The organism is Pseudomonas sp. BIGb0381, assembly GCF_024809815.1.
Taxonomy (GTDB): Bacteria; Pseudomonadota; Gammaproteobacteria; order Pseudomonadales; family Pseudomonadaceae; genus Aquipseudomonas.
This window is the reverse complement of the sequence record NZ_JANUEN010000003.1, coordinates 288,358-402,691: the sequence shown is the minus strand read 5'-3', so window position 1 is coordinate 402,691 and position 114,334 is coordinate 288,358. Positions and strand designations below refer to the sequence as shown.

At 59.3% G+C, this 114,334-nt stretch carries 108 protein-coding genes, 4 tRNA genes, 3 pseudogenes and 1 riboswitch (1 of these 116 cut by a window edge); of the genes and pseudogenes, 40 read left to right on the top strand and 75 right to left on the bottom strand.

Translation table 11 applies throughout. The features are described from left to right. The 12 genes from M2397_RS11920 to M2397_RS11865 all read right to left on the bottom strand — a co-directional run. Nucleotides 1–669, bottom strand: partial view of a TatD family hydrolase gene (locus tag M2397_RS11920; RefSeq protein ID WP_145338696.1) — the 5' portion only. Its footprint begins 117 nt before the window's first position; only the first 669 of its 786 coding nucleotides appear in the window; the start codon lies at nt 667–669; its stop codon lies off the left edge, out of view. 63 nt (nt 670–732) lie between these two features. Further along, a complete protein-coding gene (locus M2397_RS11915; RefSeq protein WP_145338697.1) occupies nt 733–1,722 on the bottom strand; it encodes a DNA polymerase III subunit delta' in 990 nt (329 codons plus the stop codon). Then, entirely contained in the window at nt 1,715–2,347 is a 633-nt protein-coding gene (gene tmk, locus M2397_RS11910) for a dTMP kinase (RefSeq protein WP_145338698.1), read from the bottom strand. Before tmk ends, M2397_RS11915 begins: the two co-directional genes overlap by 8 nt. A 19-nt stretch (nt 2,348–2,366) precedes the next feature. After that, nucleotides 2,367–3,488, bottom strand: a complete 1,122-nt coding sequence (mltG, locus tag M2397_RS11905; protein WP_131697758.1) for an endolytic transglycosylase MltG — start codon at nt 3,486–3,488, stop codon at nt 2,367–2,369. A 1-nt stretch (nt 3,489) separates the two neighbouring features. Further along, nucleotides 3,490–4,305 carry an aminodeoxychorismate lyase gene (gene pabC, locus M2397_RS11900; protein ID WP_131697759.1) on the bottom strand — a complete coding sequence of 272 codons (816 nt, stop codon included), beginning with the start codon at nt 4,303–4,305 and terminating at the stop codon, nt 3,490–3,492. Further along, nucleotides 4,305–5,549 carry a beta-ketoacyl-ACP synthase II gene (gene fabF / locus M2397_RS11895; protein ID WP_131697760.1) on the bottom strand — a complete coding sequence of 415 codons (1,245 nt, stop codon included), beginning with the start codon at nt 5,547–5,549 and terminating at the stop codon, nt 4,305–4,307. The genes pabC and fabF overlap by 1 nt, the downstream gene beginning before the upstream one ends. A 127-nt stretch (nt 5,550–5,676) precedes the next feature. Next, on the bottom strand, nt 5,677–5,913 hold the full coding sequence (gene acpP, locus M2397_RS11890) for an acyl carrier protein (RefSeq protein ID WP_003442511.1): 237 nt from the start codon (nt 5,911–5,913) through the stop codon (nt 5,677–5,679). Between the two features lie 191 nt (nt 5,914–6,104). After that, on the bottom strand, nt 6,105–6,848 hold the full coding sequence (fabG, locus tag M2397_RS11885) for a 3-oxoacyl-ACP reductase FabG (protein WP_015885432.1): 744 nt from the start codon (nt 6,846–6,848) through the stop codon (nt 6,105–6,107). A gap of 24 nt (nt 6,849–6,872) precedes the next feature. After that, a complete protein-coding gene (gene fabD / locus M2397_RS11880; RefSeq protein ID WP_032886801.1) occupies nt 6,873–7,811 on the bottom strand; it encodes an ACP S-malonyltransferase in 939 nt (312 codons plus the stop codon). Nucleotides 7,812–7,936: 125 nt separating this feature from the next. Beyond that, nucleotides 7,937–8,947 carry a phosphate acyltransferase PlsX gene (gene plsX / locus M2397_RS11875; protein WP_131697761.1) on the bottom strand — a complete coding sequence of 337 codons (1,011 nt, stop codon included), beginning with the start codon at nt 8,945–8,947 and terminating at the stop codon, nt 7,937–7,939. 4 nt (nt 8,948–8,951) lie between these two features. After that, nucleotides 8,952–9,134 carry a 50S ribosomal protein L32 gene (gene rpmF, locus M2397_RS11870; protein WP_008152339.1) on the bottom strand — a complete coding sequence of 61 codons (183 nt, stop codon included), beginning with the start codon at nt 9,132–9,134 and terminating at the stop codon, nt 8,952–8,954. A gap of 13 nt (nt 9,135–9,147) precedes the next feature. After that, on the bottom strand, nt 9,148–9,678 hold the full coding sequence (locus M2397_RS11865; RefSeq protein ID WP_027607804.1) for a YceD family protein: 531 nt from the start codon (nt 9,676–9,678) through the stop codon (nt 9,148–9,150). A 105-nt stretch (nt 9,679–9,783) separates the two neighbouring features. On the opposite strand from M2397_RS11865, the gene M2397_RS11860 reads away from it, so the two are divergent. Continuing rightward, nucleotides 9,784–10,362, top strand: coding sequence for a nucleoside triphosphate pyrophosphatase (locus M2397_RS11860; RefSeq protein ID WP_131697762.1), 579 nt, complete (start codon nt 9,784–9,786; stop codon nt 10,360–10,362). An 87-nt stretch (nt 10,363–10,449) separates the two neighbouring features. Here the strand turns inward: M2397_RS11860 and M2397_RS11855 are convergent, their stop codons facing one another. Genes M2397_RS11855 through rluC form a run of 3 tightly spaced genes read right to left on the bottom strand, consistent with a single transcriptional unit; the run spans nt 10,450 to nt 13,063 of the window. Further along, on the bottom strand, nt 10,450–11,433 hold the full coding sequence (locus M2397_RS11855; RefSeq protein WP_145338701.1) for a S49 family peptidase: 984 nt from the start codon (nt 11,431–11,433) through the stop codon (nt 10,450–10,452). Between the two features lie 21 nt (nt 11,434–11,454). Next, nucleotides 11,455–12,117, bottom strand: coding sequence for an HAD-IA family hydrolase (locus tag M2397_RS11850; protein WP_259243207.1), 663 nt, complete (start codon nt 12,115–12,117; stop codon nt 11,455–11,457). Next, the gene (rluC, locus tag M2397_RS11845; RefSeq protein WP_131697765.1) at nt 12,104–13,063 is read right to left on the bottom strand and encodes a 23S rRNA pseudouridine(955/2504/2580) synthase RluC; all 960 of its coding nucleotides are present in this window, start codon (nt 13,061–13,063) and stop codon (nt 12,104–12,106) included. Before rluC ends, M2397_RS11850 begins: the two co-directional genes overlap by 14 nt. A 767-nt stretch (nt 13,064–13,830) precedes the next feature. Here rluC and rne point away from each other — a divergent pair. After that, nucleotides 13,831–17,031 carry a ribonuclease E gene (gene rne, locus M2397_RS11840; protein ID WP_259243204.1) on the top strand — a complete coding sequence of 1,067 codons (3,201 nt, stop codon included), beginning with the start codon at nt 13,831–13,833 and terminating at the stop codon, nt 17,029–17,031. Between the two features lie 75 nt (nt 17,032–17,106). Here rne and M2397_RS11835 read toward each other — a convergent pair whose 3' ends face one another. The 3 genes from M2397_RS11835 to M2397_RS11825 form a co-directional block, all read right to left on the bottom strand. Beyond that, entirely contained in the window at nt 17,107–17,694 is a 588-nt protein-coding gene (locus M2397_RS11835) for an NTP transferase domain-containing protein (protein ID WP_145338704.1), read from the bottom strand. Then, nucleotides 17,694–18,680, bottom strand: a complete 987-nt coding sequence (locus tag M2397_RS11830) for an XdhC family protein (RefSeq protein WP_131697768.1) — start codon at nt 18,678–18,680, stop codon at nt 17,694–17,696. The genes M2397_RS11835 and M2397_RS11830 overlap by 1 nt, the downstream gene beginning before the upstream one ends. Before the next feature lie 171 nt (nt 18,681–18,851). Next, nucleotides 18,852–20,183 carry a dicarboxylate/amino acid:cation symporter gene (locus M2397_RS11825; protein WP_131697769.1) on the bottom strand — a complete coding sequence of 444 codons (1,332 nt, stop codon included), beginning with the start codon at nt 20,181–20,183 and terminating at the stop codon, nt 18,852–18,854. 339 nt (nt 20,184–20,522) lie between these two features. Between M2397_RS11825 and M2397_RS11820 the strand changes: the two genes are divergently transcribed. Further along, entirely contained in the window at nt 20,523–21,521 is a 999-nt protein-coding gene (locus tag M2397_RS11820; RefSeq protein ID WP_184743738.1) for an AraC family transcriptional regulator, read from the top strand. 139 nt (nt 21,522–21,660) lie between these two features. On the opposite strand, the gene M2397_RS11815 is transcribed toward M2397_RS11820, so the two are convergent. From M2397_RS11815 to M2397_RS11805, 3 genes are read right to left on the bottom strand one after another with little or no spacing between them, the layout of a single operon-like run. After that, nucleotides 21,661–23,007 carry an ATP-binding protein gene (locus M2397_RS11815; RefSeq protein ID WP_259243199.1) on the bottom strand — a complete coding sequence of 449 codons (1,347 nt, stop codon included), beginning with the start codon at nt 23,005–23,007 and terminating at the stop codon, nt 21,661–21,663. After that, complete coding sequence (locus M2397_RS11810) at nt 23,004–23,681, bottom strand: response regulator (protein ID WP_017138377.1); 678 nt, start codon at nt 23,679–23,681, stop codon at nt 23,004–23,006. The genes M2397_RS11815 and M2397_RS11810 overlap by 4 nt, the downstream gene beginning before the upstream one ends. A gap of 18 nt (nt 23,682–23,699) precedes the next feature. Further along, nucleotides 23,700–24,008 carry a hypothetical protein gene (locus tag M2397_RS11805; protein ID WP_131697772.1) on the bottom strand — a complete coding sequence of 103 codons (309 nt, stop codon included), beginning with the start codon at nt 24,006–24,008 and terminating at the stop codon, nt 23,700–23,702. 137 nt (nt 24,009–24,145) lie between these two features. On the opposite strand from M2397_RS11805, the gene M2397_RS11800 reads away from it, so the two are divergent. Next, nucleotides 24,146–24,862, top strand: a complete 717-nt coding sequence (locus tag M2397_RS11800; RefSeq protein WP_259243197.1) for a 4'-phosphopantetheinyl transferase — start codon at nt 24,146–24,148, stop codon at nt 24,860–24,862. Between the two features lie 10 nt (nt 24,863–24,872). Here M2397_RS11800 and M2397_RS11795 read toward each other — a convergent pair whose 3' ends face one another. Together M2397_RS11795 and M2397_RS11790 are read right to left on the bottom strand one after the other, a co-directional pair. Next, complete coding sequence (locus M2397_RS11795; RefSeq protein ID WP_131697774.1) at nt 24,873–26,483, bottom strand: ATP-binding protein; 1,611 nt, start codon at nt 26,481–26,483, stop codon at nt 24,873–24,875. Next, complete coding sequence (locus M2397_RS11790) at nt 26,480–27,205, bottom strand: response regulator (protein WP_131697775.1); 726 nt, start codon at nt 27,203–27,205, stop codon at nt 26,480–26,482. The genes M2397_RS11795 and M2397_RS11790 overlap by 4 nt, the downstream gene beginning before the upstream one ends. 736 nt (nt 27,206–27,941) lie before the next feature. On the opposite strand from M2397_RS11790, the gene M2397_RS11785 reads away from it, so the two are divergent. Further along, a complete protein-coding gene (locus M2397_RS11785; RefSeq protein ID WP_131697776.1) occupies nt 27,942–30,836 on the top strand; it encodes a ribonucleoside-diphosphate reductase subunit alpha in 2,895 nt (964 codons plus the stop codon). Between the two features lie 109 nt (nt 30,837–30,945). Here the strand turns inward: M2397_RS11785 and M2397_RS11780 are convergent, their stop codons facing one another. The 7 genes from M2397_RS11780 to M2397_RS11750 all read right to left on the bottom strand — a co-directional run bounded on the left by M2397_RS11780 (nt 30,946) and on the right by M2397_RS11750 (nt 37,242). Beyond that, the gene (locus M2397_RS11780) at nt 30,946–32,037 is read right to left on the bottom strand and encodes a hypothetical protein (protein ID WP_259243195.1); all 1,092 of its coding nucleotides are present in this window, start codon (nt 32,035–32,037) and stop codon (nt 30,946–30,948) included. 165 nt (nt 32,038–32,202) lie between these two features. Continuing rightward, nucleotides 32,203–33,516, bottom strand: coding sequence for a flagellar hook protein FlgE (gene flgE, locus M2397_RS11775; RefSeq protein WP_131697778.1), 1,314 nt, complete (start codon nt 33,514–33,516; stop codon nt 32,203–32,205). 31 nt (nt 33,517–33,547) lie between these two features. Next, on the bottom strand, nt 33,548–34,273 hold the full coding sequence (flgD, locus tag M2397_RS11770; protein WP_131697779.1) for a flagellar hook assembly protein FlgD: 726 nt from the start codon (nt 34,271–34,273) through the stop codon (nt 33,548–33,550). 16 nt (nt 34,274–34,289) lie between these two features. Beyond that, entirely contained in the window at nt 34,290–34,733 is a 444-nt protein-coding gene (flgC, locus tag M2397_RS11765) for a flagellar basal body rod protein FlgC (protein WP_024076985.1), read from the bottom strand. Between the two features lie 3 nt (nt 34,734–34,736). Then, nucleotides 34,737–35,144: a flagellar basal body rod protein FlgB gene (gene flgB / locus M2397_RS11760; protein ID WP_003175633.1), complete on the bottom strand. Its 408-nt coding sequence runs from the start codon at nt 35,142–35,144 to the stop codon at nt 34,737–34,739. A 294-nt stretch (nt 35,145–35,438) separates the two neighbouring features. Next, nucleotides 35,439–36,266: a protein-glutamate O-methyltransferase CheR gene (gene cheR, locus M2397_RS11755; protein WP_090400438.1), complete on the bottom strand. Its 828-nt coding sequence runs from the start codon at nt 36,264–36,266 to the stop codon at nt 35,439–35,441. Nucleotides 36,267–36,309: 43 nt separating this feature from the next. Next, nucleotides 36,310–37,242 carry a chemotaxis protein CheV gene (locus tag M2397_RS11750; RefSeq protein ID WP_032886773.1) on the bottom strand — a complete coding sequence of 311 codons (933 nt, stop codon included), beginning with the start codon at nt 37,240–37,242 and terminating at the stop codon, nt 36,310–36,312. 91 nt (nt 37,243–37,333) lie between these two features. On the opposite strand from M2397_RS11750, the gene flgA reads away from it, so the two are divergent. The 4 genes from flgA (at nt 37,334) to M2397_RS11730 (ending at nt 39,927) form a co-directional block, all read left to right on the top strand. Further along, on the top strand, nt 37,334–38,098 hold the full coding sequence (flgA, locus tag M2397_RS11745; RefSeq protein WP_259243191.1) for a flagellar basal body P-ring formation chaperone FlgA: 765 nt from the start codon (nt 37,334–37,336) through the stop codon (nt 38,096–38,098). A gap of 140 nt (nt 38,099–38,238) precedes the next feature. Then, nucleotides 38,239–38,562, top strand: coding sequence for a flagellar biosynthesis anti-sigma factor FlgM (flgM, locus tag M2397_RS11740; protein WP_131697781.1), 324 nt, complete (start codon nt 38,239–38,241; stop codon nt 38,560–38,562). A gap of 48 nt (nt 38,563–38,610) precedes the next feature. After that, a complete protein-coding gene (locus M2397_RS11735; RefSeq protein ID WP_131697782.1) occupies nt 38,611–39,081 on the top strand; it encodes a flagella synthesis protein FlgN in 471 nt (156 codons plus the stop codon). 96 nt (nt 39,082–39,177) lie between these two features. After that, complete coding sequence (locus M2397_RS11730) at nt 39,178–39,927, top strand: flagellar brake protein (protein WP_131697783.1); 750 nt, start codon at nt 39,178–39,180, stop codon at nt 39,925–39,927. A 57-nt stretch (nt 39,928–39,984) separates the two neighbouring features. Here the strand turns inward: M2397_RS11730 and M2397_RS11725 are convergent, their stop codons facing one another. After that, nucleotides 39,985–41,367, bottom strand: a complete 1,383-nt coding sequence (locus tag M2397_RS11725) for an MFS transporter (protein WP_131697784.1) — start codon at nt 41,365–41,367, stop codon at nt 39,985–39,987. Between the two features lie 287 nt (nt 41,368–41,654). After that, nucleotides 41,655–41,731, bottom strand: a tRNA-Arg gene (locus M2397_RS11720). Between the two features lie 326 nt (nt 41,732–42,057). Between M2397_RS11720 and M2397_RS11715 the strand changes: the two genes are divergently transcribed. From M2397_RS11715 to M2397_RS11705, 3 genes are all read left to right on the top strand, one after another. After that, on the top strand, nt 42,058–42,288 hold the full coding sequence (locus tag M2397_RS11715; protein ID WP_145338712.1) for a hypothetical protein: 231 nt from the start codon (nt 42,058–42,060) through the stop codon (nt 42,286–42,288). Nucleotides 42,289–42,299: 11 nt separating this feature from the next. After that, a complete protein-coding gene (locus M2397_RS11710; RefSeq protein ID WP_131697786.1) occupies nt 42,300–42,479 on the top strand; it encodes a PA3371 family protein in 180 nt (59 codons plus the stop codon). 393 nt (nt 42,480–42,872) lie between these two features. Continuing rightward, complete coding sequence (locus M2397_RS11705) at nt 42,873–43,199, top strand: Arc family DNA-binding protein (RefSeq protein ID WP_003175643.1); 327 nt, start codon at nt 42,873–42,875, stop codon at nt 43,197–43,199. A gap of 188 nt (nt 43,200–43,387) precedes the next feature. Here M2397_RS11705 and mgtE read toward each other — a convergent pair whose 3' ends face one another. The 8 genes from mgtE to ltaE form a co-directional block, all read right to left on the bottom strand. Continuing rightward, complete coding sequence (mgtE, locus tag M2397_RS11700) at nt 43,388–44,830, bottom strand: magnesium transporter (protein ID WP_065926188.1); 1,443 nt, start codon at nt 44,828–44,830, stop codon at nt 43,388–43,390. 340 nt (nt 44,831–45,170) lie between these two features. After that, nucleotides 45,171–45,247, bottom strand: a tRNA-Arg gene (locus M2397_RS11695). A gap of 72 nt (nt 45,248–45,319) precedes the next feature. Continuing rightward, a tRNA-Arg gene (locus tag M2397_RS11690) sits at nt 45,320–45,396 on the bottom strand. A gap of 108 nt (nt 45,397–45,504) precedes the next feature. Next, nucleotides 45,505–45,595: transfer RNA gene (locus M2397_RS11685), tRNA-Ser, on the bottom strand. A 62-nt stretch (nt 45,596–45,657) separates the two neighbouring features. After that, the gene (csrA, locus tag M2397_RS11680) at nt 45,658–45,846 is read right to left on the bottom strand and encodes a carbon storage regulator CsrA (protein ID WP_003175645.1); all 189 of its coding nucleotides are present in this window, start codon (nt 45,844–45,846) and stop codon (nt 45,658–45,660) included. A gap of 174 nt (nt 45,847–46,020) precedes the next feature. Beyond that, nucleotides 46,021–47,262, bottom strand: a complete 1,242-nt coding sequence (locus M2397_RS11675; protein WP_131697788.1) for an aspartate kinase — start codon at nt 47,260–47,262, stop codon at nt 46,021–46,023. A gap of 94 nt (nt 47,263–47,356) precedes the next feature. Beyond that, nucleotides 47,357–49,975 (bottom strand): alanine--tRNA ligase, encoded by a 2,619-nt coding sequence (gene alaS, locus M2397_RS11670; RefSeq protein ID WP_167655066.1) that lies wholly within the window; start codon nt 49,973–49,975, stop codon nt 47,357–47,359. A gap of 146 nt (nt 49,976–50,121) precedes the next feature. Continuing rightward, a complete protein-coding gene (ltaE, locus tag M2397_RS11665; protein WP_131697790.1) occupies nt 50,122–51,126 on the bottom strand; it encodes a low-specificity L-threonine aldolase in 1,005 nt (334 codons plus the stop codon). A gap of 191 nt (nt 51,127–51,317) precedes the next feature. Continuing rightward, a riboswitch (FMN riboswitch) is annotated at nt 51,318–51,487 on the top strand. Nucleotides 51,488–51,601: 114 nt separating this feature from the next. On the opposite strand from ltaE, the gene M2397_RS11660 reads away from it, so the two are divergent. Further along, the gene (locus tag M2397_RS11660) at nt 51,602–52,111 is read left to right on the top strand and encodes a 6,7-dimethyl-8-ribityllumazine synthase (RefSeq protein WP_065926190.1); all 510 of its coding nucleotides are present in this window, start codon (nt 51,602–51,604) and stop codon (nt 52,109–52,111) included. A 132-nt stretch (nt 52,112–52,243) separates the two neighbouring features. Here M2397_RS11660 and astE read toward each other — a convergent pair whose 3' ends face one another. From astE to acs, 14 genes are all read right to left on the bottom strand, one after another. Then, the gene (astE, locus tag M2397_RS11655; RefSeq protein ID WP_131697791.1) at nt 52,244–53,248 is read right to left on the bottom strand and encodes a succinylglutamate desuccinylase; all 1,005 of its coding nucleotides are present in this window, start codon (nt 53,246–53,248) and stop codon (nt 52,244–52,246) included. Nucleotides 53,249–53,259: 11 nt separating this feature from the next. Further along, nucleotides 53,260–53,550 carry a hypothetical protein gene (locus M2397_RS11650; protein WP_053140059.1) on the bottom strand — a complete coding sequence of 97 codons (291 nt, stop codon included), beginning with the start codon at nt 53,548–53,550 and terminating at the stop codon, nt 53,260–53,262. 38 nt (nt 53,551–53,588) lie between these two features. Further along, nucleotides 53,589–54,935 (bottom strand): N-succinylarginine dihydrolase, encoded by a 1,347-nt coding sequence (gene astB, locus M2397_RS11645; protein ID WP_259243180.1) that lies wholly within the window; start codon nt 54,933–54,935, stop codon nt 53,589–53,591. Nucleotides 54,936–55,090: 155 nt separating this feature from the next. Further along, nucleotides 55,091–56,560, bottom strand: coding sequence for a succinylglutamate-semialdehyde dehydrogenase (astD, locus tag M2397_RS11640; RefSeq protein ID WP_167655186.1), 1,470 nt, complete (start codon nt 56,558–56,560; stop codon nt 55,091–55,093). Continuing rightward, nucleotides 56,557–57,582: an arginine N-succinyltransferase gene (astA, locus tag M2397_RS11635; protein ID WP_131697794.1), complete on the bottom strand. Its 1,026-nt coding sequence runs from the start codon at nt 57,580–57,582 to the stop codon at nt 56,557–56,559. Before astA ends, astD begins: the two co-directional genes overlap by 4 nt. Before the next feature lie 49 nt (nt 57,583–57,631). Next, on the bottom strand, nt 57,632–58,651 hold the full coding sequence (aruF, locus tag M2397_RS11630; protein WP_131697795.1) for an arginine/ornithine succinyltransferase subunit alpha: 1,020 nt from the start codon (nt 58,649–58,651) through the stop codon (nt 57,632–57,634). A gap of 214 nt (nt 58,652–58,865) precedes the next feature. Next, nucleotides 58,866–60,086 (bottom strand): aspartate aminotransferase family protein, encoded by a 1,221-nt coding sequence (locus tag M2397_RS11625; RefSeq protein ID WP_131697796.1) that lies wholly within the window; start codon nt 60,084–60,086, stop codon nt 58,866–58,868. 247 nt (nt 60,087–60,333) lie between these two features. Next, nucleotides 60,334–61,314, bottom strand: coding sequence for a transcriptional regulator ArgR (gene argR, locus M2397_RS11620; RefSeq protein WP_131697797.1), 981 nt, complete (start codon nt 61,312–61,314; stop codon nt 60,334–60,336). A gap of 159 nt (nt 61,315–61,473) precedes the next feature. After that, nucleotides 61,474–62,238 (bottom strand): ABC transporter ATP-binding protein, encoded by a 765-nt coding sequence (locus M2397_RS11615; RefSeq protein WP_003214336.1) that lies wholly within the window; start codon nt 62,236–62,238, stop codon nt 61,474–61,476. A gap of 27 nt (nt 62,239–62,265) precedes the next feature. After that, entirely contained in the window at nt 62,266–63,378 is a 1,113-nt protein-coding gene (locus tag M2397_RS11610) for a succinylglutamate desuccinylase/aspartoacylase family protein (protein WP_145338716.1), read from the bottom strand. A 1-nt stretch (nt 63,379) separates the two neighbouring features. Beyond that, on the bottom strand, nt 63,380–64,078 hold the full coding sequence (locus M2397_RS11605; RefSeq protein ID WP_053140043.1) for an ABC transporter permease: 699 nt from the start codon (nt 64,076–64,078) through the stop codon (nt 63,380–63,382). Then, nucleotides 64,075–64,764 (bottom strand): ABC transporter permease, encoded by a 690-nt coding sequence (locus M2397_RS11600; RefSeq protein ID WP_010208305.1) that lies wholly within the window; start codon nt 64,762–64,764, stop codon nt 64,075–64,077. The genes M2397_RS11605 and M2397_RS11600 overlap by 4 nt, the downstream gene beginning before the upstream one ends. 92 nt (nt 64,765–64,856) lie before the next feature. Then, nucleotides 64,857–65,642 carry an ABC transporter substrate-binding protein gene (locus M2397_RS11595; protein ID WP_259243173.1) on the bottom strand — a complete coding sequence of 262 codons (786 nt, stop codon included), beginning with the start codon at nt 65,640–65,642 and terminating at the stop codon, nt 64,857–64,859. Nucleotides 65,643–66,276: 634 nt separating this feature from the next. Continuing rightward, nucleotides 66,277–68,232 carry an acetate--CoA ligase gene (gene acs / locus M2397_RS11590; protein ID WP_131697800.1) on the bottom strand — a complete coding sequence of 652 codons (1,956 nt, stop codon included), beginning with the start codon at nt 68,230–68,232 and terminating at the stop codon, nt 66,277–66,279. Nucleotides 68,233–68,643: 411 nt separating this feature from the next. On the opposite strand from acs, the gene M2397_RS11585 reads away from it, so the two are divergent. Next, nucleotides 68,644–68,913, top strand: a complete 270-nt coding sequence (locus tag M2397_RS11585) for a DUF2790 domain-containing protein (RefSeq protein ID WP_027607759.1) — start codon at nt 68,644–68,646, stop codon at nt 68,911–68,913. A gap of 579 nt (nt 68,914–69,492) precedes the next feature. Further along, nucleotides 69,493–70,743 (top strand): ribonucleotide-diphosphate reductase subunit beta, encoded by a 1,251-nt coding sequence (locus M2397_RS11580; RefSeq protein ID WP_024077017.1) that lies wholly within the window; start codon nt 69,493–69,495, stop codon nt 70,741–70,743. 130 nt (nt 70,744–70,873) lie between these two features. On the opposite strand, the gene M2397_RS11575 is transcribed toward M2397_RS11580, so the two are convergent. The 5 genes from M2397_RS11575 to M2397_RS11555 all read right to left on the bottom strand — a co-directional run bounded on the left by M2397_RS11575 (nt 70,874) and on the right by M2397_RS11555 (nt 75,341). Beyond that, a complete protein-coding gene (locus tag M2397_RS11575) occupies nt 70,874–71,611 on the bottom strand; it encodes a hypothetical protein (RefSeq protein ID WP_259243171.1) in 738 nt (245 codons plus the stop codon). After that, nucleotides 71,612–72,388, bottom strand: coding sequence for a hypothetical protein (locus M2397_RS11570; RefSeq protein WP_259243170.1), 777 nt, complete (start codon nt 72,386–72,388; stop codon nt 71,612–71,614). It abuts the gene before it with no gap. Next, the gene (locus M2397_RS11565; RefSeq protein ID WP_259243169.1) at nt 72,385–74,367 is read right to left on the bottom strand and encodes a hypothetical protein; all 1,983 of its coding nucleotides are present in this window, start codon (nt 74,365–74,367) and stop codon (nt 72,385–72,387) included. Before M2397_RS11565 ends, M2397_RS11570 begins: the two co-directional genes overlap by 4 nt. A gap of 46 nt (nt 74,368–74,413) precedes the next feature. Next, entirely contained in the window at nt 74,414–74,641 is a 228-nt protein-coding gene (locus M2397_RS11560) for a hypothetical protein (protein WP_405046422.1), read from the bottom strand. 214 nt (nt 74,642–74,855) lie between these two features. Next, entirely contained in the window at nt 74,856–75,341 is a 486-nt protein-coding gene (locus M2397_RS11555; RefSeq protein WP_259243168.1) for a very short patch repair endonuclease, read from the bottom strand. A 13-nt stretch (nt 75,342–75,354) separates the two neighbouring features. On the opposite strand from M2397_RS11555, the gene M2397_RS11550 reads away from it, so the two are divergent. The 3 genes from M2397_RS11550 to M2397_RS11540 all read left to right on the top strand — a co-directional run bounded on the left by M2397_RS11550 (nt 75,355) and on the right by M2397_RS11540 (nt 78,972). Then, nucleotides 75,355–77,028, top strand: coding sequence for a DNA cytosine methyltransferase (locus M2397_RS11550; RefSeq protein ID WP_259243166.1), 1,674 nt, complete (start codon nt 75,355–75,357; stop codon nt 77,026–77,028). 495 nt (nt 77,029–77,523) lie between these two features. Beyond that, nucleotides 77,524–78,048 (top strand): Bro-N domain-containing protein, encoded by a 525-nt coding sequence (locus tag M2397_RS11545; protein WP_259243164.1) that lies wholly within the window; start codon nt 77,524–77,526, stop codon nt 78,046–78,048. Nucleotides 78,049–78,324: 276 nt separating this feature from the next. Then, entirely contained in the window at nt 78,325–78,972 is a 648-nt protein-coding gene (locus M2397_RS11540) for an HAD-IB family hydrolase (RefSeq protein WP_131697802.1), read from the top strand. 114 nt (nt 78,973–79,086) lie between these two features. On the opposite strand, the gene M2397_RS11535 is transcribed toward M2397_RS11540, so the two are convergent. Continuing rightward, the gene (locus M2397_RS11535) at nt 79,087–80,046 is read right to left on the bottom strand and encodes a LysR family transcriptional regulator (RefSeq protein WP_131697803.1); all 960 of its coding nucleotides are present in this window, start codon (nt 80,044–80,046) and stop codon (nt 79,087–79,089) included. 193 nt (nt 80,047–80,239) lie between these two features. On the opposite strand from M2397_RS11535, the gene argH reads away from it, so the two are divergent. From argH to M2397_RS11500, 7 genes are all read left to right on the top strand, one after another. Next, nucleotides 80,240–81,667, top strand: a complete 1,428-nt coding sequence (gene argH / locus M2397_RS11530) for an argininosuccinate lyase (protein ID WP_131697804.1) — start codon at nt 80,240–80,242, stop codon at nt 81,665–81,667. A 105-nt stretch (nt 81,668–81,772) separates the two neighbouring features. Beyond that, nucleotides 81,773–82,651, top strand: coding sequence for an amino acid ABC transporter permease (locus M2397_RS11525; protein ID WP_025859372.1), 879 nt, complete (start codon nt 81,773–81,775; stop codon nt 82,649–82,651). Nucleotides 82,652–82,675: 24 nt separating this feature from the next. Further along, the gene (locus M2397_RS11520) at nt 82,676–83,440 is read left to right on the top strand and encodes an amino acid ABC transporter ATP-binding protein (protein WP_259243163.1); all 765 of its coding nucleotides are present in this window, start codon (nt 82,676–82,678) and stop codon (nt 83,438–83,440) included. A gap of 25 nt (nt 83,441–83,465) precedes the next feature. After that, a complete protein-coding gene (locus tag M2397_RS11515) occupies nt 83,466–84,287 on the top strand; it encodes an ABC transporter substrate-binding protein (RefSeq protein WP_259243162.1) in 822 nt (273 codons plus the stop codon). Between the two features lie 92 nt (nt 84,288–84,379). Then, nucleotides 84,380–85,549, top strand: a complete 1,170-nt coding sequence (locus tag M2397_RS11510; protein WP_259243160.1) for an MFS transporter — start codon at nt 84,380–84,382, stop codon at nt 85,547–85,549. A 54-nt stretch (nt 85,550–85,603) separates the two neighbouring features. Then, nucleotides 85,604–86,551 (top strand): hypothetical protein, encoded by a 948-nt coding sequence (locus tag M2397_RS11505; protein ID WP_145337938.1) that lies wholly within the window; start codon nt 85,604–85,606, stop codon nt 86,549–86,551. Nucleotides 86,552–86,645: 94 nt separating this feature from the next. Then, nucleotides 86,646–87,026 carry a helix-turn-helix transcriptional regulator gene (locus M2397_RS11500; protein WP_259243159.1) on the top strand — a complete coding sequence of 127 codons (381 nt, stop codon included), beginning with the start codon at nt 86,646–86,648 and terminating at the stop codon, nt 87,024–87,026. On the opposite strand, the gene M2397_RS11495 is transcribed toward M2397_RS11500, so the two are convergent. From M2397_RS11495 to M2397_RS11480, 4 genes and pseudogenes are all read right to left on the bottom strand, one after another. Beyond that, a complete protein-coding gene (locus M2397_RS11495) occupies nt 86,956–87,513 on the bottom strand; it encodes an AAA family ATPase (protein WP_259243158.1) in 558 nt (185 codons plus the stop codon). The genes M2397_RS11500 and M2397_RS11495 overlap by 71 nt on opposite strands. Nucleotides 87,514–87,598: 85 nt before the next feature. After that, nucleotides 87,599–89,104: pseudogene (locus M2397_RS11490) on the bottom strand (amidase family protein). Between the two features lie 140 nt (nt 89,105–89,244). After that, the gene (locus tag M2397_RS11485; protein WP_131697811.1) at nt 89,245–89,760 is read right to left on the bottom strand and encodes a hypothetical protein; all 516 of its coding nucleotides are present in this window, start codon (nt 89,758–89,760) and stop codon (nt 89,245–89,247) included. Nucleotides 89,761–90,099: 339 nt separating this feature from the next. Continuing rightward, the gene (locus M2397_RS11480) at nt 90,100–91,158 is read right to left on the bottom strand and encodes an MBL fold metallo-hydrolase (protein ID WP_259243154.1); all 1,059 of its coding nucleotides are present in this window, start codon (nt 91,156–91,158) and stop codon (nt 90,100–90,102) included. Between the two features lie 123 nt (nt 91,159–91,281). Here M2397_RS11480 and M2397_RS11475 point away from each other — a divergent pair, with 123 nt between their 5' ends. From M2397_RS11475 to M2397_RS11460, 4 genes are all read left to right on the top strand, one after another. Then, nucleotides 91,282–91,908 (top strand): TetR/AcrR family transcriptional regulator, encoded by a 627-nt coding sequence (locus M2397_RS11475; protein ID WP_131697813.1) that lies wholly within the window; start codon nt 91,282–91,284, stop codon nt 91,906–91,908. Nucleotides 91,909–92,098: 190 nt separating this feature from the next. Next, complete coding sequence (locus tag M2397_RS11470; RefSeq protein ID WP_259243153.1) at nt 92,099–93,157, top strand: diguanylate cyclase; 1,059 nt, start codon at nt 92,099–92,101, stop codon at nt 93,155–93,157. A 263-nt stretch (nt 93,158–93,420) separates the two neighbouring features. Beyond that, a complete protein-coding gene (locus M2397_RS11465; RefSeq protein WP_145337930.1) occupies nt 93,421–94,740 on the top strand; it encodes a PAS domain-containing methyl-accepting chemotaxis protein in 1,320 nt (439 codons plus the stop codon). Between the two features lie 91 nt (nt 94,741–94,831). Next, a complete protein-coding gene (locus tag M2397_RS11460; RefSeq protein ID WP_145337928.1) occupies nt 94,832–95,353 on the top strand; it encodes a DUF1003 domain-containing protein in 522 nt (173 codons plus the stop codon). A 30-nt stretch (nt 95,354–95,383) separates the two neighbouring features. Here M2397_RS11460 and M2397_RS11455 read toward each other — a convergent pair whose 3' ends face one another. Beyond that, the gene (locus tag M2397_RS11455) at nt 95,384–96,265 is read right to left on the bottom strand and encodes a LysR family transcriptional regulator (protein ID WP_259243152.1); all 882 of its coding nucleotides are present in this window, start codon (nt 96,263–96,265) and stop codon (nt 95,384–95,386) included. 80 nt (nt 96,266–96,345) lie between these two features. Between M2397_RS11455 and M2397_RS11450 the strand changes: the two genes are divergently transcribed. Next, complete coding sequence (locus M2397_RS11450; protein ID WP_131697817.1) at nt 96,346–97,053, top strand: CTP synthase; 708 nt, start codon at nt 96,346–96,348, stop codon at nt 97,051–97,053. Next, nucleotides 97,050–97,373: an antibiotic biosynthesis monooxygenase gene (locus tag M2397_RS11445; protein ID WP_131697818.1), complete on the top strand. Its 324-nt coding sequence runs from the start codon at nt 97,050–97,052 to the stop codon at nt 97,371–97,373. Before M2397_RS11450 ends, M2397_RS11445 begins: the two co-directional genes overlap by 4 nt. 69 nt (nt 97,374–97,442) lie before the next feature. On the opposite strand, the gene M2397_RS11440 is transcribed toward M2397_RS11445, so the two are convergent. Then, the gene (locus M2397_RS11440; RefSeq protein ID WP_027605634.1) at nt 97,443–97,766 is read right to left on the bottom strand and encodes a DUF2025 family protein; all 324 of its coding nucleotides are present in this window, start codon (nt 97,764–97,766) and stop codon (nt 97,443–97,445) included. 232 nt (nt 97,767–97,998) lie between these two features. On the opposite strand from M2397_RS11440, the gene M2397_RS11435 reads away from it, so the two are divergent. The 3 genes from M2397_RS11435 to M2397_RS11425 all read left to right on the top strand — a co-directional run bounded on the left by M2397_RS11435 (nt 97,999) and on the right by M2397_RS11425 (nt 100,890). Beyond that, nucleotides 97,999–99,126: a glycerophosphodiester phosphodiesterase family protein gene (locus M2397_RS11435; protein ID WP_259243150.1), complete on the top strand. Its 1,128-nt coding sequence runs from the start codon at nt 97,999–98,001 to the stop codon at nt 99,124–99,126. A gap of 100 nt (nt 99,127–99,226) precedes the next feature. Then, the gene (locus M2397_RS11430; protein ID WP_145337923.1) at nt 99,227–99,535 is read left to right on the top strand and encodes a PepSY domain-containing protein; all 309 of its coding nucleotides are present in this window, start codon (nt 99,227–99,229) and stop codon (nt 99,533–99,535) included. A gap of 182 nt (nt 99,536–99,717) precedes the next feature. Beyond that, nucleotides 99,718–100,890: a GAF domain-containing sensor histidine kinase gene (locus M2397_RS11425; protein WP_131697820.1), complete on the top strand. Its 1,173-nt coding sequence runs from the start codon at nt 99,718–99,720 to the stop codon at nt 100,888–100,890. Here M2397_RS11425 and M2397_RS30520 read toward each other — a convergent pair whose 3' ends face one another. Together M2397_RS30520 and M2397_RS30515 are read right to left on the bottom strand one after the other, a co-directional pair. Further along, a complete protein-coding gene (locus M2397_RS30520) occupies nt 100,891–101,658 on the bottom strand; it encodes a methyl-accepting chemotaxis protein (RefSeq protein ID WP_405046428.1) in 768 nt (255 codons plus the stop codon). 117 nt (nt 101,659–101,775) lie between these two features. Beyond that, nucleotides 101,776–101,934: pseudogene (locus M2397_RS30515) on the bottom strand (HAMP domain-containing protein); the annotation flags it as partial. Between the two features lie 845 nt (nt 101,935–102,779). Between M2397_RS30515 and M2397_RS11415 the strand changes: the two are divergent. Together M2397_RS11415 and M2397_RS11410 are read left to right on the top strand one after the other, a co-directional pair. Further along, entirely contained in the window at nt 102,780–103,799 is a 1,020-nt protein-coding gene (locus M2397_RS11415; protein ID WP_131697822.1) for a transporter, read from the top strand. Nucleotides 103,800–104,140: 341 nt separating this feature from the next. Continuing rightward, entirely contained in the window at nt 104,141–105,757 is a 1,617-nt protein-coding gene (locus M2397_RS11410) for an inorganic phosphate transporter (RefSeq protein ID WP_259243145.1), read from the top strand. Between the two features lie 63 nt (nt 105,758–105,820). Here M2397_RS11410 and M2397_RS11405 read toward each other — a convergent pair whose 3' ends face one another. From M2397_RS11405 to M2397_RS11395, 3 genes are read right to left on the bottom strand one after another with little or no spacing between them, the layout of a single operon-like run. Then, on the bottom strand, nt 105,821–106,795 hold the full coding sequence (locus tag M2397_RS11405; RefSeq protein ID WP_184743859.1) for a biotin-dependent carboxyltransferase family protein: 975 nt from the start codon (nt 106,793–106,795) through the stop codon (nt 105,821–105,823). Next, nucleotides 106,792–107,670, bottom strand: coding sequence for an allophanate hydrolase subunit 1 (locus M2397_RS11400; protein WP_131697825.1), 879 nt, complete (start codon nt 107,668–107,670; stop codon nt 106,792–106,794). Before M2397_RS11400 ends, M2397_RS11405 begins: the two co-directional genes overlap by 4 nt. 59 nt (nt 107,671–107,729) lie before the next feature. Further along, nucleotides 107,730–108,485, bottom strand: coding sequence for a 5-oxoprolinase subunit PxpA (locus M2397_RS11395; RefSeq protein WP_027605627.1), 756 nt, complete (start codon nt 108,483–108,485; stop codon nt 107,730–107,732). Nucleotides 108,486–108,589: 104 nt separating this feature from the next. Between M2397_RS11395 and M2397_RS11390 the strand changes: the two genes are divergently transcribed. Then, nucleotides 108,590–109,507 (top strand): LysR family transcriptional regulator, encoded by a 918-nt coding sequence (locus M2397_RS11390; RefSeq protein WP_027605626.1) that lies wholly within the window; start codon nt 108,590–108,592, stop codon nt 109,505–109,507. On the opposite strand, the gene M2397_RS11385 is transcribed toward M2397_RS11390, so the two are convergent. After that, a complete protein-coding gene (locus M2397_RS11385) occupies nt 109,504–110,400 on the bottom strand; it encodes a LysR family transcriptional regulator (RefSeq protein WP_259243143.1) in 897 nt (298 codons plus the stop codon). The genes M2397_RS11390 and M2397_RS11385 overlap by 4 nt on opposite strands. Before the next feature lie 106 nt (nt 110,401–110,506). Between M2397_RS11385 and M2397_RS11380 the strand changes: the two genes are divergently transcribed. Beyond that, nucleotides 110,507–111,265 (top strand): SDR family NAD(P)-dependent oxidoreductase, encoded by a 759-nt coding sequence (locus M2397_RS11380; protein WP_131697827.1) that lies wholly within the window; start codon nt 110,507–110,509, stop codon nt 111,263–111,265. Here M2397_RS11380 and M2397_RS11375 read toward each other — a convergent pair. After that, the gene (locus M2397_RS11375; RefSeq protein WP_259243142.1) at nt 111,164–111,676 is read right to left on the bottom strand and encodes a multidrug/biocide efflux PACE transporter; all 513 of its coding nucleotides are present in this window, start codon (nt 111,674–111,676) and stop codon (nt 111,164–111,166) included. The two genes, M2397_RS11380 and M2397_RS11375, sit on opposite strands and share 102 nt — an antisense overlap. A gap of 88 nt (nt 111,677–111,764) precedes the next feature. Between M2397_RS11375 and M2397_RS11370 the strand changes: the two genes are divergently transcribed. Next, on the top strand, nt 111,765–112,619 hold the full coding sequence (locus M2397_RS11370) for a LysR family transcriptional regulator (protein ID WP_131697829.1): 855 nt from the start codon (nt 111,765–111,767) through the stop codon (nt 112,617–112,619). 124 nt (nt 112,620–112,743) lie between these two features. On the opposite strand, the pseudogene M2397_RS11365 reads toward M2397_RS11370, so the two are convergent. Beyond that, nucleotides 112,744–112,938: pseudogene (locus M2397_RS11365) on the bottom strand (tetratricopeptide repeat protein); the annotation flags it as partial. A gap of 62 nt (nt 112,939–113,000) precedes the next feature. Between M2397_RS11365 and M2397_RS11360 the strand changes: the two are divergent. After that, nucleotides 113,001–113,510 carry a GNAT family N-acetyltransferase gene (locus tag M2397_RS11360; RefSeq protein WP_259243140.1) on the top strand — a complete coding sequence of 170 codons (510 nt, stop codon included), beginning with the start codon at nt 113,001–113,003 and terminating at the stop codon, nt 113,508–113,510. A gap of 270 nt (nt 113,511–113,780) precedes the next feature. Here M2397_RS11360 and M2397_RS11355 read toward each other — a convergent pair whose 3' ends face one another. Continuing rightward, entirely contained in the window at nt 113,781–114,260 is a 480-nt protein-coding gene (locus M2397_RS11355) for a GyrI-like domain-containing protein (RefSeq protein ID WP_259243138.1), read from the bottom strand. Between the last annotated feature and the right edge of the window lie 74 nt (nt 114,261–114,334).

Genomic DNA, 114,334 nt, shown 5'->3' with positions numbered 1-114,334 from the left:
ATATTCAGGCAGGTTCGGTTTGCCACGATGGGGAATCGGCGCCAGGTACGGCGAATCGGTTTCCACCAGCAGGCGATCCGCCGGGACCTGGCGCGCCACGTCGCGCAGGGCATCGGCATTGCGGAACGTGACAATGCCCGACAAGGAAATATAGAAACCCAGGTCGAGTGCGGCCCTGGCCATGTCCCAATCCTCGGTAAAGCAATGCAACACGCCGGCTTGGGGCAACGCGGCTTCGCGCAACAGGGCAAGGGTATCGGCACGGGCGCCACGGGTGTGGACGATCACCGGTTTGCCGGTTTGCCGGGCGGCCTGCAAATGCAAGCGAAACGAGGCCTGCTGCAACTCGGCGGCTTCCGGTTCGTAATGGTAGTCCAGGCCGGTTTCGCCGATGGCCACCACGCGCGGGTGATTGAGTTCGCCCAGCAGCCAGTCGAGGGCCGGGGCTTCGCCGGGCTTGAGGTCCAGCGGGTGGATACCCACCGAGCAATCCACATCGGCATAACGCTCGGCCAGGCCTTTGACGTCAGCAGCATTTTCGGCGCTGACGCCAATGCATAGGAAATGCCCTACCCCACGCTGGCGTGCAGCGTCGAGGGCAGCATCAAGGGAGCCGCCGTGCTGGGTGAGGTCAAGGCGATCAAGGTGGCAATGGGAATCTACAAGCATAGGAAATTACGACTTAAGTCACGGAAAGTGTCTGGCCAACGATACACCCGTCGGCCAAGGAAATTAACGCCGGCCGAGCAAGCCAACCCACTGCACCAGCAGCGCTTCAAGCAACAGCACGCGGTTGAGGTTGGCCTTGCCGAGCACCTTCTGGCGCTGGGCGAGGATCCAGTCCTGGATAGTCAGTACCTTGTCCTGGGCACTTTTCTGCGCGAGGTATTGCACCACCTTGCGCATGTCCGGCAAGCCCAGGCCGTTTTCATCCTGGGTCAACTGGTAGCGCAGGATCAGGCTCGACCAATCACAGAACCAGTCGAACAGCAGCAGCAAGGGAATGTCCTTCCAGGCACTTTCGGCCAACTGGGTGGCGGACAGCTCTTGTTTGAGCAGTTTTTTCACCCCATCCACAACCAGGGCGCGTTGCTCACGTACGCCCTGGGCTTGCAGCTTGACGGCCGCCAGCGGGGAACCGGCCGCCAGGGTCAGCAACTCGACCCGTTCCTCTTCGGAGCAATCCGGCAGCGCCTTCGCCAGCCATTGCAGGCTCATGGCTTCGCTCGGCAACGGGCAGGCCTGCTGTACGCAACGGCTGCGAATGGTCGGCAACAAACGGCTGGACTGGTGACTCACCAGCAACAACACCGTGTCGCCGGAGGGTTCCTCCAGGCTCTTGAGCAAGGCATTGGCGGCGTTGATGTTCATCGCCTCCACCGGCTCGATCAATACGACTTTGCGCCCGCCCATCTGAGCGGTCTGCACCACGAAACTGACGAGGTCACGCACCTGGTCGACCTTGATCGCCTTATCGGCTTCCTCGGGTTCGAGCAGGTAATTGTCCGGGTGGCTGCCGGCCTTGAGCAACAGGCAGGATTTGCACTCGCCGCAGGCTTCAAGATTGACCGGGCGCTGGCACAGCAAACTGGCCATGAGTCGCTCAGCCAGATCACGTTTACCAATACCGATCGGCCCGTGCAGCAGATAAGCGTGGGCGTGCTGTGCGCGTCCGGCCAACTGCTGCCAGAGACTGTCCTGCCATGGGTAGGCTTCAGCCACGGGCGCGCTCCAACAGCTTGGGCAACAGGGCGTCGATGGCCTGCTGCACTTGCGTCAATGGCTGGGCCGCGTCCAGCAGGTGGTAGCGCGCCGGTTCAGCCTCGGCGCGCTTGAGGAACGCGCTGCGCACAGCATCGAAAAACCCCTGGCCTTCCAGTTCGAAACGATCGAGACGCCCACGGGCGCTCGCGCGAGCCATGCCCACTTCCACCGGCAGGTCGAACAGCACGGTCAGGTCAGGGCGCAAGTCTCCCTGCACAAAGGTCTCAAGGGTAGCGATACGCGCCAGGGACAAGCCTCGGCCACCGCCCTGGTAGGCATAAGTGGAATCGGTGAATCGGTCGCAGATGACCACGGCACCACGGGCCAGGGCCGGACGAATCACCTCGGCCAGGTGCTGGGCACGGGCAGCGAACACCAGCAGGAGCTCGGTGTCCGGGTTCATCTGTTCTTCGCCTGGGGCCAGCAACACTTCACGGATGCGCTCGGCCAGTGGCGTACCGCCGGGCTCACGGGTCAACACCACCTCGACACCTTCAGCGCGCAAGCGCCCGGCCAGGTAATCGCGGTTGGTGCTTTTGCCGGCGCCTTCGGGGCCTTCCAGGGTAATAAACAAGCCAGTCACAGGCAGTCCTTAGTCAGAGTCATTGCGGGCTTTGCGGCGCGGCGGCATCCGACGCGGGCTCGGCGGGTGCATCAGCAGGCGGCGTTACGTCTTCCGGCGGTTTGACCATCGGTGCCGGGCTTGAGCGGTAATCGGCACGGCGCTTGAGCTGGAACTCACGCACGGCGGCATTATGCGCACCCAGGTCATCGGAGAAAATATGGCTACCGTCGCCACGGGCGACGAAATACAGGCTGCTGCCCGGCACCGGGTTCAACGCGGCATGGATCGCCTCGCGGCCGACCATGGCGATGGGTGTCGGCGGCAGACCGGCAACCATGTAGGTGTTGTAGGGGTTGGCTTCCTTGAGGTGCGCACGGGTCAACTTGCCGTTATAGCGCTCGCCCAGCCCGTAGATCACGGTCGGGTCGGTCTGCAGCAGCATGCCGATCTTCAGGCGGCGCACGAATACCCCGGCGATCTGCCCGCGCTCTTCCGGCACACCGGTCTCTTTCTCCACCAGGGAGGCCATGATCAAGGCTTGATAGGGGTCGGTATAGGGCGCATCGGCAGCGCGCTTGCTCCACTCCTGGGCGAGCACATCATCCAGGCGGTTATAGGCTTTCTTCAGGAACTCGACATCGGTCATGCCGCGCACGAAGCGGTAGGTATCCGGGAAGAACCGCCCTTCGGGGAACACGCCGGGATGGCCGAGCTTGTCCATCACTTCACTGTCACTCAGGCCCGACAGGGTCTGCACGATCTTTTCATGCTTGGCCAGTGCCGAACGCACCTGACGGAAATTCCAGCCCTCCACCAGCGTCAGGCTGTATTGCACCACTTCGCCGCGCTGCCACAGGCCGATCAGGCCTTCGGCGGTCATGCCGGGGGTCATGCGGTATTCACCGCTGTGCAGCGGTTGGCCGTCGAGGTTGAAGCGCCAATACAGGCGCAACCAGAACGCGCCGTCGAGCACGCCATCGGCTTCCAGGCGATTGAAGGTCCCGGTGGGCGTCGCCCCTGCCGGAACATCGAGCAATTGCTCCTGGGTCAGATTCAACGGCTGCTTCAAGGCAGCGTCGTATTTCCATGCGGAAAACCCCAACAGCAAAGCCGCCGAGAACAGACCGATCAGCAGCAGTACAACCAGTTTTCGTATCAACTCAAATATCCAATAGCGCGCGAACAATGCCCTGCAGTTTACGGGTGAGCGGCCCAACCGACCAGCTCATCGCAGCGCATCCACGCACCGGCCAAATGCCATAAACGCTGTTGCATACGAAGACTTCGTCGGCCTCGCGCAATTGCTCGAGACTGATGTCGGCCACAGCCACCGGGACGCCCAGGGCTTGCGCCTGCGCCAGGATCTCGGCGCGCATGACGCCTTCAACGCCGCAACGATTCAGATCAGCGGTTAGTAACAAGCCGTTACGCACCAGGAACAGGTTGCTGAATACGCCCTCAATGACACGCCCGGACATATCCAGCATCAAACCTTCGGCATGTTCGGCATCCTGCCATTCAGCACGGGCGAGCACCTGTTCGAGGCGATTGAGGTGCTTGAGACCGGCCAGCAGCGGCTGCTCGGCCAAGCGGGTGGCACACGCAAACAGACGAACACCGTCGGTTCCATGGGCCTGGGGATAGGTAGCAGGCGGACTGCCCTGCAAGATACGACGCACAGGGGCCTCGGGGTTGATGCCGTAACCGCGCAGGCTGTCGCCGCGGGTGAGGATCAACTTGAGGACACCGTCGCCGAGAGCGGCGGCATAGGCCTGCACTTCGCTGCGGACCAGCACTTGATCCACAACGAAAGCGAGGCGCCTGCAGCCCTCATCAAGGCGTTGCAGGTGACGGTCAAGCAGCACGGGCTGCCCGGCCTTGACGGCGACGGTCTCGAACAGGCCGTCACCGTACGCCAGGCCGCGATCTTTCAGGGGCACGCTGTCCGCTGGCTGACCGTCGACCCAGCTGTGCATCACTCGGCGAACCGGCGGAACACCAGGGAACCGTTGGTGCCACCGAAGCCGAACGAGTTGGAGATCGCAACGTCGATCGGCATCTGTTGCGGCTCATGCGGCACGAAGTTCAGGTCGCAGCCTTCGTCCGGCTCATCGAGGTTGATGGTCGGCGGAGCGACCTGGTCCTTGATGGCCATCACACTGAAGATCGCTTCTACCGCGCCCGCCGCACCCAACAGGTGGCCGGTCATGGACTTGGTGGAGCTGACCGCCAGCTTGTAGGCGTGCTCGCCGAACACCGACTTGATGGCTTCGGCTTCCGCCAAATCGCCAGTCGGGGTCGAGGTGCCATGGGCATTGATGTATTGCACCTGGTCTGCATTGACCTTGGCATCGCGCAAGGCGTTGGTGATGCAACGCGCAGCGCCGGCACCGTCGGACGGTGGCGAGGTCATGTGATAGGCGTCGCCGCTCATGCCAAACCCGATCAACTCGGCATAGATGGTGGCACCACGCGCCTTGGCGTGCTCCAACTCTTCGAGTACCAGGGCACCGGCACCATCGGCCAGTACAAAGCCGTCACGGCCTTTGTCCCACGGGCGGCTGGCACGGGTCGGCTCGTCATTGCGGGTCGACAGTGCACGGGAGGCGCCAAAGCCGCCCATTCCCAGGCCGCAGGCCGCCATCTCAGCACCACCGGCGATCATCACGTCGGCTTCGTCATAGGCGATGTTACGCGCCGCCATACCGATGCAGTGGGTACCCGTGGTGCACGCCGTAGCAATGGCGTAGTTAGGCCCCTGCGCACCCAAGTGGATGGACAGGAAACCGGAAATCATATTGATGATCGAGCCAGGCACGAAGAACGGTGAAATTCGACGGGGCCCGGATTCGTGCAGCGTGCGGCTGGTTTCTTCGATATTGGTCAAACCGCCAATACCCGAACCCATGGCCACGCCGATGCGCTCACGGTTGGCGTCGGTCACTTCCAGGCCAGCGTTACGCACTGCCTGAAAACCGGCTGCCAGGCCGTATTGAATGAACAGGTCGAGCTTGCGGGACTCTTTGATCGAGAGATATTCCTCGACATTGAACCCCTTTACCGAGCCGCCAAAACGGGTGGAATAGGCAGAAAGGTCCGTATGTTCGATCAGACCAATACCACTGCGGCCAGCCAGAATGCCCTGCCAACTGCTCGGCACATCCGTACCCAGTGGCGACAACATACCCATACCGGTGACTACGACGCGTCTACGCGACACAGCACTCTCCTTTTTCTAATGACGACACTTTGCTTCAGAGCTTACTTTTCATCAGCGCTAAAGAAAAAACCGCACGCCGTTACAGCAGTGCGGTTTTTCCCTAACAGCAGGCGACGACTACAAACTATTACGCCTGGTGGTTCGTAACGTAGTCGATAGCAGCTTGAACAGTAGTGATTTTTTCAGCTTCTTCGTCCGGGATTTCGGTCTCGAATTCCTCTTCCAGAGCCATCACCAGCTCAACGGTGTCAAGGGAATCGGCACCCAGGTCTTCTACGAAGGAAGCAGTGTTGACCACTTCTTCTTCTTTGACGCCCAGTTGCTCGGCAACGATTTTCTTGACGCGCTCTTCGATGGTGCTCATACCTTGTTTAACTCCTAATGGACAAATTCAGGCAGCTGGCCAGTGGGTAAGTGTATAGAAAGCCTTTTCAGCTTTTCAACTGAAAGCTTCACCCTGTACCCGGTTTGCCACCTGCCTATAAATTAAGTTGCAGCTTTATAACGGATTTTAGACAGCTCGTATGACATTTTTTTGAAGCGATCCGTCACAATTTAACTCATGTACATCCCGCCGTTCACCGGGATTGTAGCCCCAGTCACGTATGCCGCACCGTCGGATGCCAGGAAAGTGACCACATTCGCGATCTCTTGAGCCTGGCCCAGACGGCCCAGCGGAATCTGCGTCAGCAACGCCTCACGCTGTGCTTCCGGCAGTTCGCGGGTCATATCGGTGTCGATGAACCCTGGGGCCACCGAATTGACCGTAATCGACCGCGAGCCGACCTCACGCGCCAATGCACGGCTGAAACCTTCCAGACCGGCCTTGGCGGCTGCATAGTTTACTTGGCCTGCGTTGCCCATGGCACCCACTACGGAGCCAATATTGATAATTCGACCCCAACGCGCCTTGGTCATGCCGCGCAAAACACCCTTGGACAGGCGAAACAGACTGTTCAGATTGGTATCGACCACGTCGTACCACTCGTCGTCTTTCATGCGCATCATCAGGTTATCGCGGGTGATACCAGCGTTATTCACCAGAATTGCCGGGGCGCCGAACTGTGCGGTGATCTCGGCCAAGACGGCAGCCACGGACTCATCGCTGGTCACGTTCAGCTCAAGGCCGGTGCCTTGTACGCCGTTTTCCTTCAGGGTCGCGGCGATACGCTCGGCGCCCGAGGCGGAAGTGGCGGTGCCAATCACGACGGCGCCCTGACGACCCAGCTCCAGGGCGATGGCCTGGCCAATGCCACGGCTCGCGCCGGTAACCAGTGCAACTTTACCTTGCAGACTCATGCAGGCTTCTCCTAAGTTCGGGGATCAGGCCAGCGCCGCACGAGCGGCAGCGAAGGCATCCGGGGTATTGAGGTTGGCAGTCGACACGCCGTCGGCGCAGCGCTTGTTCAGGCCGGCCAGGACTTTGCCCGGGCCGCACTCGACCAGCTCGGTGGCGCCATTGGCAGCCAGGGTCTGGACCGACTCGACCCATCGCACAGGCTTGTAGAGTTGCTCCAGCAGGTCGCGCTTGAGGGTGTCGAGGTCGACGGCCACGGCCGCGCTGACGTTCTGCACCAGCGGGATCTGCGGCGCCTGCCAGTTGATGGCAGCGATGGACTCGGCAAAACGCTCGGCAGCCGGGCGCATCAGCTCGCAGTGCGACGGCACGCTCACCGGCAACGGCAATGCGCGCTTGGCACCACGTGCCTTGCAGCCCTCGATGGCACGCTCGACGGCCGCCTTGGCACCGGCGATCACCACCTGGCCTGGGGAGTTGAAGTTTACCGCGCTCACCACTTCACCCTGGGCCGCTTCGGCACAGGCTTCGATTACGACAGCATCGTCCAGCCCCAGGATAGCGGCCATCCCGCCCTGCCCGGCCGGAACGGCTTCCTGCATCAGTTGTCCACGACGCTCGACCAGCTTGACCGCTTCAGCAAGGGTCAGGCTGCCCGCCGCCACCAGGGCGCTGTATTCGCCCAGGCTATGACCGGCCACGAACGCCGGACGCGCACCGCCTTCGGCCAACCACAAGCGCCACAGGGCGATCGAAGCGGTCAGGATGGCTGGCTGGGTTTTATCGGTTTGATTGAGCTGCTCTTCCGGCCCCTGCTGGGTCAGCGCCCACAGGTCGTAACCCAGGGCCTCGGAAGCTTCCTTGAACGTGTCCAGGATCAGCGGGTATTGCGCGCCCAACTCGGCCAACATGCCGAGGGACTGCGAACCCTGCCCTGGAAAGACGAATGCGAGGGATGTAGACATGTAACAAGCCCCTAATGATCTGGTCGTCGGAAATGGTCGCTCCTCGGTGGGAGCGCACGAAACTGACAGATTGGATGGTCAATTGAACTGGCCGGTCACATTTAAGCATTCCCAGGCCAATTCGCCTAAGGCAACAGATCCTCAAGACGTCCGTGCAAGCGTTGCGGCAGGTTCTCCTGGATCTCGATCAAGGCCCGCGCAATCGCACTCTGGAAGCCTTCGACGCCTGCGGAACCGTGGCTTTTCACCACAATGCCCTGCAACCCGAGAAAGCTCGCGCCATTATGCCGCGCTGGCGCCAGATCGGCCTGTAGGCGACGCATCAACGGCAGCGCCAATGCCCCCACCAGGCGCGACGCCAGGCTTTGCTTGAACAACGCTTCGATGCGCGTGGCGATCATGGTCGCCAGGCCTTCGCTGGATTTAAGCAGGATATTGCCGACAAACCCATCACACACCACCACATCCGCTTCGCCACGGTACAAACCATCACCCTCGACAAAGCCGATGTAGTTCAGACCTCGCGCACCTTGCAACAAGGTCGCGGCAAGCTTGACCTGCTGGTTGCCCTTGATGTCTTCGGTACCGATATTCAGCAAGGCCACGCGCGGACGAGCCACGCCCAGCGCTTCGGCGGCCACAGAGCCCATCACGGCGAACTGGAACAGGTGCTCGGCACTGCAATCCACATTCGCGCCCAGGTCGAGCAACTGGCAATAGCCTTTCTGCGTCGGAATCGCCGCCACCATCGCCGGCCGGTCAATTCCCGGCAGCGTCTTGAGCACATGCCGCGACAACGCCATCAGTGCACCGGTGTTGCCGGCGCTGACACAGGCTTGCACCTTGCCATCACGCAGCAGCTCCAAGGCCACACGCATCGAAGAGTCAGGCTTGCCGCGCAGGGCCGTCGCCGGCTTTTCATCCATGGTGATGGTTTCGCTGGCGGGCGTAACAGTCAGGCGCGCGCGATCCACCGCCGGATGGCTGGCAATCAGTTCTTCAAGGAGAGAGGGTTGACCGACGAGGGTCAGGTGCAGCGAGGGCGTAGCAGACAGGCTGGCAATGCAGGCCTGAACAATGCTGCGGGGACCGAAGTCCCCGCCCATTGCGTCAATCGCGATGACTTGAGCAGACAAGTGATTACTCGTCAGCGCCCTTGTCGATCACTTTACGGCCACGGTATACGCCTTCTGGCGATACGTGGTGACGCAGGTGAATTTCACCGGTGGTTTTTTCTACAGACAGAGTGCTTGCCGTCAGGGCGTCGTGCGAACGACGCATGTCACGGGCAGAGCGGGATTTTTTGTTCTGCTGAACAGCCATAATTGATTAACTCCTAAACGTTTGGGTCACGCTTTAACTGCGCCAATACACTGAACGGGTTGGACCGCGTTACCTCGTCCTCGCTCGGTTCGGACTCGTCATCGAGACCCGCCGGCTGCTGGCATTCTTCCGGATGATGAGCAGGCACAATGGGCAAGGCGAGCAGAAGCTCCTCCTCGATCAGTGCATGCAGATCCAAAGGATCTTCGCCCAGTTCCAGCACGTCATAACCTTTCGGCAACGACTGGGTATTCGCACCCTCCTTTACCACAGCATAACTGCACTCGCTGTGAATCGGCAGGGTGACCAGCTCAAGACAACGCTGGCAAACCATTTTGACCTCGGTGTCGATAAAGCTGTGAATTACCACAGATTTACGTTCATCTCGTTCAAAAACGAATTTGGCCTGCACCGTACCGACAGTGTCGGAAAGCGGGTCGCAGAGTCTCTCCAAATCGGCCAGCAGCAACTCACCTTGAAGGGAAGTGCCACGATCAGCCAATTTGCGCGGGTCAACGTGAGGTGGAATCGGGTCATTCAACATAGGCGCAGCATTATAGGGATGCACCCAGCCATGTCAAAGGAAATTCAGCCCTGTGCGTCGGCCGGTCGCCCCGCTAGAATCGGCGGCTGCCTTGAGGAGACGTATATGCTGCCTTTATTACTCGCTTCCAGCTCGGTTTATCGCCGGGAATTGCTCAGTCGCCTGCACCTGCCATTCATCTGCAGCTCGCCGGATATCGACGAAAGCCACGCTGCAAATGAGTCCGCCATCGAGCTGGTCAAGCGCTTGGCCGAAGCAAAGGCCCGCGCCCTCGCCGCCAGCCACCCAGGACACCTGATCATCGGCTCAGACCAGGTCGCCGCGCTGGAAGGCCGTATCATCGGCAAGCCCCACACGTTCGAAAATGCGCGCGAGCAGTTATTGGCCGCCAGTGGCAAGCGTGTCAGCTTCCTCACCGGCCTGGCCCTGCTGAACAGCGAGACCGGGCACTGCCAGGTGGACTGCGTGCCTTTCACTGTTCACATGCGCGAGCTGGATGCAGCGCGCATCGAGCGCTACCTGCGTATAGAGCAGCCGTATGACTGCGCGGGCAGCTTCAAGGCGGAAGGGCTGGGCGTGAGCCTCTTCCAGAGCACCGAAGGGCCGGACGCGACCAGCCTCGTCGGCTTACCGCTGATTCGCTTGGTGGACATGCTACTCAGCGAAGGCGTGCAAATCCCTTAAGAACACCGCTAAACCAAATGTGGGAGGGGGCAAGTCGAATCGTCTCACCGCCCCTCCCACATTTTGATCTACGACAGACTTGAGATATTAGCGCAGCGTCGGGCCCTGGAAGCCCATATACAGCGCCAGCTTCTCAGCCACGCTGGCACCGAGCTTCTTGGAGAAACGATCAAACGGCGACTCTTCAACGGTGAAGTCCACCAGTTCTTTCTCGCCAATCACATCCCGCGCCACCAGGCTGGCACTGCCCAAGCCATCGATCAGCCCCAGCGGCAATGCTTGCTCGCCCGACCACACCAACCCGGAGAACAACTCCGGATGCTCTTTATCCTTCAGGCGATCCCCACGCCCCTGCTTCACGCTGGCGATGAACTGGCGATGGGTAGTATCGAGCACCCCCTGCCAAAACTGGGTTTCATCGGCCTTTTGCGGCTGGAACGGATCAAGGAATGACTTGTGCTCGCCCGAGGTGTAGGTGCGGCGTTCAACACCCAGCTTCTCCATAGCGCCAACAAACCCGTAACCGGCCGCGGTCACACCAATGGAGCCCACCAGGCTGGCCTTGTCGGCGTAGATCTGGTCAGCGGCACTGGCAATGTAATACGCGCCCGAGGCCCCCAGGTCGGAAATCACCGCGTACAGCTTGATATCCGGGTGCAGGCCACGCAGGCGGCGAATCTCGTCATACACATAACCCGATTGCACCGGACTGCCGCCTGGGCTGTTGATGCGCAGGATCACGCCCTTGACCTTGGGGTCTTCAAACGCAGCACGCAGGCTGCTGACGATATTGTCGGCGCTGGCAGGCTCCTTGTCGGCAATCACCCCACGCACTTCGATCAATGCGGTGTAGTTGGCGCCACGGGTCGCACTCTTTTCCATGTCCATGAGCGGGCTGAACAGCGCCAGCATGAGCAACAGGTAAGTGAAGGTCAGCAACTTGAAGAAAATCCCCCAGCGCCGCGCACGACGCTGCTCCTGGACGCCAGCCAGGAGCGTCTTCTCCAGCAGTTTCCAGCTCTTGTCGTCACCGCTTTCAGCCTTTTCAGGCGCTTTCCACTCGTCACTCATGCCATCAACCCCAGCAAAGACTTATTGAGCCCGACTGAGCCAGGCCTGCAATTCAGAAAAATGATCAATCGTGACCCTAGGCTCGTATTGCTGCAACGCCTCAGCGGACTGGGCACCGTAGCTGACGGCCACGCTGTCCATACCGGCGTTGCGCGCCATCATCAGGTCGAAAGAGGCATCGCCCACCATCAGTGCCTGTCGCGGCGAAACGCCGCAATGGGCAAGGATCTGCTCCAGCATCAGAGGGTGAGGTTTGCTGGCGGTTTCATCCGCGGCGCGGGTGATGTCAAAATAATCTTCAAAATCGTGCGCCTTGAGCACCCGGTCCAGCCCGCGACGGGCCTTGCCAGTGGCGACGGCCAGGTGATAGCCCTGGGCGCGAAAAGCCTCCAGCGACTGCAGCACACCGTCGAACAACGGCGAAGGCGTGGCTTCCAGTGCAATGTAGTGATCCGCGTAATGGTCGCGGAACGTCACCAGCTCAGCGTCGCTGATCTGGGGATACAAGGTACGGATCGCCTCAGGCAAGCCCAGGCCGATAATGCCCTTGACCTGCAGGTCAGTGCACAACTCAAAGCCCGAGCGGGTCGAAGCCCTGTGCATCGACTCGACAATCCGACCAATGGAATTACACAGGGTACCGTCCCAATCGAAAATCAGCAGCTTATAGTCAAGGTGCGACACTCAAGCGCTCCACGGTCTTGGCCCACATCTCATCGACCGGCGCCTGCAGCTTCAGCTCGCCGCCGTCAGGCAGCGGCACGGTGAGCATGTAGGCGTGCAGGAACAGGCGCTTGCCGCCCAGGTCGCGGATTTCCTTGGAGAAACCTTCATCACCGTACTTGGTATCGCCAGCAATGCAGTGGCCCGCATGCAGGGTGTGCACGCGAATCTGGTGGGTACGCCCCGTCACCGGCTTGGCCTCGACCAGGGTGGCGAAGTCGCCGAAGCGACGCAGTACCTTGAACAGGGTGAGGGCTTCTTTGCCCTCCTCGTCCACTTCGACCATGCGCTCGCCGGAGCGCAGGTTGCTCTTCTGCAGCGGCGCACGGACGCTCTTGATAGAGCTGGCCCAGTTGCCGCGCACCAGCGCCATATAGCGCTTATCCACGCCATCGCCGCGCAGGGCGGTGTGCAGGTGGCGCAACATGCTGCGTTTCTTGGCGATCATCAACAGGCCGGAGGTGTCGCGGTCCAGGCGGTGGACCAGCTCCAGCTCCTTGCAATCCGGGCGCAACTGACGGAAGGCTTCGATCACGCCGAAATTCAGGCCGCTGCCACCGTGAACCGCAATACCGCAAGGCTTGTTGATCACGATCAGCTTGTTGTCTTCGAAGACAATCGACGCCTCAAGGCGCTGCAACAGGCCCTGGGCCAGGGGCACAGGTTCGTCGCGCTCAGGCACGCGCACCGGCGGCACACGGACAATATCGCCCGCCTGCAACTTGTACTCAGGCTTGATGCGCCCCTTGTTCACGCGCACTTCGCCTTTGCGCAAGATGCGGTAGATCAAGGTCTTGGGCACACCCTTGAGCCTGGCCAGGAGAAAATTATCGATGCGTTGGCCGGCATATTCCGGCGAGACCTCAAGCAGCTGGACGCTGGGGGTCTGGGGGGCGGTAGTCGTCATGGCGGCGATGATAACAATTTTTTATGGAATTGAAGCACTTAATCATTGCTGCTATAGTCGCGAACGCCGCCAAAAGCGGCCTGGACAGAGGACTAGCGGCAAACTGCCGGCCCTGACCATCGCAATTCATCAGGACGCGAGGCCGTCCTACGGGGCGTTCGCCACCCTGGAAGGCTTGAGATTGTAACAAGCGCAGGTGACATGAGGCCTGAAGCGAGTGCAGAAAGCAGAGTGAATACTCGCGTTCTGCGCCGATATTTACGGCCAGTTCACAAAGTGCAGTCAGTCTTGAGCCGGACCACGGCGAATGCTTCGGAAACAACGCCTGTTAAGAGCTGAGTGAGAGCGCAGTCGCCCACACTCAGTCTTGTTTAGCCATGAGCGTGGACTCCCCATTGGAGAACACGGTAAATGCCAACCCGCTGCGGATTCTGCGCGCGGCAGCACCCGAATTATCAGGGATACGTGTAGGGTGGAGATGCACAACCGTCGGACCGTGTAGCACTAGGCTTATATTTAGACGCTTCATCTCGTCCACAGTCGCCGGTTGATTCCTCCTCCTGACCTTAGCTTTTGTTGAAGTGGTGCCTTTGTCACCACCGCTAACAAGCAGGACGCGTCCGTCGCGATACCGGCCCAATTGGCCGATTTTGCTGGACACTGGAGTGGCCAACCACTCTTGACGCACCTGACACCGACCGTGAGAAGTCGTGTGTGCCGAACGCCGTTTCCGGCAGCCCGGAAACCGACGGTACAACATGAAAAGAATGCTGATTAACGCAACTCAACCCGAAGAGTTGCGTGTTGCACTGGTAGATGGCCAACGCCTCTACGACCTGGACATTGAGTCCGGTGCACGCGAGCAAAAGAAGGCCAACATCTATAAAGGCCGTATTACTCGCATCGAACCAAGCCTTGAGGCTGCCTTTGTCGATTTCGGCTCCGAGCGCCACGGCTTCCTGCCCCTCAAAGAAATCTCCCGCGAGTACTTCAAGAAAGCCCCCGAAGGCCGCGTGAACATCAAGGACGTCCTGAGCGAAGGCCAGGAAGTCATCGTTCAGGTCGAAAAAGAAGAACGTGGCAACAAGGGCGCCGCCCTGACCACCTTCATCAGCCTGGCCGGCCGTTACCTCGTGCTGATGCCGAACAACCCACGTGCCGGCGGCATCTCCCGTCGCATCGAAGGCGAAGAGCGCAACGAACTGCGTGAAGCGCTGAACGGCCTGATCGCACCGGCCGACATGGGCCTGATCGTGCGTACTGCCGGCCTGGGCCGCAGCAGCGAAGAAATGCAGTGGGACCTCGATTACCTGCTGCAACTGTGGACCGCCATCAAAGAAGCCTCCCTGGATCGTTCCGCGCCGTTCCTGATCTACCAGGAAAGCAACGTGATCATCCGCGCCATCCGCGATTACCTGCGCCAGGACATCGGCGAAGTACTGATCGACAGCGTTGAAGCCCAGGACGAAGCCCTGACCTTCATCCGCCAGGTGATGCCGCAGTACGCCAGCAAGATCAAGCTGTACGAAGACAGCGTGCCGCTGTTCAACCGTTTCCAGATCGAAAGCCAGATCGAAACCGCTTTCCAGCGCGTCGTCGAACTGCCTTCCGGCGGCTCCATCGTGATCGACCCGACCGAAGCCCTGGTGTCCATCGACATCAACTCGGCGCGTGCCACGAAGGGTAGCGACATCGAAGAAACCGCCCTGCAGACCAACCTGGAGGCGGCTGAAGAAATCGCCCGCCAGCTGCGCCTGCGTGACATCGGCGGCCTGATCGTGATCGACTTCATCGACATGACCCCCGCCAAGAACCAGCGCGCCGTGGAAGAGAAAGTCCGCGAATGCCTGGAAGCCGACCGTGCCCGCGTACAGGTCGGGCGCATCTCACGCTTCGGCCTGCTGGAAATGTCCCGTCAGCGCCTGCGTCCATCCCTGGGCGAGAGCAGCGGCATCGTCTGCCCGCGTTGCAACGGCACCGGCATCATCCGTGACGTTGAATCGCTGTCCCTGGCGATCCTGCGCCTGATCGAAGAAGAAGCCCTGAAAGACCGCACCGCCGAAGTCCGCGCACAAGTGCCGATCCCGGTTGCCGCTTTCCTGCTCAACGAAAAACGTAACTCGATCACCAAGATCGAACTGCGCACCCGTGCCCGTATCGTGATCCTGCCGAACGATCACCTCGAGACCCCGCACTTCGAAGTGCAGCGCCTGCGTGATGACAGCCCGGAAGCCCACAGCGGCCAGACCAGCTACGAAATCGCTGCTGCCGCTGCCGAAGTGGAAGAAGTCCAGCCAGCCGCCGCGACCCGCACCCTGGTGCGCCAGGAAGCTGCCGTGAAGACCGCGCCGGCACGTGCCAACGCACCGGTTCCGGTTGAAACCGCCGCACCGGTTGCCGCACCGGCCGCCCTGCCTGAGCCAAGCCTGTTCAAGGGCCTGGTGAAGTCGCTGGTCAGCCTGTTCGCCACCAAGGAAGAGCCTGCGGCACCGGTTGTGGTTGAAAAACCTGCAACCGAACGCCCGGCGCGTAACGAAGAACGTCGTAACGGTCGCCAGCAGAGCCGTAACCGCAACGGTCGCCGTGACGAAGAGCGCAAGCCGCGTGAAGAACGTGCGCCTCGCGAAGAGCGCGCACCACGTGAAGAGCGTGCACCTCGCGAAGCGCGTGAAGAAACCCCGGCCGTGGCCCGTGAAGAACGTGCACCGCGTGAAGAGCGCGCACCACGTACCCCACGCGCTCCGCGTGAAGATCGCAAGCCGCGTGGCGAGCGTGAAGAACGTGTGCGTGAACTGCGCGAGCCACTGGATGCCGCCCCTGCCGTTGCAGGTGCTGCAGCCACTGCCGCTGAAGAGCGTCCGGCTCGCCAGCCGCGCGAAGAGCGTGCGCCACGTGAAGAGCGCCAGCCGCGCCCACCGCGTGAAGAGCGTCAACCACGTGCCGAGCAAGCCGCTGCAGCCAGCGAAGAAGAAGTACTGACCGGCGAAGAGCAACTGCAGGAAGACGGCCAGGACAACGCCGAAGGCGATCGTCCACGCCGCCGCTCCCGTGGCCAGCGTCGTCGCAGCAACCGTCGTGAGCGTCAGCGTGATGCCAATGGCAATGTGATCGAAGGCTCGGAAGAGGCCGGCGAGAACGCAGAAGGCGCAACCAACGAACCGACCGCTGCCGAACTGGCTGCCGGCCTGGCCGTTACCGCAGCGGTTGCCAGCTCTGTGATCAGCGCACCTGCTGAAGCCCAGGCTAACGAACAGGCTGAACGAGCGACTGCCGCTGTCGAAGAAACCACTGCCGTTGAAACGCCAGTTGCCGAGACCCCAGTGGTTGAAGCACCAGTCGTTGAAGCAACTACCCCTATCGAAGCCCCAGTGGTTCCGGAAGTGGAAGTGGCACCGACCCACGACGCCCAGCCAGAAACCGAAGCGTTTGCGGTAGAACCCGCTCCGGTTGTTGAGCCTCAGCCAGTGGTTGAAGCCGCTGCTGAAGCGCCGGCTGTCGAAGAAGCTGCCCCGGCAGTGCGTGAAGTTCGCGAAGAACAGACCGCCTTCCAGTGGACTGCCGAACCTGCCTCCCCGGTTGAAGCACCAGCGCCTGCCCCCGTGGTAGAAGAAGCGCCTGCGCCGGTTGCCGAAGCAGTGGTTGCCGAGCCTGCGCCAGCTGTCGAGGCTGCACCAGTGGTTGTTGAAGCACCGGTGGTAGCCGAAGTCGAAGCACCAGTGGTAGAAGCCGCACCGGCCAGCGCCCTGACCGAAAACGGCCGTGCGCCGAACGACCCACGTGAAGTGCGTCGTCGTCGCAAGGAAGCTGAGGCAGCTGCCGCCGCTGCTGCTGCTGCCACCCCAGCCGTAGTCGAAGCTGTCGAGGCGCCAGCCCCGGTTGCTGAAACCGTGGTTGAGCATGCTGCTGCTGAAGAAGTGGTAGAGCACAAAGCCCTGGAAGAAGAAAACGAGCCTAAACCCCTCGCCTGATTCCATCAGCCACTAAAAGCCCCGCCTGAGTGATCAGGCGGGGCTTTTTTATGCCGATAACAGCGAAGATCAAATTTAGTCCGCGCTAAAACTCAACCGTTTCGGCAGATCTACATCCCACAGAACCCCCGCATCCTCCACCTGCACTTCCCGAACCCTGGCACGTGCGAACAATGGCTTGCCTCCACGATCACCGGTCAGCGCCATCAAGTCCGGACCCAAAGCGCGACCAAAGGCCACCGGATGCCCATATTCACCCGCCTGCACCGGCACGCTGATGCCATCCTCCTCCAGCACTTCAATCACTCGTTCAATGCTCGATGATTGGATAAACGGCATATCCCCCAAGACCACCAGCCAGCCATCCGCCGACGCACTGGCCGCGACGGCTGCGGCGATGCTTTCACCCATGCCGGCTGACTGCAGCAGCAAGACCTGGCAGCCGTACGCTTCGGCCAACCGAATGACCTCCGTGCGATCCGGCGAGGTCACCAGCCAGCGCGCCACCAGGCTATCCGGCAAATTCACCAATACCTGCTCGATCACCGGACGCATCACGCCATCACGGCCCACGCAATCGGCCAGCAACTTATCCTGGTCAGCCCCCGCCTCGGCTCGGAACCGGCTGCCCTGCCCCGCCGCCAAAACAATCGCCGTCAGCATTACTCAGCAACCACCGGGAGGGGCTTTTTCTGCATCGGCGCCACGCCGTTCTTGATAGCGACAATTTCCGCCATCAACGACAAGGCGATCTCCGCCGGCGTATGGCTACCGATATGCAGGCCAATCGGCCCATGTAAACGCGCAATCGCGTCCGTCGACAAACCCAACGCAGCCAGGTTCTCACGACGCTTCTGGCTATTGACCCGCGAACCCAGCGCGCCGATGTAGAAGGCACTGGAGTTCAGCGCCGTCAGCAACGCCATATCGTCAAGGCGCGGGTCATGAGTCAGGCAGACAATGGCCGTGCGCTCGTCGGTTTGGATATTCAGCACCGCCTCATCAGGCATACCCGGCACGAAGCGGCCGTGCTGCTCTTCCCAGCCGTAGACAAACTCGCTACGCGGATCGCATATCAGTACTTCGAAATCCAGCAGGCGCGCCATTTCCGCCACGTAGCGCGACAGTTGCCCGGCACCGATCAACAGCAGGCGCCAGCGCGGGCCATAGATAGCCCGCAGGCGTTCGCCATCGAAGGTGACCACATCGGTCTTGTTCGCACTGCTCAGGCTCACGCGGCCCGTCGCAAGGTCCAGTTCGCGCGCGACAATTTCATGGGCCTCACAGCGTGCGAGCAACTCCGTTACCCATGCCCAATCGTCCACACGCTCTTCGGTGAGGCGCAGCGTACCGCCACACGGCAAGCCAAAACGCGCCGCCTCATCGCGCGTCACACCGTAGGTCACCAACTGCACCGGTGGCCCGTCATGGGCCAGACGGCCATCCTGCAAACGGGCGATCAAGTCGTCCTCGATACAACCGCCGGATACCGACCCAATAACCACGCCGTCCCCACGCAAAGCCAACATGGCGCCCGGGGGACGCGGCGCGCTGCCCCACGTCTGCACAACGCTATACAACACCACTTGCTGCCCGGCGCGGCGCCATTCGAGCACGCTGCGCAGGACATTTAAATCAACGCTGTCCATAACTTCTCCTGCCAGTCTGCGTTTGGAACGTGCCGCGTGGCGCGAATTTCATCGAGTCATTGACTGTAAGTCAAAATATTCCAAAAAAGTAATCCCACACAAACGCAAACGCCCCGAACCAGTCGGGGCGTTTGCGAATAGCTGTCAGCGTGGGTTCACGCCATCAGCGGCTTACTTGATCACCGGTGCAGGGCCTTCGGCCACGCCCAGGTCATCTTCTTCACGGGTGTCGGAGATACCGCGACCACCGGAAGCCAACTCGCTTTGCAGTTGGTCGGTGTCCAGTTCCTTGACCCACTTGGCCACAACGAGGGTGGCAACGGCGTTACCTACCAGGTTGGTCAGCGCACGGGCTTCGGACATGAAGCGGTCGATACCCAGGATCAGCGCCAGGCCGGCAACCGGCAGGTGGCCGACAGCCGACAGGGTGGCAGCCAGCACGATGAAGCCGCTACCAGTCACGCCAGCAGCGCCTTTGGAAGACAGCAGCAGCACCAGCAGCAGGGTGATCTGGTGGGTGATGTCCATGTGGGTGTCAGTCGCCTGAGCGATGAACACGGCAGCCATGGTCAGGTAGATCGAGGTACCGTCGAGGTTGAAGGAGTAGCCGGTCGGGATCACCAGGCCTACTACGGATTTCTTTGCACCCAGACGCTCCATCTTGATCAGCATGCGTGGCAGTGCGGACTCGGAGGAAGAAGTACCCAGTACGATCAACAGCTCTTCACGGATGTAGCGGATCAGTTTGATCACGCTGAAACCGTGAGCGCGGCAGATACCGCCCAGCACCACCAGCACGAACAGCAGGCAAGTGATGTAGAAGCAGATCATCAGCTGGCCCAACTGCACCAGGGAACCTACGCCGTAGGCACCGATGGTGAACGCCATGGCGCCCAGGGCACCGATTGGCGCGAGCTTCATGATCATGTTGATGATGTTGAACATCACGTGGGCGAAGCGATCGATGAAGTCCAGCACCGGCTTGCCGTAGGCACCCAGGCGATGCAGGGCGAAACCGAAGATCACCGAGAACATCAGCACTTGCAGGATGTCGCCGTTGGCGAAGGCGCCGACGATGGTGTTAGGAATCACATTAAGGATAAAGCCAACGATGCTCTGGTCTTTACCGGCAGTGACGTAGGCCGCGACTTTGGAAGCGTCCAGGGTCGCTACGTCGATGTGCATACCGGCGCCCGGTTGCACAACGTTCACCACAATCAGGCCGATCAGCAGTGCGATGGTGGAAACGATTTCGAAGTACAGCAGCGCATAGCCGCCGGTTTTGCCGACCGATTTCATGCTTTGCATGCCGGCGATGCCGCTGACAACGGTGCAGAAGATGATCGGGGCAATGACCATTTTGATCAGCTTGATGAAGCCGTCACCCAGTGGCTTGAGCGCCACACCGGTCTGCGGGTAGAAATGACCGAGCAAAATACCGATAACGATTGCAACGATCACCTGGAAATACAGGGATTTGTAGATTGGCTGACGAGTCGTCATTGCAAAATTCCTCAATCGTCCCGTGTGGCAAATATCCGCCATTGCCCACGACACTTGAATTGCGAACCCTCCTGCACTGGAGGGATTTGTTGTTTGCGAAGCCTGTAGGACCAGGCCTGCGCTGTAATCCTTATCGCAAACGCCGTGCCACTTTGCTGAAAATCCCTGAGGGCCTTAAGACATCAGGGCTGCGGATTTTAAAGCCCCCACTAAAGTGCCGAATCAGCTGGCGGATTTCCGCCGCACCGCCCAATCCCGTCCTACAATTTGGCGGATATCCGCCTTGTCGCCCTGCCAGGGGATGACTACCATCCGCCATTCCATGGACGAGGGCCCCGCATGCGTGAACGTACCATCGCCAGTCATTACGCCCGGGCAGCCCTCGGCGGTGCGCGTCGAGCCGGTTACGACTATTCGGGCCTGTTGCAACAGCTGGGTATCACCCCGGAACTGTTGACCGAACCCCGCGCCCGCATTGCACCCGAGCAATTTACCCGGCTGCTGCAAATGCTCTGGCTGGCACTGGACGATGAATACCTGGGGTTCGCCGACGGGCCGAGCAAACGCGGCACCTTCGCCATGATGTGCCATGCGCTGATCCACTGCCGCACCCTGGAGAAGGCTCTGGAGCGCGGCTTGTTATTTTACAGCCTATTCCCACAAGGCCCGCGCTGGCATCTGACACGGGAAGGCGAAATGGCCCGTTTGATCCTGGATGATTCTCAACTGTGGGACCCGGATCACTTCCTCAGCGAATGCCTGCTGGTGATCTGGCACCGCCTGGGCAGTTGGCTGATCGGCCAGCGCATTCGTTTGCAACAGGCCACGTTCAGCTACCCGATGCCGACCCACGCCGCTGAATATGACCTGCTATTTCCCTGCGCCCAGGTGTTCGGTGCCCCGCACAGCAGCCTGGTGTTTCCCGCCCGCTACCTGAGCCTGCCGCTGTTGCAGGACGAGCGCACCCTCAAGCATTTCCTTGAGCGCTCCCCCGCCGACCTGCTGTCACGCCCGGATGAAGGAGACAGCTTGAGCAGCCAGTTACGCCGGTTGTTAAGCCGCGACCGCACGCCTTGGCCAGACCTGGAAGCCGTCGCTCGGCACTTGCACGTCAGCCCGCAAACCCTGCGTCGACATTTGCGCGAAGAAGGCACCAGCTTTCAGGCGCTCAAGGATGAATTGCGGCGGGACATCGCCATCTACCACCTGGGGCGGGCGGATCTGTCCTTGCAGGAGATCGCCGAGCAGCTGGGGTTCTCCGAACCGTCGGCGTTTCATCGGGCGTTCAAGAAGTGGACGGGGCTGACACCGGGAGACTATCGGGCGCAGGAGAGTTAGCGCTGCGTCGTTTGTGAGGGCCTCATCGGGGGGCGAGCCCCCTCCCACCTTTGACTGTGTTTACAAAGTCTGATGCGTGAATAAATTCAAACTGTGGGAGGGGGCTTGCCCCCGATAGGGCCAGCCCAGCCACCAAAGATCACACAGACGGAAAGTGAATCTTGAACGCCGCGCCACCCAGCGGTGAATCCCCCAGCGTCAGTCGCGCGCCGTAGCTTTCTATGATGTCCTTGACCACCGCCAACCCGATCCCCTGCCCCGGATGCTGACGGTCCAAGCGCTCGCCCCGTTGCAGAATCCGGGCACGCTGGTCCGGCGGCACTCCGGGGCCGTCGTCCTCGATGCACAACTCGATGCCTTCAGGATTTTCCACCAGGCTGATGCGCACTTCACTCAGGCACAGCCGATAGGCGTTTTCCAGCAGGTTGCCGAGCAATTCAAGCAGAGCGCCCTTCTCGATCGGGACATCGCATTCGCCCGGCAATTCAAAGGCCACCGTGACGGCCTTGTCGCGGTAGACCTTGCCCAGGGTATCGCAGAGGCTTTGCAACACCGGCTCCAGGCGCACCTGATGGCGCACCAGGCCGCTTTTGCGCAGGCTCGCACGCTGCAACTGGTAGCTGATCTGCTGGCTCATGCGCTCGATCTGGGATTGCAGCACCCAGGCCTGGTCACGGTCTTCCGGGCGTTGCGCCATGTCTTCGCTGACGCTTTGCAACACGGCGAGCGGCGTTTTCAGGCTGTGGGCCAGGTCATCGAGGGAATCTCGGTAACGCGTTCGCTGCTCGCGCTCGCTGTGCAGCAGGCGGTTAAGGGAGCCCGTGAGACGCAGCAATTCGCGAGGGTGTTGTTCGGAGAGGCTTTCGCGGGTACCGCCTTCGATCTGGTCAAGCTCCTGGCTCAACCGCCGCAGGGCTTGCAGGCCCCAGGTCAGGCCCAACCACAGCAAGGTCAGCAGTACCAGAAGTGCCGCGCCGAAGCCCAGGTAAAGGTTTTCGCGCAGGCCTTCGAGGGTCAATTGGTATTCGCGCACCGGTTGCAGGGCCACGATACTGAACGCCGCACTCTTGCCGCCAAGCAACTTGACCTCGACGTCGTAGACGAAGAACTCCTGACCGTCGGCCTCGCGAATCCGCGCAAACTCGTTGCCGCGCCCGTCATAGCGCGGCTTATAGTTGATGTTTTCGTCCCGGGTTGCCCGCGAACGCCACACCAGGTGGCCTTCGCGGTCATAGATATAGCCGAGCAACCGGCTATCAGTGAGGTTGAAGCGTTCATCCGGCAACTGCGCCGGCATCTGCAGGCGATTGTTTTCCACCCGCGCGGCGGAGATCAGTGTGGTGACGTCCGACGCCAGGCGCTGCTCGATGGAATCCTGCAATGCCAGGCTGAACGCGCCCTGCATGGCGGGCAACAGGCCCAGCATAAACAGCACGGCCAGGGTGGCGGCCGCCAGCATCAAGCGCACACGTAGCGAGCGAATCAACGGCAGCGCTCATTGAACAGGTAGCCCAGGCCGCGCACGGTGTCGATCGGCTTGAACCCCGCAGGGCCTTCCAGCTTGCGGCGCAGGCGGCCGACCAGCACTTCAATCACATTCGGATCGCGCTCATCGTCGTCGGGGTAGAGCTGCTCCATCAGACGGTCCTTGGCGACGACCTGCTGGTGATGGCGCATCAGGTATTCGAGGATGCGATATTCATAGGCGGTCAATGCCAGGGGCTGTTCATCGAGGGACGCTTGCTTGCGATTGAGGTCCAGCAGCAAGGGCCCGGCGACGATGGTCGACTGGGTAAACCCGCTGGAGCGGCGCAGCAAGGCGTTCATCCGCGCCTCCAGCTCTTCGAACTGGAACGGCTTGACCACGTAGTCGTCGGCACCGGCGGCCAGGCCTTCGACCTTGTCCTGCCAGTTGCCGCGCGCGGTGAGGATCAGGATCGGAAAGGTCTTGGCCTGGCTGCGCAGTTGGCGGATCAGGTCCAGGCCGCCCATGCCAGGCAGGCCCAGGTCGATGATCGCCAGGTCATGGTTGAATTGACCGGTCTGGTACAGGGCCTCTTCGGCATTGGCCACGGCTTCGACCACGTGGCCGCTGTCGGTCAGGCGGGTAAATAGGTGATGACGCAGCAGCGCCTCATCTTCCACCACCAGCAATTTCATAAGGCTCTCCAAAGCAAATCAACTGTCCGACAGAGGGATATCATAGCGGCCCTGCAGGTCTTGCGGGCGCAGTTTAATGCCGTTGAACTGGCCGGTCAGGTGTTCATAGCCGGCGCGATAGCTCGGCTGCGGGGTGGCCTGGCCCAGAGACTGGCCCCAGGGCGCGGGCTGACTGCCGACGTCTTCGATACTGACACGCTGCATAACGATGCTGGATTTCTTGGTTTTCTCACGGCCGAATGCAGCAAAGGCACCCTCGGAGGCCTGAACCCCAGCGGTAGCACTGAGCATGGTTAACGCCAACATCAGCTTTTTGATCGCAGTCATGGTGTTACCTCATTACGCGTTTGGCTGTGAGGCCAGACTACGCAGGCGCCCCTGAACTCCCCCTGAACAGGCTCTGAACCTCACCTGAACCACGGCGGGCTATCCTCTTGTGCATCAACTCGGCAAAATACCGCCCCATGACGCCCGTACCCGCTTGCTGCACCCCACTCGACGCCCATTGGCCGCTGCCCGACCCCTTGCCGGGCACGGTGTTTCTCAGCACTCGGTTCGACCCCGCATTGCTGGCACCCGGCGACTTCCAGCACTGCGCCGTGCCGCCACCGGCAAGCATCCAGCGCTCGGTGGCCAAGCGTCAGGCCGAGTTTCTCGCCGGTCGCCTGTGTGCGCGCGCGGCCCTGCAACAGCTCGATCACATTAACTGCATCCCGGCGATCGGCGAAGACCGCGCACCGGTGTGGCCCGCCCATATCAGTGGCTCCATTACCCACAGCACCGGGCATGCTGCCGCGATTGTCGGGCACAAGGCGCAATGGCGCGGGCTGGGGATGGACCTGGAGAATGTACTGAGCCTGGAACGGGCAGAGCGACTGGCCGCGGAGATTCTGACTGCGCAAGAACTGCAGCGTATGGCTGACCTGCCGCGAGAGCAGATCGCCTTGCTGGTGACGCTGACGTTTTCGGTCAAGGAGAGTTTGTTCAAGGCGCTCTACCCGATCGTGCAGAAGCGCTTCTATTTTGAGCATGCCGAGGTGCTGGAGTGGTCGGAGGCCGGGCATGTGCGCTTGCGCTTGCTCACCGACCTGTCCAGCGAGTGGTGCCACGGCAAGGCCCTTACCGCACAGTTTGCGCTGAATGAGGGGCAGTTGTTGAGCCTGGTTGCCATCAGCGCTTGATACACCGCCATCAGAGTTTATCTTGATCCCGGGGCCAACTCAGGCTGAAGCACGCTCCGCCCAGGTTGTTGCTCTTGCTGATCAACGCCCGTCCGCCGTGCCAATAAATGATGCGCCGCACAATCGACAACCCCAGCCCGTGCCCGCCCGAGGCACGTGTGCGGCTGTCGTCCAGGCGCAGGAACGGGGTGAAAATACGCTCCCAGGCACTTTCCGGTACACCGGGTCCGTCGTCCTCCACATCAATGCGACAGCGCACCTGGCCCACCTGATAACTGATCAGCACCTGGCCCTGAGCGTGGCGCATGGCGTTGCTCACCAGGTTTTGCAGGGCGCGGTGCAAGTAGCGCGGCTCGGCATCGACCCAAGCGTCGTCCCAATGTGCCGACGACAGGCAAATACCCCTGGCCACGTTCACCTGCGGACGCAGTGGCGATAATTCGCCTATCACCTGGTCAAGCAGCGCATCGAGATCAACCCGTTGGAAAATCAACGCCGGCGCACCCTGCTCAAGCCTTGCGTAAGTGAGCATTTCATCCACCAGCCCATCGAGATCCTGGATATCACTGTCCATGCCTTCCAGGTACTTTCTCCGCGCTTCAGGCGTGGCAGCGTCGCCGATCATCTCCAGGCCGAAGCGCAGGCGTGCCACCGGCGTGCGCAGTTCATGGGACACCGCGCGCACCAGTTCGCGCTGGATTGCCAGCAGTTGCTGCAGGTGCTCGGCCATGCCATTAAAGGCCGCCGCCAGGCGCCCCACCGAGTCGGCCCCCCGGGCTGGCACACGCACCTCGAGATTGCCTTTGGCGATGCGCGTGGCGGCGGCTTCCAGGCCTCGAAGCCTGCGTTCAAGCTGACGCACCAATAAATAGACAATCAGGCCGATCAGGGTCAGGCCGATCAAGGCGATCAGGACCAGCCATTGCGCCGGGTACGGACTCATCTGATACAGCGGGCCGAGCTCCAGCACCCAGGGTGTTCCGACCATACCGGCAAACACGCGGATCGAATCGCCGCCCTTGCCCAGGGCCATGACCGTATCGCCCTCCGATACGCGGCGGCGTTGGTCGTCGTCCATATCAGCCTGATCGAGGGTCATCAGGTGCATTTCGAAACCAAAGCCCTTGGCTTCCTTTATATCCGCCAGCCGTTGCGGCTGCTCGGCCACGGGGAATCGCACCAATTCGTCGGCCAGCAGGTAAATGGTCGCGCGGGCCAGTTGCTCGCTGATCTGCTGCACCTCTCCCGTAAGCACCCACTGTTCCTTATCGCTGACAAGGCGCAGCACCCGAGCGGCGTGGGGGCCAGTCTGCTCCACCAGCACCTGGCCGCGTTGCAGGCGCGTGCGCTGGCTGAGGTCCAACTGGGCATCGGTGAGGCTGCGCAATGCCAGGGGGATGCCGAGCAAACGCTCCCACACCGCCAGGGCGCGCTGGCGCTCGATGGCGCTCATGGGCTGCAGGTTATCGCCCATCAAGGCAAAGGTGCCGTGGGCCAGGCGCTCGCGGTATTGGCCACTGCGCACCTCGTTGAGCAGGTGCAGGGCCAGCACGCCGAGCAGCGCCACCAGAATCAGCGCCGCGCACATGCCGCCATAGATACGCAGGAAGATCGAGTTCACAACGGCATATCGGCAGCGGCTTCAGGGACGAACAAGTAGCCTTTGCTGCGGATGGTCTTGATCAACCGTGGGTGGATCGGGTCATCGCCGATTTTCGGGCGAATCCGTGAGATGCGCACATCAATGGAGCGGTCCTGGCCGTCGTAGCCGATGCCGCGCAGGGCGATAAAGATTTCTTCGCGGGACAGGATCCGCCCGGCATTCGCCACCAGCAGCCACAGCAGGTCGAACTCGGCACTGGTCAACTCGATACCTTCACCCTGCAGCCAGGCTTCGCGCAGGGCGCTGTCCACCACCAGCGGGCCGAATTGCAGGCGCCGCTGGCTTTCCACGCTGGCGGGTTCCGCCGCCTCACTGCGGCGTAACAGGGCCTGGATACGCGCGAGCAAAAGGCGCGGGCGCACCGGTTTGCACACGTAGTCGTCGGCACCCATGTCCAGGCCGAGCACCTGGTCCATGTCGTCGGTGCGGGCGGTGAGCATCAGGATCACGCCGTCGTAGCGTTCGCGCACTTTGCGGCAAATGCTCAGGCCGTCTTCGCCGGGCAGCATCAGATCGAGGATCACCAGGTCCGGTTGCTCGGCGACGATCCGCGCCGCGGCGAGGGCGCCATCACCTTCCACGCAGACCCGCAGGCCGTTGCTCTCCAGGTAATCGCGGGTCAACTCGGCGAGTCGCTCGTCGTCCTCGACGATCAGGATTTGCCAGGCTTCTTGCTCCACGGGTGAACCTCGTTGTTATAAAGGGATGCGTTGGCCGAGCAGGCCACACCTTATTTGTAATGTTTTGAGGGCATAACAAAGGCCGATTGTAGCCATGGTCAAGCCCACTCGCACAAGCCGGGAAATCCATTCGGTGATCGCGCTTTTCTGTGATAGGGTTCGCGCCCTCAAAAATCCAACCGGCTGTTTTCAACTTGGAATATTCAGTGACAAACGGCCGAATCCAGCAGTGCTGCGGCCTACACGGGTGTTCCACGTTTCATACACATTTTACCCACAACGTTATCCACAGGCAGTACGTTGCTAAGCCCCCCAAAACGCATTATCTTGTAGCTCGGCGCTAAAAAAACCCTACATGTAGGGTTTTCAGCGAAAAGACCCAACACAAATCAGACAAGAAACTCAAGCCCTTTCTTGCTCCTGTTTGGTCTAATCCAAGCATTTTTTGAAAGCCCAAACCGCTCAAGCGGATGGCAGCCGTTTTCCAGCTCCAACAGCGGAAAACGGTACGGGTGTTGCAGTGCTTGAACCTGGCAACTGTCACCCACCAGGAATACGGCCAAGGGCGTTTGAGCCCCGAACCGAAGACTTCGGCATGGAAGCGGCGCGATCAGCTCCCTTCCTCCTGTCCCGAAGTTGTTATGCCAGGCCCAGGCCTGCTGTAAGTGCTTCAGGACGGAACGGTGGGCACCGTGATGGTGCCCAAATAAATATAGAAATGTGGAGACAACCCCCCATGCAAACCGACACAACTCGCGAGAACCCGCAAGGCTCCGTGCCGCAGGCCGCTGATTCGAATATGGATCTGTCCGCCACTGCACCTGGCCAATTGCGCGTGATCAAGCGTAACGGCACTGTCGTTCCTTACACCGATGACAAAATCACCGTCGCTATCACCAAAGCGTTTCTTGCAGTTGAAGGCGGCACCGCTGCTGCCTCGTCGCGCATCCACGACACCGTTGCCCGCCTGACCGAACAGGTCACCGCGACCTTCAAGCGTCGCATGCCGTCGGGCGGCACCATCCACATCGAAGAAATCCAGGACCAGGTCGAACTGGCCCTGATGCGTGCCGGCGAGCAGAAAGTGGCCCGCGACTACGTGATCTACCGCGATTCGCGCGCCAAGGAACGTGCCGTCCGCACCCCGGCCGAAGAAGCCGCCGTGCAAGCGCACCCCTCGATCCGCATCACCCTGGCCGACGGCAGCTTTGCCCCGTTGGACCTGGGCCGCCTGAACACCATCATCACCGAGGCCTGCGAAGGCCTGGAAGAAGTCGACGGTGACCTGATCCAGCGCGAAACCCTGAAGAACCTGTACGACGGCGTGGCCCTGACCGACGTCAACACCGCCCTGGTGATGACCGCCCGTACCCTGGTTGAACGCGAGCCGAACTACTCGTTCGTGACCGCGCGCCTGCTGATGGACACCCTGCGTGCCGAAGGTCTGGGCTTCCTGGGCGTGGCCGACAGCGCCACCCACCACGAAATGGCCGACCTGTACGCCAAGGCGCTGCCTGCCTATATCGCTAAGGGTATCGAATTCGAATTGCTGAACCCGGTCCTGGCCACCTTCGACCTGGAAAAACTCGGCAAGGCGATCAACCACGAGCGCGATCAGCAGTTCACCTACCTGGGCCTGCAAACCCTGTACGACCGTTACTTCATCCACAAGGACGGTATCCGCTTCGAACTGCCGCAAGTGTTCTTCATGCGTGTGGCCATGGGCCTGGCGATCGAAGAGAAGCACAAAGAAGACCGCGCAATCGAGTTCTACAACCTGCTGTCGTCCTTCGACTACATGTCGTCCACACCGACCCTGTTCAACGCCGGCACCCTGCGTCCACAGCTGTCGAGCTGCTACCTGACCACCGTGCCGGATGACCTGTCGGGCATCTACCACGCGATCCACGACAACGCCATGTTGTCCAAATTCGCCGGTGGCCTGGGCAACGACTGGACACCAGTGCGTGCACTGGGTTCGTACATCAAGGGCACCAACGGCAAGTCCCAGGGCGTTGTACCGTTCCTGAAAGTCGTGAACGACACCGCCGTAGCGGTCAACCAGGGCGGCAAGCGCAAAGGCGCAGTGTGTGCCTACCTGGAAACCTGGCACATGGACATTGAAGAGTTCATCGAGCTGCGCAAGAACACCGGTGATGACCGTCGTCGTACCCACGACATGAACACCGCCAACTGGATCCCTGACCTGTTCATGAAGCGCGTCTTCGATGACGGCAAGTGGACCCTGTTCTCGCCATCCGAAGTGCCGGACCTGCACGACCTGACCGGCAAGGCCTTCGAAGAGCGCTACGAGTACTACGAAGCCCTCACCGAGTACCCTGGCAAGGTCAAGCTGTTCAAGACCATCCAGGCCAAAGACCTGTGGCGCAAGATGCTGTCCATGCTGTTCGAAACCGGCCACCCATGGCTGACCTTCAAGGACCCATGCAACCTGCGCAGCCCGCAGCAGCACGTGGGCGTGGTCCACAGCTCGAACCTGTGCACCGAGATCACCTTGAACACCAACAAGGACGAGATCGCCGTTTGCAACCTGGGCTCGATCAACCTGCCGAACCACATCGTCAACGGCAAGCTGGACACCGCCAAGCTGGAGCGCACCGTCAACACCGCCGTACGCATGCTCGATAACGTTATCGACATCAACTACTACTCGGTGCCACAGGCGCAGAACTCCAACTTCAAGCACCGTCCGGTCGGCCTCGGCATCATGGGCTTCCAGGACGCGTTGTACCTGCAGCACATTCCTTACGGTTCGGATGCGGCGGTCGAGTTCGCCGACAAGTCCATGGAAGCGGTCAGCTACTACGCGATCCAGGCTTCCTGCGACCTGGCCGACGAGCGCGGCGCCTACGAGACGTTCCAGGGTTCGCTGTGGTCCAAGGGCATCCTGCCGCTGGATTCGCAACAGATCCTGATCGAGCAGCGTGGCCAGAAGTACATCGACGTTGACCTGAACGAATCCCTGGACTGGGCACCGGTACGTGCCCGTGTGCAGAAAGGCATTCGTAACTCCAACATCATGGCCATCGCACCAACCGCGACCATCGCCAACATCACTGGCGTATCGCAGTCGATCGAACCGACCTACCAGAACCTGTATGTGAAATCGAACCTGTCGGGCGAATTCACCGTGATCAACCCGTACCTGGTCCGCGACCTGAAAGCCCGCGGCCTGTGGGACTCGGTCATGATCAACGACCTGAAGTACTACGACGGTTCCGTGCAGCAGATCGAGCGCATCCCGCAGGAACTCAAAGAGCTCTACGCGACAGCGTTCGAAGTGGACACCAAGTGGATCGTCGACGCCGCCAGCCGACGCCAGAAGTGGATCGACCAGGCTCAGTCGCTGAACCTGTACATCGCCGGCGCATCGGGCAAGAAGCTCGACGTGACCTACCGCATGGCCTGGTACCGTGGCCTGAAAACCACTTACTACCTCCGTGCCCTGGCCGCGACCAGCACCGAGAAATCGACCATCAACACCGGTAAGCTGAACGCTGTTTCCAGCGGCAACCATGGTGATGATTCGGTGCTCGCCGCACCGGCCGGCCCGGCCCCCGTGCCAAAGGCCTGCGCGATCGACGAGCCGGATTGCGAAGCTTGCCAGTAAGCTGAGGCACTTTCAGGTTTAACTATCTGAAACAGCCAGCCCCCTGTAAGTCCAGGACTTCAACCAGGCTTACAGAGGGCTTTTTTTTGCAAAAAATCTCTCTTCTTACTTACGCATATCCCCGCTTAAAGCCCCAGGCAATCAAATTGGGATCAGTGCGTGTATCGCGGAATCTCGTACCCCATCGATCCTCACTACGGCCCATTACCGCCACCGAATGTGTCGAGTTGTCCAAGGTACCGGGCCTGCCACTGGCCAATTCAGAAGGACTGACTCTCTCAACAAGATTTTTATAGCCCAACCGATCAAAAGTCTCCTTAGCCCACTCCCCATCATTGATGCTGTCAATGGCTTCGCTGAAACTTCTCCCGGAAACCCCATCGTTACGCTGGTTCATTGCCTGAACGTTGTTCACGGCCAACATAAGATTCATAAACCCAAGCAACTTGGGATCCTGTCCCCATAGTTGAGCCTTTGCTGCTGACTCACGGTACTGCGCTTGTGTAACCCGGACATGCTTGCCGTCTTTGAGGGTTACATCATAATTGCCCGCCGAATCGCGCTTGATATCTTTAAACACACCCGCCGGCCCATACTGCGCAATCATCGCCTTACAGGCCGAGATAGCTCCGCAATTGCCTGCTTGCCCCTGATAAGCACCGGAAAAAAGATCTTTCGGCATTTCACCAGGTTTGTAGCTACCCGGCTCGAAATTGGTTTGATGAGTTCCCGCCGTGACCGGCAAGTTACCCATCCTCTCTCCTAACGCTAAGCCCCCACGGTCTACCCCCCCGCCCTTGTAGCGACCGCTACCACCACCGCCACCACCTGAACCACCGACACCTCCCCCGCGGCCTGCCTGCGATTCAGCATCACTAGATACGTCATCTGGAAACAGCTCAGGAAACAGTGCCTTCATAAACTCAAGCCAACTGTTAGGCGCGTCTTTCTTTAGCTGCTCAATAATCTCCTTGAACTTGTCCTCCCCCAACTTCTTGCGCAAATCATTCAGCTTGTCACGCAAGTCTTGAACAGTTTGGTTCTTGGAGGTTTTCTGAGCCTCCTCCAGTTCCTTGAGTAGTGTTAAAACGGCGTCCTTATCTTTAGTTATGCTGTCTTGGGTTTCCTCGGTGCGCGGTGCACCCGTTCCACCATGCCAATACACCTGATCCCTGTTGCCCGATATCAATCCGCCCCACATAGCCGTCGCCCTTTACAGACCTATGGCCCAATGGGTGGAGCAAAAGGTGTAGGCAGTTCCATCAAAACGTGTGACTTCTTGAGCAGGCAGCCCTTCCAAAAAATCAATGCAAAAAAAACCCCTCGGCCGAGGGGTTCTTTCTTTTTGGGGGTCAGACCAACAGCATCAGGTCATCTGAATGATGGTCTGCATGATGGTGCTCTGGGTGGAGATGGTCTTGGCGTTCGCCTGGTAGTTGCTCTGGGCCTTGATCAGGTCCACCAGCTCGTTGGTCAGATTGACGTTGGAGTTCTCCAGGGAGTTGGCCACGATCGAACCCAGGGTACCGGATTGCGGGGTATCGTAACCTGGCTGGCCCGAGGCGAAGGTCTCTCTCCAGGTGGTGCCGCCGGCTGGCTGCAGGCCCTGCTCGTTGTTGAAGCTGGCCAGGGAGATCTGGCCGATGGCCTTGCTCTGCTGGTTGCTGAACGTGGCGAACATTACGCCATTGCCATCGATTTTCAGGCCGGTGATCTGGCCGGTGGCGTAGCCATCGGTGATCGGAGGGTTACGGTAGCTGGCCGAGTTGTGCTGGGTGATGTTGGCCATGTTGATGGCGATTCCCGCTGGGTTCGCCGTCGCACCGTTTGCCGTCCAAACACCATCGGTCACTGTACCGGGGACCCAGCCGGTAATGGTCAGGGTGTTATTGGCCACACCGCCCGTCGTGACACTGGTGAGCGTGCCCGAACCGTCAAAGGCCAGCGTCGACGGTACCGGTGGGGTGGCCGGGGTGCCGCCCGTCGGCGGCGAACCGTCTGGGTTACGGCCATCAATCAGGGTGTAGGCGTTCCACTTGTTGCCGTCTGTTTTCACCAGGTATTGCACCATCGGGTGTGCGTTGCCTTGGGCATCGTACAAGGTGGTGCTGTACTGGGTGGTGAAGGTACTGGTGTCCGTCGGGTCGAATGGCTTGAGCGTCTGGTTGATCACCGGTTCCGAGGAGTTCAGGTTACTGGTGGAGTCCACCTTGGTAGACGCCTTCGGCGGCAGGTTCGACAGGTTCAATTGCAGGTCGGTCAGACCGCCCTTGATGATTTTGCCCTCATCGTCCGCCGCGTAGCCTTGCAAGCGCGAGGTACCGGTATTGTTGGTGATATAGCCGTCTTTATCGGCACGGAAAGCACCGCTGCGGGTGTACTCCAGCGAGCCGTCGCTACCTTTCTGCACGAAGAAGCCGCCGCCCTGGATCGCCATGTCCAGGATGCCGCCACTGCCGTTGACGTCGCCCTGGGTGAACTGTTGGGACACCGCTGCCAGGTTCACACCGTTGCCGATGCTGTTCTGGCCGGTGCCCAGTTTGGACGCGGCGTAGATATCCGCGAATTCCGCACGGGACGACTTGAAGCCAGTGGTCGCGACGTTGGCGATGTTGTTGCCGGTCACGTCCAGTTGTTTGTTGGCCGCATAGAGGCCGCTAAGGCCGATGTTAAAAGACATGTTTCTCTCCCTCTGCCGTATTTAGCCGGCTCTATGTACCGATAGTCTGAATTTGCGACAGCTTGACGCTGCCCATGCCACCTGCAAGGTTCAGCAGCATTTCGCCGCCGGTCTTGCTCAACGTCACGCTGGTCACCGTTGCCGGCAACGAAGTCGCCATGGCCACCGATTCGCCCTTGTCGTTCTTGGTCGTCGCCGCAAAGGTGTAGGTGCCGGCTGGGGCGACCTCACCGTTGTCGCTCTTGCCATCCCAGATGAAGTCGGAGTTACCCGCACTCTGTGCACCCATATCTATGGTGCGGACCACATTGCCGTCTTTGTCAGTGATCTTGATGGCAACGTTGCCCGTCGCCGCAGTCACCGCCACCGAACCGGTCATGCTCTTGCTCGTGTCCACCAAGGCCTTGTTGGTCTGGGTGATGATCGAACGCCCTACCAGAGACGATGCCTGCAGCGCTTGCGACGAGCTGAAATTACTGGAGATCGCATTCACCGAGTCGTTCAGGGTGTTGATGCCTTCCAGGCTGCTGAATTGCGCCAGCTGAGCCACGAACGCGCCGTTGTCCTGAGGCGACAGCGGGTCCTGGTTTTTCAGTTGGGTCACCAGCAGTTGCAGGAACGCGTCCTTGCCCAGGGACTGGCTGCCCGTCGCGGTCTTGGTAGCGTCGGCGACGGTGGTGTTGTCTGTAGCGGTCTTGACCTTGGAGTTAAAAAGGTCCTGGACTGCCGAATTGGTCGTGGTATCAACGATGGCCATTATTTGGCGCCCCTTATCACTGACCCAGGGTCAGGACCTTCTGCATCATGGTTTTGGCGGTGTTCATCATTTCCGCGTTGGTCTGGAACGAGCGGCTGGCGGAAATCATGTCTGCCATTTCCTCGACCACGTTGACGTTGGGGTAATAGACATAACCCTTTTCGTTCGCGGCAGGGTGGTTCGGCTCGTAACGGGCCTCGAGGTTGCTCTGGTCTTCGACCACACCGAGCACCTGCACGCCCTGGCCGGCGGCATCCTGGTTCTGGAACAGCGAATCGCTGCCACCGCTCTGGCCGCCCTGGAACATGGTGGCGAACACCGGGTGACGGGCGCGGTAGGTCTGGTCGATGCTCGAAGACACGGTCTCGGCGTTGGCGATGTTACTGGCGACGGTGTTCAAGCGCGTGGTCTGCGCGCTCATGCCACTGCCGGCAATATTGAAAACACTGGACAGGGACATGGCTTACTCTCCACGCAGGGCTGACATCAGCCCTTTGAATTTACTGTTGAGCAGGGTAAAGCTGGCCTGAAAGTTCACCGAGTTCTCGGCGTAGGCCGATTGCTCCAGCTGGGCGTCGACGGTGTTCTGGTCGATCGACGGCTGCATCGGCGTGCGATACAGCAGCGACTCGTCCCCACTGCTCAGGCCTTGCGCTTCGATATGACGGCTATTGGTCATGTTCAAGGCGAAGGTGCCGTTCTTGGTCTTGTCCTGCTGTGCGGCGAGCACGGCGGAGAAGTCCAGGTCCCGAGCCTTGTAGTTCGGGGTGTCGGCGTTGGCAATGTTGTTGGCCAGGACTTCGGCACGCTGGGCGCGGAAGCCCAGGGCTTGTTCGTGGATACCGAGCGCTTTATCGAAGCTGATGCTCATGGCGGAAACCTTTAGGCTGACCTGCTGTTCGTTAACAGGGTTATAGCAAGGCGCATGCCAATATCTGAAAACACAGTAAATCAAGGGGTTGCGCGGAGCTTGCCGGGCGGCAATGCCAGAAAAGCGGCAATGGGCTTCCGCGTGGCGCCAGTAAAGCGGCAATGGGGTTTGCCGCTTTCTTCAACTTTGTCGCAGAAACAAATGTGGGAGGGGGCTTGCCCCCGATAGCGGTTGATCAGTTGATGTCTCTATCACTGATACACCGCTATCGGGGGCAAGCCCCCTCCCACATTATCATTTGGCCTGGTAGATGATCCCAGGGCTGCACTGCACCATCTGGAAATGATCCGGCAGGCCATTGAGCGCCTCGGATGCACCGAGGAATAGATAACCGCCACGCTTGAGGGTGCCGTGGATGCGCAACAGGATGTCTTTCTTCACCTCGGCCGAGAAGTAGATCAGCACGTTGCGGCAGAACACCATGTCGAACTTGCCCAGGCTGGCGTAGCTGTCGAGCAGGTTGAACGAGCGAAACTCCACGCGACTCTTGATCGGCGCTTTGACCGCCCATCGCCCCGCCCCTTTCGGGTCGAAGTAACGTTGCAGGCGTTCCTGGGACAAACCACGGCCCAGGGCCAGGCTGTCGTACTCGCCGGTCTTGCAGTTGGTGAGCATGGTGCCTGACAGGTCGGTGGCGACGATTTGCGCCCCGGCTTTAAGCTGGCCCATGTTGGTCCGCTCGAACTCATCGATGGACATCGAAATCGAGTACGGTTCCTGTCCTGAGGAGCAGGCGGCCGACCAGATACGCAGGCGCTGGCCCGGGCTGGCCTTGATGGCCTCCGGCAGCACTTTGCTCTTGAGCACTTCAAAGGGGTAGGTGTCGCGAAACCACAGGGTTTCGTTGGTGGTCATGGCATCGACCACCATCTCCTTGAGCCCACTGCGCGGCTGCCCCTGGATCCGTTGAACCAACTCGCCCAGGGACTTGATGCCCTGCTGCTCCATCAGTTTGTTAAGACGGCTGGATACCAGGTATTGCTTGTTTTCACCGAGCAATATGCCACAGGCTTTTTCCAGGAAGACCCGGAACTGTTCAAAATCCAAATTACCCGTAGACACTGATACCGCCTCTAAAATCGTATGACCGCCAGGGGACAAACCCCTAGCTGTGATCTGCTGCCTTGATCCGGTCGACTACCCGGGATGCCAGGTCATCAGGACGGAATTTGGCCAGGAAGTCATCGGCACCGACTTTCTTGACCATCGCCTGATTGAATACGCCCGACAACGAAGTATGCAGGATGATGTGCAGCTTTTGCATGCGTGGATCGCTGCGTATCTCAGCAGTGAGGGTATAGCCGTCCATTTCCGGCATCTCGATGTCAGAGATCATCATCAAGAATTCTTCTTCCGGCTTCTTGCCCTCGTCCACCAGCTTGCGCAGGTAATCCAGCGCCTGGCGACCATCATTGAGCGCCACAACCTCCACGCCGACGGTTTGCAGGCAGCGGGTCACCTGTTTGCGCGCCACTGAGGAGTCATCCACCGTGAGCACACGCAGCGAGACGGCCTTGTGCGCCGTTTCGGCGTCCACCACACCCACGGAAATCGATTCCGAGGTGGGTGCGACTTCGGCGAGGATCTTCTCCACGTCGATGATTTCCACCAACTGGTTATCAACCCGCGTTACCGCCGTGAGGTAGTGATCGCGGCCAGTACCCTTGGGCGGCGGATGGATCTCTTCCCAGTTCATATTGACGATGCGTTCCACCGAGCGCACCAGGAAACCCTGGGTCTTGGTGTTGTACTCGGTAATGATCACGAATGGGTTCTCGCGATCCTGCAGGCCAGCCGAACCGGTGGCCAGGGCCAGGTCAAGAATCGGGATAGTCGCACCACGAATATTCGCCACACCGCACACCACCGGACTGGACTTGGGCATGATCGTCAGCTTGGGACATTGCAGCACTTCCCGCACCTTAAATACGTTGATGCCATACAGCTGCTTGCCATCCAGACGAAAAAGCAGCAACTCCAGGCGATTCTGCCCTACCAGCTGTGTGCGCTGGTTTACTGAATCCATTACTCCTGCCATGCCATGACTCCTACGCTAAAACTTTTGGCTATACCTAAAAGGGCGGCGCGCCCCCAACACTAAACGGCACGAGCTTTGCTATTTGTTGAATATGGACATTAAAACGACAGTTTCCCGACGCCCTCACCTGACATGGTTTTGCAGATTGCTCTGCGCACCGTTGGCGCTGCTCGCCTTCAGCCTGGGCACCACGGCCCGTGCAGAGAACGTCACCTTGCCTGATCTACTTATCGGCGTCACTCAAGGCTTTCTTGAGTTCACTGTAGAAGATTATCTGGCGACCACACAGACGCCGGGGCGTTATGAAATCCAGGTCAACCAGTTGGACCCGCGCCTGCGCATGCCCATGTGCGACAAGGAATTGACAGCGACCCTGGAAAGCCCCGCCCAACCGATCGGGCGAGTGACGGTAAAGGTACGCTGCGAAGGCGCCTCGCCCTGGACGGTGTTCGTGCCGGCCCAGGTCAAATTGTTCCGTGATGTGGTGGTGGTTGCTCGCCCGCTGAAACGCACGGGCATCATCGCTTTCGAGGACGTTGCACTGCGTGAACGCGACATCAGCCAGATCAGCCAGGGTTACCTGACATCCCTGGACCAGGCCATCGGACAGAAATTGACCCGACCAGTGGTCACCGATCAGGTCATTACCCTGGTGCATCTGGAGCAGGCGGAGGTCATCCGCAAGGGCGATCAGGTGGTGATTTCCGCGAGCAGCGGCGGATTGAATGTAAAAATGCCGGGCGAAGCACTGTCCAACGGCGGCATGAGCGAACAGATTCGAGTCAAGAACCTCAACTCCAACCGCGTGATCAAAGCGCGGGTGACAGCGCCAGGGCAAGTCGAGGTCGCTTTATAGATCACTGGTACAGGACGCTGGGTTTTCCTACACTGTGCACGAGATATCCCGTGCGGAGATTTATTGTCATTCGCGCCTAAAGTTTATCCGGGTATTGCCGAAAACATGGCAAGCGTCCAAATACCCAGAGGTTTTTTATCATGGTCATCGATTTCAGCCGTTTGAATAACGCCCCGACTACGTCAGGCACTACGCGCACCACCAGCCCCAAGGACAGCGTAGAAGCCAAGGCCCCGGCGCTGCCCGCCAAGGCAGAACAGGCCAGTGCCAGCCAAAGCGGGGAATCCGTACACCTGAGCAATGAGGCTCAACAGTTGCAGAAGGTCACTGACTCGCTGCGCGATCAACCGGTAGTCAATAAAGCCCGCGTGGCCGAATTGAAGCAGGCGATCGCCGATGGCAGCTATAAAGTCGACAGCAACCGTGTAGCCAGCAAGCTGCTTAACTTCGAAGCCGAGCGCTAGGCAAAGGCCTGCGCAGGGCTTTTGGACGCTTAAAACCCAAGGCCAGCCATGCATCACGACGAACATTTGCTTCAACTGATCATTGATGATCTAGCGCCGACGCAGCAATTGCTCGAGCTGCTCAAAGAAGAATCACTGGCCCTCTATGGCCGGGACATGCCGTTGCTGGAAGAAATTCTGGCGCGCAAGCAGTCGTTGATCGTCCTGCTGGAACAGCACGGCAAAAAACGCAGCCAGATCCTCATCAGCCTCGGCCTGCCAGCGGACCACGACGGCCTGGCGCAGTTGGCCAGCCACTCCTCGGTCGGCGATCAACTGCTGGCCCAGAGCAAAGAACTCAACCAATTGCTCTCCCAGTGCCAGGAAGCCAACCTGCTTAATGGTCAGTCGATCCAGCTTCAGCAAGCTACGACCGCCAACCAGTTGCGTATACTCCACGGCGGAGAGCCTCCGGCACTCTATAACGCCCAGGGCTCCACCTCGCGCCTGGTCAAGCCAAGCACCCGCAGCCAAGCCTGACACCGGTTTACAGCGCGCCCTATCCAAGGCCCGCCACATGCTGGCAAAATGCCGGTTCTTGCGTGTAGTCGTATTTTGTCTGGAGATGGAAGAACCGTGTTCAACGCCCTTAATGCGGAAGATGCCCCGCAGCCACCCAAGGTCCTCACCACGCCTCTGGAAATCGCCGGCACCTTGCGGATGCTGCAAGACAGCCATGACCCGCTGATCATCACTTTCCACGAACGCAGCCAGCGCTTCCAGAGCTACCTGGTGGACGTCAACCGCGACAGCAACATGCTGGCGCTGGACGAAATGATCCCCCGCGACGGCGAGCGCCACCTCGAAAACGGCGAACCCTTTCGCATCGAAGGTTTCCATGATGGCGTACGCGTCGCCTGGGAAAGCAATGGCACCCTGACCATCGGCGAAAAAGGCGGCCACCGTATCTATACCGGCAGCCTGCCGGACGAGGTGGTCTACCATCAGCGCCGCAACGCGTTCCGCGCCGCACTGAAGCTGGCTCAACTGGTGAATATCGAGCTGGGCGGCGAGAAACTTCAGCTGCCGGTCAACGGCAAACTGCTGGATATTTCCGCCACCGGCTGCAAATTGCGTTTTGAAGGTGATATTTCCGAGCGCCTGCAACTGGGCCAGGTTTACGACCGCTTTATCGCAGCACTGTCGTTTGGCAGCATGACCACCGCCGTCGAACTGCGATACCTGCACTTCGAAGAAAGGATCAACACGACCTTTGCCGGCGTGCGCTTCCATAACATGAGTGGTTTGGTGCAACGCCAGGTCGAGCGCTTTGTGTACCAACTGCAGCGTGAAGCACGACGGTTCGACAAAGACGACGATTTTTGATCTTTAACGATCACAGAAAAAACGGGCAGACCCTTTGGGATCTGCCCGTTTTTGCTTTCAGGGGCGCGCCCTGCTCAATTCGTGGGGATGCTCATCCGGCCCCAGGGGCTCGGGTGGCCCTTCGAAAGCGGGCTCATCCGTCGGCGGCTCTGGATCGACCTGCGGCTCGGGATCGGGGACAGTTTGCATCTGCTCCTGCACCACCTGCTCGTCGACCCGCGGGTCCAGCGCAGCCACCAGCGGTGAACTCGACATACTGTCAGGCATTGCCACGTGATGCAGGGGGGCATCTTCCACCTGGTGCAGATTGGTCACCGCCTTAGGCCGGATTCGCCACACCAGGATCAGCGCGCACAGACTGAAAAATGCGTACAGCATCTGGCTGCCGAACAGCTTCATCACAACACCAGCCAGCAACGGCCCGACACTGGCGCCGATACCGTAGGTCACCAGCAGCATGGCCGTCAGCGATACCCGACGATCCCCTTCCACATGGTCGTTGGAAAACGCCACCGCCAATGGATACAGGCAAAACTGTACGAGGGAACACAGGAAGCCCGCCACAAACAGCACTTCCAGCGGCACTTGGGTCATGATTGCCAACGGCAGTGCCGCCACCGCCAGGCACAAGGCGAAGCAGCGGATCAGCAGCGCGCGGTCATAACGATCCGACAACCAGCCCAGCGGCCACTGCACCAGCAACCCGGCAAAAATGCAGCTACCCATGAACAAACCCACCTGTTCGGTGCTCAACCCCTGCTGGGAGGCATACAGCGGCGCCAGACCGTAGAACGAACCGACGATCAACCCCGCCCCCAACACCGTACTCAGCGACTGCGGCACACGCTTGATAAAGAAGCGCGGCTCCATCGGCGCAGGATGCAAGGCTGCCGGGTGAATGCGCCGAGTCATGGCCACCGGCACCAGGCACAGGGCGAAGCACAGCGCCACCAGCATCAGCAGCTCAAGGCCAAGCTGGGGATGCATTACCAGTATCAACTGGCCCAATACCAGCCCCAGATAGGAGGCGATCATATAACCGCTGAACACCACGCCACGCTGTTTGGCATCTGCCTGCTCATTGAGCCAGCTCTCGATGACCATGTACTGGCACATCATTCCCAGACCCACGATTATCCGCAGCACAATCCAGGCCGGCAGCCAATCGATCAGGCCATGGCCCAACACCGCCGCACCGACAATCCCGGCACAGGTGGCATAGGCACGGATATGCCCTACCCGGGCAATCAGGCGATGCCCGATCTTGCCGCCCAGTACCAGGCCAAAGTAGTTGGCCGCCATCAGCGCACCCACCCATAGACTGTCGACATGGTCGGCCGCCAGGCGCAAGGCCAGGTAGGTACTGAGCAGGCCGGAGCCAATCAGCATCATCAAGGAGGCGAAATAAAGGGCTCGAAAAGATTTCCAGATCTGGCGCATCGGCGTTCCGAGCGGCTCCTTGCGGTGAGAGACAGGGCTATCGGCATGATAGTCCGGGGTGACCGGGTCCGGACAGGCAACATGCGCTGGTTCCGGGGATTATTTTGCTTAACAGCTCAGACGCTGTCGGATGGCGCGCAAGGTACATCGTTGCAACAAATACATCACAGCACCTGCTGTGAACCTTGATCGGCGGCAAGGTTCGACCCGCGAGCAAAAAGATCGAGTACGCACAAAAAAGCCCCGCCAGGAGGTTCTGTGCGAGGCTTTCTTACGGGCTTCGAATCTGGTGTCCCAGGGCAGGTTCGAACTGCCAACCTTCCCCTTAGGAGGGGGATGCTCTATCCAATTGAGCTACTGAGACAAATGACAGCCATCAGGCCAAGGGGACTGCGACAGACGGCGTGCATGTTAACGGCCGAAGTGGGTTTTGTCATGTCGTCCGTGGGCTTTTTGAGTGTAGGCCGAGCCTTACCGGAGCGATCGCGGTTTCGCCCCGCAAATACGGGCACTTGGCCTGATCGTGCAAAATGCAACCCTCCAAAATGCCAGCATTGCAAATTGCAATCACCCGCCCCATCAAATCAAACTCAAACCATTGATTTAATTGGATTAATACATTGGCACGACACCTGCAACAGTTCTCCTGCAAGCCCCATCCAGCCAAGGCATTAAACGGAGAACATGACCATGAACAGCGCCCTTCTGTTAGCTCTCAACACCGTCGCCCTGGCTGCACTGGTGATGTTCCACTTTCAATCGACTGGCAGCAACGACCCCGCTCAGATCAGCCAGCAGGCAGTCCCCCACCACTTGCAACAACGCCCGCAACTGGCCGTGATGACACCGAACGCACAAGCACCAATACGCCTGACTCAAGGCACCCAGGCCGAGCCTGCACCTGAACACTGGGTTTTCTAAGGACACTGATCATGAGCAAATTTGCCTGGCTATTTCTGTGCCTGACCATCGCCACTGGCATTCTGGGCCTGAGTGCAAGCTCTCAGGAGGGGCAAACCAGCGCATTCGTTACTGCCGGTGTTTTCGCAAGCCTGCTTCTGCTGACGCTTGTCATGGGTCGCCGAATCAAATTTGACCCGGTTGTACGCTGACCCCTCCCTTCTCTGCTCTCCCCCTACCTTATGTCGCTTCGTCCTAGTAAATCGGCAAATTGCCACTAGTCTTAAAATGAAGGGCAAAAGGCCACTTTGCTATAGGATGTGCGGCCTCAAACCCTGTGGTGGCCTGGACTTAAGGGAAGTTCCCTCGTGGAATCACTCGTGGAAAAGTTTTCCAACCAGTCCGCAAAAATGCAAATGAGTGCTGGCATAAAGCCTTCAGGCAGTTCAATATTTGTCACAGAATTGACGCCAAGGAACTGGCAAATCTGAGGCATGATGCGGCCTCTTTGCAATTCGGGTTGAACTTTGGTCGTGAGTCTTGTCTTAACACTCATCTTGCGGCCAATTCCAATAACCGCTCCCCTGAACTAACCGGTTAAATATATGCGCCCATTGAAACAGGCAATTTATTCCAGCCGTACGGCTGACAAGTTCGTCGTACGTCTGCCAGACGGAATGCGGGAACGCATTGCCGAGGTGGCTCGCAATCATCACCGCAGCATGAACTCCGAAATCATCGCGCGCCTGGAGCAGAGCCTTATTCAGGAAGGTGCGTTGGGTGACGAGCTGAGCATGCGTCTGGACAGCCCCGAGCTGTCGTTGCACGAACGCGAACTGCTGCAGCGTTTTCGTCAGCTCTCCCACCGCCAGCAAAATGCCCTTGTCTCGCTTATCGCGCACGACGTCGAGGCGGCCGCAGAAGCCAATTGATCTGCAACTGAAAGCCGAAGCCAGCCATGTGCTGGCTTTTTTTTGCCTGGGATTTATAGAGGGCCCGAGATGTTTATCACGTAGCAGCTGGCGAGCCCTGGTGTGGCTGCGTTTGCAGCCTGCCTGACACACCGAAGCCTCGCCAGGGCTCGCCAGCTGCTACGCAGAGGGAGCCCGCGCAAGACAGATCAGAGTAAGAAGATCGTCGCCAAACCGAGGAAGATGAAGAAGCCGCCACTGTCGGTCATGGCCGTAATCATCACGCTGGCGCCCATGGCTGGATCGCGCCCGAGGCGTGCCAGGGTCATGGGGATCAACACGCCCATCAAGGCAGCCAGTAACAGGTTGAGAGTCATGGCGGCGGTCATGACCACACCCAGGGACCAACTGCCGTACAGCAAGTAGGCCACCACGCCAATCACCCCACCCCACACCAGGCCATTGATCAGGCCCACTGCCAACTCTTTGCGCAGCAAGCGCGAAGAGTTAGCGGTACTGACCTGGTCCAGCGCCATGGCGCGCACGATCATGGTGATGGTCTGATTACCCGAGTTACCACCAATGCCAGCCACAATCGGCATCAACGCCGCCAAGGCCACCAGCTTTTCGATGGAACCCTCGAACAGCCCGATCACGCGGGAGGCGATAAACGCGGTAATCAGGTTAACGGCCAGCCAGGCCCAACGGTTATGCAGGGAACGCCAGACTGACGCAAAAATATCTTCCTCTTCACGCAAACCTGCCATGTTGAGGACTTCGGTTTCACTCTCTTCACGAATCAAGTCGACGATTTCGTCGATGGTCAGACGGCCGATCAGCTTGCCGTTCTTGTCGACCACCGGGGCAGAGATCAAGTCGTAACGCTCAAAGGCCTGCGCTGCGTCGTAGGCATCTTCATCCGGGTGAAAGCTCACGGTATCGCTGGCCATCAGGTCAGCAACTTTTTTCTCCGGATCGTTTACCAACAGGCGCTTGATCGGCAGCACGCCCTTGAGAATGCCTTCATAGTCGACCACGAACAGTTTGTCGGTATGACTCGGCAGCTCTTTCAGCCGGCGCAGGTAACGCAAGACCACTTCCAGGCTGACGTCTTCGCGGATGGTGACCATCTCGAAGTCCATCAGCGCACCGACCTGATCCTCGTCATAGGACAACGCGGAGCGCACGCGCTCACGCTGCTGGCCGTCGAGGGCCTCCATCAATTCATGGACAACATCACGCGGCAACTCTGGGGCCAGGTCGGCCAGTTCGTCAGCATCCATCTCCCTGGCGGCCGCCAGGAGCTCGTGATCGTCCATGTCGGCGATCAGGGTTTCACGGACTGAGTCGGATACTTCGAGCAGGATGTCGCCGTCACGGTCAGCCTTGACCAACTGCCACAAGGTCAGTCGATCATCCAGCGGCAAGGCTTCGAGAATGTAGGCAACGTCGGCGGAGTGCAGGTCATCGAGTTTGCGTTGCAACTCGACGAGGTTTTGCCGGTGGACCAGGTTCTCGACGAGGTCGTTATTCGGACCATCCTGGCGGTGCGTGAAATCTTCGACCACACGCTGGCGCTGCAGCAGCTCGATGACTTGAGCCAGGCGATCCTGCAGGCTTTCTTGAGTTTTCTTTACTTCTACTTCGGTCATAGGCGAACTCCACTCCCAGCAGCGGGGCACGCCGGAAGGATCAATCAGTCAATTCATGATTGGTAAAACGGGGTACTGAGTAACTACTGGGTAAGTCCATGGAGGTATTCCACAAGCCCCGGCGGGGCTGACGGGCGCAATGATACACCGTGCGTCCGTTTTTAACGTCAAAAAACTGGAAAGAACAAGCGCTTGCGAGCCAAAGTTGAGTATTGGCCGCACCTATTCAACTGCGACGCCATCACCTGAATGGAAAACACATGAAGGAGGAGAAAAAGATAAAAATCCACACAAGCCCCAGACGGCAAAAAGCCCGCACTAGGCGGGCTTTTTGTTTGTATGGTGCACTCGACAGGATTCGAACCTGTGACCGCTCGGTTCGTAGCCGAGTACTCTATCCAGCTGAGCTACGAGTGCAGATTGTGTTTTTAGACCAGATCACAACTGGTTGAAGCCGAGCTACCTGCATTGCTGCAACTAACTCTTAAATGGTGCACTCGACAGGATTCGAACCTGTGACCGCTCGGTTCGTAGCCGAGTACTCTATCCAGCTGAGCTACGAGTGCATTTGTTGCCGCGCATTATAGGCCGTTCAATCTCTATGTAAAGCTATTTTTTCGTTTAATTTCAACAACTTAGCGAAAAAACCAGATTGCAACGTACTAAGCAAATAATGGCGGAGAACGGGGGATTCGAACCCCCGACACCCTTTTGAGGTGTACTCCCTTAGCAGGGGAGCGCCTTCGGCCACTCGGCCAGCTCTCCGCAACACGGGGCGTATATTAACCACGTTCATCCCCGTTTGCAAACATAAAAAACGATAAAAATTAAAGGCTTGGTTCTTCGTCCTTCTCTTTCTTGATACGCAGGTAAATTTCCTCGCGGTGGACCGCTACCTCTTTCGGAGCATTCACCCCAATACGTACTTGATTGCCTTTGACGCCGAGCACGGTCACGGTGATTTCGCCATCACCGATAATCAGGCTTTCTGCGCACCGACGAGTCAGAATCAGCATACCTTTCTCCTCACGCATTTCATTTCAGGAACAACAGTCTGCAAAAAAAAGGCGTTCGACCTACGACTCGATAGCCATAGCCCTAACGGCCTAAGTATTGTCGAACGCACGCAAAAGACCATGCGCCCTACAAAAAATGAAAGGCGCGGTAAACCGCGCCTTCCTGGCATTGCCTCACTCGCCCTGTCGGGCCGGGGCATCCAGCTCAAAAGCGGTATGCAGCGCGCGTACAGCCAGCTCCAGGTACTTCTCTTCGATCACCACCGAGACTTTGATTTCCGAGGTGGAGATCATCTGGATATTGATGCTTTCCTTGGCCAAAGCCCCGAACATACGGCTGGCAACACCGGCATGGGAACGCATGCCCACACCTACAATCGAAACCTTGGCAATCTTGGTATCGCCGACCACTTCACGGGCGCCAATTTCGCTCGCGGTGTTCTCCAGGATTTTCAATGCCGCATCGTACTCGTTGCGGTGCACGGTGAAGGTGAAATCGGTGGTGTTATCGTGCGAAACGTTCTGCACGATCATGTCGACTTCTACATTCGCATCGCTGATAGGGCCCAGAATCTTGAAGGCCACGCCGGGGGTGTCTGGCACGCCACGGATCGTCAGCTTGGCTTCATCGCGATTGAAAGCGATGCCGGAAATGATCGGCTGTTCCATGGATTCCTCTTCATCAATAGTAATGAGGGTGCCCGGACCCTCTTTGAAGCTGTGCAATACGCGCAGCGGAACGTTGTACTTGCCGGCGAACTCCACCGCGCGGATCTGCAACACCTTGGAACCGAGGCTGGCCATTTCCAGCATCTCTTCAAAGGTGATCTTGTCCAGGCGCTGGGCCACGGACACCACACGCGGGTCGGTGGTGTAGACGCCGTCCACATCGGTGTAGATCTGGCATTCATCAGCCTTGAGAGCCGCCGCCAGGGCCACGCCGGTGGTATCCGAACCGCCACGCCCGAGGGTGGTGATGTTGCCGTGCTCGTCAACACCCTGGAAGCCCGCTACAACTACCACGCGACCGGCTTTCAGATCACTGCGAATTTTCTGATCGTCAATCTGCAGGATCCGCGCCTTGGTATGTGCGCTGTCGGTGAGAATGCGCACCTGGCTGCCAGTGTAGGACACCGCCGGCACACCACGCTTGTTCAGCGCCATGGCCAGCAAGGCGATGGTCACCTGCTCACCGGTAGACACGATCACATCCAGCTCACGCGGCAGCGGCTGTTGGTCACCACTGATTGCCTTGGCCAGTTCGATCAGGCGATTGGTCTCGCCGCTCATGGCCGACAGCACCACGACCAGGTCATCACCGGCATCGCGGAATTTCTTAACCTTGTCGGCCACCTGCTCGATTCTTTCGACAGAACCAACCGAGGTGCCTCCAAATTTCTGTACGATCAAAGCCATTTCCAAGCCGCCTCAGCCCGTAAAGGGGCGCCTAATATCCAATCAACCAGCACAGAACAGCCCGTGACTAGACCACGGACGGGTTAACAGTGCCTTAAATACCTGCCTCGACAAATGGCACGGTCAGGGCCAGGGCCGCATCCAGGGCGCTGGCGTCTACACCACCGCCTTGCGCCATGTCCGGACGACCGCCGCCCTTCCCGCCCACTGCCGCAGCGGCTTGCTTCATCAAATCACCGGCCTTGAGTTGGCCAGTCAGGTCTTTGGTTACACCGGCAACCAGCACGACCTTATCCTCATGGACACTGCCGAGCAGGATCACTGCGCGGCCGAGCTTGTTCTTCAACTGATCGACCAGGGCCAACAGCGCCTTGCCGTCCTGGCCGTCCAGGCGTGCAGCCAGGACTTTCACGTCCTTGACGTCAACGGCCGAAGCCGACAGATCGTCGCCCGCAGCGCTGGCCGCCTTGGCTTGCAATTGCTCCAGCTGTTTCTCCAGCGCGCGATTGCGCTCCAGAACGGCGGACAACTTGTCGATCAGGTTGTCGCGGCTGCCCTTGACCAGGCTGGCCGCTTCCTTGAGTTGTTCTTCAGCCGCATTCAGGTAGGCCAGGGCCGCAGCACCGGTCACCGCTTCAATACGACGTACGCCCGACGCCACGCCACCTTCGCTGATGATTTTCAGCAGGCCGATGTCGCCGGTACGGTTGGCGTGGATACCACCACACAGTTCCACCGAGAAGTTGCCCCCCATGCTCAGTACGCGCACGTTGTCGCCGTACTTCTCGCCGAACAGCGCCATGGCGCCCTTGGCCTTGGCAGTCTCGATGTCGGTTTCTTCGGTTTCTACCGGGGTGTTCTTGCGCACTTGCGCGTTGACGATGTCTTCCAGGGCCTTGATCTGCTCCGGCTTGATCGCTTCGAAGTGACTGAAGTCAAAACGCAGGCGCTGGCTGTCGACCAACGAACCCTTCTGCTGGACGTGCTCGCCGAGCACCTGGCGCAGCGCGGCGTGCAGCAAGTGCGTGGCCGAGTGGTTCAGCGCGGTAGCATGGCGTACGTCAGCGTCGACCTGGGTGTCCACCGGCGCACCGACCGTCAGGTTACCCAGCACCAGCACACCGTGATGCAGGAACGCACCGCCGGTCTTGGTGGTGTCACGCACCTCGAAACGACCGGAGGTCGAGCTCAGGAAACCACAGTCACCGACCTGGCCACCGGACTCGGCGTAGAACGGCGTCTGGTCCAGGACCACAACCGCTTCTTCGCCTTCGCTCAACACGTCGACCGACTTGCCATCTTTATAAATGGCAACGATCTTGGCCGAGCCCACGGTCGCCTTGTACCCGGTGAACTCGGTGGGCACGTCAACCTTGACCAGGGTGTTGTAGTCCAGGCCAAAGGAACTGGCGGAACGGGCGCGCACGCGCTGGGCTTCCATCTCACGCTCAAACCCGACTTCGTCGACGGTCAGCTCGCGCTCACGGGCGATGTCGGCTGTCAGGTCCATCGGGAAGCCATAGGTGTCGTACAGCTTGAACACGACATCGCCCGGCACCACGGTGCCTTTAAGCTCAGCCAAATCCTGTTCCAGAATCTTCAGGCCGTGCTCCAGGGTCTTGGAGAACTGCTCTTCTTCAGCCTTGAGCACACGCTCGATGTTGTCCTGCTGCTGCTTGAGCTCCGGGAAGGCATCGCCCATCTCGGCAACCAGCGCGGCCACGATCTTGTAGAAGAAGCTGCCGGTGGCGCCCAGCTTGTTACCGTGACGGCAGGCGCGACGGATGATGCGACGCAGCACGTAGCCACGGCCTTCGTTGGACGGCAGTACACCGTCGGCGATCAGGAAACCACAGGAACGGATGTGGTCCGACACCACCTTGAGGGACGACTGGCTTTCATTGGCACAGCCAATGGCCGCGGCCGACGCGCTCAGCAGGTTGGTGAACAGGTCGATCTCGTAGTTGGAGTGAACGTGCTGCATTACCGCACTGATCCGCTCCAGGCCCATGCCGGTGTCCACCGACGGCGCTGGCAGCGGATGCAGCACGCCATCGGCGGTGCGGTTGAACTGCATGAACACGTTGTTCCAGATCTCGATGTAACGGTCGCCGTCTTCTTCCGGCGAGCCCGGTGGGCCGCCCCAGATGTCGGCGCCGTGGTCGTAGAAAATCTCGGTGCATGGGCCGCACGGGCCGGTATCGCCCATGGTCCAGAAGTTATCGGACGCGTAAGGCGCGCCCTTGTTGTCGCCGATGCGAATCATGCGCTCGGCGGGCACCCCGATTTCCTTGGTCCAGATGTCATAGGCTTCGTCGTCCGTCGCGTAGACGGTCACCCAGAGTTTTTCCTTGGGCAGCTTCAGCACGCCGGTCAGGAAGGTCCAGGCGAAGGTAATCGCGTCTTTTTTGAAATAGTCACCAAAGCTGAAGTTACCCAGCATTTCGAAGAACGTGTGGTGGCGGGCGGTGTAGCCGACGTTTTCCAGGTCGCTGTTCTTGCCGCCGGCACGTACGCACTTCTGGCTGCTGGTGGCGCGGGTGTAGGCGCGCTTTTCCTGGCCCAGGAAGCAGTCCTTGAACTGGTTCATCCCCGCGTTAGTGAACAGCAGGGTGGGGTCATTGCCTGGGATCAAGGAGCTGGAGGCGACACGGGTGTGACCTTGCTCTTCGAAGAAGCGAAGGAAGGCTTCACGGATTTCTGCGCTTTTCATTAGGTTCTTCCACGGAGGCTGCGGCCAAAGGCCAGTGCGCAACATCATCAGACGGAGCGACGGCAAAAGGCCGCATTATATCGGCCCTTTGCCGGTGGTACAGCGTGTTTATGCGATAGAGAGGTTCAATTAGACGGTCTGCACGCTCATTTGCGCGAAAAATCGACGAATGCCTCGAGCACTTGCTCAATCTGCGCCCGGCTGACATCCAGGTGAGTCACCATCCGCAGGCGCGGTGCGACGCTCAACTTGATCCCGCGCTCGGCGGCAAACGTCTTCAAGGCCTGGGCCTGATCGCCGATCTGCACATAGACCATGTTGGTCTGCACCGGCTCCACCGCGTAACCGGCGTTGCGCAACTCATCGCCCAACCATTGCGCATTGGCATGGTCATCAGCCAGGCGCTGCACCTGGTGATCCAAAGCGTACAGCCCCGCCGCCGCCAGGGAACCGGCCTGGCGCATGCCACCGCCGACCATCTTGCGTAAACGGCGGGCCTTGGCGATCAACGCCGTGGAGCCGCACAGCACCGAGCCGATCGGCGCACCGAGGCCCTTGGACAGGCACACCGACACCGAGTCGAAATGCTGGGCGATCTCCCGCGCATCCACGCCAAGCTTGACCGCCGCGTTGTAGAGTCGCGCGCCATCCAGATGCAGGGCCAGGCCATGCTCGCGGGTAAAGGCCCGCGCCTTCGCCAGGTAGTCCAGCGGCAGCACCTTGCCCTGCATGGTGTTTTCCAGGGCCAGCAGGCGGGTGCGGGCGAAGTGGAAATCGTCGGGCTTGATGGCGTCGAGCACCTGATTCAGGTCGAGGGAGCCATCCGCCTGCACGTCCAACGGTTGCGGCTGGATCGAACCCAGCACGGCCGCCCCGCCGCCTTCGTATTTGTAGGTGTGGGCCTGCTGGCCGACGATGTATTCCTCGCCACGCTCACAGTGGGCCATCAGCGCCAGCAGGTTGCTCATGGTGCCGGTGGGCACGAACAGCGCGGCCGCAAAGCCCAGGCGCTTGGCCAGCTCGGCCTCCAGACGGTTGACGCTGGGGTCTTCACCGTAGACGTCATCGCCGCTGACGGCGGTGGCCATGGCGTCGAGCATGCCGGCGGTGGGTTGGGTCACGGTGTCGCTGCGCAGGTCGATCACAGACATGAAACAAGCCTCGAAGGGGTTCATTAAGATTCTTGTGAGGATGATTACTGCGGGCAAAGCCGCGGAATATCAAGCCCCGCGCGTTCTCAATCGAATACCAACCAAACAAACCGATATAGCCTATCGATACGGCGCTCGTGCAGTTTATGAAAAACCATGTTAAAAACTCTCCGCCACCAGGGTTCTGGTGGCAACGTTCTCAGGGCGGGGTGCAATTCCCCACCGGCGGTAATTGCACGCAATGTGCATAGCCCGCGAGCGCTTGGCGCCTCGAACTGCTCACGCAGAACGGCGACAAGGTCAGCAGACCCGGTGTGATCCCGGGGCCGACGGTCATAGTCCGGATGAAGAGAGAACGGGATTGGCACCTAAGGGCCGCACGCTGACCTCATGCCTGCATGACTCGGCGGTTCGTACCCTTAAAATCCCATTCGATTCATAACGCCCTGTTTTTTTCTTAAACAGGAGTCAGAACATGCAACCCACCGCAATCGACAGCAAAAGCAAAAACCATCACGGCGAGCGCGTCGCGTTTATCCAGGCCTGCTGGCACAAGGATATTGTCGACCAATCCCGCAAAGGCTTCCTCGCCGAAATGATCGCCCAGGGTTACCAGGAGTCGGACATCGATTTCTTCGAAGTCGGCGGCGCCTTTGAAATGCCCCTGCACGCCAAGCTGCTGGCCAAGACCGGTCGTTACGCCGGTATCGTTGCCGCCGCGCTGGTGGTGGACGGCGGAATCTACCGTCACGAGTTCGTGGCCCAGTCGGTGGTCAGCGGCCTGATGCAGGTGCAGCTGGAAACTGAAGTGCCGGTGTTCTCGGTGTCCCTGACCCCGCATCACTTCCATGCCGGCAGCGAACACACCGCATTCTTCCATGAGCACTTCGTGCACAAGGGCCAGGAAGCTGCGCGTACGTGCGCCGACACCCTGCACAAGGTGCGGGCGATCCGTCGCAGCGAGCCACGGGCTGTAGCGGTCTAATCAACACCGCAAAACAAAATGTGGGAGGGGGCTTGCCCCCGATGGCGGTGTCTCAGCTCCAGATGAGCTGACTGACACACTGCTATCGGGGGCAAGCCCCCTCCCACATTTGGATCAGGTTAAGGCTCAGATCTACGCCAGCCCGGCCTCTGTGGTCGGAACAATCAATATCCCCGCCCGCAAGCCATTCTTCACCTTCGGGTTGGGGAAGATGATGCGCGCACCCTCCTCCTCGATCACCCAACGGGTCTTGGCCACGTCTTCGGCCAGCAGATAACCCTTTTCCAATTCCGAAAAGTTTTCCACGTCCGCCGGCAAGTGCAGCAGGAAAGCATCACTGTGCTTGATGACTTCCCGCGACACAGCGAACAGTTTCAACCCGTCCAGGCTGTCAGTCTCAGGCTCGGTGCCTTCGATGATCTGCTTGAGGCGCAGCTCCAGGCGGGAAACGTTCACGCCCTGGTTCTGCCCAAACGGCCGCGCCTTGCCCAGCTCGAGGGTGAAGGCCTCGGCCTCCAGCTGCTCATAGGTAAACGCGGTGAAGGTGATCGAGCTCTTGTTCTGCAGCAGCACCGCTTGCATGCCGGCAGCGTTCAGGCGCGCCAGTTCATGGCGTGAATGCTGGCGGCCCTCCTTCCAGGGGTACAGCGCAAACTGCTCGATCTTCGAGCCGCGAATGGCGGTGTGCAGGTCGTAATGCAGGCGCGAACGGCCCGGCTGGCTGAAGAAGCTGCGGGCCAGCTGTTCAAGCTCGGCGGCGCGCATGGCTTCGGGGCCGATGTTTTTTTCATGCCGGCCGTTGAACAGCCGGTTGACGTCCAATTCAAGGTAACGCTCACCGCGGCGCATGGCCTCGGGGTTGCCGAACAGGAACAGAATACGGGTACGGGGTTTGATCTCCCCACGGGCGATGCCATGCACCAGGCGGTCGAGCAATTCGATCGGCGCGGTTTCATTGCCATGGATGCCGGACGACAGCAGCAGGTCGCTGCCATTGTCCGTTGCTTGCGGCGGGCGCACTTCGAGTGCGCCCTCGCTGAGCCAGCGCATCTGCACGCCGTCGACAGTCAGTTGAATTTTTTGCGCCGGTTCGCGACCGGCGAGGGTCAGTTCAAGCAGTTTGCCAAGGGCGAGCATACGCAGCTTCCTTAGTGGTTGCAGCCTGGGCCGTGGACGTGATCGTCGTCATCACCTTCAACGTCGGCCGGTTCCATTTCCAGTTGCAGGCTCATCAGGTTGGTGGCCAGTGGGCGCATCAGCAGGTTGGCGTATTCGGAGTCGCCTTCTTCCACGTCCACGCCGATCAGCAGTTGGCCACGGCCGTCGTGCTGGATCCAGATTTCCTTACCCTGCCAGACCACGGCGACGCGGGTGCAGGAGGTTTCCAGCTGGGTGCCGTCGGTGTCTTCAAGGATCAGTTGCAGGGTGTCGGTGGTCATAAATAATTCTCAGCCATAGGGTGTAAAAAGAGGTGGCGTTAATTGATCTGGAAAGGATAAACCGAGCCCAGTTTAAGGATTTGCGTCAGTTCATCCAGTGCCGTCCGGCACTCAAGCAGCAATTGCGGGTCAGCCAGGTCGGTTTCGCGCAGGCTGTCGCGGTAGTGCTTGTCGACCCATTGGGTCAGTGTGTCGTACAACGGCGCGGTCATGATAACCCCTGGGTTCACCGCTGCCAGCTCGGTTTCGTTCAGGGCCACGCGCAAGCGCAGGCAGGCCGGGCCGCCGCCGTTCTGCATGCTTTGCTTGAGGTCGAAGACTTTTACTTCGCGGATCAGACCAGCGGAGGCCGTCAGGCCTTGCAGGTACTGCCACACGCGCTCGTTGGCGCGGCATTCTTCCGGCACGATCAGCAGCATCGAGCCGTCGGCACGGGTCAGCAACTGGCTGTTGAACAGGTAGGAACGTACCGCGTCCTCGACGCTGACCTGGGCACGCGGCACACACACCGACTGGAAGTTGCCGCCCAGCTTGCCCAACTTGCCCTGCAACTCGGCCAGCATCTGTTCGGTATGGAGGAATGCGTCCTCGTGATAGAACAGCACCTCGCCGTTGCCCACCGCGATCACGTCGTTGTGGAACACGCCGGCATCGATCACCGCCGGGTTCTGCTGGGCGTAGACCACGCCTTCATCCTTCAGGCCGTGCAGGCGGGCGACCGCCTGGGAGGCTTCGAGGGTCTGGCGCGCCGGGTACTTCTGCGGGGCCGGGTAACGAGGGTCGAACGCGCTGCGCCCGAACACAAAAAACTCCACGCCCGCTTCGCCATACTCCCGGCAGAAACGCGTGTGGTTGGCCGCGCCTTCGTCGCCGAACTGCGCCACCGCCGGCAACGCGGCGTGATGGGCAAAGTGTTTCTGGTCGGCAAACATCGCCCCCAGCACGCGGCTGGTGGTCGGGTGTTCGATGCTGCGGTGGTATTTGCAGTTGAGGTTGGCGGCGGTGAAATGCACGCGGCCATCTGCCGTGTCGGCGCTGGGGCTGACGGTGGCGGCGTTGGCCACCCACATGCTCGATGCCGAGCAGCTGGCTACCAACAACGGCATGGCCTGCTTGGCCGCCTGCTGGATGACCTGGGCGTCGGTGCCGCTGAAACCGAGGTTGCGCAACGCCGCTACGTCCGGGCGCTCCTGGGGCGCGAGCACGCCTTGCACAAAGCCCATGTCCATCAGGGCTTTCATTTTCTGCAGGCCCTGCAACGCCGCTTCCTTGGGGTTGGAATGCTGCTGGCTGTTGCTCTGGGACGCGACGTTGCCGAAGGACAAACCGCCGTAGTTATGGGTCGGCCCCACTAGACCGTCAAAATTGACTTCATAGGATTTCATCGGCGAGGCTCCACGAACATCTGTTTTTATAGGCATCAAAAGTCTTCAACACACCACAAATCCAGTGTGGGAGGGGGCTTGCTCCCGATAGCAGTCTGTCAGTTGATCAATCAGGTGACTGACACACCGCCATCGGGAGCAAGCCCCTCCCACATTTAGATCAGCGTAATGCCGGGGGTTAGCGTGGCAGGCACCACCAGGCTCGGAGTCTCCAACGACGCCACCGGGTACGCACAATAATCCGCCGCATAATACGCACTGGCGCGATGGTTGCCCGAGGCCCCCACCCCACCAAATGGCGCGGTGCTGGCGGCGCCGGTCAGCTGTTTATTCCAGTTGACGATGCCGGCACGGCTTTCCAGCCAGAATTGCTGGTAACGCGCTTCGGAATCGGACAACAGGCCAGCGGCCAGGCCGTACTGGGTGTTGTTGGCTTCGGCAATCGCCGCCGCGAAATCAGCGTAGCGGATCACCTGCAACAGCGGGCCGAACAGCTCTTCGTCTTCGCGCTCGGTCACGCCGGTTACGTCGATGATGCCTGGGGTCAGCAAGGCGGCCTGGTCCTGTGGCTGGGTCATCTCCAGCAGCGCCACGGCGCCATTGGCCAACATCAGCTCCTGGGCGTCCATCAAGGCTTTCGCCGCTGCCAGGGAAATCACCGAGCCCATGAACGGCGGCGGTTGCTGGTCAAACGCGCCGACTTCAATCGTCGCGCTCACCGCCACCAGCCGCGCCAGCAACGCATCGCCCCAGGCGCCTTCCGGCACCAGCAAGCGACGGGCACAGGTGCAACGCTGGCCCGCAGAGATAAACGCCGATTGGATGATGGTGTAGACCGCCGCGTCCACGTCGGCCACTTCGTCCACCACCAGTGGGTTGTTGCCGCCCATTTCCAGGGCCAGGATCTTGTCCGGGCGCCCGGAGAACTGCTGGTGCAGATGGTTGCCGGTGCGGCTGGAACCGGTGAAGAACAAGCCGTCGATACCTGGGTTGGCCGCCAACGCAATGCCGGTTTCCCGCGCACCTTGCAGCAGGTTCAACACGCCTGCCGGCAAACCGGCGTCGATCCAGCATTGCACGGTCAGCTCGGCGACTTTCGGGGTCAGCTCGCTGGGTTTGAACAGCACGGTGTTACCCGCCAGCAACGCCGGGACGATATGCCCGTTGGGCAGGTGACCCGGGAAGTTGTAAGGACCAAACACCGCCACCACGCCGTGGGGTTTGTGGCGCAATACGGCGGTGGCGTCGCCCAGGGGGCCGCTCTTCTCGCCGGTACGCTCGCGGTAGCTTTGCACCGAGATCGCAATCTTGTTGGCCATGCTGGTGACTTCGGTGGCCGACTCCCACAGCGGCTTGCCGGTCTCTTCGCCGATGCAGCGGGCGATTTCATCGGCGCGGCTTTTCAGGGTCGCAGCGAAGGCTTCCAGCACGCTGATGCGTTCTTCCAGTGGGCGCCGGGCCCAGGCCGGGAACGCCTGGCGCGCGGCCTGCACGGCCGACTCGACCTGCTCGACCGTGGCGCCATTACCGGCCCACAGCACCTGCTGGGTCACCGGGTTACGCGATTCAAACAGTTCACCCTGGCCAGCCAGCCAGCTACCTGCGATATACAGCGAATTCATTATTTCGACTCCCGAGCAGCGGACAACGGTACGGCACGCACTTGATCACCCGCCACCAGTTGCAGACGCTTGGCGGTTTGCGGGTCGACCACCAGCGTGCCTGCCGCCAGGCGCGCCGGGGCGGCGGTGATGCGGCAATCTTCGCGTTTGCGGTTATGGATCAGGAACGGCGTGGCGTCGTCCCCCGGTGTGCCGATGGCCAACACCAGCGATTGGCTGTCGCGCACCGCACGGATCTTGGCGGTCTCGCACTCCACCGCCGGGCCGGCGTCGAAAATATCGACGTAGCCCTGGTAGCTGAAGCCTTCGCTCTTGAGCATGCTCAGCGCCGGCTCGGTGTCCGGGTGGACCTTGCCGATCACGTTGCGCGCGTCTTCGGAGAGGAAGCAGCTGTACAACGGAAACTTGGGCATCAGCTCAGCGATAAACGCCTTGTTGCCCACGCCGGTCAGGTAGTCGGCCTGGCTGAACTCCATCTTGAAGAAGTGCCGACCCAGGCTTTCCCAGAACGGCGAACGCCCGGCGTCGTTGGACACACCACGCATCTCGGCGATGATCTTGTTGCCAAACAGCTGCGGGAACTCGGCGATAAACAGCAGGCGCGCCTTGGCCAGCATGCGGCCGTTGAGGCCGTTGCGGTAATCGGCATGCAGGAACAACGAGCACAGCTCGGAATTGCCGGTGAGGTCGTTGGCCAAGAACAGCGTCGGAATCTCACGGTAGATATTCAGCTCCTGGGAGGCGCTGACCGTCAGGCCGACCCGGAAGTTGTACCAGGGCTCGCGCAGGCCGACAGCACCGGCGATGGCGGAAATCCCCACCACGCGGCCTTCGTCGTTTTCCAGCACGAACAGGTAATCGGCATCCCCGCGCCCGGCGTCGCCGCGAAAGGTTTTTTCGGCCCAGCCAACCCGGTGGGTCAAGCGCTCTTCGTTGGCCGGCAAGGTGGTGAGGCCGGTGCCGGTGCTGCGCGCCAGATCAATCAGGGCCGGTAAATCGCTGCTGCGTACGGGACGAACGATCATGCTATCTCCTCAGACGGGCCGCTGCTGCCAGCCACCCGCGAAACTCTGTTTATACCGCTACCAGGCGCACACTCGCGCCTTCGCCAACGCCCAGCGCCTCGGCCGCTGCCAGGTCCAGGGTCACCGGCTTGCCGGGCGCGTAGTCCAGCTCCAGCATGACCGCACGGTAATCCTGCAACTGCGCGTTGCTCACCAGGTACTGGCGGCCGACACCCTTGACCATCTCGCCAATCTTCACCGGTACCACGCGGCTCTGGGCGATCGAGCGAATGCCCGAGACCCGTGCGTGCAGCGTCGGACCGCCGTCGAAGATGTCGATGTAGTGGTCAGTCTCGAAGCCTTCGCGCATCAGGATGTCGAAGGTGATCTGTGCACGCGGGTGCACCTGGCCCATGGCTTCCTGGGCTTCGTCCGGCAACAACGGCACGTAGATCGGGTAATGAGGCATCAGCTCGGCGAGGAACGTACGGCTTTTCAGCCCGCACAGGCGCTCGGCGGCGGCGTAGTTGAGGTCGAAGAAGTTGCGGCCGATGGCGTCCCAGAACGGTGAATCACCGTTCTCGTCGCTGTAGCCGACAATCTCGGTCACCACCGAGTCGGCAAAGCGCTCGGGGTGGCTGGCGACGAACAACAGGCGGCCACGGGAATTGAGTTCCGACCACGGCGAACCGACCAACTCCGGCACCACATAAAAGCTGGTGAGCAGGCTGTTGCCGGTGAGATCGTGGCACTGGGAAAGCACGTGAATCTTGTTGTGGATCTTCAGCTCGCGGGAGGCGTGCACGAAGGTCTCGTTACGAAAACTGTAGAAAGGCTCCGAATAACCGGCCGAGGCGACAATGGCCGAGCAGCCCACGAGCTTGCCGGTCTCGGTGTCTTCGAGCACGAAGAAATAGCTTTCTTCACCGTTGAAACTCACCTCGGCCGCGAAGGACGCTTCGCTGGCGGCGATCTTGTCGCTCAGGCGTTCCACATCATCCGGCAAGGAGGTGACACCAATCGGGCTGTCCGCAGCCAGACGCTGTACCTCGCCCAGATCAGCCATTTGCGCGGGGCGCATCACCAGCATGGTGTCACTCCTTAACTCTAAAACTCACAGGAAAAAAATACCGAACAGGTCAGGAACACCACATATCTTCATGTGGGGCATATTCCAGTGTGGGAGGGGGCTTGCCCCCGATAGCGGTGTATCAGTCACCAGATGCATCAACTGACAGATTGCTATCGGGGGCAAGCCCCCTCCCACATTTTTGACCCAGTCCAGCCAGCAGAAGGTGTCGCTATCAGGCTTGGGTCAGCGTTTTTACCGCACGCTCGAAGCGATCCAGGCCTTCGTTGATGTCCGCGTCTTCCACCACCAGGCTCGGCGCAAAACGCACCACGTCCGGGCCGGCTTGCAGGATCATCAGGTTTTCTTTCTCGGCCGCGTTGAACACGTCCTTGGCCTTGCCTTTGAACGCATCGCTCAGTACGCAACCGATCAACAGGCCCATGCCGCGCACTTCGGTGAAGATGCCGTACTGCTTGCCGATCTGCTCCAGGCGCGCCTTGAACAGGTCGTGCTTGGCGTTGACGCCGGCCAGCACCTCTGGGGTGTTGATCACGTCGATGACCGCTTCGGCCACCGCACAGGCCAGCGGGTTGCCGCCGTAGGTGGTGCCGTGGGTGCCGACCACCAGGTGCTTGGCCAGGTCTTCGCGGGTGAGCATCGCCGCGATCGGGAAACCGCCGCCCAGGCTCTTGGCGCTGGTGAGGATGTCGGGCACCACGCCGTAGTGCTGGTAGGCAAACAGATGGCCGCTGCGGCCCATGCCGGTCTGCACTTCGTCGAACACCAGCAGCGCGTTGTTGGCGTCGCACAGTTCACGGGCACCTTGCAGGTAAGCCAGTTCGGCCGGCAGTACGCCGCCTTCGCCCTGGATCGGTTCCAGCACCACGGCGCAGGTCTTGTCCGACACGGCGGCTTTCAACGCGTCCAGGTCGTTATAAGGGACATGGGTGATACCGGTGATTTTCGGCCCGAAACCATCGGAGTACTTCGACTGGCCACCGACGTTAACGGTGAACAGGGTACGGCCGTGGAAGCTGTTCAGCGCGGCAATGATCTCGTACTTCTCGGTACCGAAACGGTCGAACGCCACACGGCGGGCCAGCTTGAACGCGGCCTCGTTGGCTTCGGCGCCGGAGTTGCAGAAGAACACGCGCTCGGCAAACGTGGCGTCGATCAGCTTATGCGCCAGGCGCAGGGCCGGCTCGTTGGTGAAGACGTTGGAGACGTGCCACAGCTTGTTGGCCTGTTCGGTCAGCGCACCGACCAGCGCCGGGTGGGCGTGGCCTAATACGTTGACCGCGATGCCGCCGGCAAAGTCGATCAGCTCGCGACCCGCCTGGTCCCACACGCGGGAGCCAGCGCCACGCACGGGGATGAATGCGGCAGGTGCGTAGTTGGGCACCATGACCTGGTCGAAATCGGCACGTTGCACCGGGGCTTGCTCAACGGACATCGGAGTCTCCTGAAGAGGAACGCCTGCCTGGAACTGGCGGGCGATGCAGGGATTGTAAGGACAGTTTTCAGCGCGGCCTTGCCGCCAAGCGACAACTTCTTATAGCGCCAACCCCCGTTTTACGCGGGTTTACGCCAATGCGACAAATAGCGTCGCAATGGCGCAGTTTAAACGGATACTGGGGTTTTCGGCAGTCTGCAGAGCAGTCGCTCAATGGGCGCGACACATCACGTCGAGCGTGCACACTTCAACCGCGCTCGGACGGCACCGACGATAGTTCGAACGGGCTGCTGCTGCGCCGCTGGTTGCGGTCTTCGCGAGGGGTGGCGCCAAAGAAGTTGCGGTAGGCGCTGGAGAAGTGCGGCCCCGAGGAGAAGCCGCAGGACAAGCCGATCTGGATGATCGACTTGCTGGTTTGCATGAGCATCTGGCGGGCCTTGTTCAGGCGCAGTTCCAGGTAGTACTGGCTGGGGACACGATTGAGGTACTGCTTGAAGATCCGTTCCAATTGTCGTCGCGACACGCACACGTGCTGGGCGATTTCATCGGTGGTCAGGGGCTCTTCGATATTGGCTTCCATCAGCAACACTGCCTGGGTCAGCTTCGGATGGCTGGAGCCCAGGCGGTTTTGCAGCGGAATGCGCTGGCGCTCGCCGCCTTCGCGGATGCGCTCGACCACCAGTTCTTCGGAGACCGCACCGGCCAGCTCGGCACCGTGGTCACGGGCCAGTACCGCCAGCAGCAGGTCGAGTACCGACATGCCGCCGCAGGCGGTCAGGCGATCACGGTCCCAGTCGAACAGATGGCTGGTGGCGATGACCTTGGGGAAACGCTCAGCAAAATCATCCTGCCAACGCCAGTGCACGGCGGCGCGGTAGCCGTCGAGCAGGCCGAGTTGGGCCAACGGGTACACACCGGCCGACAAACCACCGATCACACAACCGGCCCGCACCAGTTGCTTGAGGGCGGTGCTCAGTTGCGAGGCGATCACGGCAGGCGGCTCGTCCGCCAGCAGGAACAGTTTCTGGAAGCCTTCCAGCTTGCCGGCCCACGGTTCGCCCGGCAGTTGCCAGGCGCCTTCGGTGGCCGGCTCGGCGAGCAAAAACGACAGCTCGTAGACCACGTCCGGATGCACCCGCTGAGCAACGCGCAAGGCCTCCTCAGCCAGCGCAAGCGTGAGTGCTTTTGTGCTGGGCCAAATCAGGAAACCAATTTTGTGGGCGGTCATGGAGTGCTATCCGAAGCGAAGAACGGTAATGAAGACAAAGGCCAATGCTAGCCCGTAAACCAACACAAAGCTTAAAAACGATAAAGATCCAATGTGGATATCTAATGTGGGAGGGAGCTTGCCCCCCTCCCACATAAAAGCAACTTCAGCAGCAAGGGACTATTTCAAGCTGCCGGACAGGAACTGCTGCAACCGCTCGGACTGCGGGTTGACCAGCACTTCCCGCGGGTTGCCACGCTCTTCCACGATGCCTTTGTGCAAGAACACCAGCTGGTTCGACACTTCACGGGCAAAACCCATTTCGTGGGTCACCACCACCATGGTGCGGCCTTCCTGGGCCAGGTCCTGCATCACCTTGAGCACTTCGCCCACCAGCTCGGGGTCGAGGGCCGAGGTGGGCTCGTCGAACAGCATCACCTCCGGCTCCATCGCCAAGGCACGGGCAATCGCCACACGCTGCTGCTCGCCACCGGACATATGACCCGGGAATGCATCCTTGCGATGGCCCACGCCAACCTTGGCCAGGTAGTGCTCGGCCTTTTCACGGGCGTCTTTTTTCGACATGCCCAGCACGTGCACCGGCGCTTCCATTACATTTTCAAGGGCGGTCATGTGCGACCACAGGTTGAAATGCTGGAACACCATCGACAGGCGCGAGCGCATGCGTTGCAGTTGTTTAGGGTCGGCGGCCTTCATGGCGCCGTCCTTGTTGGCCACCAGTTTCAGCTCTTCGTTATTGAGCAGGATCTTGCCGGCGTGGGGTTGCTCCAGCAGGTTGATGCAGCGCAAAAAGGTACTTTTGCCCGAACCACTGGAACCGATGATGCTGATCACATCACCGGCCGCGGCGGCCAGGGACACGCCTTTGAGCACTTCATGACTGCCATAGCGTTTATGCAGGTCTTGGACTTCAAGTTTGTACATGCGGTCGGTTCTCACAAAAACAGGTGGTCAGTCGTTGAGCAAGCGCCCGTGACGCAGCGCTTCGCGCCCCGCCACCTTGGCCAGCCAGAAACCCGCTTGGGCATAACGTAGCCGTTCAACGGCAAACAACACCCCCGAGGTGCCCGCGCAGATAATGCTCACGCGGTCTTCCAGGGGGTCAATCACTTCAAAAATCGGCTCGCCCTTCTCGATCCAGTCCCCGGCTTTACGCAGGTAACTGATCACCCCGGCGTGGGGCGCGAACAGCAATTCGGTGCCTTCGAAGGGCACGCCTTCGCACGGTTCGTGTTGCGGCGCCGGCCATTCGCCCTTGATCAGGCCTTGTTCGGCGAGAAACGCGAGGATGCCTTCGGCGTGGAAGATCGCTTCGTCACGGCCCGTGTCCGCTTGACCGCCCAACTCCAGCGTCGTCGCCAGACAGGCCAGCGGGACCTGCGCGTCGGGAAAGGCGCGGGACAGACGCAGCCACGGCAACGAGCAAGCCTCATCAAACGAGCTGCCACCGGAATCTTCCGCGAGCAAACCGACTGTCACATTCAAGTGCGCCGACAACGAACGCCACTGCGGCCAGTGCTGGGGCAGCGCGTACATGTGCAGCGCGGCTTCGGCGTCGCAGTGCAGGTCGAGGACGATGTCGGCGCTGCACGCATGGCTCAGCAGGATGCGCTGCATGCCTTGCAACTGGCTGCCTGGCTCAGGCAATGCGTTGAGCACATCGGCCATCGCCTGGCGAATCATGCGCACGTTGGCGTGAGGGTCATCCCCCAGCTTGCCTGTGAGCAGCTCGGCCACCGGCTCGCTCAACTCAACGAAATCGCGGTTGAAATTCTTGCCGCTGCCCACCTCGAAACGGCCCTGGTGGCTGCCTTGCAGCAGCTGGCCCAGGCCCATCGGGTTGGCCACCGGCACCAGCTCGATCACGCCGTTGAGGGCACCTTGCGCTTCAAGTTCGGTGAGGCGTTTTTTCAGCTCCCACGCGGCGCGCATGCCGGGCAATTCATCGGCGTGCAGGCTGGCCTGGATATAGGCCTTGCGCTCGCCGCTGCCAAAACGGAACACGCTCAGTTGGCGCTCGCAGCCCAGGTGGCCCCAGGGCAACAGGTGATCGATACGTTCCATATCAGTGCTTCCGTGGAGCCAGGTAGCTCAGCCAGCGGCGCTCGGCCAACTTGAACAGGCGTACCAGGATAAAGGTCAGGCACAGGTAGAACACGCCGGCGGTGATGTAGGCTTCGAACGGCAGGTAGAACTGCGCGTTCACCGTGCGCGCGGCACCGGTGATGTCGATCAGGGTGACGATGGAAGCAAGACTGGTGGTCTGCAGCATCATGATCACTTCGTTGCTGTACTGCGGCAGCGCGCGGCGCAGGGCCGACGGCAGCAGGATGCGGCGGTACAGCTTGTAGCGCGACATGCCCATGGCCTTGGCCGCTTCGATCTCGCCATTGGGGGTGGCCTTGAGGCTACCGGCAATGATCTCGGCGGTGTAGGCGCTGGTGTTGATCGCAAAGGCCAGGCACGCGCAGAAGGTCGCGCTGGACAGCAGTGGCCACAGGAAGCTCTCGCGCACCGCTTCGAACTGCGCCAGGCCGTAGTAGATCAGGAACAGCTGCACCAGCATCGGCGTGCCGCGGATCACGTAGGTGTAGAGCCAGGCCACGCCGTTGACGACCGGTTGCTTGGACACACGCATCAAGCCCAGGGGCAAGGCGGCGAGCAGGCCGAAGAACAGCGAGATGGCGAGCAATTTCAGGGTGGTCAGCAGGCCGCCAAGGTACAGCGGCATGGCCTCCCAGATGACGTTGTAGTCGAAGATCATAGATCAGCCGCCCTTACGCCTACCGAGTAGCGCTTCTCAAGATGACGCAAGGCCAGCAACGACACGCTGGTGATCACCAGGTACATCGCCGCCACTGCGAGGAAGAAGGTAAAAGGCTCGCGGGTGGCATCAGCCGCCTGCTTGGCCTTGAACATCATGTCTTGCAGGCCCACCACCGAGATCAGCGCGGTGGCCTTGGTGAGTACCAGCCAGTTGTTGGTAAACCCGGGGATCGCCAGCCGGATCATCTGCGGCACCATCACCCGGAAAAACACCTGGAAGCTGCTCATGCCATACGCAAGGCCGGCTTCGGCCTGGCCCTTGGGGATGGCCATGAAGGCGCCACGGAAGGTTTCCGACAGGTAGGCGCCAAAGATGAAACCCAGGGTGCCGATACCGGCGGCCAAGGGGTTCAAGTCGATATAGTCGTCATAGCCGAGCATCGGCGCGACGCGGTTAAGCAGGTCCTGACCACCGTAGAAAATCAGCAGGATCAGCACCAGGTCGGGGATCCCGCGGATCACCGTGGAGTACAAGTCACCCAGCCAGGCCAACCAGCGCACCGGCGACAGGCGTAACGCGACCCCGATCAGACCCAGAACAATGGCCAAGGCCATGGACGACAAGGCGAGCTGAAGCGTCAACCATGCGCCATCGAGGATGACGGCCCCGTAGCCTTTCAACATGATTCAGGTCCTCGAAAAGGGGGATGAAAAAATGGCGCAAACCGCAGGAATTCTGTTGCTTGCGCCATTTCAGGACAGACAGCTGCGAGTACTTACTTGGCTTCAGGGCCGTAAATATCGAAGTTGAAGTACTTTTTCTCGATTTCTTTGTACTTGCCATTGGCACGGATCGCGGCGATGGCAGCGTTGATACGGTCCAGGTTTTCCTTGTCGCCTTTGCGCACGGCGATGCCTACGCCGTCGCCGAAGTACTTGACGTCGGTGAACGCCGGGCCGGTGAACGCATAGCCTTTACCGGCAGGCGTATCGAGGAAACCTTCCTGCAACAGGGTGGCGTCGGCCACGGTACCGTCGAGGCGACCGGCTTCCACGTCGAGGTAGATTTCGTTCTGCGAACTGTAAGGAACAACGGTGGCGCCTTTAGGTGCCAGGACTTCCTTGGCGAAACGGTCGTGGATCGAACCGCGCTGTACGCCGATCTTCTTGCCTTTGAGCTCATCCAGGCTGTCGCTGACCGCAGAGCCTTCCTTCAACACCAGGCGCGCTGGGGTCAGGTAGTAGCGGTTGGTGAAGTCCACGGACTTCTTGCGGTCTTCAGTGATGGACATGGACGACAGGATCGCGTCGATCTTGCGCACTTTCAAAGCCGGGATCAGGCCGTCGAACTCTTGCTCGACCCAAGTGCACTTGACCTGCATCTCTTCGCACAGGGCGTTGCCGATGTCGTAGTCAAAACCGACGATGCTGCCATCCGGCGCCTTCGAGGCAAACGGAGGGTAAGCCGCTTCGATACCAATTTTCAGAGGCTTGCCTTCAGCGAAAGCCTGCATGGACAACACGGACAGCGCCAGGGCGCCCAACAGCACGAGTTTCTTCATCTTGGGACTCCATCGGTATAGGGCAAAACAGCAGTATGAGCCATGGCCCACGATGCGACTGAGTGAAACCGAATAGCGGTGCTGCGTCCTACGCGAGTGACTGCATGCGACGACGAGCGAGTGATCGGCATTCTAACGACAGGCCGGAAGCCGATATTTCCTCAATGCGACAACAATTTACAGAAGCACTGAGAAAGCGGTTCCAGCACATTGACAGCCTCTGAATTTTATGCAGAGACAAAAGATATTAAACCTGTTGATGCTGCAAATTGCGGGCCTATTATTCGCAAACCCTTCTAGCACGGCAAGTGTGGCGTTTAATCTTATTGCCGGGGGTGTCTAAAGCGCGGTTTTTCGGGGCATAAGCGTAGCCCTTTGCCTCATGTTTGGGCGGTGGGTTACACATTTGTGCCACTCGGTAACATTCAGAAACCTCCTACGCAAAAAACCGATATTTATTTGACTGGTGGTCATGCGGATCTGTCAGACCCTCCCCCATACCCACCTTGGAATGAAATCCAAATGTGGGAGGGGGCTTGCCCCCTCCCACAGGGGATCTCCAGTGGTTTTGAGAAACCACAAAAAAGCCCCACTCGGCATACACCGAATGGGGCTCTTTCCCACCTACCCCGCCTTACGCGACGTTCATGGTCTTGTGGGTCTCAATTAAATGCGCCACTACGCCTGGGTCCGCCAGGGTGGAAATATCGCCCAAGCCGTCGTACTCGGCCGTGGCAATCTTGCGCAGGATACGCCGCATGATTTTCCCCGAGCGCGTCTTCGGCAAGCCCGGTGCCCACTGGATCACGTCCGGCGAGGCAATCGGCCCGATTTCCTTGCGCACCCAGTTCTTCAGCTCCAGGCGCAGGGCTTCGGTGGGTTCTTCGCCATTCTTCAGGGTCACGTACACATAGATGCCCTGGCCCTTGATGTCGTGGGGCACACCCACCACCGCCGCTTCGGCGACTTTAGGGTGGGCAACCATGGCGCTTTCGATCTCGGCGGTGCCCATGCGGTGGCCGGATACGTTCAACACGTCATCCACGCGGCCGGTGATCCACCAGTAGCCGTCTTCATCGCGACGCGCGCCGTCACCGGTGAAGTACATGCCACGGAAGGTCTTGAAGTACGTGTCGACAAAACGGTCATGGTCGCCGTACAGGGTACGGGCCTGGCCTGGCCACGAGTCGAGAATCACCAGGTTGCCTTCGGCGGCGCCTTCGATGATGTTGCCCAGGTTGTCCACCAGCGCCGGCACCACGCCGAAGAACGGCCGTGCGGCAGAACCCGGCTTGAGTGCATGGGCACCCGGCAGCGGGCTCATCAGGGTGGCGCCGGTTTCGGTCTGCCACCAGGTGTCGACGATCGGGCAACGGGATTGGCCGACGTTCTTGTAGTACCAGTCCCACGCTTCCGGGTTGATCGGCTCACCTACCGACCCCAACAGGCGCAGGCTGCTGCCATCCACGCCTTCGCAGGCGGCGGTGCCGGAAGCCATCATCGCGCGGATCGCGGTCGGGGCGGTGTAGAGGATATTGACCTTGTGCTTGTCGACGATCTTGCCCACCCGGGTGATGTCCGGGTAGTTCGGCACGCCTTCGAACAGCAAGGTGGTCGCGCCATTGGCCAGCGGGCCGTAGACAATATACGTGTGGCCGGTGACCCAGCCGACGTCGGCGGTGCACCAGTAGACTTCGCCCGGGCGGTAGTCGAATACGCGCTCGTGGGTCAGGGCTGCGTACAACAGGTAGCCGCCGGTGGTGTGCTGCACGCCTTTAGGCTTGCCGGTGGAACCGGAGGTGTAGAGGATGAACAGTGCTTCTTCGGCGCCCATCTCTTTTGGCGCACACACGGTGCCCGCCACTTTCATCAGGTCTTCGTACCAGATGTCGCGATGCTGGTTCCACTTGATCGAACCATTGGTGCGCTTGCACACAATGACCTTCTGGATGCTGCTGGTTTCCGGGTTGGTCAGCGCGTCGTCGACGTTGGCCTTCAGCGGAATTTTCTTACCAGCGCGAATGCCTTCATCGGCAGTGATCACCACCTTCGACTTACAGTCGATGATGCGACCGGCCAGGGCCTCCGGCGAGAAACCGCCAAACACCACGGAATGGATCGCACCGATGCGGGTACACGCCAGCATGGCGACCACGGCTTCGGGGATCATCGGCATATAGATAGTCACCACGTCGCCGCGGTGCACATCCTGGCCACGCAGGGCGTTGGCGAACTTGCAGACTTCCTCGTGCAGCTCGCGGTAGGTGATGGTGCGGCTCTCGGCCGGGTCATCGCCCTCCCAGATGATCGCCGCCTGGTCGCCGCGCTCGGCGAGGTGACGGTCCAGGCAGTTGTAGGAAACGTTCAGGGTGCCATCGGCGAACCACTTGATGTCGACATGGTGATCGTCGAAAGAGGTCTGCTTCACCGCGGTGAAAGGCTTGACCCAGTCAAGGCGCTTGGCTTGCTCGCGCCAGAAACCATCGGGGTTGACCACCGACTGCTGGTACATGGCCTTGTAGGTTGCCTCGTCGGTCAGCGTGTTGGCTGCTACTTCGGGGCGAACGGGGTACAGGGAAGCCGCACTCATCTTTCTTACCTCGGTGACATAGTTGTTGTTGTATGACCCAGTTGTATCCGGGGTGAGCCTATAGAACCATTCGACGATGGTAGTAACAAGACCCTACAAAATGCCCTGCTATCCCCGTTTGCCGCTCTGGCCCGCAGCCTGCGGGGCTTTGCGGGTGGGTGAAAAAACCTTTACCACGGGATTGTTACAAAAACCGCCAATAGTCTTTATCAAAAGCACGGGTATATGAATATAACCCGCAGGCCTAGAATCACTTCCGCCAACCAAGGCATTGTGATTAACACAACAGTGATTAACAACGTAACAGCCCCCACGAAGGCACGTTAATCCGAACTAACCAACCCTAAGTTACACACGTGGCCTCACAAGGGCCCCGTGGCCCCTTTCGCCCTGAAGAAGGTAAGTAAAGAAATGAAAGCTCTCGTAGTTATGGCCCTCAGCAGCTTGTGCGCCACCGCCGCCCTGGCCGACGAGGCCCCGACCGAGCTGGCCGGCCAGAACGCCCCGATTGTTGAGGATTACACCTACAGCACCAAGCTGGATGTGGCCAAAGTATTGTCCATGAGCACGATTCCGGAAGTTTGCGAAGTTGTACCGGTGAAGATGGAATATGAAGATTCCCAAGGTCAGCGTCATATCCTTAATTACCATGTCATGGGTAATGGTTGCTCTAACGGATAACAACTTCGTTAGTTAGAACAGACCCGGATCTTATTCGCCGCAAGAAATCGTTCTTGCGGCAAAGAACCGGCCCCAGGCACGACACGCGGTAAAGGTGGAAGGGGCTTGCTCCCGATAGCGGTCGTCACTCAGCCCAGGCCCTCCCTTCCTGCCCTCAAAAAGCCCTCCTCTCCCCCCCACGATAAATAGCCCACCGCCCGTCAAAAATTTCCTACCCCATCACCCCCCCGCAAACCCTCACTCTGGCTCAAATAGCCGCCTTTTTGTCTCTGATCCGAGACCATCCGCCGCAACACAAAGCCGAATTTTTCCCTATAATGCGCGGGTAAATCGGGCCTGCAATATCCCTTTACACTGGGACGAAGAGCCAAACCTTGAGCCCGCGCGGGAGCATGCACCTGTCGCTCCGCCCCTCAAGCCTCACGCAGAGCACCCGTTACCCAATTCCGTTTATTTGCCTGCGCGAGCTGTTGCAACAAACGATTCCTTAAGATCCACCGGGCCCTGGGGCCGTGTGAACACCCAACCATCCGGTTTCACACGCGCACCTTTGAGCCCTCACGCAGGAGACGACACGTCATGCTGAGCTGGGACGAATTCGACAAAGAAGAAGACGGCGAAGTAGCCACCAAAGGCGCCAACGCCGGCCACGCCACCGAAGCCAACATGGACCGCCTCGACGGTGCCGGCGCCGCTGCCGCCATCGAAGCCCGCGCCGTCACAGCCAGTGACTCTGCCGCCATCGTGCGCGCCAAGGCTGCCCTGGACAAACTCGACGTCGCCGAAGGCCTCGCCGAACTCGAAGGCGCCTCCGCCCGCGTCGCCGTTGACGAAAAGCGCATGATCAACTGCCGCGCCGACCTCAACCAACTCGTGCCCTTCAAGTACGACTGGGCCTGGCAGAAGTACCTCGACGGCTGCGCCAACCACTGGATGCCGCAAGAGGTCAACATGACCGCCGACATCGCCCTGTGGAAAAACCCCGAAGGCCTGACCGACGACGAACGCCGCATCGTCATGCGCAACCTCGGCTTCTTCTCCACCGCCGACTCCCTGGTCGCCAATAACCTGGTCCTGGCCGTCTACCGCCTGATCACCAACCCAGAGTGCCGCCAGTACATCCTGCGCCAGGCCTTCGAAGAAGCGATCCACACCCACGCCTACCAGTACTGCATCGAATCGTTGGCCATGGATGAAGGCGAGATCTTCAACATGTACCACGAGATCCCATCGGTCGCCAAAAAGGCAGCCTGGGGCCTGAAATACACCCGCTCGATCTCCGATCCGAAGTTCGAAACCGGCACCGTCGACACCGACAAGGAACTGCTGCGCAACCTGGTCGCCTACTACTGCGTGCTGGAAGGCATCTTCTTCTACTGCGGCTTCACCCAGATCCTGTCCATGGGCCGCCGCAACAAAATGACCGGCGTGGCGGAACAGTTCCAGTACATCCTGCGCGATGAGTCGATGCACCTGAACTTCGGTATCGACGTGATCAACCAGATCAAAATCGAAAACCCACACCTGTGGGATGCCGAGATGAAGGAAGAAGCGACCCAGATGATCCTGCAAGGGACTCAGCTGGAGATTGAATATGCGCGGGATACCATGCCGCGTGGGGTGTTGGGCATGAACGCCGCGATGATGGAGGATTACCTCAAGTTCATCGCTAACCGTCGTCTGTCGCAGATTGGTTTGAAGGAAGAGTATCCGGGGACGACTAACCCGTTCCCTTGGATGAGTGAGATTATGGACTTGAAGAAAGAGAAGAATTTCTTTGAAACTCGGGTTATTGAGTATCAGACGGGTGGGGCGTTGAGCTGGGATTAACTCTCAAGACAAACAAAAAATACGAATTAAGTTGATAGCAAAGCTATTCAAAAGGCCCTGAATCATTCAGGGCTTTTTATAGAGAGAAACTAAATACCTGCCACGGAAGCCAGTCCTCGCTCTCAGACGATCAGGCTTGGGCAGGGAGAAACTTTCTGAAGTCGTTGGGTAGCATTTTAGAAAGAGCCTCCCACCCAAGCTGCTCTATATCGTAGGTCAAGCGTAATTGTTCAAGTACGATCGTAAGTCTTCTTGCTGAGCCCGCTTCCTTCCCGCCTGCTCCCCGCTTTAACTTCTCCGTCGCCTCGTCAAAATACAATCTTGTTATAAGCTCCATCAATCCGGGACTAAGGACAATCCATTTCCTAGACATCATCTGCTCGAAAACCTCACCGGTTTTGTTAACCGGAACACCCAAAACCCCTTTAAGATTCTGCGCATTAGATCTATGCGTTCGATAAGTTAGCCACAATGGTGCCAGCTTCTGACGATAGCTATTCATCCAATTACCTGGAAGAAATAACCATAGGGCATCCGCACCTACCTTACCTTTTGCACCAATTAATTTTTCAGAGAAGAAAAACGCCAACCAACTCCAGAAGCCCTGATTAGTCTCCAGTAACTCTTCATCCAGTCCTGCCGCAACGACAGCACTGTCTATAGCGGCAGCCAATGATAGTTTCGTCTGAAAAGCTGCCGTGTCAAAAATGGATGAAGCAATTGGCTTTCCTATCGGCGAAGTAAATGTGTCGCTCACCGCTAAAGAACTTGGTTTTGTCGTGTTTGGATTACCACGAACCTCTGACAACCACTTTCTCATTTCATCTATCCCCTCCGAATTGAAGGAGCGCATCTGTAAATCTTCCATTTATGAATCCTCCGCTCTTACTGCCTTAGCAAGCTCATCGCGCAAACGCTTTTCTTTGCAAAATCCGTTTGCAGCCAATTGAGCCCAGCGATCAATTTCGGAATGTGTGTCACAGCCAGATAGATCTTCACCGGCCCATCGTTCACCTAAGTTCAGCCAAACAGCAGGGACGTCGCTCATATCAAGACCATCATCGCCTGACTTATCTCCCCTATATTCGTGCGCTAAATTCGTCAATATGGCACGCACTACTCCAGGAAGAATAGCGTAAAGTATCCGGCTGGACTTAAGCTCCTGCTTACTTCCTAGGCCTATATCCAACACTAATATTGGTACTCCGCCATCCATATCTAAAGCCCACACACCACCACTAAGGTCATCCATTCGAATGGGAAGAAGAGACTGCTGGGGCTCTACAGACTCGTTGGAACTAGTAGCTTGAACATTCTCGGCAGCAGCAAGCAAGCGACAAACTACTGGTTCGACAACAAGCAAACGAAAACGTACACCTTCAGGATCTCCAATTGCAGTAATGTCGAAATTGTTACCAGTACGCCAACCCGAGGTAGGCACCCCCACAGGACCCCATTTTTCTCGATGCCGAAAAGCACGTCCTCGCTCAGCCTCGATAAAGACCATAGAGTCCGGAGGAAACTCATGGGCACCAAGACGAATGTCAACGTGACAAAAAATCCTATTTTCATGCTCTTCCAACACAACTCTAACATCGTCTATATCAATTTTTTTTCGATCGGTGAAGTTAAAATGCCGGCTCATTCTTGCCCCTCCCCATCTTCATCGCCAAGCTCATCAGCAAAGCGAGCACTAACTTTCATTGCAAGGTCCCGATTTAGATCAGCTGGAAAAAATGAAATTTCAAAATCAGGATGTGTCACCACTACTTGAAGCGAACCTGCGTTACCCGCTTGTATCTGAACATGTTTATTGTGCTCGATTCGGAAGCCCGTTCGCTCATCAATGCCCTTATCGGCAGCTATCTTGAGACTGAAATCGTGCAAGGAGTGGGCGGCGTAAGGATTACGCCCGGCGAGATCGTATGCCGCCTGTATCGTCAGTACGTACCCTGCGTGCTTTTGGAATCCCGCCTCGTTACCCGATATTAGAATCACATTTTTGGCTTGGCGCATTCTCCAACAACGAGGAGATGCAGGAGGAATATCCGGAACAACTACTCCTGGAGTAACTCTTTTTTTTGTTTCGTCTTTTTCCTTGCCAACTGCAACTTGACGGAGAGAGTCCCCAATAGGCATAGGTAAAAGGTCAGCCAATAGACTATGATCCGGCTTATCGTCGTCAGAGGATAGGCGCTCAGCCAATCGATAGGCGCTTTCTCGAACGAATGGAATTAGTCTATTTCCCCCTGAATATTGCCCTACAAATTTTTCGCGCTTTCCGCTCCAATCTGTATGTGCTGGGCACTCCGACTTACCAAGAGCATCCGCAACTATATTTTTTTTACCGTTGGGACTACCCACATAAACAAGTGCAATATGATTCGGTGTTTTTTTACGCGCTTGCACCTGATTCGGTATTAACAAACCGTCCCTAACATAAGTAGCATAATGCCTACCAGACTCTCTTTTCATGAGCACATCAAAATAACCTACTTCCAGAGAGCCTTTTGTTGGCTTTATTGCCATAGGAATTTTAAAATGCAAAACACGCCCCTGATCTAGTGCCTCATCAATTTCCGAACTCGATAGCTGAGTCACATAATTATCCCAATTATAATCCACAGCATTCACGCCAGAAGAGTGATAAACCTCAACAACCAGAGGAGTTTTTCCTGAATGACCAAATAAATAACCTGCCAACTCAATCGAATCTTGGAAATCCTTATATTCTGGTGCGACGCTTTTCAAAAGATCAATACTGGAACGGTCAAAAATAACAGCCTTATCATTTTTAACGTCTAGCAACTCAACTTCTAAATCACCAGCCAAGATAGGAATAAAATACTCGCGAGCAATTACACCCGCCAACTCTTTAAAGCTTATCTCTTCATAAATCCAAGGAATCACTAAACCTAGGCCGGACTCATCTTTCCTCCTAAGTTTAAAATCAAGATTAAGTTTAGCAGTGACTTCATCATCGCTAAAAGGTATTTGCAGGCCATTTTCAAGGTGTCTACTAAACCAACCATCAGGCTTATACATTTTCCCATCTACAGAATGATGACGAAGAATAGCCTGCCCCATCAAATGCAGCCCGGGTTCGGATGTGCGGCGTGTTACTGCAAAAAATGAACGAGCTCGACTTGCTCGAGGAATAACTATTTTGCCTATTCCCCAGCTGCCCCGGTCACCTTCCTTTTTGTTTGAAATACCTTCGGCTCGAAAGAAATGATAAAAATTGCCACCTGCCGCAGGTTCGAAGGAGTCAATTTGACCTTCTAAGCCTTTTGTCTCGAAATCTTCAATAGTCAAGTAAGTACAGTCCTCATATTCCCGACTTGGAAGACTAACGAGTTTTATTTCCTTAGCTTCGAAGTGTCCATATGAAGATGCAGGAAACCAGTATCTAGCTTGAGCCGCAGGAAGGGAGCCAATAGACAAAACGACCTTGACAGGTGCGTTGCCTATACGCGCATCCAACGAGTTCTGAATAGTTTCCCTCACTAATGCGTGAGATATTCCATCCAAGGACTGATCTTGAAAAAACTCATCTTGTACCGGATCCCGGGCTTTATCGCCTGGATGTTTCTCTGCAAAAAACCACTTCGACTGCTCGGCCATCCTGAACCTCACTAAGAATAATACTGTAAAAAGTTTCAAAAACTCTTCAAAGCCTGAACTCACCACCAGCTGCGCTCTCGGTGTCGGAAAAACGAGCCTTGGCTTGATCCAGCTCTCTTTGGAGGGCCTTGAAAATCTTTTTGACATCGTCATCAGCAAAGCTATAGGCATTTCGATTCGATAGGTTTCCGATCAATCGAATATCGTTCAACGCGCGGTTTACACGCTGCTCGGCAAGCCTTACAAACTTCTCTCTCTTTTCCATCATCAGCACTCAAATTCACTCAACAAATCGTAAATATTTCATGAATATTTATGCAATATTCATGAAAGGCCGATTATTCGTCAAGCCATTTATGGCGGCACTTAGCCACCCCGGTCATTTAGGCGAGCTTAAGAAACCATCAAAAAAGAGAAAAACACTCAATAATTGAGGATAGATCATGCGAAAATTGATGAAGATGTGAGATTGACAATCGTTAAGCTTGTCAACTCTCGTTTTGACGAATAGCTGACGCAAGGCTGTGATTCGATAACAGTTCAGGCCAAACGACTATTTTTTGATTACAATCCATGATTGCGTCGACGATCCATAGCAATGCGGCCTCCGGGCCACGTATACCGCACTCCCACAATTCAAATACTCGCCATCCTGAAGCTAGTAGTTTTTCTTTATTTCGGGCATCTCGGGCAATATTCTGGTTAAATTTTTTTCTCCAGAACTCTTCATGGACCCGAGGAGTAGTCGAGTATTTGCAACCAGGGTGCCGATGCCAGAAACAACCGTTGACGAAAATGCAAACCTTATAGCGAGAAAGCACCAAGTCGGGCCTTCCCGGAAGCTCCCTCTTGTGCAAGCGATACCTGAAGCCACACCGGTGCAGCAGACGCCTGATCTTCATTTCTGGAGAAGTGTCGCTGCTACGGATGCCAGCCATCATGCGAGACCTGACTTCTTTGCTGACTATGTCCATTAATGACTCCCAAATGAATCTGGTGCTACCAGAAGATACGATTTACGAGCCTACAGAGGATCTGAAGGCTCCCATCCAGATTGTGGATCTTTTCGCCGGGCCAGGAGGCCTCGGTGAAGGTTTCACATCTTCTGGATATGGCAAGCGCTTTGAAATAGTTATCTCAGCGGAAAAGGATCCTAAAGCTTGGCAAACCTTACGATTGCGAGCTTTTTACCGTCTACTTAAGAAGCACAGCCCAGAAAACCTATCTGACTATTACAGTTACTGTAATGATCAAGGCGCCCCTGACACATTTACGCCATCGCAAGCCACTAAAGCTCTATGGGAGCTAGCAGGAAACGAGGCGAAGTGCATCACTCTGGGAAGTGAAGATGGTAATAGAACACTAGATAAAGCTTTAGAAGCAGGGTTGAACACGAAGCGCCCGTGGGTTCTCATCGGAGGCCCCCCCTGCCAAGCATACTCGATTGTAGGTAGAGCACGTAATCAGGCCAAAGTTGATTACAAAGCAGAAGATGATCATAGGCACTTCCTCTACAAAGAGTACCTAAGGATTATTCGAGAGAGACAGCCTACTATTTTCGTAATGGAGAACGTAAAAGGGATTCTTTCATCAAAAATCAATAACGAAAGAATATTTTCAAATATCCTCAAGGATTTATCAGATCCAAGTCAGGCATTTGACGACGGTGGATTAGGTAAAAAATATCGAATTTACTCATTAGTAACCGGAGCGTCTTTCGGTCCGGGCGATGATGTGGATAGTCTTGATCCAAGAGCCTTCATTATAAAATCAGAACAATACGGTATTCCTCAAGCGCGGCACAGAGTCATTTTGCTTGGTATAGCGACCGATAGCCTCCCTGTGTCGGATAAAATGGTTCGACTGGCCACTAATGAAGCCTCAGTCTCTGTAGGGCAAATTTTAAAAAAACTCCCTCGACTACGTAGCGGCCTGACTAAAACCATTGATAGCCAAGACAATTGGAGCACGGTGGTTCTGGAGCAACTCGAATACTTATGCAACCAAATTGACCCAGTAGATAGTCAAATGTGGGGAGGACTCAGAGACTTATGGAGAGATTTCGAAAAAATTGACGCTCCGAAAACTCCGGGGAGCAAGAGAGTTAAAAGAGCCGAGCTAAAAGATGATGGATCCACGGGTAGCGTTGAGCTCGACGATTGGTATCTTGATGAAAAATTAGATTATTGGCTAAACCATGAAGCGCGTGGGCACATGCCAACGGATCTTCGTAGGTATCTTTTCGCGGCCGTTTACGCGAAAATTCACGGGATCTCTCCAAAAGGTCACAAAGGCTTTTCTCTCGAAGGGTTAGCACCGGAGCACAAAAACTGGGAAAGTGGCAAGTTTAGCGACCGGTTTAGAGTGCAACTGGAAAAAAATCCAGCCACGACAATAACAAGCCACATTTCAAAGGACGGCCATTATTTCATTCATTATGATCCAACTCAATGCCGTAGTCTTTCTGTAAGAGAAGCCGCTCGAATTCAAACATTTCCAGACAACTATTTTTTCCAAGGAAACCGAACAGAGCAATTCCATCAAGTCGGCAATGCAGTCCCCCCATTACTTGCCTCAAAAATTGCAAAAGTGGTATTCAGAATCCTCTTTGATCAAATCCAAAAATACGATGATAGTCATATCTCCAATACAACAAAATAATCTGAAGAGATTACTGCGTAACCACTACATATCATGAGGTTTTTGTAGAATAATTGAACGCACGAAAAAGAACGTGAGAATTTTCCACAACGTGAGTGGCTAGAGTCTTTTTTGCTATTGCCAGCTTGAAAACGAATAATGCAAGAGGGGATTGACTCCGACTACTTCCCAGCCTAGCCTTTCACTTCGGCGCCTAAGAAACGCCTCAACCAGAGCGGTCCTCCGCACCCGACAGCCATGCGGCTTTTTTTCGCCAGCGGTTTCTCTACGCCTGTGAAAAATCCCCGTTATGTCGGGAGTGGGCGAATACAAGACCCGAAAGGGGAATATGTCCGGCCCGTCTCTGGTGGGTTTCTTAGCTCCCGACACCCATAACGCATGCCCTAAGAAAGCAACCAGAGGTAACGGAAATGCCTGGAGACTTTGCATCCTTTGCGAAGGACATTCGCAGCACCCGCACCATTTCTCATACACGCTCCGGCCCGGAGGTGTGTCATGCATGAACCTACCGTCTACACCCGCCACAACCTGCAACTGCACGCTCTGCTCCTTGAGAACCAGCCTTGGTTTTGTGCCCGCGACCTTGGGCGCCTGACTGGTCTCTACTTGGACGAGCGCAAGGTCAGCAAGCTCGATGAGGATCAACGGCAAACGCTGGAAATCCGCTATCACGGTCAGCCTGAAAACATGCTGATGATCAGCGAGTCCGGTGTATATGCATTGCTGGTGTATCACTACGCGCCAGGGCATCGCCTGCTGCGTGAATGGTTGACCCATCAAGTCGTACCGACTTTACGAGATAAACAACAATCAAGATCCACGGACCGCCCAATGCTGAGCTTGCTGGATTGGCCGGAGATGTCGTTGAGCCTTTTGCATTGGCAGGACGAAGGTTGGATTCGGTTGCGGGATATGCCGTATCTGTTGCTTAACCGGACTCGCCGACGGGTTCCGCCGGGCAAGACCTGGTTGCAAAAAGTAGCTGAATATTTCCAGTCTGCGGGTCATTCGACACGCTGAATCTAGCAGAGGGCTCCGTCCGGGCTGGTGTTCGGACGGACAACCAACACGCTCTTCCTGGTCCGCGCAGTAACAATGCCGGATACCTTCCGACGTTCATTCCTATGCCCGACCGGGTAAACTCCCGCTGATCATTGCCAGTAGAAGAACAACGGCGCCTCCCCTGGATGATCTGAATTGCATAACCGTTATTAGCCTGAACCCATGCAGTGGGGACCAGTCACAACGTTATGAGAACCCGCTCCACCTGATCAAGGACCACTCGTGAACCCAGACATGCTCGAAGCCGGCCCCGCTGACGCCAAAGTACTTTCCGTCTTTGACTTCGACGGCACCCTGACCCACCACGACAGTTTCGTGCCCTTCCTCAAGTTTGCCTTTGGCACCGGCGAGTTTTATGGCCGGATGGTCAAGCTGGCCGTGCCTGGGCTGCGCTTTTTGGTGAGGCAGATCAGCCGGGATGAGTTGAAGGCGCAGTTGATCCGCACCTTTATGACCGGGGTGGAGAAGACGTGGGTGCAGCAGAAGGCCGAGGAGTATTGCCAGCGCAATTGGGCACGGTTGATGCGCCCGGCCGGGGTGCTGTCGGTGGAGCAGGAGTTGGGTTCGGGGGCGGTGGTGACGCTGTGTTCGGCGTCGCCGGCGTTGGTGTTGCAGCCGTTTGCCGATCGGCTGGGGATCAAGTTGATCGGCACGGAGCTTGAGGTGGTCGACGGGGTGTTGACCGGCAAGCTCACCGGGAATAACTGCCGGTGTGAGAATAAGGTGCTGCGGCTTGAGGCGGTGTATGGGGACCTGGGGGAGTATCGGCTCCGGGCCTGGGGCGATACGCGTGGGGATCGGGAGTTGCTGGCGGCGGCGCAGGATGCGCATTTTCGGCATTTTCATGCGAAGAAGAAAAGGCGGGCTCGGTTGCAGCGGTGATGCGGCTGGTGGGGTTGGCGGGGGATCAAGGTGATCCCATCGCAGCCTCGCTAAAGCTCGACACCTCCCACATTTGACCTTTTTCAGCCCCTTGATCTGTGTTCGGCGAGTGGTTTATGTGGTGGCTTTGAGATTTACGCCCAGCGCCGTGGCGAAGGCTTTTACCAAAGGGCTTCTCGGCGCGTTGTGGCGCAGGATCAGGTTAAAAGCAGTGCTCAGGTGGACGTGCTCCGGGCACAGTGCGCGCAGGCGCCCTTCCCTTACCAGCGATGCGGCGTAGTGCTCGGGCAGGAAGCCGATAAACCGGCCGGTGAGCACCAGGATGGCGACCGCTTCAACCTGGGAGGCTGAGGCGGATTGGCTGTCGTAGTTGACGAAATTAGTCTTGTCGCGATGGATCGCATACCGATGGTTGACCACTTCATATTGGCGCAGCACCTCGGGTGTAATGTCGTTCGCGGTGAAGAGCGGGTGTCCTACGGCGCAGTAGGCGTGGGCCTTTTCTTCGTACAGCGGGAAGTAGTCGAATTCTTCGCGGCGCTGGTAGACGGGGACGATGCCCACAATCAAGCGCCCGTCCACCACGCCGCGTTCAACTTCGTCCAATTGCGAGGCATGCAGGCGTAATCTAATTTTTGGTGATTGGCTATGTAAGTTGCCCAGCGCGGTAATAAGCGGGGAATTAACGTCGGACACAGTGTTATCAATAACGCCCACACTAAGGTCGCCTATTAGTTCATTTTGCGCTGAACTAAGCTTGTCTCTAAAACTGTCCACCGAGGTAAATAACTCGATGGACGCTTGATACACCAACTTGCCTTCTTCGGTCAGCCCGAAGCCTTCCCGGCCCCGTGTACACAGGCGCATGCCGATACGAATCTCGAGGTCGGAAATCTGTTTGCTGATGGCCGCCAGGCCCACATTCAGCTCGTTTTGCGCAGCACTGAAGCCGCCGGCTTCGACCACGGCCATAAATACCCGCAGCAGTTTGAAGTCCAAACCACTGAGTTGCAGGGGCGGTCTTGTGCCGGGTTTTGGCGGTAGGTTTCCAGAAGTGGAAAGTGGAGTTTCCATAATACGCGTTGACCTCAAGTGCCATATTCAACAGGCTTCAACCCAATCCTTGAACATAGCCAGGCGGCGATAATGAACATAAACATCCGCCCTTGGCAACCTTGAATACGGCGCGTCAGACGCCGGTTCAGTTTAGTTGAAAAGCTTTTTTTACTGCCTCCGACTCTTCTAAAAACAAGCGTGAGGAATACCCATGTCCCAGCCCACCGACCGCCTTTGGGGCGCTCGTTTCAAGACCGGTCCGTCTGCTGCGTTGGCCGCGTTGTCGCGTTGCCCCGAGCGCTATTTTCGCCTGACGCCCTACGACCTGGCCGGCTCCCGTGCCCATGCCCGTGAGTTGCAGCGCGCCGGTTTGCTGGATGAGTCGGAGACCTTGCGTACCCTCGAAGCCTTGGACCGTATCGGTGAAGACTTCGCCGCCGGCCGCCTGCATCCAACCCTGGATGACGAGGACGTACACACCTTTATCGAACGCGTCTTGACCGAGCGCCTGGGCGCATTGGGCGGCAAGCTGCGCGCCGGGCGTTCGCGTAATGATCAAACCGCCAACGATTTGCGCCTTTTCCTACGGGACCATGCGCGCACCATCACCACCGAGGTGTTGGGTTTGCAGCAGGCGTTGGTGGAACAGGCCGAGCAGCATATCGAGAGCATCTGCCCCGGCTTTACCCATTTGCAGCAGGCGCAACCCATCGTGTTCGCCCACCACTTGCTGGCTCACGCGCAGTCGATGTTGCGCGATGTACAGCGCCTGGTGGATTGGGATGCGCGTACGGCGTTGTCGCCATTGGGTGCAGCAGCAATGGCGGGCTCGGCGATTGCGCGGCAGCCGGAGCATTCGGCCAAGGAAATGGGCTACACCGGGCCGTGCGAAAACTCTATCGATGCCGTCGCCAGCCGTGACCATGTGGCGGAGTTCCTGTTTGTGGCGGGCATGCTCGGGGTGAATATTTCGCGGCTGTCGGAGGAGTTTTGCCTGTGGTCATCGCGCCAGTTTCGTTGGGTGGTATTGGACGATGCCTACGCCACCGGCAGTTCGATCATGCCGCAGAAGAAGAACCCGGACATTGCCGAGTTGGCCCGGGGCAAGGCTGGGCGTTTGATTGGCAACCTGACCGGGTTGATGTCGACGCTCAAATCCTTGCCGCTGTCGTACAACCGCGATTTGAGTGAAGACAAACACAGCGTGCTGGACAGCGTCGACACCTTGCTGCTGGTACTTCCAGCCATGGCCGGGATGGTGGCGACCATGAAAGTGCAGGTGGAGGAGCTGCGGCGCCAGGCACCGATGGGCTTTACCTTGGCGACTGAGGTGGCGGATTGGTTAGCCACCCGTGGTGTGCCGTTCAAGGAGGCCCATGAGATTACCGGCGCGTTAGTACAGGCCTGTGAGAAGCATGAAATTGAGTTGTGGGAAGCCTCGCCAGCGATGTTGGCGGAGGTGGATGCGCGGCTGACGCCCGAGGTGCGCGATTGCCTGACTCTGGAAGCGGCGATTACGGCACGCAGTGGATGGGGTGGGACGGCACCGGAGCGGGTGCGCGAGCAGATTGGGCGGTTGAAGATTGCATTGGCGGCTCAGCAGCAGTGGGCTGAGAGCTATCAGGGCTTTCGGATTTAAGCCTGTCAGAGGTGTGGTGCTGGGGCTGACGCTTTCGCGAGCAGCCCGCTCCCACAGTTGGACCGAGTACATCAGTAGTAGCGTCATCAGTTTTGGAGAATCACCATGAACCAGACCCCGGCCGAGCGCTTGGAAATAGAGCGCAAGCTGTCCGAGAACCAGTTCGACATAACCCAGTACGAACACGTGCCGCGTCGCTATTACGGGCGGATGTTTTTCGCCACGTTGATCGTGATCGTGCTGGCGGCGCTGTTGCGCGCGTTCGCCAACGGCCAGATCGAATGGTCCTACATCGGCCAGTTCCTCACGTCTGAAGCCATCCTCTGGGGCCTGGTGAATACCATCGTCATGTCGATCCTGGCGATGGCACTGGGCGTGGTGATCGGGGTGATCACGGCGATCATGCGCATGTCGGCCAACCCGATCCTGCGTTACGTGGCCATCACCTACACCTGGCTGTTCCGCGGTACGCCGCTGATTCTGCAGTTGCTGCTGTGGTTCAACCTGGCGTTGATCTTCCCGGTGATCGCGATTCCCGGCCTGTTCAGCATCGACACCGTCGACCTGATGACGCCCTTCGTGGCCGCCCTGCTCGGCTTGAGCATCAACCAGGGCGCCTACACCGCCGAGGTGGTGCGCGCCGGCCTGTTGTCAGTGGACACCGGCCAGTACGAAGCCGCCAAATCCATCGGCATGCCGAGCCTGCAAGCGCTGCGTAGGATCATTCTTCCGCAAGCCATGCGTGTGATCATTCCGCCTGTAGGCAACGAGTTCATCAGCATGGTGAAAATGACCAGCCTGGCCAGCGTGATCCAGTACTCGGAGCTGCTGCACAACGCGCAAAACATCTACTACGCCAACGCCCGGGTCATGGAGCTGCTGATCGTCGCCGGCATCTGGTACCTGGCGGTGGTGACTGTTCTTTCATTTGGTCAAAGCCGCCTCGAGCGTCGTTTTGCCCGCGGCGCCGGCAAGCGTTCGTAAGTCTGGGTTGAGGAGATTTGCCCCATGAGAAGCATCGTCAAGGCCGTCAACCTGAACAAGTATTACGACCAGTATCACGCGCTGCGCGACATCAATATCGAGGTCGAGCAAGGCGAGGTCATGTGCATCATCGGCCCGTCCGGCTCGGGTAAAAGCACCCTGCTGCGCTGCGTCAACCAGTTGGAAAAAATCGACAAGGGCGGCCTGTGGGTCGATGGCGAACTGGTGGGTTACCGCGTGGTCGGCAACAAGCTGCATGAGATGAATGAAGTACAGATCGCCCGCCAGCGCCTGGCCACCGCCATGGTGTTCCAGCGCTTCAATTTGTTCCCGCACATGACCGTGTTGCAAAACATCATCGAAGGCCCGTGCCAGGTGCTCAAGCGTTCGCCCAAGGAAGCCATTGAGGACGCGCTGGAGTTGCTCGCTCGCGTCGGCCTGGCCGACAAGCGCAATGCCTACCCGGTGGAGTTGTCCGGCGGGCAACAGCAGCGTGTGGCGATTGCCCGTGCGCTGGCAATGCGCCCCAAGCTGATGCTGTTTGACGAACCCACGTCAGCCCTCGACCCGGAGCTGGTCGGGGAAGTGCTGTCGGTGATGCGCGATTTGGCCACCACCGGCATGACCATGATCGTGGTCACCCATGAGTTGGGCTTCGCCCGCGAAGTGTCCAACCGCATGGTGTTTATGGACGCCGGCCAGATTGTGGAAGCCGGCAGCCCAGAAGAAATTCTAATAAGCCCACAAAACCCGCGTACCCAAAGCTTTATTTCTGCCGTTCGCACTTAACTAAAAAACTAACGAGAACGCCCCCATGAAAAAAATGTTTATCCCAACCTTGCTCGCAGGCCTGATGGCCTCCTCGTGTGTTTTCGCGGCATTGCCGGCAGCAATCAAGGACAAGGGCGAGATCAGCGCGGCCATCGTGCCGAACTACCCGCCGATGGATTTCAAGGACCCGGCCACCAACAAACTCACCGGTTTTGACTTCGACCTGGGCAACGCCCTCGCCGAGCGCCTGGGCGTGAAGATCAAGTGGCAGGAAACCGGCTTCGAGCAAATGCTCAGCGGCCTGACCACCAAGCGCGTGGACATCGTGCTGTCGGGCATGACCGACACCGCCGAGCGCCAGAAATCCGTAACCTTTATCGACTACTTCACCAGCGGCCCGCAGCTGTACACCTTGGCCAAGCGCGAAGAGATCAAGGAACTGACTGACCTGTGCGGTAAAAAAGTCGGCACCAGCCGCCGTACCACCTGGCCGTCGGAAATTACCGCATGGAGCAAGGAACACTGCGAAGCGGCCGGTAAGCCGGCAATCGTGGTGATCGGCACCGAAGGCTCGGCGGATGCACGGGCGCAGTTGCAGCAGAACCGCTTGGATGCGGCGATGCAGGGCAGCGAGACGATTCCGTACTTGATGTCGTTGGACAAGGGTAAGTACAAGCCGGTGGGTCAGGCGATTTCCAAGCAGTTCACCGGGCTCGGGATTGAGAAGAGCAACACCGAGCTGGTCACGGCGATCAGCGAGGCGTTGCAGGGCATGATCGATGACGGCACCTACGGCAAGATTTTGAAGAAGTGGAATCTGGAGCAAGGGGCGGTCGAGAAGATCACCATCAATGCCGGCCAGTAACAACACGGTCTGAAAATGTGTGAGGGGGCAAGCCCCCTCCCACATTTGATCGGTGTTGTCATCAAGTACTCACTAGGACGCTCGCCCCCACCGTGGCCACCTACTCCCTGGTAATCCGCCGCCTGATGATCTGCTCGGTGACCATCGTGGTCAGCCGCGCCATGACCAGCCCGTTGCTGGCCCTGCTGCTGAGTACCCGCCTGGGCCTCAACCAGCAGGACATCGGCCTGCTGATGGGGATCGCCGTGTTTATCGCCACGCTGCTGGGCCTGTACGGCGGCTACATCATCGACCGCCTGGAAAAGCGCAAGCTGCTGATCCTGGCCATGCTCTCCAGTTCTATCGGTTTCCTTCTGCTGACCTTTGCCAGCAACCTCTACCTCACCACCTTGACCCTGGTGATCACCGAAGCCGCGTCGGCGCTGTTCCTGATTGGCTCCAAGGCAATCATCAGCGAAAACCTGCCGGTGGGCGAACGTGCCAAGGTATTTTCCCTGCGCTACACCCTTACCAATGTCGGCTACGCCACCGGCCCGATGGTGGGCGTGGTGATCGCCGGGCACATGCAGTTGGCGCCATTCCTGATCGCCAGCGCGATTGCGTTTGGCAGTGTGTTCCTGATGATCGGCATTCCCCCGACCCAACGGGACGACAGCCACAAACCCCTGAGTTTCCTAAGCACCCTGCGTACGCTGCGCAACGACCGCACACTGATCCTGTTCACCAGCGGCAGCCTGTTGAGCACGATTGTTCACGGCCGCTATACGCTGTATCTGTCGCAATTTCTGCTGGTGGCCTACAAGCCGGCCGACGCACTGAAAATTCTCTCTGCCGTGCTGGCGTGCAATGCCATTACCGTGATTTTGATGCAGTACCAGATCGGGCGGTTTCTCAAGCGTGAGCAACTTCGCTACTGGATCGTACTGGGCACGCTGCTGTTTATTGTCGGGCTGATTGGCTTCAGCCTGGCGGATAGCCTGGTGACCTGGTGCCTGGCGATGTTCGTGTTTACCTTGGGCGAGATGATCATCTACCCCTCGGAGTTCCTGTTTATCGACACCATCGCCCCGGATGCACTGCGCGGCAGTTACTACGGCGCGCAGAACCTCGCGGCTTTTGGCGGGGCACTGAGCCCGGTGATATGCGGGTATCTGCTGATCAATGCGGCGCCGACCAGCATGTTCTATGCGTTGGGCACGCTTACGGCGATAGGCGGAACCTTGTGCTTCCTGAGCGGACGGCGGGTTGCAGGTTCTTGCTGATATTTGCGCGGGTTCCCGCTATTAATAGCGAAACCTCTCACGGACCCGAGCCCCATGAAATTCGACACGGCCTACAGCCTGAGTCTCGATGACAAGCTGTCGATTTATGACGTACGAGACCTGAATTTCGACGAAACCGCTGCCTACGATTCCGACCAGGACAGTTTCCTGTGCCCCAACGATGCCTGTCGCGCCGCCTTCGAAGCAGGCAATGTGCTGAGCACGTTCAACGCCAAGAACGTCAACTACCAACGCACCCCGCACTTCAAAAACACGCCGAGCACGCGGCATATCGACGGGTGCCGTTATGCCAGCCTCCACAAGGGTGCAGCAGGCGAAAACGACGATGAGCGTGAGGATAATTTCCCATCGGAATTTGTCCTGACCCGTCGTACGTACGAGCGTAAAACCGCGGTGGGCGGCACCGAGGGGCTGGTCCTACAAGATTCAGCGAAAACACCCTCAACCGGCAGCGGCGAATCTGTCAGTTCCAGCGACACTACCCCGGACAAAACCAGCGTGTTCGCCCACCCGGTGGAATGTTTTGTGTCGAACATCGACGACAAGGAAAAACTCAAACGCATGCCGCTGAAAATCGGCGAGCACACCGCGACTTACTCGGCGTTTTTCAAGAAGATCGAATACCTGCAAGACAACAAGGGCCTGATCTACTGGGGCAAGATCAAAGCGATCAAGGACTACACCAGCAGCTTTCGCATCGATTTCGAAAAGAAGGTGTGGCTCGACAAAAAACCCTACTCGGTCAACGTCTACCTGAGCAAAAAGCTCATCGAGAACTACCGCAAGCGTAAGGCGTTCCTGGAGCAGATCCGGGCGGCGGCGGACAGTGAACGGGCGTTGTATTGTTTCTTCTATGGGGTCACGCCGGAGCTGAAACAGGTGCCCAGCAAGAAGAACCCCGAGCAGACGTTCGGGGTGTTCAGCGCGAATATCGAGAACCTGGATCACCTGATCATTCGTGAGGCACCAGGGTTGGAATAGTGGGTCGATAAGAATCCAGTTGATGAGCGGTCAAAACAACTGTACAAAAACACAGTATAGTTTGCCCTCCCCCGTCGAATCCTGGAGAAACCCCATGTCCTCTCTGGCAATGAGCTCTTTCGTAGAACAGCAGATCGTCCTGCACCAATTCACCGCCAAACACAGCGTACAGGCCCGCGCGATGCTGGGCTGGAGCCGCGAAGAGCTGGCCCGCCAGGCGGGTGTGGCGGTGGATGCCATCCAACAGTTTGAAAGCCAGGGCGACGTGGGTGATGAAACCCGCCTGGCATTGGCGTTTCGGTTGGAGGCACAAGGGCTGGTATTTTTTCCGGGGTTTGCGCCAGGGTGGGGCATGAGTGTGCGGCGGTTTGACACCGCCCCAGTCGACCCCGCTGCACACAACATTATTTCGCGGCTGATGGGCTCAACAGCGGCATCAATTGACTCACCAACGCCCCAACCGAATGGTGCGTAGAGTCCAACCGGATCACCGGACAGGTCAGTGCCGCCAACCAGGTTTCATGCCGACGCAGGCTACGTAGGCTGTGGTTGCCGTTGTCGTAGCGAGCGGCCCACGCCAGGAAAGCGACGCTGTTCTCGTGGCGACTGCCACCTTCCAGGATTTCATCACCGTAGCGTTGCACCTCCCTCATGCGCAGGCGGTGCAGGCGTTCTTGCGGCTCGAGGCGCAGGAACACCACGTGGGTGAACTGCGGGATCATGGCATCGCCCCAGCCGCACAGTGAGCCGGACAGCACCCAGCCTTCCAGGCCGGCGGTCTGTTCCTGCAGCAGGCGGATGCGTTCATTTTTGGGCCGGGCAACGGTGAAGGGTGCGTCGGTTTGCTGCCAGTAGAAGTCGTCGGTGTCGAAGCAAGCGACGTTCAGACTCTCTGCCAAGGCCCTACCCAGGCTGGTAGTGCCGGCCCCCGCAGCACCGAGGATATGAATTCGATAGGCCATGGCTTCCCTCCATCGCATTGAGTGTATCTTTTGAAGGCGTCAGCCCTTGGGTTTGTACACGCCGACGCCTAGAGCCACCTGTTGCTCAAAGCCGGGCCCTGGAGCCGACCCACGCGGCCTCCTCGTAGCCATGGGCTACGGCAAGCAGCGTGGGTTCGGTCCAGCGGGCACCAAAGAAGTAAGCACTGGCCGGCACGCCGTGCTCGTCTTTGCCTGAAGGTACCGAGATTCCTGGATAACCGGCCACTGCGACTGCAAAATAGCTGTTCGTTTCAAAGTCCGACACCACGGCATCAAGTTTTTCCCCGTCAATCAGCTCATCCACTGTGCTGCGAAAATCCTGGATAAGCGCATCCCATAGCGGCTTGCGCTCGTCGGATGTCAGGGTGGATGCGTCGATTTCCTTGAGCAGCGGTTGGTGGTCGGTGTCGCTGCCATCGCGCTTTTCATTGAACGCGATCAACTCGGAAACTGACTTGACCGGCAGCCCACCGCGCTTACCCAGGTAATCATTCAACTCACTCTTCACATCGGCAAACAATAGTTCGCCATAGCGTGATGCATCCGCCAGCCGCATGTTCACCGGTACAAGCACTGCACCTTGTGCGCGAAGCACATCAAGCGTTTTTTGAAACTGAGGGCTATTGTCCACCGGCAGGTTTTCGCCATTCGCGGAAAAGGTTGCGGGATAACCAATACGTTTATCCTTCAAGGCGCCAGGCTTGAGCAACGCGGTGTAGTCAATGCCTCGGGGGGCGTCCACATTGGCTGAATCCTGAGGGTCGCTGCCCGACATGGCGTTGAGCAACAACGCAGCATCAAACACCGAACGCGTCATTGGCCCCGGCGTGTCCTGTCGATGGCTGGCAGGAATGATGCCGCTACGGCTCAACAAGCCCACGCCGGGCTTGAAACCGACCACCCCGTTAAATGCCGCCGGGACGACGATGGAACCATTGGTTTCGGTGCCAACGGCCAACGGCGCCAAACCAGCGGCAACCGCAACGGCTGAGCCCGAGCTTGACCCCCCGACCGATGCATCCGCTTGATGAGGGTTGAGCGTTTACCCGCCCCGATGGCTGAACCCATCGGGACCGCCGCGAAAACCGGCCAGTTCGGTCAGGTTGGTTTTTCCCAGGATCACTGCGCCCTGCTGGCGCAGGCGTTCGACGATAAACGCGTCCTTGATCGCAGCGGCACCCACAAACCCGAAGGCACCTGCGCTGGTCTGCTGGGTGTCGCCCGTCTCGATATTGTCCTTGAGGAGCACGGGAATGCCGTGCAGCGGCCCTCGGACCTTGCCGCTGGCGCGTTCGCGATCCAGCTCGCGAGCAATCTCCAGCGCTTGAGGGTTGAGTTCGATGATGGCGTTTAACGCAGGGTCGTGTTTGCGAATGCGCTCTTGCAAGAAGGTGACCAGAACTTCCGATGTGAGCCCGCCCGACCGGGCCATTTGTTCACCGAGCTCACGAACACTGGCCCATTCCATTCCCGGCGGAACCGGTTTGGAGGTGTCGGAGGTCAACGGCAACCCCATCCAAGACGCCGCATGGCTGACAAACGCATTCACACCATATCCAATTCCAAACATGAACCACCTCGGGAGAAGAGTAAGAAATGACGAAGGACCACCGTTGATCCGTGCGCCAGTCTAAAAACTTCCCTCATCCCAGCCAGCATGACGTAGGCCGTTCACCTCGTAGGATTGTTCAACGCCACAGGTAGCCCATGCTATGCATTCTCCACGCAACAGGCATTGCGATAACCCTGCACCAGCGCCGCCAGCGAATCCTTCGACCATCGCGCACCGTAGAACCACAACGTCGCACCACCCTCGAGGGTCTCGCCAAACCTGGGGTAACCACTCCAGCACGCACCATGGAACGCAGCACTTTGACTGTCCGACACCAGGGCATCCAGCCGGTACTCATTTACAAGTTCATCGATTTCATTATGAGTATGCAGGTTGAACGTGAGGGTGCCGTCGACACGTTGCGCCGGTACGGGTATCAGTTGCGTCCCGGCTCGACGCAAAACGTCCAGCGCCCGCATGAAGGGCGCACGGTGTTGAATCGGTTCGTGACCATCGCCACGGCCATATCGGTCGGCATACCCCACGCGCCTGCCGGCCAATACTTGCATGACGGCAAAGGGGCTGTTGTTCTGCACCAGAGGTACCTCCACCATCACCTGGCCCTCTGGGTCGATACCGCTCAAGGCAATCAGCATCAACGAGGGATCACGCATGGGTCTGATGGGAAGTGCCGGTACGTTATACCCGGGGATCAGGACGCCACCATTGGGGTGGGTTTGAGGATGGGGATCGACATCAAACGCGATACGGCGGGGGGGCGCTTGATCGGTGGAAGGGCGACGGCATGAAGACGCCGAATAGGTCATATCCAGGGGCGCAGACAACGGCTGGCCCACCTGGCAAACGGCATCCGCTCGCGAAAACTTTCTGCATTTGCTGTCCATCGGAACGCCTCCCCTGAAATCATTTTCCGGGGATCATCGCATCCTTCGTCGAAGCCTGTCGCAGACCCGAAACAACTTGAAAACTCCTTTTTCGTCGCCTCCGCGCCCTCAGCTCACAAGGTGCTCTTGCGCACCTTGGGTTTCCACTTCCAGCCACCATGCATATCCACGCTCCGGCTGGTTCAAGCTGAACGCCTGGCCCATCGGCGGTGTGGTAATCGACACATTGCGCTCCCACGCCAGCGCCATGATGCGGTCGAAAGGTTCGTGCCAGGCATGGAACGCCAGGTCGAAAGTGCCGTTGTGGATCGGCAGCAGCCAGCGGCCCTTGAGGTCGATATGCGCTTGCAGGGTTTGCTCCGGCTGCATGTGTACATGGGGCCAGTCGACGTTGTAAGCACCGGTTTCCATCAACGTCAGATCGAACGGGCCGTACTGTTCGCCGATGCGTTTAAAGCCGTCGAAGTAGCCGGTGTCGCCGCTGAAAAAGATGCGGCGCGTGCCGTCGATCATCACCCAGGAACACCAGAGGGTCTGGTTGGCATCAAACAGGCCACGCCCGGAAAAGTGCTGCGCCGGCGTGGCGACAAAGCGAATGCCATCCACCTCGGTGCCTTGCCACCAATCCAGCTGCCGCACCTTGCTGGCGTCGACACCCCACTTGACCAGAATGTCGCCCACGCCCAGCGGCGCGAGAAAGTAACGGGTCTTGTCGGCCAGTTGGACGACAGCCTTATGGTCAAGATGGTCGTAGTGGTTGTGGGAAAGAACCACCGCCTCCAGGGGCGGCAGCTCTTCAAGACTGATAGGCGGCTGATGAAAACGCTTGGGGCCAGCCCAACTGAAGGGCGAGGCACGCTCGGCGAACACCGGGTCGGTCAGCCAGAACTTGCCGCGCATTTTCAACAACACGGTGGAATGCCCCAGGCGGAACACGCTGTGATCAGGCGCCCCCAGCAACTGCTCGCGGGTCAGCGGTTGCACCGGGATCTGCCCCACCGGCCGCGTACTGCGTGGTTTGTTGAACAGCATGTTCCAGAAGATACGCAAGGTCTTGCCAAAGCCACCGTGCTGCACGGGGGCGTCGTTGCTGAAGCTCCCCAGTTTCGACTCAGCAGGTTTGGGCGCCGCAGGCGAAGACTTGATACGGGTTGAGATCGTGGCCATTACCGAGTGACTCCTACGGTCCGCTCATAAGTTACACTGCACAGTGTAGTTTCAAGATTGCAACAAAATCCGCAGCAAGTAAACTACCCAGTGTAATTTACCCTCAAGAGCTGAACGCCACCCATGACTGCCCCTCAACGCCTCACCGACCGCAAACGCCAAGCCATCGTGGCAGCGGCCATCGCTGAGTTTCGCGATAACGGCTTCGAGGTCACCAGCATGGACAAGATCGCCGCCACCGCTGGGGTTTCCAAGCGCACGGTGTATAACCATTTCCCCAGCAAGGAAGAACTGTTCGCCGAAATCCTTCACCAGCTCTGGGCCAGCAGCGTCGCCCAACTCGACGTCAGCTACGCCAGCGACCGCCCGTTGCGTGAACAGTTACGCGGGTTGCTGGAGGCAAAGATGAAGATGATGTCGGACACCAACTTCCTCGACCTCGCCCGGGTCGCCATCGCGGCCACCATCCATTCACCGGAACGTGCGCAAGACATGGTCACCCGCCTGAGCCAGCGCGAAGAAGGCTTTACCCAGTGGGTACGCGCCGCCCAGGAAGATGGCCGCCTCTCCTGCACCGACCCGGCGTTTGCCGCCCATCAGATCCAGAGCCTGCTCAAGGCCTTCGCGTTTTGGCCGCAGATCACGTTGGGCCAGCCGACCCTGGATGCCGCCCACCAGGCCAGCGTCATTGAGTCAGCCATCGACCTGTTCCTTGCCGGCTACGAAGTCAGCGCCTCCCGCACCCAGTAAAAACCATTGCAAGAGCGACATTCCTGGTCGCTTTTGACGCATTCGCCCTCTGTTTTGCGCAAATGGCCTGGAAGGCCACTGATTATTCCTACGCGAATAACTGACAATATTCACAGGACTTATCCGATCAATGGGTGATCCAGTGGCCGCGAGCCGCCGTCTATGTGAAAAACAGTTGAACCAGGAATTTATGGAAAACAGACGAGGCAAAGGGCTCTCATTTGCCAGGCGTATCTACCAGCCAAGGATCATCGGCCTGGGTGTCGGCAGCATCAGCGTCACCGGCGCCTTGTACCCCCTGGCCATGCCGGGCTGGGTCTGGGCGTTACTGCTGTTCAATGGGTTTGCCTGGGCGCATCTGGCGTACCAGCTATCCACCCGCTCGCCGTTCCCTTATCAGGCTGAACAGCGCAACTTCCTGTATGACTCGGTATTCGGTGGGTTCTGGGCGGCTGCCACGCAATTCACGCCGCTGACAGCCGTGACCATCCTGTCGATGATGACCATGAACAACGTCGCCGCCGGCGGCCGGCGCCTGTTCCTGCGTGGCCTGCTCGCCCAGGGGCTGGGGATCGGCGTGGCGTGGGCGCTGTTCGGCATCAAGTTCAACCCCGACGTCAGCCTGCTGCAGGTCTACTCCTGCCTGCCCATGCTGACCCTCTACCCCATGGCCATCGGCATGGTCTGTTATCAACTGGCGATCAAGCTGTCGGAACATAAACGCGCCCTCAGTGCCCTGAGCCGCACCGACAGCCTCACCGGCCTGCTCAACCACGGCTCGTGGAAAGACCTGCTGCACCTCAAGTTCCACAAGTGCCAGCAGCAGCAAAGCCACGCCACCATCGCATTGATCGATATTGATCACTTCAAGCAGATCAACGATACCCACGGCCATATCGTCGGCGACACGGTGTTGCGGCAACTGAGCCTGGAACTGCGGCGCAACCTGCGGGAAAACGACCTGGCCGGGCGTTACGGTGGCGATGAGTTCTGTGTGATTCTTCCGCAAATGCCTCTGGAGCAAGCGGCGCAGATCATGGAGCAGATGCGCAAAACATTCGGCAATTACCGCACCCCGCACATACCGGAATTGCGCGTCAGCCTGAGCATCGGTCTGGCGGACTTCCAGCCGCGCTTCACCGACGCAGCCATGTGGCTGAACGCGGCCGACCGGGCGCTCTATGCCGCCAAGGACACCGGGCGTAATCGGGTGAGTGTCAGTGAAGACCGGATCGCCTGTTCCGCCTGACGTAGTCCTACAACTCCTCGTCTGAATCTTCCGTCCAACACCATAGGCGATAGCATAATGCCTCCATTCGTCGCCTACCCAAAAATGGTCCTGCCCCTTGGGCGAACTTCTTGTCAGGCTGATCACTCTTAACCCGTTGTTCCACCCCGCTGTCAGCACAAGGAGGCTGACAATGAGCACGTCAACCGTAAGGCGAATGCCTTACGGGGGCAGGCGCATACACATGGATACTCCCCGACGCATGCTTGCCCGAGCCCCCGAACATGCTATTCAACACCCATAAAAAAACCATCAATCACCTGCAACACACCGTGGCTCACCAAGCCAGCCTGCTGGACGCGATCGAACGCTCCATGGCAGTGATCGAATTTGATCCGCAAGGCCTCGTGCTACGGGCCAATGACAACTTCCTCAACACCCTGGGCTACCGCGCCGAGCAGATCGAAGGCCAATCCCACCGGATGTTCTGCACGCCCGCCTTCGCCCGTAGCGCCGAGTACAGCCAACTGTGGTCCAACCTGCAAAACGGCCAGTTCCAGTCCGGCACCTTTGAACGGGTGGCCAGCAACGGCCAGTCGGTGTGGCTGGAAGCCAGCTACACCCCGGTGCGTGACGACACGGGCCGTGTGGTCAAAGTGGTGAAGTACGCCCTGGACGTCACCCCGCGCCTGCAGGCTGAAAGCGAGGCCAACGCCAAGTTGGAAGCCATTGGCCGGGCAATGGCCGTCATCGAGTTCAACCTCGACGGCACGATCATCACCGCCAACGCCAACTTCCTGCAGCGCATGGGCTACAGCCTGGCGCAGATCCAGGGCCAGCATCACCGCCTGTTCTGCACAGCAGAGACCGCAGCGAGCTCAGCCTACGGTGACTTCTGGCGGCGCCTGAACCAGGGCGAATTGTTCAGCGGCCAGTTCGAACGCGTGGGTAAAAACGGCCAGCCCGTGTGGCTCGAAGCCAGCTACAACCCGGTGTACGACGCCAGCGGGCGCCTGTGCAAAGTGGTGAAGTTCGCCTCGGACATCACCGCGCGCGTGCAACAACATGCTGCAGACGCACAAAGCGCCGCCCAGGCCTATCACCTGTCCCTGCATACCCAGGACATGGCGGAAAAAGGCGCCGACGTGATCCAGAAAACAGCCAGCGGCATGCGTGAAATCTCCTCGGACATCGACAACTCCTCGCAACTGATCGCCAAGCTGGGCGAGCGTTCGCAACAGATCAGCACCATCGTCAACACCATTCGCGGCATTGCCGATCAGACCAACCTGCTGGCACTCAATGCCGCTATCGAAGCAGCGCGCGCGGGCGAACAAGGCCGTGGTTTTGCCGTGGTGGCCGATGAAGTGCGGCAGTTGGCGGCGCGCACCAGCGGTTCCACCACGGAGATTTCCAGCATGATCGCGGTGATCCAGGCTGAGACCCGCCACGCCATCGACAGCATGGACGCGACCCGCGACCGCGCTGCCCAGGGCGTGGAGCTGGCCAACCAGGCCGGTACAGTGATCCTGCAGATTCGCGAAGGCACCAGCGAGGCGGTGCACGCGGTGAGTGCGTTTGCCAATGAGCGTGGCGCCCACTAACACTCAGTAGACCCTCGGGTTATTCATGTGTAAGACAGGTCGCCAGGACTATAGTGATTCACTGTCTTAACGTTGATGACCCGAGCCCACCATGACCCCCGACAAGCCCGAAACCGCCCCCGTCGATCACCTGCGTTTTCACCGGCGCCACGCCCACCTGGCGCCGACCTTCGGCAACGATACCTTTGCCCTCAAGGCCGAGGCCTTTGCGCGCTTCTTTGGTACACCGACCTTCCTCGGTGCGCAAACCGCGATCGTGATCTTGTGGGTGGTGCTGAACGTAACGGGCATCACCCACTTCGACGTGTACCCGTTCATCCTGCTCAACCTGGCCTTCAGCCTGCAATCAGCCTATGCCGCGCCGCTGATCCTGCTGGCCCAGACGCGCCAGGCGGCCCGCGACAAAGCCCAGTCCGACGCCGATGCGCAACACCGCGAAGCACTGGCCATCGCCAATACCGAACGCCAGGCCCAGGCCGCGCAAACCACCAAACAGCTGCTGGAATTGCTGGAGCAAAACACCCGGCTGACGGAAATGACCAAGCAACTGACCGAACACATCGAAACCCTGACGTGCGAAATGCATGAGCACTACGTAAGAAAACCCCAGTAACTGTGCGTATCCATTGTCGGAGGGGCGATGTCAGGGTTTCATCCGCACATGCCGTCCCAACTCATCAAACAGCGTCACCACCGAACGCAACGCGCGGCAATCGGGACGCGTCAGCAGCCATAACGCCGTGTCGTGCCCCGCCAATGCGGGACCCAGGGGTTGCAGGCCATCATCCAGCAGAAAATCCGGCAGCGCCGCCACGCCCAACCCTGCCCGCACCAGTTCGGTGACCGACAACATGCTGTTGCAGCGATAACTGAGGCGTACACCGGGCAGGTGTCCCCGGCGCCAGGCCACCGTGGGGTGGTCGGGCAGGAAGTCGTCCGGCGCAATCCAGGCCAGGTCCGCCAGTGAGCGTCCGGCGTGTTGACGCGCATACGTGGGGCTGGCACACACCCGATACGCCACGGCCCCCAGGCAACGGCCGACCAGGTGCTCCGGCGGTGCCGTGGTCAGGCGCAGGGCGATGTCGGCATCGCGGCGGCTGAGGTTGGCGAAATCATTGGAGGTGCTCAGTTCCAGGGTCAGCGCCGGGTAGTCCGGCATGAACTGCGCCAGCGCCGGCAGCAACAGCCCTTGCAGCACCGAGTCGGTACAGGTCAGGCGCACCGTGCCGCTGATCACCTCGCCGCCCTGCTCCACGCCGATGCGCGCCGCTTCCAGCGCTTGTTCAGCACGTTCGGCCTGCTGCGCGAGGTTGCTGGCGAGGCTGGTGGGCAGGTAGCCGGCGCGGCTTTTTTCAAACAACGTCTGGCCCAACGCGGCCTCCAGCCGTCGCACCGCGCGGAACACCGTGGACACATCTACCCGCAACAATGCCGCCGCCCGCGCCAGGGTGCCGCCACGCACCAGGGCGAGGATCAGCGACAGGTCGGAGTAATCGATTTGATAGTGCGTGGCTGCATTGAGCATGTGGGCAAACGCCAATATTGATTGCGTGTGCGCCAATCTATAGTGCACGGCAGGACACCACAAGCCATGGGACGCACCCGATGAAAGCCACCACCTTGCACCTCGCCCTGATCGGCGATTACAACCCCGATGTCGTCGCACACCAGGCCATTCCCATCGCGCTGCAACGGGCCGGTGAAACCCTCGGTGTGCAGGTTCATCTGCAATGGCTCGACACCGACACCCTCACGCCCACCACAGAACTGCACAGCTTCGACGGTTTCTGGTGCGTGCCTGCCAGCCCCTACCGCGACACCGACGGTGCATTGCGGGCGATACGTTTTGCCCGCGAACAGCGGCGACCTTTCCTCGGCACTTGCGGCGGTTTTCAACACGCGGTGCTGGAATACGCCCGCAACGTGCTGGGCTGGGCCGATGCCGAACATGGCGAACTGGCGCCAGGCGCTGAACGCGCAGTGATCACCCCCCTGAGCTGCGCCCTGGTAGACGCCAGCGACAGCCTGCGTTTGACGCCCTACACGCGCATCGCCGAGGCCTACGGCCGCCTTGATATCGAGGAAGGCTATCGCTGCCGCTACGGCATAAACCCCGAATTCGCCGATGCACTGCTCGAGCGCGAGATGATTCCCAGCGGGCATGATGCGGCCGGCGATCTGCGCGCGGTGGAGTTGCTCGACCATCCGTTCTTCGTCGCCACGCTGTTCCAGCCTGAACGCGCGGCCCTCAAGGGCATCACGCCGCCCTTGGCGATTGCCCTGCTCAAGGCGTGCCAGGAGCAGTGCGCATGATCGCCACGACACCCGCCCCACCCTACTACGCAGTGATCTTCAGCTCATTGCGCACCGACGGCGATCAAGGCTACGGCCAGGCCGCCGCCCGCATGCTGGAGCTGGCTCGCGATCAACCGGGGTTTCTCGGGGTGGAATCGGCGCGGGAGGATGGCCTGGGGATTACCGTGTCGTATTGGCGCAGCGAGGCCGCGATCCTGGCCTGGAAGCAGCAGGCCGAGCATCGGGCGGTGCGTGAACAAGGACGCGCCACCTGGTACTCGGCGTTTCAGACACGGGTGTGCAAAGTGGAACGGGCCTACACATTCCAAGGCCAGTAACCGTCGTATCGCCTGGCTCTCTGTGGCGAGCGGGCTTGCCACAGAAAGCTCGCTTACCGCCTATGCCGTCTAGCTCACCAGACTGCGCAGCGCACTGATCTGTGGAATCTCCACCCGTTTCATATACACGCGCAGCGGTTCGCTGATGTTGATGCGGTCGTCGATATTTTGGTCGAGCAGCAACTGGATACGCTCGCGGGACAGGGTCATGGTCTGCTCGGGGGCCGGCAGCCAGACAAATTCAGCGGTGGGGATGATGCCGTCGTCGGCCACGTCCATGCCGAAGGAATCTTCGCTGAAACGCACGATGTACTGGCCGGTCTTGCGGTTGAGGCCAACAAAACCGTGGAGTTGGTCGGCGGCCTGGCAGATAAGCTCGGAGGTGATGCGCATGGTAAACCTCACTGAAAAGTCCCACAGGGACTGGAAAGATGGTTTACACGCGTGGCGGAAAGTACCGTCCTCTAGCGGGACGGCTGCGAGCAAGAATACTGCAATGCCGCGCAAAAAAACCGAGGAAATTGGCACATGCGCACGTTAATGTCGGTTTGGTGATGGCGCCTTTCGCAATCAATTGTTAAAAAGGAGGCCTTCTCAAAGCTACCTACACGAAAGGACTTCGCATATGCCTGTCACGTTTTCCAAGAGCGCCCTGCTGCTCGCACTGGCGCTTGGCTTCGGCCAGGCACAGGCTGCCGAACCGATCAGCCCGGCTGAATTGGCGACAAACGAAGGCATTCCATACCCCGCCGTGATCGCTCACCGTGGCGCGTCCTACGACGCGCCGGAATCCACCGCCGCCGCCTACAAAGTCGCGCGCGACCTGGGTGCCGACTACCTGGAAATGGACCTGCAACGCAGCAAGGACGGCGTGCTGTTCGCCCTGCACGACAACAACCTGCAGCGCACCACCGACGTGGCCACCAAGTTCCCCGAGCGCAAAGACGCCCCGGCCAACGAGTTCACCTGGAAAGAACTGCAAACCCTCGACGCCGGCAGCTGGTTCAACGCCGCCTACCCGGACCGCGCGCGTCCTGGCTTCGTCGGCCTGAAGATCCAGAGCCTGGACGACATCATCAAGATCGCCGAAGGCAACCCGCAGCACAAACCCGGCCTGTACATCGAAACCAAGGAGCCCAAGCAATTCCCAGGCATCGAAGTCGACCTGAAAAACAAGCTGCTGGATAAAGGCTGGTTGAGCTCCGCCGGCTCAAAGCTGGGCAAGAGCAACACCGGCGTCGGCCAGGGCAAGGGCCGTGTGGTGCTGCAGACGTTTGAAAAAGACAGCTTGAAAGAGCTGCAGAAAGAAATGCCGAACACCCCGAAAATCCTGCTGTTGTGGGTTGGCCCGGGCAGCATCGAGCCGAAATCCACGCAGACCTTCGCCGAATCCGGCGAAACCACCAAGGCCGCGTACTACGCCAAGCAAGAGCCAAAAGACGCCGCCGAGTTCGAAAAGTGGGTCGACGAAGCCAAGAGCCTCGGCGCCATCGGTACCGGCCCATCGGCTGAGCTGACCGACCACGGCGACCAGAGCTACACCGACCTGGTGAAGCCTGAAATGAACAAGCTGACCCACGACAAGGGCCTGCTGGTGCACGTCTACACCGTGGATGAACCGGTCGACTTCGAAAAGGTGATGAAAGCCGGCGTCGACGGCATCTTCACCAACCGCGCCGCCGAACTGCTGAAGTTCTACAAACGCTGGCCGTCGTCCAGCGTGCAAGACCTGCTGAACGACTACAAGTACTGAGAGCGTCGCGCATTGGTGTCAGTGCGCCATTAAGGATGAGTTAAGTTGCGCCGGTTAATCTGGCGCCACTTAAACAGCTCACCGAAGAAGGACACACACTATGAAAACCCTGACCACCCTGTTCGCTGCCACCGCCCTGACCCTGACCGCCGGCCTGGCCCAGGCTGATGTTCGCCCGGACCACATTGAAGGCCTGCTCAAGTCCGGTGCCGTGATGCCGTTCGACAAGCTCAACGCTGCCGCCGTGGCCAAACATGCCGGTGCCACGATCAACGACACCGAACTGGACCACAACAACAGTGGCGTGCTGGTCTACGAAGTTGAACTGACCGACACCGCCGGCAAGAAGTTTGAAGTCAAGCTCGACGCCAAGACCGGCGCCGTACTGGAAGACAAACTCGACACCTGAGTGACCCCCGTCACCTGAAACCGCGCCACCTCCGGGTGGCGCGGTTTTTTTATGCGCGCTCGCTAACCGTGCGTAGGAAAAAACACCATTCGGTGAATGAAATTACACCTTCACCACACAAGGTCGCTAAAATCCCAGGCTTCGACCTGAGCCTCTGGCTCAACACTTTGCGAGACTGCTGCATGGGGCAAAAAGCCGCCGACATCGCCACTATTGGCCGAATCAGTGCCGTACACGCGATGCTCCAAGTCATCAGCGACATGACCGGCCTGCGCTTCGCCGCGGTGGCGCGGGTGACCGACGACACCTGGACCGCCTGTGCCGTGCTCGACCAACTGGACTTCGGCCTCGGCATCGGTGGCGAGTTGGACCTGACCACCACGATCTGCCACGAAATTCGCAGCTCACATGTGTCCGTGGTGATCGACAAGGCCAGCGAAGACCCGCTCTACCACGACCACCACACGCCGCGCCTGTATCACTTCGAAAGCTATATTTCGGTGCCGGTGTTCCGCACCGACGGGCGCTTTTTCGGCACGATCTGCGCCTTGGACCCCAACCCCGCCGTGCTGCGCAGCAGCACGATCCAGTCGACCATGGAGTCGTTCGCCCGCGTGCTGTCGTTGCAGATTGAAGCCGAAGAAGCCGCGCAACAAACCCAGGCACAATTGCAGGAAGAACGCGGCACCGCCGAACTGCGCGAGCAATTTATCGCCGTGCTCGGCCATGACCTGCGCAACCCGCTGTTTGCAATTAACGTCGCTGCCGAACGGCTGCTGCGCAAGCACGCGGACCCGGCCACCGACACCCTCGTGCGGCATATCCTCACCAGCGGCCGGCGCGCTGCGCAGTTGGTGGAAGACGTGCTGGATTTCGCCAGGGGCCGCATGGGCACCGGCATCCCGCTGAACATCGGCGATTGCCAGGGTTTGCAGGCGGCATTGCAGCATGTGGTGTCGGAGGTGCAGAGCGTGCATCCGCAGCGGGTCATCCGCGCAGATATCGGCGACCTGCAAGGGGTGAGTGGTGACCGTGACCGCCTGGCGCAGTTGCTCTCCAATCTGGTCGCCAATGCCATCCACCATGGCAACCATGACGGCCCCGTGGAGGTGCATGCGCAGGTCGAGCAAGGCCGTTTCCATCTGTCGGTGAAAAACCCCGGGCAGATCAACGCGCAAGCCCTGCCCCGTCTGTTCGAGCCTTACTCACGCCCGGCGACGAACACGCCCCAGACCGGCCTGGGCCTGGGGCTGTATATCGTCAAGCAGATTGCCGAGGCCCATGGCGGTGAACTCAACGTGTCCACCAGCGCCGAGCACGGCACGGTGTTCACGTTCAGCCTGCCCACCGGCTGATCAGGCGCTCAGGCGCGCGGTCACCTCATTCAACTCGCCGGACAAGCTACGCAGGTTGTGGCTCGCCGCTTCGGTGCGCTGCACATTGTCGAGGTTGGCCGTGGCCACGGTAGTGATCTGGGTGATATTGCGCGAAATATCCTCAGCCACCGACGTCTGTTCCTCGGCCGCCGTGGCGATCTGGCGGTTCATGTCGCGGATCGCTTCCACCGCCTGGGTGATGTGATCGAGCATGGCGCCGGCCTGGCTGACTTTTTCCACACTGTCATCGCTGCACGACTGGCCGCTGACGATCGCCTCGGCGGCATCGATCGCACCGGTCTGCACGGCATGGATAATCTGGTTGATCTCGATGATCGACGCCGCCGTGCGTTGCGCCAGGCTGCGGACTTCATCGGCGACCACCGCAAAACCGCGGCCAGCCTCGCCTGCACGGGCCGCCTCGATCGCGGCGTTCAGCGCCAGCAGGTTGGTTTGCTCGGCGATCCCGCGAATCACTTCCAACACTTTGCCGATACGCACGCTGTCGGTTTCCAGGCGCCGGATGATCGTGCCGGTGTTGAGGATTTCCGTGCGCATCTGGCCGATGGTGGCGATGGTGACCTTCATCACTTCACCGCCCTCGCGGGCCGACTGGTCAGCGTCATCGGCGGCGCGCGAGGCACTGGCGGCGTGACGGGCGACTTCCTGGGCGGTGGCCGACATTTCGGTCATGGCCGTGGCTACCTGGTCGGTGCGATTGAATTGCTCGTGGGTGCCAGTGGCCATCAGCCCGGCAATCGAGTTCAACTCGCCGCTGGCGCTGACCAGATCGGTGGCGCTGCGTTGCAAGCGACTGAAGGTCTCGGCGAGGAAGTCGCGCAGGGTATTGGCGGCAGCCGCCAATTGGCCCAGTTCATCCTGGCGCTTGCTGGTGACGCGCTCGGCAAAACGACCATGGCTCAGTTGGGTGACATAGTCGATCAGGCCACGGATCGGCAGAATCAGGTTGCGGTTGATCAGCCACAGGCTGAACAGGCCGATCAAGGCGCCCGACAGCAGCATGATTGCCAGGCCCACCATCACCGTGCGCTCGGCATAGGCGCTGATGGCCAGTGACTTTTGCGCGCCTTGTTCGCGCAGGTCGCTGACGAGAGCGCTCATCTGCTCGCTGGCGGCGCGGTCCACGCCCTTCACGGCCGTGTCGCCCGCAGTAGGATCTGCACCCGCCGCCACGTAGGCATCACGCCCGCGCTGGTAAGCGACACCCAGTTGCTGGTGTTCCTGACGCAAGGTTTCGATGCGTTGGCTCAAGGTTGCGTCGCTGCGGGTCTGGCTGACCAGGCGCGTGAGGATGCCTTGGACATCACGTTGGCGGTCCTGGAACTGGCCCCAGTACTTCTCCATGTCCTGAGGCTGTTTGCCGCGCAACAGCACGTTTTTCCATTCCTGGACCTGCACCTTGAATTGCAGGTTGGCTTCATCGATCAGTTGGGAGGTGAGCAACGGCCCTTCGAGCAAACTGCGGTAACTCTGCACACCGTTGGAGAGAAAGTTGAAACACGCCAGGGCGATCAACAGCATCGCCAGCAGGCTGCCACCGAGCAGCGACAAGATCTGTGCCCGCAGGGAGGTTCGCAAAACATTCATCGGGGAAAACCTCGAAACAGGGGAAAGGGTGCTAGCACGCCATGACTTCCCTGTCGTCAGAGGCACCACCCGTCCACAGCGGTGCTTATGGCCTGAATCGGCCGTGCTAGAGCCCTCTTGAGCGATTCCTGATGAGCGGTCAATAAAATGTCATTCAACAGAAATAAATTCAAAACCGTCATAAAACTGTCAAATATCCCTGTAATGATTCGCCACGCGACCTGTGAAACGTCCTACAGGCCTTTTCTCTGCGAGCCTCCATGAACCACAGCATTGACCACAGCCACCAGGATTCCGATCTGTTTGGCTTGCTCTACGGTTTTCGTTTTCGCCCCGGTGAAAAGGGTGAACAGATTGATTCGGCCACCGCGCTCCAGGCCTTGCAGCAACCCGCCGATCCGGAAGAGTTCCTATGGCTGCACCTGAACCTGGCCCACGCGGCCTGTGAGCGTTGGATGCAGGCAAACCTGGATTTGCCCGAAGAATTCTTCGAAGCCCTGCACGAAGGCTCGCGCTCCACGCGTATCGAACACGTCGACTCAGCCTTGCTGGCGGTGGTCAACGACGTGGTGTTCAACTTCAGCAGCATGGTCTCGTCGGATATTTCCACGCTGTGGGTCTGCGCCCGCAGTCGGCTGTTGATCAGCGCACGCCTGCAACCCTTGCACTCGGTGGACAAGTTGCGCTCGTCGGTGAAGGCCGGCGAACACTTTCGCTCACCGCTGGAACTGCTGGTGCACCTGCTGCGCGACCAGGGTGAAGTGCTGACGCAGATCGTGCGCAAGACCAGCATCAGCGTCGACCATATCGAGGACCAGTTGCTGTCCTCGCGCCTGTCCACCAACCGCGCGGAACTGGGGGCGGCGCGCCGGGTGCTGGTGCGCCTGCAACGCCTGCTCGCGCTGGAGCCGGGTTCACTGCTGCGCCTGCTCAACCGCCCGCCGCAATGGCTGCAAAAGGAAGACGTAAAGGAATTGCGCAAATCCACCGAGGAGTTTGCGCTGATCATCAACGACCTGACGGCGCTGGGCGAACGGATCAAGCTGCTGCAGGAAGAGATCGCCGCCAACCTCAACGAGCAGAGCAGCCGCACGCTGTTCACCCTGACCGTGGTGACGGTACTGGCGTTGCCGATCAACATCATCGCCGGTTTTTTCGGCATGAACGTGGGCGGTGTGCCGCTTTCCCAGGACCCAGAGGGGTTCTGGATTTTGGTGGCGCTGGTGGCGACCTTCACATTGATTGCCGGGCGCTGGGCGTTTCGTAAGTTTTCAAATTGAAATGGGAAGGGGCTTCCCCCGATAGCCCGGCAGACAGCGCTGCTGTGGCGAGCGGGCTTGTCCCGCGTTGGGCTGCGAAGCAGCCCCAAAACCAGCCTCTACAGAGTGTCTGATACACCGCGTTCTTCTTTACTGGGGCTGCTACGCAGCCCAACGCGGGACAAGCCCGCTCGCCACAGGGAGATGTGCCTGGGTCTGAAACGTTGTGTAGATACCCTTGGCTCCCCAGCGATTTATAGACCAGTGGCACACCCAATGACCTAAACAATGACTTGCGGCAGCATCGCTGTAATATTCTGCAACGAACATGAACGGCATCCTCTCCACACGGATGCCCCGGCATGGCCACCCCTTCCCTGACTGCTTCCACGCACTCATCCTCCGTCGATTCAAAACCGCGCCTGGACAAGAAACCCAGCCTGGTGACAGTAATCGTTTTCTTCGCCGTACTCGCCATGGGCCTGTTGTTTACCGCCTACAGCCTTATGCACGACATGCACGAAATGGGCGCCCAGCTCACCACATGGACACCGTTCCTGCTGCTGGGTGTGGCGCTGTTGATCGCCCTGGGTTTCGAGTTCGTCAACGGCTTCCACGACACCGCCAACGCCGTCGCGACGGTGATCTACACCAACTCGCTGCCGCCGCAGTTTGCGGTGGTGTGGTCGGGCTTTTTCAACTTCCTCGGTGTGCTGCTGTCCAGCGGCGCGGTGGCGTTCGGCATCATTGCCTTGCTGCCGGTGGAGCTGATTTTGCAGGTGGGTTCATCGGCCGGTTTCGCCATGATCTTCGCCTTGCTGATCGCCGCGATCCTGTGGAACCTCGGCACCTGGTGGCTGGGTTTGCCGGCCTCGTCGTCCCACACCCTGATCGGTTCGATCATCGGCGTCGGCGTGGCCAATGCCTTGATGCACGGCCGTGACGGCACCAGCGGTGTGGACTGGAGCCAGGCGATCAAGATCGGCTATGCACTGCTGCTCTCGCCGCTGATCGGCTTCGCCTTCGCCGCCTTGCTGTTGCTGGCCCTGCGCGCCTTTGTGAAAAACCGCGCGCTGTACAAAGCCCCTAAAGGCGACACTCCGCCGCCGTGGTGGATCCGCGGCATGCTGATTGTCACCTGCACCGGCGTGTCCTTCGCCCATGGCTCCAACGATGGGCAAAAAGGCATGGGCCTGATCATGCTGATCCTGGTCGGCACCCTGCCGATGGCCTACGCGCTGAACCGTGCCATGCCGGCCGAGCAGTCGTTGCAATTTGCCGCAGTCGCCGAAGTGACCCAGGTGGCGCTGATGAAAACGGCGCCGCTGGCGTTGGCGGGAGACCCTCGGCCGGTTCTTTCGACCTACATGCGCACCAAGGAAGCCACGCCCGAGTTGATTCCGGCCCTCGCCGCCCTCGCCGGCCAGATCGGTGACCAGGTCAAAGGCTACGGTTCCCTGGCCAAAGTTCCCGCCGAAGCCGTGGGCAACGTGCGGAACGATATGTATCTGAGCAGCGAAACCATTCGCCTGATGGACAAAGGCAAGGTCGGCAATTTCGACGCTGACACCCAAGACAAGCTGCAACTGTTCAAGCAACAGATCGACGATGCCACGCGCTTTATTCCGCTGTGGGTGAAGATTGTCGTGGCCATCGCCCTGGGGCTTGGCACCATGGTCGGTTGGAAGCGCATCGTGGTCACCGTGGGCGAGAAGATCGGCAAGACCCATCTGACTTACGCCCAGGGCGCCTCGGCCGAGACCGTGGCGATGCTGACCATTGGTGCAGCGGATATGTTCGGGCTGCCGGTGTCGACCACCCATGTGTTGTCGTCGGGTGTGGCGGGGACCATGGTGGCTAATGGGGGTGGGTTGCAGATGCGGACGATCCGCAATTTGCTGATGGCGTGGGTGCTCACCTTGCCGGCGGCGATTCTGCTATCCGGTAGCCTGTACTGGCTGTTCACCAAACTGTTCTGACACAACCCAGATTGAAAATGTGGGAGGGAGCTTGCCCCCTCCCACATTTGGATGTGTGTCGTGTCAGTTGTTGAAGAGTCCCGCCATGGCCTTGAGCCGTTTCTTGTACACCCGCCGCGCCTCCAGCGCCTCCTCCAGAGTCACCGCCACAAACCCCGCCCGCTGGTTCGGCTGCATCTGCCCGATCAAGTCCAGGTCGGCACTGATCACCGTGCCGATCATCGCGTAACCACCGCCGGATACCGCATCGCGGTGCAGCACAATCGGCTCCAGCCCGGCCGGTACCTGGATCGAGCCAATCGGGTAGCAACTGTCGACGATATTCGACGGATCCGACCCCGCGCCAAACGGCTGCTCACGCGGCTGAAAGCTCAGCGCACTGCCGCCCTTGAAGCGATAGCCGATGCGGTCCGCCTCGGAACCGACCGTCCACGGCTCCGCAAAAAAACTGCTCTTGGCTCCTGCGGTCAAGCGCTCGTAATACAGCCCCGGCACCACGCGCAACGTGACATCACCGCCCACCGAGCGGCGCAACGCCATCGGCAAACTGTTGCCCGCACGTCCGAGACCGCTGGCGTTGCCGATGGGCAATTCATCGCCCTCCTGCAAGCGTCGGCCGTGGAAACCTCCGAGTGCACCGAGGGTGTAAGTGGAACGGCTGCCGAGCACCAACGGCACGTCAATGCCACCGGCGACGGCGAGGTAAGTGCGGGCGCCCGCCTTGGGAAATTCGAAACGCAGCACCTGCCCGGCACGCACCTCAAAGGCGGTGTCCTGATGCACCACTTCACCGTCCAGGCGCGGCGACATCAATGCACCGCTGAGCGCGACCAGGGTATCTCGTTGAAACGCCAGTTCGGGCCCGATCAAGGTGCATTCCAGGCCGGCCGCCCCCACCGGGTTACCCACCAGATGGTTGGCTGCACTCAAGGCGTATTGGTCCAATGCACCCGATGGCGGAATGCCCAGGTGGTAATAACCTTCGCGGCCAAGGTCCTGCACAGAGGTGGCGAGGCCGGGTTTGAGGACCTTGATCATGCCAGCGCCTCCTGCAGGGTTTTCGGGTAGCCGATGGGGTCGGCGAGAAACGCATCGAGGGAAAATTCCACCGGGCGAATGCGCAGGTCGAAACGGCCTGCCTCCACCTCGGCAACGGCCAGGTCGTAGGCGTCCCGGTCGATAGGTTTGAATTGCACGATGTCACCCGGCCGGAAGAACACCATATGCGCCTTGAGGTAGGCCAACTGCTGGGCCGGGTCGTAGATCGGCGCGGGGGTCACGCCAAACATCTGGTAGCCGCCGGCGCCGCGCACCGAGTAGATGCAGCCGAAGCAACCGCCATGGCCGAGGGTCAGCTTCGGCGTGTCGGTGCGCGGGCGCAGGTACTTGGGCACCTGCAACTGCCGCTCGCGCTCGACCATCTGGAACATGAACGGCAAGCCCGCGACAAAGCCGACCATCGAGACAAACCACGGCGCGCCGCTGTGGGCGGCGATAAACGCTTCGACATCGGCCAGGCCATTGATGCGTGCGGCGTATTCCAGGTCGGTGGCACTGGGGTCTTGGTGGCGGTCGCGAAACCGCATCAGGGTTTCATGGGTCCAGGGGTCGTTATAGAGCACCGGGATTTCGATGATGCGTGTGTGCAGGGTGCGTTCGGCCACGGCCTGGGCTTCGGCGCTTTGCACAGCGTCGAGCAGCACATGGGGGGCGATGCGGTCGGGGTCGAAGCGAATCTGGAACGAGGCATTGGCCAGGCACACATCCAGCACGCCTTCCAGCGCCAGGCGCTCCACGGCACGGGTCACGGCCATGCCCTTGAAAAAAGCCTGCAGGGACATGCTCTCGCTGACTTCGGCAAACAGGTGTTCATCACCGCCGAAGCTGTAGCGAATGGGGGACGTTTCAGCCATGTCTGTTCCTCTTGGAATCGTTATAGAAAGGCAGGCAAAAAAGTAAATGTACGATCTTATTAGGGTGTTTTGACGGTGATGCCGGCCTGGTCCAACGCCTCACGGGTGGCTTCCACCAACTCCAGTGCGCCGGGGGTGTCGCTGTGCAGGCAGATGGAATCGAATTCGATAAACAGGTCTTCGCCTTCTACGGTACGCACCAGCCCCGTCTGACACGCCCGTAGGACACGGGCCGCGACCGTGGCCGGATCCAGCGCACGTACGTTGCGGGTAAACACAATGGAGCCGGTCAGATCGTACTCACGGTCGGCATAGAATTCGCGCACCACCGGTTGCCCGAGTTCCTTGGCCACGCGCCAGATCACGGAGTTGGGCATGCAGTACAGCAACAGCGTCGGCTCGATGATTTGCAGGTTTTGTACCAGCAGGCGCGCGGCTTCTTCGTCGCGGGCCAGGTGCATGTAGAGCGCGCCGTGAGGCTTGATATGTTGCAGCGTCATGCCTTGGGCGCGGGCGATTTCGCGCAGGGCGCCCAGTTGGTAGAGCATGTCGTCGACCAGCTCCTGGGCCGGCGCATGGATATGCCGACGACCGAAGCCCACCAGGTCGCGAAAGCCCGGGTGTGCGCCGATGGCCACGCCCAGTTGCTTGGCGCGCGCGACGGTGCGGCGCATGGTGCCGGGGTCGCCGGCATGGAAGCCGGTGGCGATATTGGCCGAGCTGATATAGGCCATCAGCTCCGCGTCGACGCCGTCGCCGATGGTCCAGGGACCGAAGCCTTCGCCCATGTCTGAATTGAAATCCACTGCCTGCATCGGGGACGCTCCGCCAAAAGGTAATGCTCGAAAGTAGGCTGCGGCTTGACCCCTTGGGAAGATCTATTATCAGATGGCCTATCTTCTGAAAATCAGATAAAGCCATGTCCCTGACCTTGCGCCAAATCCGCTACTTCGTCGCCACCGCCGAAATCGGCCAGATTTCCCAGGCGGCGATTCACCTGAACATCTCCCAGTCTGCGGTGACCACGGCGATCAAGGAGCTGGAAGCCCTGCTTGGCGTGCAGCTATTTGTGCGCTCGGCCCAGGGCATGAACCTGACCGATGCCGGGCGGCACTTTCTCAACCGCGCCTACGTGATTGTGCGCAGTGTCGACGACGCGCTGAACAGCCCGTTGCCCGACTACCGCGCCAGCGGCGTGCTGCGCCTGGCGGCCAGCTACACGGTGCTGGGTTACTTCCTGCCCCACCACTTGCAGCGCATGGAGCACTGGCACCCGGATGTGACGCTGGAGGTGTTCGAGCAGGAGCGCCAGGCCATCGAACAGGGCCTGCTCGACGGCCAGTTCGACATGGCCGTGGTCCTCACCGCAAACCTCACCCACCCGGCGATCGTCTCGGAGATCCTGTTCAACTCGGAACGTCGTTTATGGCTGCCCAGCCATCACCCATTGTGCGAACGCGGCGCCGTGAGCCTGGCGGATGTGGCGCAGGAGCCGTACATCCTGCTCACCGTCGATGAGGCCGAACACAGCGCCATGCGTTACTGGGAACAGGCCGGGCAAACACCCAAGGTGCGGCTGCGCACCAGTTCGGTGGAGGCGGTGCGCAGCATGGTTGCCAATGGCAGCGGCGTGGCGATCCTGTCGGACCTGGTGCACCGGCCCTGGTCGCTGGAAGGCAAGCGCATCGAAACCCTGACCGTCACCGACCCCGTCACGCCCATGAGCGTCGGCCTGGCCTGGCACCGCGAGCGCGCCTTCACCCCGGCAATGCAGGCGTTTCGCGATTACTTCCACGACGCGTTCCTGGCGCCGCAACAGCTGTCGGCGCGGCGTTAAAGCTGCGAATGCAGGATGGCCGCCAGCCAGTCCATGAACACCCGCACCCGCAGAGGCAAGTGCCGTTGTCCGGCATAGAGCAGGGACACATCCAGCGACGGGGCCGGATAGTCCGGCAGGAACGCCACCAGCTCCCCGCTCGCTAATTCTTCGCCCATGCCCAGGGCCGGGGCCTGAATAATCCCGAAACCGCCCAGGCAGGCAGACTTGTAGCCATCGGTGCTGTTGACCGTGACCCGCCCGGCCATGGGGATGCGCAGCACCTTGTTGCCCTGCACGTACTCAAACCCCGCCGAGCGTGAACCCAACGGCCGCACGTAATGCACCAGGTGGTGATCGGCCAGGTCGGCCAGGGTCTGCGGCACGCCGTAGCGTTGCAGGTAGGTGGCGCTCGCGCAGTTGATCATCGGCATGCTGCACAGCAGCCGCGCCACCACGCTCTGGTCCGGCTGCGCGCCCACGCGCAGCACGCAATCGAAGCCCTCGGCGAGCAGGTCGACCTGGCGGTCGGTGGTGCTGATCTCCAGCTCGATCAGCGGGTGCGCGTCCATGAATTGCGGCAAACGCGGCAGGATCAAGTCCCGCGCCATCACGTTAGGCATGTCCACCCGAATCCGTCCGGCCAGTTGCGCTTCGTCCTGGCGAAACAGCCCTTCGAGTTCTTCCATGTGCGCGAGCAAATCCTTGCTGCGCTCATACAGCACGCGGCCGTCCTGGGTCGCCTGCACCTTGCGCGTGGTGCGCTGCAACAGGCGTGCGCCGAGCAGTTCTTCCAGTGCCTGCACATGCTCCGACACGGTGGAGCGCGGCAGGCCCAGGCTCTCGCCGGCGCCGGTGAAACTCGACAGCTCGGTGACGCGCACAAAGGTACGCAGCAGCTCCAGTTTGTTCATGGGATTGTTCGCCTTATTCGGCCAGTGATTCCGGTTTAGCGCTATTTATCACGTTATGAGCGGACAAATACACTTCTTCCCACAGTCACTCACCGAGGAAAACACCATGACCCGTAAGATCGCATTGATCACCGGCGCCAGCCGCGGCCTGGGCAAAAACGCCGCGCTGCACCTGGCGGCACAAGGCGTCGACATCATCGGCACTTATCACAGCAAGGCCGATGAAGCGCAGGCATTGGTCGCACAGATCGAACAGCTGGGCGGCCGTGCTGCCATGCTGAAACTGGATGTGGGACAAAGCGCGACGTTCGGTGATTTTGTCGACGACGTTGCTGGGGTACTCAAGGAAGTTTTCGCACAGGACCACTTCGATTTCCTGATCAACAACGCCGGTATCGGCATTCACGCCAGCTTTGCCGAGACCACCGAAGCACAGTTCGACCAATTGGTGGCAATCCAATTCAAGGGCCCGTTTTTCCTGACCCAGCAGTTGTTGCCGTTGATCCGCGACGGCGGCCGCATCCTCAATGTCTCCAGTGGCCTGACGCGCTTCAGCCTGCCTGGCTACGCCGCCTACGCCGCGATGAAAGGCGCGATGGACGTGTTGACCCGCTACCAGGCCAAAGAACTGGGCGGCCGTGGCATCAGCGTTAACATCCTGGCCCCCGGCGCGATTGAAACCGACTTCGGAGGCGGTGCGGTGCGCGATAACGCCGAGCTCAACGCCATGGTCGCCAGCAACACCGCCTTGGGCCGCGCGGGGTTACCGGATGATATTGGCGGAGCCATCGCCAGCCTGCTCGCCGACGGTAGCGCCTGGATCACCGGCCAGCGAATCGAGGCGTCGGGCGGCATGTTTCTGTAGGAGCTTGTCGCGCAGCACGTCATACCCCCAGTGATACACATAGGTGTACGGCAGGAAAAACAGCAGTACGCCTATGTCGAGGATAAACGCCTGCACCAGGCTGATGTTCAGCCAGGCAGCAATCAGCGGCACGCACACCAGAATCAATCCACCTTCAAACATCAAGGCATGCAGCACTCGGGTCCAGCCGTTGTTGGCCAGTTGCAGGCGCGCCTTGAGGCGGTCGAACAGGCCATTGAAAATCACGTTCCAGGTCAGCGCCAACAGGCTGATCGCCAGGGTGACCATGCCCATCTCCAGGGCGGGCTTGTCCATGATCCACGCCAGTAATGGGGTGCAGATCAACAACGCCAGGGCTTCGAAACCAATGGCCTGGCAAACGCGTTCAGTAATCGACTTGGTGGGGTTCATGACCCGGCTCCGTAAGTGACGATGGTTGCCATCATTAGCCTTTGACTCGATACTTCATAACCAATAACCATCGATCAAGGCGATAGTCATGGCCTCTAACGAAGTGCTGCAGGCGTTTGTGCAGGCGGCCACCCAAGGCTCGTTTTCGGCGGCGGCGCGCAAGCTCGGCAAGAGCCAGTCCACCGTCAGCGCAGCCGTGGCGAGCCTGGAGATTGACCTGGATGTGGTGCTGTTTGATCGCAGCAGCCGTAAGCCGACACTGACGCCAGCGGGCCATGTGTTGCTGCAACGGGCCGAGCAGGTGCTGGAGGCCAGTAGTCGGCTGGAATTGGCGGCGAGCCAGTTGGCCCAGGGGTTGGAGCCGAAGCTGAGTATCGCCATGTCCGATACCTATCAGTCCGACCGTTTCGAGGTCGCCCTCAGCGCGTTTGAACAGCGCTACCCGGACCTTGAGCTGGAATGCCTGATCGCCGAATGCGAAGACCTGATCGCCCTGGTCCAAAGTGGTCGGGCGCAGATCGCGTTTATTGAACACCAGGAAGCGTACCCGCCAGACCTGACCCGCGCGCCCGTGGACGAGCGCACGGAAATCGCCCTGTTCGTGTCACCGAAACATCCGCTGGCGGGCGTTGACACCCTCACCGCGCACGCCCTGCAACAGCACCGCGAATTGCGCCTGGCAAGCATCATCAACCCGAATGAAATCCGTGCCAACGGCCGCGTCTGGTCGGCCCCCAGTTACCTGATGCTGTTGGAGATGGCCCAGTTGGGTTTCGGCTGGGCACCGATTCCGCGCTGGCTGGTGGAACGCTTTGGTGGCGGGCAACTGGTCGAACTCAAGGCACGCGGTTGGCCGCGTTCGGTGGCCGTGGATGCACTGTGGTCACGCCACCATCCGCCGGGGCCGGCGGGGAGCTGGTTGCTGGGGAAGATGTTGGAGTGATTTTTTTCAGACAATTGAGATTAATGTGAGAGGGGGCTTGCCCCCGATGACGGTGGGTCAGTCACCCAATGCAGCGACTGACACCCTGCTATCGGCGGCAAGCCCCCTCCCACATTTTTGATCTTCATTGCTTGGGGAGATTGAGTTCGGCCAGGCGGTGTTCAAGGAAATGCTTTTCCGGGATTTGCCGGGTCAGTGACAGGGCTTTTTCGTAGGCTGTCCGGGCCTCTTCCACCCGCCCCAACTGCCGGCAAAACTCGCCCCGCGCCGAATGCGCCAGGTGGTAATCCAGCAATTCCCCGCGCGCCAGAATGCCTTCACTTCACCGTCAGCACAAAACCGCTAGACTGCGCCCTTCTTTGCAGCTGTTCGGACACGCCGATGCAAACCCGCCTTGTCGCTTACGAGACGCTGAATGCTGTGCAACAACAGCACGTCAGCGCCATCGAAGTTCACCCTGAGCAGTTGCCGTTTTGCGGCGACATGTATTGCGCCCTCAACTCGCTGCTGGCCAAGCCCAGCCCCGGCGTCAAGGGCTTTGCCCTGCTGGCCGACGACATTCCGGTGGCCTTCCTCCTGCTTAAACGCCCGCCCTGCCTGCCCCATTGGGCCGATGAACACAGCGCGACGCTGCATGCGTTGCAGGTGGATCGGCAGCAGCAAGGGCGTGGATTCGGCAAGGCATGCTTGCAGGCGCTGCCGGCTGCGGCATTGCAGGCGTGGCCGCAGATCAAGGCGCTGGAGTTGTCGGTGGACACGCACAATGTTGCGGCGATGGGGTTGTATCTGGGGGCTGGATGGGTGGACAGCGGGGAGGCGTATAAGGGACGGATTGGGTATGAGCGGAGGTTGAGGTGGGTGTTGGGTCGAAACGGTGTTGGCCTGCTTTAAATGTCACGTATAGATGACTTACCCGATAAAAAGTAATGAATATGTGACATGAATATTTCAGTTATCGCTCAGCAACCCGACAGCCAAGTTCGCGCCATGCGTCTTAACCATGGCGCTGCCGAGGGGCGTGCTCCCGATGGGCTGCGCAGCAGCCCTATTCAGTGCTGCCGCATTCTTCCGGGTGAACCGCAGCGGTAGGTTTTGGGGCCGCTGCGCAGCCCAACGCGGGGCGAGCCCGCTCGCCACAGAGGGACGTGTTCAACCAGCCGGTTACTTGGCTTCCACAGGCAACCAGATCTCCACCGTGCCCGTGCCCTTGCGCCCATCAAAATCCGCGCCATAGCGCTCGAAATCCGCCCCCGCCACCTTGTAGCCCGAGTGCGGCAACCACTCGAACATGATGCGCTCGTAAGTCTGCTCCAATGCCTGCACCGGGCCATAGTGCGGGAACACGGCGTAGCGGTGCGCAGGCAGTTCGACGAACTCGAAGTTGCTCGGCACATCGCCTTTGGACGGTACTTCCGCCCCGGCCATGTAATCGAATTCACCGTGGCTGGGGTTATGGCAAACGCCGTAGGTCACCCCGCCGACGCGTTTCTTGATGTGTTTTACGCTTTCGTCGAACACACTCCACAACTTGGGGATATCCCCCACGGTCGCCTTCGAATAACGCCCTTGTACCCCGGCGATCACCAGGGCCTTGCCCTCTTCCATGCGTGGCTCTAACGGTTGTTTTGTCTGCTGATCCATCTGAACAGTCTCCTTCTTATGAGGGAACAAACCCGTATCGAGTATAGGGGCATATCCTTGCAGTACTCCATGTA

Bases quoted from the DNA above. Each gene is read 5' to 3' on its own strand.
- pabC (WP_131697759.1), bottom strand. From the start codon at position 4,305: ATGCACAGCTGGGTCGACGGTCAGCCAGCGGACAGCGTGCCCCTGAAA.
- acpP (WP_003442511.1), bottom strand. From the start codon at position 5,913: ATGAGCACCATCGAAGAGCGCGTCAAGAAAATCGTTGCCGAGCAACTG.
- fabG (WP_015885432.1), bottom strand. From the start codon at position 6,848: ATGAGTCTGCAAGGTAAAGTTGCACTGGTTACCGGCGCGAGCCGTGGC.
- fabD (WP_032886801.1), bottom strand. From the start codon at position 7,811: ATGTCTACATCCCTCGCATTCGTCTTTCCAGGGCAGGGTTCGCAGTCC.
- rpmF (WP_008152339.1), bottom strand. From the start codon at position 9,134: ATGGCTGTTCAGCAGAACAAAAAATCCCGCTCTGCCCGTGACATGCGT.
- M2397_RS11865 (WP_027607804.1), bottom strand. From the start codon at position 9,678: ATGTTGAATGACCCGATTCCACCTCACGTTGACCCGCGCAAATTGGCT.
- M2397_RS11860 (WP_131697762.1), top strand. From the start codon at position 9,784: ATGCTGCCTTTATTACTCGCTTCCAGCTCGGTTTATCGCCGGGAATTG.
- M2397_RS11855 (WP_145338701.1), bottom strand. From the start codon at position 11,433: ATGAGTGACGAGTGGAAAGCGCCTGAAAAGGCTGAAAGCGGTGACGAC.
- rluC (WP_131697765.1), bottom strand. From the start codon at position 13,063: ATGACGACTACCGCCCCCCAGACCCCCAGCGTCCAGCTGCTTGAGGTC.
- rne (WP_259243204.1), top strand. From the start codon at position 13,831: ATGCTGATTAACGCAACTCAACCCGAAGAGTTGCGTGTTGCACTGGTA.
- M2397_RS11835 (WP_145338704.1), bottom strand. From the start codon at position 17,694: ATGCTGACGGCGATTGTTTTGGCGGCGGGGCAGGGCAGCCGGTTCCGA.
- M2397_RS11830 (WP_131697768.1), bottom strand. From the start codon at position 18,680: ATGGACAGCGTTGATTTAAATGTCCTGCGCAGCGTGCTCGAATGGCGC.
- M2397_RS11825 (WP_131697769.1), bottom strand. From the start codon at position 20,183: ATGACGACTCGTCAGCCAATCTACAAATCCCTGTATTTCCAGGTGATC.
- M2397_RS11820 (WP_184743738.1), top strand. From the start codon at position 20,523: ATGCGTGAACGTACCATCGCCAGTCATTACGCCCGGGCAGCCCTCGGC.
- M2397_RS11810 (WP_017138377.1), bottom strand. From the start codon at position 23,681: ATGAAATTGCTGGTGGTGGAAGATGAGGCGCTGCTGCGTCATCACCTA.
- M2397_RS11805 (WP_131697772.1), bottom strand. From the start codon at position 24,008: ATGACTGCGATCAAAAAGCTGATGTTGGCGTTAACCATGCTCAGTGCT.
- M2397_RS11800 (WP_259243197.1), top strand. From the start codon at position 24,146: ATGACGCCCGTACCCGCTTGCTGCACCCCACTCGACGCCCATTGGCCG.
- M2397_RS11785 (WP_131697776.1), top strand. From the start codon at position 27,942: ATGCAAACCGACACAACTCGCGAGAACCCGCAAGGCTCCGTGCCGCAG.
- M2397_RS11780 (WP_259243195.1), bottom strand. From the start codon at position 32,037: ATGTGGGGCGGATTGATATCGGGCAACAGGGATCAGGTGTATTGGCAT.
- flgE (WP_131697778.1), bottom strand. From the start codon at position 33,516: ATGTCTTTTAACATCGGCCTTAGCGGCCTCTATGCGGCCAACAAACAA.
- flgD (WP_131697779.1), bottom strand. From the start codon at position 34,273: ATGGCCATCGTTGATACCACGACCAATTCGGCAGTCCAGGACCTTTTT.
- flgC (WP_024076985.1), bottom strand. From the start codon at position 34,733: ATGTCCCTGTCCAGTGTTTTCAATATTGCCGGCAGTGGCATGAGCGCG.
- flgB (WP_003175633.1), bottom strand. From the start codon at position 35,144: ATGAGCATCAGCTTCGATAAAGCGCTCGGTATCCACGAACAAGCCCTG.
- M2397_RS11750 (WP_032886773.1), bottom strand. From the start codon at position 37,242: ATGGCAGGAGTAATGGATTCAGTAAACCAGCGCACACAGCTGGTAGGG.
- flgA (WP_259243191.1), top strand. From the start codon at position 37,334: ATGGACATTAAAACGACAGTTTCCCGACGCCCTCACCTGACATGGTTT.
- flgM (WP_131697781.1), top strand. From the start codon at position 38,239: ATGGTCATCGATTTCAGCCGTTTGAATAACGCCCCGACTACGTCAGGC.
- M2397_RS11735 (WP_131697782.1), top strand. From the start codon at position 38,611: ATGCATCACGACGAACATTTGCTTCAACTGATCATTGATGATCTAGCG.
- M2397_RS11725 (WP_131697784.1), bottom strand. From the start codon at position 41,367: ATGCGCCAGATCTGGAAATCTTTTCGAGCCCTTTATTTCGCCTCCTTG.
- M2397_RS11715 (WP_145338712.1), top strand. From the start codon at position 42,058: ATGAACAGCGCCCTTCTGTTAGCTCTCAACACCGTCGCCCTGGCTGCA.
- M2397_RS11710 (WP_131697786.1), top strand. From the start codon at position 42,300: ATGAGCAAATTTGCCTGGCTATTTCTGTGCCTGACCATCGCCACTGGC.
- M2397_RS11705 (WP_003175643.1), top strand. From the start codon at position 42,873: ATGCGCCCATTGAAACAGGCAATTTATTCCAGCCGTACGGCTGACAAG.
- mgtE (WP_065926188.1), bottom strand. From the start codon at position 44,830: ATGACCGAAGTAGAAGTAAAGAAAACTCAAGAAAGCCTGCAGGATCGC.
- csrA (WP_003175645.1), bottom strand. From the start codon at position 45,846: ATGCTGATTCTGACTCGTCGGTGCGCAGAAAGCCTGATTATCGGTGAT.
- M2397_RS11675 (WP_131697788.1), bottom strand. From the start codon at position 47,262: ATGGCTTTGATCGTACAGAAATTTGGAGGCACCTCGGTTGGTTCTGTC.
- alaS (WP_167655066.1), bottom strand. From the start codon at position 49,975: ATGAAAAGCGCAGAAATCCGTGAAGCCTTCCTTCGCTTCTTCGAAGAG.
- ltaE (WP_131697790.1), bottom strand. From the start codon at position 51,126: ATGTCTGTGATCGACCTGCGCAGCGACACCGTGACCCAACCCACCGCC.
- M2397_RS11660 (WP_065926190.1), top strand. From the start codon at position 51,602: ATGCAACCCACCGCAATCGACAGCAAAAGCAAAAACCATCACGGCGAG.
- astE (WP_131697791.1), bottom strand. From the start codon at position 53,248: ATGCTCGCCCTTGGCAAACTGCTTGAACTGACCCTCGCCGGTCGCGAA.
- M2397_RS11650 (WP_053140059.1), bottom strand. From the start codon at position 53,550: ATGACCACCGACACCCTGCAACTGATCCTTGAAGACACCGACGGCACC.
- astB (WP_259243180.1), bottom strand. From the start codon at position 54,935: ATGAAATCCTATGAAGTCAATTTTGACGGTCTAGTGGGGCCGACCCAT.
- astA (WP_131697794.1), bottom strand. From the start codon at position 57,582: ATGATCGTTCGTCCCGTACGCAGCAGCGATTTACCGGCCCTGATTGAT.
- aruF (WP_131697795.1), bottom strand. From the start codon at position 58,651: ATGCTGGTGATGCGCCCCGCGCAAATGGCTGATCTGGGCGAGGTACAG.
- M2397_RS11625 (WP_131697796.1), bottom strand. From the start codon at position 60,086: ATGTCCGTTGAGCAAGCCCCGGTGCAACGTGCCGATTTCGACCAGGTC.
- argR (WP_131697797.1), bottom strand. From the start codon at position 61,314: ATGACCGCCCACAAAATTGGTTTCCTGATTTGGCCCAGCACAAAAGCA.
- M2397_RS11615 (WP_003214336.1), bottom strand. From the start codon at position 62,238: ATGTACAAACTTGAAGTCCAAGACCTGCATAAACGCTATGGCAGTCAT.
- M2397_RS11610 (WP_145338716.1), bottom strand. From the start codon at position 63,378: ATGGAACGTATCGATCACCTGTTGCCCTGGGGCCACCTGGGCTGCGAG.
- M2397_RS11605 (WP_053140043.1), bottom strand. From the start codon at position 64,078: ATGATCTTCGACTACAACGTCATCTGGGAGGCCATGCCGCTGTACCTT.
- M2397_RS11600 (WP_010208305.1), bottom strand. From the start codon at position 64,764: ATGTTGAAAGGCTACGGGGCCGTCATCCTCGATGGCGCATGGTTGACG.
- M2397_RS11595 (WP_259243173.1), bottom strand. From the start codon at position 65,642: ATGAAGAAACTCGTGCTGTTGGGCGCCCTGGCGCTGTCCGTGTTGTCC.
- acs (WP_131697800.1), bottom strand. From the start codon at position 68,232: ATGAGTGCGGCTTCCCTGTACCCCGTTCGCCCCGAAGTAGCAGCCAAC.
- M2397_RS11585 (WP_027607759.1), top strand. From the start codon at position 68,644: ATGAAAGCTCTCGTAGTTATGGCCCTCAGCAGCTTGTGCGCCACCGCC.
- M2397_RS11580 (WP_024077017.1), top strand. From the start codon at position 69,493: ATGCTGAGCTGGGACGAATTCGACAAAGAAGAAGACGGCGAAGTAGCC.
- M2397_RS11575 (WP_259243171.1), bottom strand. From the start codon at position 71,611: ATGGAAGATTTACAGATGCGCTCCTTCAATTCGGAGGGGATAGATGAA.
- M2397_RS11570 (WP_259243170.1), bottom strand. From the start codon at position 72,388: ATGAGCCGGCATTTTAACTTCACCGATCGAAAAAAAATTGATATAGAC.
- M2397_RS11565 (WP_259243169.1), bottom strand. From the start codon at position 74,367: ATGGCCGAGCAGTCGAAGTGGTTTTTTGCAGAGAAACATCCAGGCGAT.
- M2397_RS11555 (WP_259243168.1), bottom strand. From the start codon at position 75,341: ATGGACATAGTCAGCAAAGAAGTCAGGTCTCGCATGATGGCTGGCATC.
- M2397_RS11550 (WP_259243166.1), top strand. From the start codon at position 75,355: ATGAATCTGGTGCTACCAGAAGATACGATTTACGAGCCTACAGAGGAT.
- M2397_RS11545 (WP_259243164.1), top strand. From the start codon at position 77,524: ATGCATGAACCTACCGTCTACACCCGCCACAACCTGCAACTGCACGCT.
- M2397_RS11540 (WP_131697802.1), top strand. From the start codon at position 78,325: ATGCTCGAAGCCGGCCCCGCTGACGCCAAAGTACTTTCCGTCTTTGAC.
- M2397_RS11535 (WP_131697803.1), bottom strand. From the start codon at position 80,046: ATGGAAACTCCACTTTCCACTTCTGGAAACCTACCGCCAAAACCCGGC.
- argH (WP_131697804.1), top strand. From the start codon at position 80,240: ATGTCCCAGCCCACCGACCGCCTTTGGGGCGCTCGTTTCAAGACCGGT.
- M2397_RS11525 (WP_025859372.1), top strand. From the start codon at position 81,773: ATGAACCAGACCCCGGCCGAGCGCTTGGAAATAGAGCGCAAGCTGTCC.
- M2397_RS11520 (WP_259243163.1), top strand. From the start codon at position 82,676: ATGAGAAGCATCGTCAAGGCCGTCAACCTGAACAAGTATTACGACCAG.
- M2397_RS11515 (WP_259243162.1), top strand. From the start codon at position 83,466: ATGAAAAAAATGTTTATCCCAACCTTGCTCGCAGGCCTGATGGCCTCC.
- M2397_RS11505 (WP_145337938.1), top strand. From the start codon at position 85,604: ATGAAATTCGACACGGCCTACAGCCTGAGTCTCGATGACAAGCTGTCG.
- M2397_RS11500 (WP_259243159.1), top strand. From the start codon at position 86,646: ATGTCCTCTCTGGCAATGAGCTCTTTCGTAGAACAGCAGATCGTCCTG.
- M2397_RS11495 (WP_259243158.1), bottom strand. From the start codon at position 87,513: ATGGCCTATCGAATTCATATCCTCGGTGCTGCGGGGGCCGGCACTACC.
- M2397_RS11485 (WP_131697811.1), bottom strand. From the start codon at position 89,760: ATGCGTGATCCCTCGTTGATGCTGATTGCCTTGAGCGGTATCGACCCA.
- M2397_RS11480 (WP_259243154.1), bottom strand. From the start codon at position 91,158: ATGGCCACGATCTCAACCCGTATCAAGTCTTCGCCTGCGGCGCCCAAA.
- M2397_RS11475 (WP_131697813.1), top strand. From the start codon at position 91,282: ATGACTGCCCCTCAACGCCTCACCGACCGCAAACGCCAAGCCATCGTG.
- M2397_RS11470 (WP_259243153.1), top strand. From the start codon at position 92,099: ATGGAAAACAGACGAGGCAAAGGGCTCTCATTTGCCAGGCGTATCTAC.
- M2397_RS11465 (WP_145337930.1), top strand. From the start codon at position 93,421: ATGCTATTCAACACCCATAAAAAAACCATCAATCACCTGCAACACACC.
- M2397_RS11460 (WP_145337928.1), top strand. From the start codon at position 94,832: ATGACCCCCGACAAGCCCGAAACCGCCCCCGTCGATCACCTGCGTTTT.
- M2397_RS11455 (WP_259243152.1), bottom strand. From the start codon at position 96,265: ATGCTCAATGCAGCCACGCACTATCAAATCGATTACTCCGACCTGTCG.
- M2397_RS11450 (WP_131697817.1), top strand. From the start codon at position 96,346: ATGAAAGCCACCACCTTGCACCTCGCCCTGATCGGCGATTACAACCCC.
- M2397_RS11445 (WP_131697818.1), top strand. From the start codon at position 97,050: ATGATCGCCACGACACCCGCCCCACCCTACTACGCAGTGATCTTCAGC.
- M2397_RS11440 (WP_027605634.1), bottom strand. From the start codon at position 97,766: ATGCGCATCACCTCCGAGCTTATCTGCCAGGCCGCCGACCAACTCCAC.
- M2397_RS11435 (WP_259243150.1), top strand. From the start codon at position 97,999: ATGCCTGTCACGTTTTCCAAGAGCGCCCTGCTGCTCGCACTGGCGCTT.
- M2397_RS11430 (WP_145337923.1), top strand. From the start codon at position 99,227: ATGAAAACCCTGACCACCCTGTTCGCTGCCACCGCCCTGACCCTGACC.
- M2397_RS11425 (WP_131697820.1), top strand. From the start codon at position 99,718: ATGGGGCAAAAAGCCGCCGACATCGCCACTATTGGCCGAATCAGTGCC.
- M2397_RS30520 (WP_405046428.1), bottom strand. From the start codon at position 101,658: ATGGCCACTGGCACCCACGAGCAATTCAATCGCACCGACCAGGTAGCC.
- M2397_RS11415 (WP_131697822.1), top strand. From the start codon at position 102,780: ATGAACCACAGCATTGACCACAGCCACCAGGATTCCGATCTGTTTGGC.
- M2397_RS11410 (WP_259243145.1), top strand. From the start codon at position 104,141: ATGGCCACCCCTTCCCTGACTGCTTCCACGCACTCATCCTCCGTCGAT.
- M2397_RS11405 (WP_184743859.1), bottom strand. From the start codon at position 106,795: ATGATCAAGGTCCTCAAACCCGGCCTCGCCACCTCTGTGCAGGACCTT.
- M2397_RS11400 (WP_131697825.1), bottom strand. From the start codon at position 107,670: ATGGCTGAAACGTCCCCCATTCGCTACAGCTTCGGCGGTGATGAACAC.
- M2397_RS11395 (WP_027605627.1), bottom strand. From the start codon at position 108,485: ATGCAGGCAGTGGATTTCAATTCAGACATGGGCGAAGGCTTCGGTCCC.
- M2397_RS11390 (WP_027605626.1), top strand. From the start codon at position 108,590: ATGTCCCTGACCTTGCGCCAAATCCGCTACTTCGTCGCCACCGCCGAA.
- M2397_RS11385 (WP_259243143.1), bottom strand. From the start codon at position 110,400: ATGAACAAACTGGAGCTGCTGCGTACCTTTGTGCGCGTCACCGAGCTG.
- M2397_RS11380 (WP_131697827.1), top strand. From the start codon at position 110,507: ATGACCCGTAAGATCGCATTGATCACCGGCGCCAGCCGCGGCCTGGGC.
- M2397_RS11375 (WP_259243142.1), bottom strand. From the start codon at position 111,676: ATGAACCCCACCAAGTCGATTACTGAACGCGTTTGCCAGGCCATTGGT.
- M2397_RS11370 (WP_131697829.1), top strand. From the start codon at position 111,765: ATGGCCTCTAACGAAGTGCTGCAGGCGTTTGTGCAGGCGGCCACCCAA.
- M2397_RS11360 (WP_259243140.1), top strand. From the start codon at position 113,001: ATGCAAACCCGCCTTGTCGCTTACGAGACGCTGAATGCTGTGCAACAA.
- M2397_RS11355 (WP_259243138.1), bottom strand. From the start codon at position 114,260: ATGGATCAGCAGACAAAACAACCGTTAGAGCCACGCATGGAAGAGGGC.